Annotated in this window: 75 protein-coding genes, 1 pseudogene and 1 riboswitch (1 of these 77 cut by a window edge); of the genes and pseudogenes, 42 read left to right on the forward strand and 34 right to left on the reverse strand. The window is 69.5% G+C overall.

Annotated elements, in window-relative coordinates; translation table 11 throughout:
• Both AAFO60_RS13845 and AAFO60_RS13850 read left to right on the forward strand, forming a co-directional pair.
• A protein-coding gene (locus tag AAFO60_RS13845; RefSeq protein WP_347956797.1) for a Tex family protein crosses the window boundary here: on the forward strand, positions 1 to 2307 show its 3' portion. 171 nt of this gene lie to the left of the window's left edge; only the last 2307 of its 2478 coding nucleotides appear in the window; the start codon falls outside the window, past its left edge; it ends in the stop codon at positions 2305 to 2307.
• A gap of 89 nt (positions 2308 to 2396) precedes the next feature.
• Positions 2397 to 2747 (forward strand): VOC family protein, encoded by a 351-nt coding sequence (locus AAFO60_RS13850; protein WP_347956798.1) that lies wholly within the window; start codon positions 2397 to 2399, stop codon positions 2745 to 2747.
• Positions 2748 to 2762: 15 nt separating this feature from the next.
• Here AAFO60_RS13850 and AAFO60_RS13855 read toward each other — a convergent pair whose 3' ends face one another.
• The 4 genes from AAFO60_RS13855 to AAFO60_RS13870 form a co-directional block, all read right to left on the reverse strand.
• Entirely contained in the window at positions 2763 to 3059 is a 297-nt protein-coding gene (locus AAFO60_RS13855) for a DUF503 domain-containing protein (RefSeq protein WP_347956799.1), read from the reverse strand.
• A 57-nt stretch (positions 3060 to 3116) separates the two neighbouring features.
• A complete protein-coding gene (locus tag AAFO60_RS13860) occupies positions 3117 to 4280 on the reverse strand; it encodes a polysaccharide pyruvyl transferase family protein (protein WP_347956800.1) in 1164 nt (387 codons plus the stop codon).
• A gap of 132 nt (positions 4281 to 4412) precedes the next feature.
• Positions 4413 to 5249 (reverse strand): polyphosphate kinase 2, encoded by an 837-nt coding sequence (gene ppk2, locus AAFO60_RS13865; RefSeq protein ID WP_347956801.1) that lies wholly within the window; start codon positions 5247 to 5249, stop codon positions 4413 to 4415.
• Between the two features lie 79 nt (positions 5250 to 5328).
• Positions 5329 to 6141 carry an META domain-containing protein gene (locus AAFO60_RS13870; RefSeq protein ID WP_347956802.1) on the reverse strand — a complete coding sequence of 271 codons (813 nt, stop codon included), beginning with the start codon at positions 6139 to 6141 and terminating at the stop codon, positions 5329 to 5331.
• Positions 6142 to 6283: 142 nt separating this feature from the next.
• Between AAFO60_RS13870 and secA2 the strand changes: the two genes are divergently transcribed.
• From secA2 to gcvP, 9 genes are all read left to right on the forward strand, one after another.
• Positions 6284 to 8578 carry an accessory Sec system translocase SecA2 gene (gene secA2, locus AAFO60_RS13875; RefSeq protein ID WP_347956803.1) on the forward strand — a complete coding sequence of 765 codons (2295 nt, stop codon included), beginning with the start codon at positions 6284 to 6286 and terminating at the stop codon, positions 8576 to 8578.
• Positions 8575 to 9180, forward strand: a complete 606-nt coding sequence (locus AAFO60_RS13880; protein WP_347956804.1) for a CDP-alcohol phosphatidyltransferase family protein — start codon at positions 8575 to 8577, stop codon at positions 9178 to 9180. Before secA2 ends, AAFO60_RS13880 begins: the two co-directional genes overlap by 4 nt.
• A 145-nt stretch (positions 9181 to 9325) precedes the next feature.
• On the forward strand, positions 9326 to 9730 hold the full coding sequence (gcvH, locus tag AAFO60_RS13885) for a glycine cleavage system protein GcvH (RefSeq protein ID WP_347956805.1): 405 nt from the start codon (positions 9326 to 9328) through the stop codon (positions 9728 to 9730).
• 324 nt (positions 9731 to 10054) lie between these two features.
• Complete coding sequence (gene garA, locus AAFO60_RS13890) at positions 10055 to 10513, forward strand: glycogen accumulation regulator GarA (protein ID WP_347956806.1); 459 nt, start codon at positions 10055 to 10057, stop codon at positions 10511 to 10513.
• Positions 10510 to 11235 carry a transcriptional regulator FtsR gene (gene ftsR, locus AAFO60_RS13895; RefSeq protein WP_432211716.1) on the forward strand — a complete coding sequence of 242 codons (726 nt, stop codon included), beginning with the start codon at positions 10510 to 10512 and terminating at the stop codon, positions 11233 to 11235. The genes garA and ftsR overlap by 4 nt, the downstream gene beginning before the upstream one ends.
• A gap of 49 nt (positions 11236 to 11284) precedes the next feature.
• Positions 11285 to 11788 carry a bifunctional nuclease family protein gene (locus AAFO60_RS13900; RefSeq protein WP_347956807.1) on the forward strand — a complete coding sequence of 168 codons (504 nt, stop codon included), beginning with the start codon at positions 11285 to 11287 and terminating at the stop codon, positions 11786 to 11788.
• 267 nt (positions 11789 to 12055) lie between these two features.
• Complete coding sequence (locus AAFO60_RS13905) at positions 12056 to 12703, forward strand: MerR family transcriptional regulator (RefSeq protein ID WP_424307990.1); 648 nt, start codon at positions 12056 to 12058, stop codon at positions 12701 to 12703.
• 125 nt (positions 12704 to 12828) lie between these two features.
• Positions 12829 to 14070 carry an amidohydrolase gene (locus tag AAFO60_RS13910; RefSeq protein ID WP_347956871.1) on the forward strand — a complete coding sequence of 414 codons (1242 nt, stop codon included), beginning with the start codon at positions 12829 to 12831 and terminating at the stop codon, positions 14068 to 14070.
• A gap of 97 nt (positions 14071 to 14167) precedes the next feature.
• Positions 14168 to 14266, forward strand: a riboswitch (glycine riboswitch).
• Positions 14267 to 14429: 163 nt separating this feature from the next.
• On the forward strand, positions 14430 to 17303 hold the full coding sequence (gcvP, locus tag AAFO60_RS13915) for an aminomethyl-transferring glycine dehydrogenase (protein WP_347956808.1): 2874 nt from the start codon (positions 14430 to 14432) through the stop codon (positions 17301 to 17303).
• Here the strand turns inward: gcvP and egtD are convergent.
• Together egtD and egtB are read right to left on the reverse strand one after the other, a co-directional pair.
• Positions 17293 to 18282 carry an L-histidine N(alpha)-methyltransferase gene (gene egtD / locus AAFO60_RS13920; protein WP_347956809.1) on the reverse strand — a complete coding sequence of 330 codons (990 nt, stop codon included), beginning with the start codon at positions 18280 to 18282 and terminating at the stop codon, positions 17293 to 17295. The genes gcvP and egtD overlap by 11 nt on opposite strands.
• Positions 18279 to 19553 carry an ergothioneine biosynthesis protein EgtB gene (gene egtB / locus AAFO60_RS13925; protein ID WP_347956810.1) on the reverse strand — a complete coding sequence of 425 codons (1275 nt, stop codon included), beginning with the start codon at positions 19551 to 19553 and terminating at the stop codon, positions 18279 to 18281. The genes egtD and egtB overlap by 4 nt, the downstream gene beginning before the upstream one ends.
• A 197-nt stretch (positions 19554 to 19750) precedes the next feature.
• Between egtB and AAFO60_RS13930 the strand changes: the two genes are divergently transcribed.
• The 3 genes from AAFO60_RS13930 (at position 19751) to AAFO60_RS13940 (ending at position 24011) form a co-directional block, all read left to right on the forward strand.
• Positions 19751 to 20389, forward strand: coding sequence for a dihydrofolate reductase family protein (locus tag AAFO60_RS13930; RefSeq protein ID WP_347956811.1), 639 nt, complete (start codon positions 19751 to 19753; stop codon positions 20387 to 20389).
• 311 nt (positions 20390 to 20700) lie between these two features.
• The gene (locus AAFO60_RS13935) at positions 20701 to 22767 is read left to right on the forward strand and encodes an FTR1 family protein (protein WP_347956812.1); all 2067 of its coding nucleotides are present in this window, start codon (positions 20701 to 20703) and stop codon (positions 22765 to 22767) included.
• Positions 22764 to 24011: a Dyp-type peroxidase gene (locus AAFO60_RS13940; RefSeq protein ID WP_347956813.1), complete on the forward strand. Its 1248-nt coding sequence runs from the start codon at positions 22764 to 22766 to the stop codon at positions 24009 to 24011. Before AAFO60_RS13935 ends, AAFO60_RS13940 begins: the two co-directional genes overlap by 4 nt.
• Before the next feature lie 49 nt (positions 24012 to 24060).
• Here AAFO60_RS13940 and AAFO60_RS13945 read toward each other — a convergent pair whose 3' ends face one another.
• From AAFO60_RS13945 to AAFO60_RS13980, 8 genes are all read right to left on the reverse strand, one after another.
• The gene (locus AAFO60_RS13945) at positions 24061 to 25236 is read right to left on the reverse strand and encodes a hypothetical protein (protein WP_347956814.1); all 1176 of its coding nucleotides are present in this window, start codon (positions 25234 to 25236) and stop codon (positions 24061 to 24063) included.
• Positions 25237 to 25338: 102 nt separating this feature from the next.
• Complete coding sequence (locus tag AAFO60_RS13950; RefSeq protein WP_347956815.1) at positions 25339 to 27507, reverse strand: malate synthase G; 2169 nt, start codon at positions 27505 to 27507, stop codon at positions 25339 to 25341.
• Between the two features lie 115 nt (positions 27508 to 27622).
• Positions 27623 to 28543: a 3-methyladenine DNA glycosylase gene (locus AAFO60_RS13955; protein WP_347956816.1), complete on the reverse strand. Its 921-nt coding sequence runs from the start codon at positions 28541 to 28543 to the stop codon at positions 27623 to 27625.
• Positions 28543 to 29619 carry a hemolysin family protein gene (locus AAFO60_RS13960; RefSeq protein WP_347956817.1) on the reverse strand — a complete coding sequence of 359 codons (1077 nt, stop codon included), beginning with the start codon at positions 29617 to 29619 and terminating at the stop codon, positions 28543 to 28545. Before AAFO60_RS13960 ends, AAFO60_RS13955 begins: the two co-directional genes overlap by 1 nt.
• Positions 29612 to 31000, reverse strand: a complete 1389-nt coding sequence (locus AAFO60_RS13965; RefSeq protein WP_347956818.1) for a hemolysin family protein — start codon at positions 30998 to 31000, stop codon at positions 29612 to 29614. The genes AAFO60_RS13960 and AAFO60_RS13965 overlap by 8 nt, the downstream gene beginning before the upstream one ends.
• 9 nt (positions 31001 to 31009) lie before the next feature.
• Positions 31010 to 32449 carry a GuaB1 family IMP dehydrogenase-related protein gene (locus AAFO60_RS13970; RefSeq protein WP_347956819.1) on the reverse strand — a complete coding sequence of 480 codons (1440 nt, stop codon included), beginning with the start codon at positions 32447 to 32449 and terminating at the stop codon, positions 31010 to 31012.
• Between the two features lie 40 nt (positions 32450 to 32489).
• Positions 32490 to 33428: a M56 family metallopeptidase gene (locus AAFO60_RS13975; protein ID WP_347956820.1), complete on the reverse strand. Its 939-nt coding sequence runs from the start codon at positions 33426 to 33428 to the stop codon at positions 32490 to 32492.
• Positions 33429 to 33478: 50 nt separating this feature from the next.
• Positions 33479 to 33871 carry a BlaI/MecI/CopY family transcriptional regulator gene (locus AAFO60_RS13980; protein ID WP_347956821.1) on the reverse strand — a complete coding sequence of 131 codons (393 nt, stop codon included), beginning with the start codon at positions 33869 to 33871 and terminating at the stop codon, positions 33479 to 33481.
• Positions 33872 to 34232: 361 nt separating this feature from the next.
• Between AAFO60_RS13980 and AAFO60_RS13985 the strand changes: the two genes are divergently transcribed.
• Positions 34233 to 34652, forward strand: coding sequence for a PaaI family thioesterase (locus tag AAFO60_RS13985; protein WP_347956822.1), 420 nt, complete (start codon positions 34233 to 34235; stop codon positions 34650 to 34652).
• 75 nt (positions 34653 to 34727) lie between these two features.
• Here AAFO60_RS13985 and AAFO60_RS13990 read toward each other — a convergent pair whose 3' ends face one another.
• Positions 34728 to 36158: an NAD(P)/FAD-dependent oxidoreductase gene (locus AAFO60_RS13990; protein ID WP_347956823.1), complete on the reverse strand. Its 1431-nt coding sequence runs from the start codon at positions 36156 to 36158 to the stop codon at positions 34728 to 34730.
• A 91-nt stretch (positions 36159 to 36249) separates the two neighbouring features.
• Positions 36250 to 36882, reverse strand: a complete 633-nt coding sequence (locus tag AAFO60_RS13995) for a GNAT family N-acetyltransferase (RefSeq protein WP_347956824.1) — start codon at positions 36880 to 36882, stop codon at positions 36250 to 36252.
• Between the two features lie 117 nt (positions 36883 to 36999).
• Between AAFO60_RS13995 and AAFO60_RS14000 the strand changes: the two genes are divergently transcribed.
• The 4 genes from AAFO60_RS14000 to recD are packed head-to-tail and all read left to right on the forward strand — an operon-like array spanning position 37000 to position 46162.
• Positions 37000 to 37431 carry an acyl-CoA thioesterase gene (locus AAFO60_RS14000; RefSeq protein WP_347956825.1) on the forward strand — a complete coding sequence of 144 codons (432 nt, stop codon included), beginning with the start codon at positions 37000 to 37002 and terminating at the stop codon, positions 37429 to 37431.
• A gap of 24 nt (positions 37432 to 37455) precedes the next feature.
• The gene (recC, locus tag AAFO60_RS14005) at positions 37456 to 40827 is read left to right on the forward strand and encodes an exodeoxyribonuclease V subunit gamma (RefSeq protein ID WP_347956826.1); all 3372 of its coding nucleotides are present in this window, start codon (positions 37456 to 37458) and stop codon (positions 40825 to 40827) included.
• Positions 40824 to 44234 (forward strand): UvrD-helicase domain-containing protein, encoded by a 3411-nt coding sequence (locus AAFO60_RS14010; RefSeq protein WP_347956827.1) that lies wholly within the window; start codon positions 40824 to 40826, stop codon positions 44232 to 44234. The genes recC and AAFO60_RS14010 overlap by 4 nt, the downstream gene beginning before the upstream one ends.
• The gene (gene recD, locus AAFO60_RS14015; RefSeq protein ID WP_347956828.1) at positions 44231 to 46162 is read left to right on the forward strand and encodes an exodeoxyribonuclease V subunit alpha; all 1932 of its coding nucleotides are present in this window, start codon (positions 44231 to 44233) and stop codon (positions 46160 to 46162) included. The genes AAFO60_RS14010 and recD overlap by 4 nt, the downstream gene beginning before the upstream one ends.
• A 630-nt stretch (positions 46163 to 46792) precedes the next feature.
• Here the strand turns inward: recD and AAFO60_RS14020 are convergent.
• Positions 46793 to 47557 (reverse strand): PIG-L family deacetylase, encoded by a 765-nt coding sequence (locus AAFO60_RS14020; protein WP_347956829.1) that lies wholly within the window; start codon positions 47555 to 47557, stop codon positions 46793 to 46795.
• Between the two features lie 66 nt (positions 47558 to 47623).
• Here AAFO60_RS14020 and htpG point away from each other — a divergent pair, with 66 nt between their 5' ends.
• Complete coding sequence (gene htpG, locus AAFO60_RS14025) at positions 47624 to 49549, forward strand: molecular chaperone HtpG (RefSeq protein WP_347956830.1); 1926 nt, start codon at positions 47624 to 47626, stop codon at positions 49547 to 49549.
• 3 nt (positions 49550 to 49552) lie between these two features.
• Entirely contained in the window at positions 49553 to 50032 is a 480-nt protein-coding gene (locus AAFO60_RS14030; protein ID WP_347956831.1) for a nitroreductase family deazaflavin-dependent oxidoreductase, read from the forward strand.
• 191 nt (positions 50033 to 50223) lie between these two features.
• Here AAFO60_RS14030 and AAFO60_RS14035 read toward each other — a convergent pair whose 3' ends face one another.
• Both AAFO60_RS14035 and AAFO60_RS14040 read right to left on the reverse strand, forming a co-directional pair.
• A complete protein-coding gene (locus AAFO60_RS14035; RefSeq protein WP_347956832.1) occupies positions 50224 to 51075 on the reverse strand; it encodes a crotonase/enoyl-CoA hydratase family protein in 852 nt (283 codons plus the stop codon).
• Between the two features lie 81 nt (positions 51076 to 51156).
• Positions 51157 to 52905, reverse strand: coding sequence for an alpha/beta hydrolase (locus AAFO60_RS14040; protein WP_347956833.1), 1749 nt, complete (start codon positions 52903 to 52905; stop codon positions 51157 to 51159).
• A 244-nt stretch (positions 52906 to 53149) separates the two neighbouring features.
• Here AAFO60_RS14040 and AAFO60_RS14045 point away from each other — a divergent pair, with 244 nt between their 5' ends.
• From AAFO60_RS14045 to AAFO60_RS14070, 6 genes are all read left to right on the forward strand, one after another.
• Entirely contained in the window at positions 53150 to 54493 is a 1344-nt protein-coding gene (locus AAFO60_RS14045) for an MFS transporter (RefSeq protein ID WP_347956834.1), read from the forward strand.
• On the forward strand, positions 54490 to 55182 hold the full coding sequence (locus tag AAFO60_RS14050; RefSeq protein ID WP_347956835.1) for a VOC family protein: 693 nt from the start codon (positions 54490 to 54492) through the stop codon (positions 55180 to 55182). The genes AAFO60_RS14045 and AAFO60_RS14050 overlap by 4 nt, the downstream gene beginning before the upstream one ends.
• A 140-nt stretch (positions 55183 to 55322) precedes the next feature.
• Positions 55323 to 55727, forward strand: coding sequence for a VOC family protein (locus AAFO60_RS14055; RefSeq protein ID WP_347956836.1), 405 nt, complete (start codon positions 55323 to 55325; stop codon positions 55725 to 55727).
• Positions 55728 to 55872: 145 nt separating this feature from the next.
• Positions 55873 to 56511 (forward strand): LON peptidase substrate-binding domain-containing protein, encoded by a 639-nt coding sequence (locus AAFO60_RS14060; RefSeq protein WP_347956837.1) that lies wholly within the window; start codon positions 55873 to 55875, stop codon positions 56509 to 56511.
• A 20-nt stretch (positions 56512 to 56531) separates the two neighbouring features.
• Complete coding sequence (locus AAFO60_RS14065; RefSeq protein WP_347956838.1) at positions 56532 to 57518, forward strand: pirin family protein; 987 nt, start codon at positions 56532 to 56534, stop codon at positions 57516 to 57518.
• On the forward strand, positions 57515 to 57877 hold the full coding sequence (locus tag AAFO60_RS14070) for a GNAT family N-acetyltransferase (protein WP_347956839.1): 363 nt from the start codon (positions 57515 to 57517) through the stop codon (positions 57875 to 57877). The genes AAFO60_RS14065 and AAFO60_RS14070 overlap by 4 nt, the downstream gene beginning before the upstream one ends.
• 60 nt (positions 57878 to 57937) lie before the next feature.
• On the opposite strand, the gene AAFO60_RS14075 is transcribed toward AAFO60_RS14070, so the two are convergent.
• The 3 genes from AAFO60_RS14075 to AAFO60_RS14085 form a co-directional block, all read right to left on the reverse strand.
• A complete protein-coding gene (locus tag AAFO60_RS14075) occupies positions 57938 to 59230 on the reverse strand; it encodes a flotillin family protein (protein WP_347956840.1) in 1293 nt (430 codons plus the stop codon).
• 76 nt (positions 59231 to 59306) lie between these two features.
• Positions 59307 to 59819: a hypothetical protein gene (locus tag AAFO60_RS14080; RefSeq protein ID WP_347956841.1), complete on the reverse strand. Its 513-nt coding sequence runs from the start codon at positions 59817 to 59819 to the stop codon at positions 59307 to 59309.
• A 132-nt stretch (positions 59820 to 59951) separates the two neighbouring features.
• Entirely contained in the window at positions 59952 to 60584 is a 633-nt protein-coding gene (locus tag AAFO60_RS14085; RefSeq protein WP_347956842.1) for a LysE family transporter, read from the reverse strand.
• Between the two features lie 131 nt (positions 60585 to 60715).
• On the opposite strand from AAFO60_RS14085, the gene AAFO60_RS14090 reads away from it, so the two are divergent.
• Positions 60716 to 62752: a heavy metal translocating P-type ATPase gene (locus AAFO60_RS14090; protein WP_347956872.1), complete on the forward strand. Its 2037-nt coding sequence runs from the start codon at positions 60716 to 60718 to the stop codon at positions 62750 to 62752.
• Positions 62753 to 62800: 48 nt separating this feature from the next.
• Here the strand turns inward: AAFO60_RS14090 and AAFO60_RS14095 are convergent, their stop codons facing one another.
• The 3 genes from AAFO60_RS14095 to AAFO60_RS14105 form a co-directional block, all read right to left on the reverse strand.
• The gene (locus tag AAFO60_RS14095; protein ID WP_347956843.1) at positions 62801 to 66250 is read right to left on the reverse strand and encodes an arabinosyltransferase domain-containing protein; all 3450 of its coding nucleotides are present in this window, start codon (positions 66248 to 66250) and stop codon (positions 62801 to 62803) included.
• Complete coding sequence (locus AAFO60_RS14100) at positions 66243 to 69512, reverse strand: arabinosyltransferase domain-containing protein (protein ID WP_347956845.1); 3270 nt, start codon at positions 69510 to 69512, stop codon at positions 66243 to 66245. Before AAFO60_RS14100 ends, AAFO60_RS14095 begins: the two co-directional genes overlap by 8 nt.
• 76 nt (positions 69513 to 69588) lie before the next feature.
• The gene (locus tag AAFO60_RS14105) at positions 69589 to 70053 is read right to left on the reverse strand and encodes a carboxymuconolactone decarboxylase family protein (RefSeq protein ID WP_347956846.1); all 465 of its coding nucleotides are present in this window, start codon (positions 70051 to 70053) and stop codon (positions 69589 to 69591) included.
• 198 nt (positions 70054 to 70251) lie between these two features.
• Here AAFO60_RS14105 and AAFO60_RS14110 point away from each other — a divergent pair, with 198 nt between their 5' ends.
• A complete protein-coding gene (locus tag AAFO60_RS14110) occupies positions 70252 to 71088 on the forward strand; it encodes a mycofactocin-coupled SDR family oxidoreductase (RefSeq protein WP_347956847.1) in 837 nt (278 codons plus the stop codon).
• A 52-nt stretch (positions 71089 to 71140) separates the two neighbouring features.
• On the forward strand, positions 71141 to 72163 hold the full coding sequence (locus AAFO60_RS14115) for an Atu2307/SP_0267 family LLM class monooxygenase (RefSeq protein WP_347956848.1): 1023 nt from the start codon (positions 71141 to 71143) through the stop codon (positions 72161 to 72163).
• Here the strand turns inward: AAFO60_RS14115 and AAFO60_RS14120 are convergent.
• Together AAFO60_RS14120 and AAFO60_RS14125 are read right to left on the reverse strand one after the other, a co-directional pair.
• Entirely contained in the window at positions 72144 to 73079 is a 936-nt protein-coding gene (locus tag AAFO60_RS14120) for a patatin-like phospholipase family protein (protein ID WP_347956849.1), read from the reverse strand. The two genes, AAFO60_RS14115 and AAFO60_RS14120, sit on opposite strands and share 20 nt — an antisense overlap.
• A gap of 57 nt (positions 73080 to 73136) precedes the next feature.
• The gene (locus AAFO60_RS14125; protein ID WP_347956850.1) at positions 73137 to 73433 is read right to left on the reverse strand and encodes an MGMT family protein; all 297 of its coding nucleotides are present in this window, start codon (positions 73431 to 73433) and stop codon (positions 73137 to 73139) included.
• Positions 73434 to 73537: 104 nt separating this feature from the next.
• Here AAFO60_RS14125 and AAFO60_RS14130 point away from each other — a divergent pair, with 104 nt between their 5' ends.
• The 5 genes from AAFO60_RS14130 to AAFO60_RS14150 all read left to right on the forward strand — a co-directional run bounded on the left by AAFO60_RS14130 (position 73538) and on the right by AAFO60_RS14150 (position 79063).
• Positions 73538 to 75052 carry an MFS transporter gene (locus tag AAFO60_RS14130; protein WP_347956851.1) on the forward strand — a complete coding sequence of 505 codons (1515 nt, stop codon included), beginning with the start codon at positions 73538 to 73540 and terminating at the stop codon, positions 75050 to 75052.
• A gap of 136 nt (positions 75053 to 75188) precedes the next feature.
• The gene (locus AAFO60_RS14135) at positions 75189 to 75923 is read left to right on the forward strand and encodes a hypothetical protein (protein WP_347956852.1); all 735 of its coding nucleotides are present in this window, start codon (positions 75189 to 75191) and stop codon (positions 75921 to 75923) included.
• Positions 75924 to 76096: 173 nt separating this feature from the next.
• Positions 76097 to 77476: a hemolysin family protein gene (locus AAFO60_RS14140; RefSeq protein ID WP_347956853.1), complete on the forward strand. Its 1380-nt coding sequence runs from the start codon at positions 76097 to 76099 to the stop codon at positions 77474 to 77476.
• Entirely contained in the window at positions 77469 to 78473 is a 1005-nt protein-coding gene (locus tag AAFO60_RS14145; protein ID WP_347956854.1) for a hemolysin family protein, read from the forward strand. The genes AAFO60_RS14140 and AAFO60_RS14145 overlap by 8 nt, the downstream gene beginning before the upstream one ends.
• 80 nt (positions 78474 to 78553) lie before the next feature.
• Positions 78554 to 79063: a hemerythrin domain-containing protein gene (locus AAFO60_RS14150; RefSeq protein WP_347956855.1), complete on the forward strand. Its 510-nt coding sequence runs from the start codon at positions 78554 to 78556 to the stop codon at positions 79061 to 79063.
• Between the two features lie 71 nt (positions 79064 to 79134).
• Here the strand turns inward: AAFO60_RS14150 and AAFO60_RS14155 are convergent, their stop codons facing one another.
• Positions 79135 to 80619, reverse strand: coding sequence for an HNH endonuclease signature motif containing protein (locus AAFO60_RS14155; RefSeq protein ID WP_347956856.1), 1485 nt, complete (start codon positions 80617 to 80619; stop codon positions 79135 to 79137).
• A 211-nt stretch (positions 80620 to 80830) separates the two neighbouring features.
• Here AAFO60_RS14155 and AAFO60_RS14160 point away from each other — a divergent pair, with 211 nt between their 5' ends.
• The gene (locus tag AAFO60_RS14160) at positions 80831 to 81181 is read left to right on the forward strand and encodes a hypothetical protein (RefSeq protein WP_347956857.1); all 351 of its coding nucleotides are present in this window, start codon (positions 80831 to 80833) and stop codon (positions 81179 to 81181) included.
• A gap of 177 nt (positions 81182 to 81358) precedes the next feature.
• On the opposite strand, the gene AAFO60_RS14165 is transcribed toward AAFO60_RS14160, so the two are convergent.
• From AAFO60_RS14165 to AAFO60_RS14185, 5 genes are all read right to left on the reverse strand, one after another.
• Positions 81359 to 81892 (reverse strand): hypothetical protein, encoded by a 534-nt coding sequence (locus tag AAFO60_RS14165; protein WP_347956858.1) that lies wholly within the window; start codon positions 81890 to 81892, stop codon positions 81359 to 81361.
• Between the two features lie 114 nt (positions 81893 to 82006).
• Positions 82007 to 82423, reverse strand: a complete 417-nt coding sequence (locus tag AAFO60_RS14170; RefSeq protein WP_347956859.1) for a low molecular weight phosphatase family protein — start codon at positions 82421 to 82423, stop codon at positions 82007 to 82009.
• Positions 82420 to 83511, reverse strand: coding sequence for an ACR3 family arsenite efflux transporter (gene arsB, locus AAFO60_RS14175; protein WP_347956860.1), 1092 nt, complete (start codon positions 83509 to 83511; stop codon positions 82420 to 82422). Before arsB ends, AAFO60_RS14170 begins: the two co-directional genes overlap by 4 nt.
• A complete protein-coding gene (locus AAFO60_RS14180; RefSeq protein ID WP_347956861.1) occupies positions 83508 to 83870 on the reverse strand; it encodes a metalloregulator ArsR/SmtB family transcription factor in 363 nt (120 codons plus the stop codon). Before AAFO60_RS14180 ends, arsB begins: the two co-directional genes overlap by 4 nt.
• A gap of 93 nt (positions 83871 to 83963) precedes the next feature.
• Positions 83964 to 84452 (reverse strand): ArsI/CadI family heavy metal resistance metalloenzyme, encoded by a 489-nt coding sequence (locus AAFO60_RS14185; RefSeq protein WP_347956862.1) that lies wholly within the window; start codon positions 84450 to 84452, stop codon positions 83964 to 83966.
• 98 nt (positions 84453 to 84550) lie between these two features.
• Between AAFO60_RS14185 and AAFO60_RS14190 the strand changes: the two genes are divergently transcribed.
• The 6 genes from AAFO60_RS14190 (at position 84551) to AAFO60_RS14215 (ending at position 89247) form a co-directional block, all read left to right on the forward strand.
• Entirely contained in the window at positions 84551 to 84904 is a 354-nt protein-coding gene (locus tag AAFO60_RS14190) for an Rv2640c family ArsR-like transcriptional regulator (protein ID WP_347956863.1), read from the forward strand.
• Positions 84905 to 85028: 124 nt separating this feature from the next.
• A complete protein-coding gene (locus AAFO60_RS14195) occupies positions 85029 to 85313 on the forward strand; it encodes a type II toxin-antitoxin system RelE/ParE family toxin (protein ID WP_347956865.1) in 285 nt (94 codons plus the stop codon).
• Positions 85314 to 85331: 18 nt separating this feature from the next.
• Positions 85332 to 85622: a HigA family addiction module antitoxin gene (locus tag AAFO60_RS14200; RefSeq protein WP_347956866.1), complete on the forward strand. Its 291-nt coding sequence runs from the start codon at positions 85332 to 85334 to the stop codon at positions 85620 to 85622.
• A 630-nt stretch (positions 85623 to 86252) separates the two neighbouring features.
• Positions 86253 to 87404, forward strand: a complete 1152-nt coding sequence (locus tag AAFO60_RS14205) for a tyrosine-type recombinase/integrase (protein WP_062392914.1) — start codon at positions 86253 to 86255, stop codon at positions 87402 to 87404.
• Positions 87401 to 87766: a helix-turn-helix domain-containing protein gene (locus tag AAFO60_RS14210; RefSeq protein WP_062392913.1), complete on the forward strand. Its 366-nt coding sequence runs from the start codon at positions 87401 to 87403 to the stop codon at positions 87764 to 87766. The genes AAFO60_RS14205 and AAFO60_RS14210 overlap by 4 nt, the downstream gene beginning before the upstream one ends.
• A gap of 17 nt (positions 87767 to 87783) precedes the next feature.
• Positions 87784 to 89247 carry a site-specific integrase gene (locus AAFO60_RS14215; RefSeq protein ID WP_226995584.1) on the forward strand — a complete coding sequence of 488 codons (1464 nt, stop codon included), beginning with the start codon at positions 87784 to 87786 and terminating at the stop codon, positions 89245 to 89247.
• An 11-nt stretch (positions 89248 to 89258) separates the two neighbouring features.
• On the opposite strand, the pseudogene AAFO60_RS14220 reads toward AAFO60_RS14215, so the two are convergent.
• A pseudogene (locus tag AAFO60_RS14220) lies at positions 89259 to 89462 on the reverse strand (metallophosphoesterase); the annotation flags it as partial.
• Between the last annotated feature and the right edge of the window lie 129 nt (positions 89463 to 89591).

The following is an 89591-nucleotide window of genomic DNA, read 5'->3' on the forward strand; positions in this document are numbered from 1 at the left end:
CGTCTGCTCGACGAGCGGCTGCGCTACCTCCGCGAACTCGACGAGCGGTGCGCGGCCGTGCTCGCATCGATCGAGGAGCAGGGCAAGCTGACCGACGAGCTGCGCAGCGCGCTGTTGACGGCGACCACCAAGGCACGCGTGGAGGACATCTACCTGCCGTACAAGCCCAAGCGCCGGACCAAGGCGCAGATCGCGCGCGAAGCCGGACTCGAGCCGCTCGCCGACGCCCTGCTGGCCGACCCGACGCTGGTGCCGACCGAGGCCGGCTCCGCCTACGTCGGCGAGAACGTCGCCGACGCGACCGCCGCCCTCGAAGGGGCCCGGCACATCCTCATCGAGCGCGCCGCCGAGGACGCCGAACTGGTCGGCGCCGTCCGCGAGAAGTTCTGGGCCGACGGTCAGATGCGCACCGAGGTCCGCCCCGGAGCCGAGAACACCCCGGCCGCGCAGAAGTTCCGCGACTACTTCGACTTCTCCGAACCGCTCGAGGCGATGCCCTCGCACCGGGTGCTCGCCGTCCTGCGCGGGGAGAAGGAGGAGGCCCTCAGCCTCGCCTTCGACGGCGGGGACGACGAGCCGTACCAGGCGATGGTCGCCGCCACCCTCGGCGTCGATCGGGCGAATCCGGGTGCGGCCACCGAATGGCTCACCGGCACCGTGCGCTGGGCGTGGCGCACCAAGCTGATGCTCACCGCGACCATCGACGCCCGCATGAAGCTGCGGGCCCGCGCCGAGGACGACGCCGTCGCCGTCTTCGCCACCAACCTCAAGGACCTCCTGCTCGCCGCGCCCGCGGGCACGCGTGCGACCCTCGGACTCGACCCCGGCTACCGCACCGGCGTCAAGGTCGCGGTCGTCGACGCGACCGGCAAGGTCGTCGACCACTGTGCGGTCTTCCCGCACAAGCCGCAGCAGCAGTGGGACCAGGCCAAGGCGACCCTCGCCGCCCTCATCGCCCGCCACGGCGTCGAGCTGATCGCCATCGGCAACGGCACCGCCTCCCGCGAGACCGACCAGCTCGCCGGCGAACTCGTCGCACAGATCGCCGCCTCGGGTGCCGCCGCACCGGTCAAGGCGGTCGTCTCGGAGGCGGGCGCCTCGGTGTACTCGGCCTCCGAGTACGCCTCGCAGGAACTGCCCGACCTGGACGTGTCGATTCGCGGTGCGGTCTCCATCGCCCGCCGACTGCAGGATCCGCTGGCCGAACTGGTCAAGATCGACCCCAAGTCGATCGGAGTCGGCCAGTACCAGCACGACGTCTCGGCCACCAACCTCGCCCGCAGCCTCGACGCCGTCGTCGAAGACGCGGTCAACGGAGTCGGCGTCGACCTCAACACGGCGTCGGCGCCCCTGCTGGCACGCGTCTCCGGCATCACCGCGGGACTGGCCGCATCGATCGTCGCGCATCGTGACCGGGCCGGGGCGTTCCGCAGCCGGTCCGCCCTGCTCGACGTGCCGCGTCTGGGACCGAAGGCCTTCGAGCAGTGCGCGGGCTTCCTGCGGATCCGTGACGGTGAGGATCCGCTCGACGCGTCCGGCGTGCATCCCGAGGCGTACCCCGTCGTGCGCCGGATCCTGGATGCGAGCGGCAGCGGCCTGACCGACCTCATCGGCGACACCAAGACCCTGCGCACCCTGAAGCCGGCCCAGTTCGCCGACGACCGATTCGGTGTGCCGACCGTCACCGACATCCTCGCCGAACTCGAGAAGCCCGGCCGCGACCCCCGGCCGGCGTTCGCCACCGCGACCTTCGCCAGCGGCGTCGAGAAGGTGTCCGACCTCGAACCCGGCATGGTCCTGGAAGGCGTGGTGACCAATGTCGCCGCCTTCGGCGCCTTCGTCGACGTGGGCGTGCATCAGGACGGACTGGTCCACGTGTCGGCGATGTCCGACCGATACGTCTCCGACCCGCACGAGGTGGTCCGGTCCGGGCAGGTCGTCAAGGTGAAGGTGCTCGAGGTCGACGTCGACCGGCAGCGCATCGGACTGTCGCTGCGACTGCGCGACGACGCCGCCGGTGCCGCGCGCGGCGGCCGGGGACGAGGTCGCGACCGTGGCGCGGGCGGCCAGTCGACCGGGGGGAAGGCCGCCGGCGGGTACCGAACCGACAAGAGCAAGGCCGACAAGGGGCAGGCCGACAAGGGGCAGGCCGACAAGGGGCAGGCCGACAAGGGGCAGCGGGGTCAGGGGCAGCGCGGTCAGGGGCGGGGAACCCGGAACGGGGCCGGCAAGGCCGCTCGACGCGACGAGCGCCCCGCGAACGGCTCGATGGCGCAGGCTCTGCGCGACGCGGGTTTCGGACGCTGACCCTCGCGCCGACGGATGACCCGGCGTCGTCGTGATCCGGTGTCGTCGTGATCCAGCGACATGTCGGAGGCGGCGGTTATCGTTCCGATATGACTTTGAGCATCGCCATGATCACCGTCGACACGACCGATGCGATCCGCCTGGGGACCTGGTGGGCCCGGGTCCTCGGCGGGCGGATCGTCGAGGAGAACGACGGCTGGTTCGTCATCGTCGCCTTCGGTGACGGCCGGCCCGCCCTGGGATTCCAGAAGGTCGACGAGCCGACGCGCGGGAAGAACCGCCTGCATCTCGATCTGCACGCAGACGATGTCGCCGCCGAGGTGTCGAGACTGGTCGCCGAGGGGGCGACGTCGCTGGGGGAGCGCAGCGTCGACGGCGCCTTCTCCTGGACCACCCTGACCGATCCCGACGGAAATGAGTTCTGCATCGCGTCCCACTGACTCCGGCGCAGGACACTACAGGTCGTCGCCGCTGACGAGGCGTCTGCGCGCCGACAACAACTCCACCTCCGGCCGGGCCGCGGCGAACCGCTCGACGGCGTCGAGCACGTCCACCACGTGCGCCGAGTCCCCGCTGACCACCCCGACGCCCACGAGCGCACGTCGGTGCAGGTCACGGTGATCGACCTCGGCGACCGAGACGTCGAACCGGCGGCGGATCTCCGCGATCAGCGGCCGGAGGACCGAACGCTTGCCTTTGAGAGAGTGAACGTCGCCGAGCAGATAATCGAGTTCGAGAGTGCCGATCCACATGAGGCAGTCACCTTACGCCTTCGGGCCGGCGATGCAAGCCCCGTCCGGCGCCGGCCGCTAACGCAGGCGCACCCCGCGTGGGTAGAGACGATCGGCCAACGCCTTCTTGGCCGCGCGGTTGCGGGCGGTGGTGTCGGCGGGAAAGCCGCCGTCGGTCGGCCGCGGCGGCACGTCGTCGCCGCCGTCGAACACCGTCCACTGCGACCCGGCGTCGACCAACGACCCGTGCTTGGTTCCGTAATAGTCGGGCTTGGACACCACCGCCACCCCCGAGGCGCCCGAGGCGGCCGCCAGCAGATGCGGATGGAAGCGCGTCGACAGCCACGTCTGCGGTCGATCGAGCGGCAGGCCCGCCCGCCACGCCTGCAGGAACGGAATGCGAGCCGAACCGGCCAGCCGATCACCCAGCCGCTCGGCGATCTGGACGTCCAACCCGGGAATACACTCCACGACGGTCACGTCGGAGCCGTCGACCTCCCACGCGTCCAATGTCGCGGCGACGAAATCGGTGAGCGCGGCGACGCCCGTGCGACCCCGCCACCGGAAATCGTCGGTCAGGTCGCTCTGCGCGCACAGGACCACGCCGGTGTCACCGGAACCGTCGCGCGGTCGCCGATGCAGTCGAGGCGACAGCCACGCATCGTCGCCGGTGAACGAGGCGCCGGGCACTGCCCCCAACAGGTCGGCACTGGGCCGGTCGCGCACGTCGAAGACGTCGAACGCCTGCGCATCGGCGCGGAACCGGTCCAGGGCGCGACCGGTGAAACCCGGCGTCAGGCCCGCGCCCGTGGCGATCGCCTGCGCGCCCGTCGTCCGCGCGACCTCGGCGACCGCCGCAACCAGGGCGACGTGATGCGGCCACACCGCATTGAGGTAGCCGCCGCCGACGATGTGGATCGTGTTCGCGCGCAACAGCAGTTCGACGCCGTCGCCCTCGCGCGGCGCCACGCCCAGCCGGCTGGTCGACTCGGCGACCCACTCCCACGGCGCTTCCGGATCGACCTCCGGACCGGCATCGCGGCCCGACGCGTACAGCGCCAGACTCCACACCGTGTCGACGAACTCCGCGCGTCGGTTGGCGTGCCGCAGCAGCAGCGCCGCCTGACCCGGCCGCGGCGAGTCCACGACGACCCGGGCGAACGGGCGGCGGACGGCGAGGTGGCGCAGCCAGGCCTCGACGATCAACTCATCGCCGAAATTCGGGAAACCGGCCGTCGTCACCAGATACACCACGTCCGGTGAGGCGATGGCCCGCCGGGCGCGGTGAGAGAGGGAGTGAAGATCAGACCGGGAAGGCAAAACCGACATCACGCGGCCACCCTACCCGGGAGCGCTGTCGAGCCGAGCACTCAGTCAGTGCTCGGGGTCGCCGATCAGGGTCGCGACGTGGTCGGGCACGAACTTCGACAGCGAGCGCGGCGGTCGATGGTAGTTGCCCGACTCGATCGGCTTCTTCGGCAGCTTCACCTGCGGACGCTCGATCGGCTCGTAGTCGATGGACGAAAGCAGATGCGCCATCATGTTGAGGCGCGCGTCGCGCTTCCGGTCGGACTCGACCACGAACCAGGGGCTGTTCGAGGTGTCGGTGTGCACCATCATCTCGTCCTTGGCGCGCGAGTACTCCTCCCAGCGGTAGACCGACTCGAGGTCCATCGGACTCAGCTTCCACTGGCGGACCGGATCGTCGCGGCGCGCACGGAAGCGATGCAACTGCTCCTCGTTCGACACCGAGAACCAGTACTTGCGCAGGAGGATGCCGTCGTCGATCAGCATCTGCTCGAACAGGGGAGTCTGCCGCAGGAACCGCGTGTGCTCCTCCGGGGTGCAGAAGCCCATCACCTTCTCCACGCCCGCGCGGTTGTACCAGGAGCGGTCGAACAGGACGATCTCGCCCGGCGCGGGCAGGTGCGCGACGTAGCGCTGGTAGTACCACTGCCCCTTCTCCCGGTCGGTCGGGGCGGGGAGGGCGGCGACCCGGCAGATCCGCGGGCTCAGATACTGGGTGATCCGTTTGATGGCGCCGCCCTTGCCTGCGGCGTCGCGCCCCTCGAACAGGACCACGACGCGAGAACCGGTGTCGCGCACCCATTCCTGCAGCGACACCAACTCGGTCTGGAGCCGGAACAGTTCGGATTCGTACGCCTTCTTCGACAGTGCGGGCGGTTTCGGCTGCTTGTGCTTGTTCCCCATGTGGCGAGTGTAGGGGACCGTCCGTCGGACCCGGTGCGAACCCGAAGCGCCCGCCCCGGCGTCGCTCGTACCCGCGGGGCTACTCCGCCGCGGCGGTCAGCCGCAGTCCCACCGACCTGTCGGCGACGTTCGTCAGGGTGAGGTGATCGCCGTCGACCACGACCTTCGTCTCGCCGGTCAGCGCGGTCAGCACCGATCGTTCGACGGCGGAGGTCTCGGCATCGCACGCCATCCGCGTGGTCGCCAGCGGCGCGAACGTGACGGTGTCGTCGGTCACCGTCGCGGTACCGGTCATCCGATTGCACCCGGTGCTGCCGGACACGGCGCCCGAGGCGTCGATCAGCAGGTACGGCTTGCTCTCGTCGAGCACCTTCGAGCTCGTCACCGCGTCGTGCTCGACCAGCGCGGTGACCTGCCAGCGGGTTCCGATGACCGGCCGATTCGTCCGTTCGACGAGCTTCACGCGCAGGCTCCCGCGCGAGAGGGTGAGGGTGGTGCCGTCGAGCTGCCAGGTCAGCGGCGCGCCGAACAGGTCCGACAACCAGCGATCGGCGCCGTCGGCCGGCGGCGCACAGGCCATCATCGTGGAGACCAGCTGGCCGGCGGTCATCGTGTCACCGTCGAAGCGGACCGCGCCGGAATGGCGGTTGCATCCCGCGGTGGCGGCGAGCGATCCCGGCAGAAAGCTGACCTCGAGCGGGCCGCCGCCGGGAATCGGCTCACCGTCGACCTGCTGGGACAGGTAGGTCTTGCCGACCAGCCGGGCCGGATCAGTCGGTGCGCCGGAGCCGTCGTCGGCGCAACCCGCCGCGGTGATCGCGACGAGTGCCGCCGCGGCCACGACGAGCCATCGGGGACGGCGGACGAGACGGCTGCGACGACTGGTTCTCATGCGGGCCAACGGTAGCCGACGCCCGAGCCGGGCGAGGGCGCTGTCTGGCGCCGCGGCCGCGTACGGTAGATCACGATCGACCGCGGTCGCCCCGGCGGGCCGAGGTCGCGCAGTCGTCGCAGGTTCACAGAACAGGAAGCACGTGGGAAGACTCACCAACGCGATGTGGCGCATGCTCGGTGCGCAGACCTCTCGCAATCAGTCGCAATCGCTGTCGATGATCTCCGAATCGGCCGAGCACGACGAGTGGGCCGCCGCGCTCGCCGACGACGCGTTCGCGGGCGAAGCCGCCGAACTGGACATGAGCAAGGTCGGCGACCGCGCCAAGTTCCTGGCGATGGTCCGCGAGGGCGGGCGTCGAACGCTCGACATGAAGCCCTTCGACGTCCAGCTGCAGGGTGCGCTGCGGATGCTCGAGGGCGACGTGGTCGAGATGGCGACCGGTGAGGGCAAGACGCTCGTCGGTGCGATCGCCGCGATCGGCTACGCCCTCGACGGTCACCAGATCCACGTCGTGTCGGTCAACGACTACCTCGCCGGCCGCGACGCGCGGTGGATGAAGCCGCTCTACGACCTGTTCGGGGTGTCGGTGGCGTCGATCAACGAGCACTCGACGCGGGCCGAACGCCAGCGCGCCTACGACGCCGACGTCACCTACGCCTCGGTGAACGAGATCGGCTTCGACGTCCTGCGCGATCATCTCGCGTTGAGCCCCGAGGACCTGGTCTCGCCCGAACCCGACGTGGTCCTGGTCGACGAGGCCGACTCGGTCCTGGTCGACGAGGCGCTGGTACCGCTGATCCTGGCCGGTTCCACCGACGCGGAGATCCCCAACAGCGCCATCCACGAGGTCGTGGCGCACCTGAAGACCAAGCACTACGAGGTCGACCAGGACGGCAAGAACGTGTCCCTGACCGAGGACGGCGCGCAGTTCGTCGAGCGAACCCTGGGCGGGATCAACCTGTACGACGAGCAGCACGTGTCGAGCACACTCGTGCACGTGAACGTCGCTCTGTACGCCTACTACCTGCTCGAACGCGACGTCGACTACATCGTCCGCGACGGCGGCATCCACCTCATCAACGCCGCGCGCGGACGCGTCGCGCGGCTGCAGCGGTGGCCGGACGGCGTTCAGGCGGCCGTGGAGTACAAGGAGGGCCTCAATCCCACCGAGGCGGGCGAGGTCATCGACACGATCACGGTGCAGGCCCTGATCGGGCGGTACCCGAGGGTGGCCGGCATGACGGGCACCGCGCTGGCCGCCGGCGAGCAGTTCCGACAGTTCTACGGTCTGGCGGTCTCGCAGATCCCGCCGAACGCACCGAACATCCGCGAGGACGAACCCGATCGCGTCTACGACAACAAGGCCCACAAGGTGGAGGCGGTCGTCGACTTCGTCGCCGAGGTCCACCAGACCGGACAGCCGATCCTGATCGGCACCCACGACGTGGCCCAGTCCGAGGAGCTCGCCTACTTCCTCGAGCGCGCCGGGGTGTCGTCGGTGGTCCTCAACGCGAAGAACGACGCCGAAGAGGCGGCGATCATCGCCGAAGCCGGTCGCAAGGGCGCCGTCACCGTCTCGACGCAGATGGCCGGTCGCGGCACCGACATCCGACTCGGCGGTTCCGACGGCGACGACGAGGCCCGCGAGGAGGTCATCGGCCTCGGCGGTCTCTGCGTGGTCGGCACCGGTCGCTACGACACCGAACGCCTCGACAACCAGCTGCGCGGCCGCGCCGGCCGCCAGGGCGATCCCGGCCGGTCGGTGTTCTTCTCGAGCCTGGAGGATCCGCTCGTCACCAAGAACCTCACGCATCAGCGCGAGCAGCACGCCGAGTCGCCCGACGGCGCCATGGGTGCGAAGGGCGTGGAGTCGGTGGCCAACGCGCAGAAGATCGCCGAGGGCGCGATGCTTCAACTGCACAGCAACACCTGGGACTACAACCGCCAGGTCAACGAGCAGCGCAACTCCATCGTCCGCCGCCGGATGAAGGTCCTGACGACCGATCAGGCGCTGACCGATCTGAAGGAGGCCGAGCCCGATCGTTACGAGGAGCTCGCGGCCGCCGTCGAACAGGACGTGCTCGTCGAGGCGGCGCGCCAGATCGTGCTCTATCACCTCGACCGGGTGTGGGCCGATCACCTGGCGTACATCGCCGACGTGCAGGCCAGCATCCACCTGCGGGCACTCGGTGCGCAGAGCCCGCTGGAGGAGTTCCACAAGCTGATCTTCGCGGAGTTCACCAAACTGTCCGACGAGGCGATGACCGCCGCCCGGGCCACCTTCCGGGAGGCCGCGATCACCGCCGACGGCGTCGATCTCGGACTCGAGGGACTGCACCGGTCGACGATGACCTGGACCTATCTGGTGAACGAGAACCATTTCGCCTCGGCCGGCGCGCAGGCGATCCAGGGCATCGTCGGCATCTTCCGATGATCGACGACTCGGTCGACGCACCTCCCGAACGCAGCGATGCGATCTGGACGGTGCCGAACGCGCTGAGCGTGGCCCGGCTGGCGCTGATCCCCGTCTTCATCTGGCTGCTGCTGGTTCAGGAGTCGGCGGGGTGGGCGTTCGCGGTGCTGTTCGTCTCCGGACTCACCGACTGGCTCGACGGAAAGCTGGCGCGCTGGCTGGGTCAGTCGTCGAAGCTGGGCGCGCTGCTCGACCCGGCCGCCGACCGGCTGTACGTGGTGGTGATCCCGATCTGTTTCGGCATCCGGGAGTTCGTGCCGTGGTGGTTGATCGGCGTGATCGTCGGTCGGGACGTCCTGCTGCTGCTGACCGCGCCGCTGCTGCGGTCACGCGGCGTGACCGCGCTGCCGACCCTGTACATCGGCAAGGCGGCGACCTTCGCCCTGATGAGCGCCTTCCCGTGGCTGCTGGCGGGCCAGATCGAGGGCGTCATCGGGTCCATCGCGTTCCCCTTCGGCTGGGCCTTCCTGCTGTGGGGAGTCGGCCTGTACGTGTGGTCGCTGGTGCTGTATTGGATCCAGACGATCGCCGTGATGAGGCGGATGCCCGCGGTCACGAGCTGATCACACCGCGCCGTCGTCGCGGGTTGGTGCATGATCGCGCGGCCTCGCACGTTAGAGTCATTGTCGCGCGTTCGCCCGCCGCAACGGCGCGGTGGGTGAACCTTCTGCAGTCCCAGTCTTTTCATCGCCCGAGAAAGGTCGAATCGTGAGCGACACCAAGATCCCCGAAGAGCTCCGCTACACCGACGAGCACGAGTGGATCCGCAAGGTCAGTGAGCGGACCGTCCGAGTCGGCATCACCGACTTCGCCCAGGACGCGCTCGGTGACGTCGTCTTCGTGCAGCTGCCCGAGGTGGACGACGAGGTCGAGGTCGGCGAGTCGTTCGCCGAGGTCGAGTCGACCAAGAGCGTCTCGGACATCTTCGGTCCGCTCGCCGGCACCGTCTCGGCGGTCAACGGCGACCTCGACGGCGCCCCCGAACTGGTCAACTCCGGTCCGTACGACGCGGGCTGGCTGGTCGAGATCACCGTCGGCGCCGACGTCGACCTCGACGAGGTCCTCGGGGAGACGCTCGACGCCGACGGCTACCGGGCAGTGATTAGCAGCTGACCGGCGCCCGTCGGCTCGCGTCGACGGGTGACTCGCCGCCGCGTCGCGGGCGAGTCGATATGATTTCCAGTACGCCGAACGTCGCCGACATCGGGCGGCGTCCGGGCAAAGACGGTAGGTTCACTTCAAGAGGTTCCTGCCTCGCAGACGCGCATCTCAACGGCGAGATGAGTCGATGTGTGTGTAACAGCGAGTGAACTCAAAAGTACGGTGACACCGGACAATTGGGGTTCGCGCAGGTACCTCGAGTGACGAGATGCAGATCCGGGACAACCGGCCTGCGATCCGTTCGTCACGGCGGGGTGCGTTGACGAAGAAGGAGATGTGGTGAGCGGTAACGACAACGGCTTTGAAGCGCCCGTGGAGACGACTTCGGTCTTCCGTGAGGACTTCATCAAGGAAGTAGACGCACCTGCGACGTCGAACGAGCCGGCCGACACCGGTGTCGAGCGACTGACACCGGGTACGGCGCTGCTGGTGGTGAAGCGGGGACCCAACGCCGGGTCGCGTTTCCTGCTGGACCAGCCGACGACGTCGGCGGGGCGCCATCCCGACAGCGACATCTTCCTCGACGATGTGACGGTCAGCCGTCGCCACGCGGAGTTCCGCCGCAACGGCGAAGACTTCCAGGTCGTCGATGTGGGCAGCCTCAACGGCACCTATGTGAACCGGGATCCGGTCGACACCGCGACCCTCACGAGCGGTGACGAGGTGCAGATCGGCAAGTTCCGCCTGGTCTTCCTGTCCGGCCCCCGTGCCGGGGAGGGCGCCGCGCAGTCGTGACCTCGCCTGCTGCGCGCGCGGGTGCCGGCGACGCCACGATGTCCATCGGCGCCGTCCTGGCCATCCTTCGCGAAGAGTTTCCGGACGTCACGATCTCGAAGATCCGCTTCCTCGAAACCGAGGGATTGGTGACGCCGGATCGGGCGCCGTCCGGCTATCGGCGGTTCAGCGATGCCGATTGCGAACGCCTTCGGTTCGTGTTGACCGCACAGCGCGATCGATACCTGCCGTTGAAGGTGATCCGCGAGCAACTCGACGAGATCGACGCGGAGACCGCCGCCGGTGCGGCCGGCCCGCGCCTGCTCTCGTCCGCGCGCAGCGCGGTGGCCCCGGCCACCGACTTCAGTTCACGGGGTGGCCGAGTCGACCGCGAGTCGCTCATCGAACGGACCGGCGTCGACTCGGCCTTCATCTCCGAACTGGTCCGCAACGGACTGCTGTCCGCCGGCCCCGGCGGCTTCTTCGACGAGGACGCGGTGCGTCTGGTCGAGGCGGCCGCGGCGCTGGCCAACTTCGGTCTGGAGTCGCGTCATCTGCGTGCCTTCAAGATCAGCGCCGACCGCGAAGCCGGGCTGGTGGCGCAGATCGCCGGCCCCATCGCCAAGGGCAAGGGGACCGGTGCGCGCGACCGCGCGGAGGAGCTCGTCCGCGAGATGGCCGCACTGTCGGTGACGCTGCACACCCAGCTGGTCAAGGCCGCTGTCCGCAGCGCCCTCGACTGACCGCCGACGGCGTAACCTGAACTTCTACCGCACTGCAGGAGGCGAGATCATGGGTGAGATGCGCGTCGTGGGAATCCGTGTGGAGCCGCCCGCCAATCAGCCGGTCCTGTTGCTTCGCGAGGTCGGCGGGTGCCGCTATCTGCCGATCTGGATCGGGCAGAGCGAGGCGGCGTCCATCGCCCTGCAGCAGCGGGGAGTCGAGCCGCCGCGCCCGCTGACGCACGATCTGATCGTGAACCTCGCCGAGGCCTTCGGCCGAACCCTGCGGCAGGTGCGCATCGTCGACATGCAGGAGGGCACGTTCTACGCCGAGATGGTCTTCGACGGCGACATCGTCGTCGAGGCCCGGCCGTCGGACGCGATCGCCGTCGCCATGCGCTGCGACGCCCAGATCATCGCCGTCGACGAGGTGCTCGACGACGCGGGCATGGTGATGCCCGACGAGGAGGGCGCCGGCGACGAGGCGGGCAGCGACGACGAGGTGGAGGCCTTCCGCGAGTTCCTCGACCAGGTCTCGCCCGAGGACTTCCTCGGTCCCGAATCCGACTCCTGAGGCCGTCCCGGACCAGCCGCGCCGGTCGGGCCTGCGGCAGGGCGAGCGCGACCCCGGGCGGCGCGGTAACGAATGTGTCTCGGCCCCGTCACCATTTGTCTACACCTTAACTTTAGGTTGAGGTTTACCGCGCGTCGCATTGATTACCTGTCGGGGACTTCCTACGTTTGATCCAACGTCGTCGGCGACGACAACACTTTGTCAGCGGTCGGGAGTATCCTCGGAACGAGGGATCCACCGGCCCGAGTCTTGTGTAAGGGAGCTACCGTGGGCGATCATCCGTCAGATCTGCAGTCCGGAGAATCGGCGACGACCGGCGTGGCGTCGGTCGGCGACGCTCCGGTCACCGCGCGCCCCGTGCAGGGCGGTCTCGACGACATCGCACCCGGTCTCTTTCCCAACGGCACCGTCCCGGACGAACTCGTCGGCTATCGGGTGCCGAGCACCTGTCAGATCGCTGGAATCACCTATCGGCAGCTCGACTACTGGGCGCGGACCTCGCTGGTCGTGCCGTCGATCCGCGGAGCCAAGGGGTCGGGGAGCCAGCGTCTCTACTCGTTCAAGGACATCCTGGTCCTCAAGATCGTCAAGCGACTCCTCGACACCGGGATCTCGCTGCAGAACATCCGCGTCGCCGTCGACCATCTGCGCAAGCGCGGCGTCGAGGACCTCGCGCGGATCACGCTGTTCTCCGACGGCACCACCGTCTACGAGTGCACCTCGCCCGAAGAGGTGGTCGATCTGCTGCAGGGCGGCCAGGGCGTCTTCGGCATCGCCGTCTCGGGCGCGATGCGGGAGCTGACCGGAACCATCGCCGACTTCCCCGGCGAACGCGCCGACGGCGCGATCAGCGAGGTGTCGCCGGAGGACGAACTCGCCGCGCGCCGGAAGAATCGCACCCGCAAGACCGGATAGCGGGCGCGCCTGCCGGTGGCATGTGCGGGACCGGGTCTCGCAGGCGGTTCGGTCCGGCAGCGGCTCGGTCCGGTCGAGGGATGGGAGGACGACCCGTGGCGTACCAGAGCACCTCGGCGGCGACCGTGACGGCCGGGTTGGTCGACCTGGCGGGCTGGCAGGAGGACTTCTACCGAGACCTGCACCGGCATCCCGAACTCGGGCATCAGGAGGTGGCGACGGCGGCATCGGTGGCCGCGGCGCTGCGCGATTTCGGCTACGACGTGCACGATCGGATCGGCTCGACCGGCGTCCTGGGGATCTTCACCAACGGCGACGGACCGGTGGTGCTCATGCGCGCCGACATGGACGCGCTCCCGGTCGCTGAGGACACCGGACTGCCGTACGCGAGCACGGTCCGCGTGCCGGACGCCGACGGTGACGAGGTGCCGGTCATGCACGCGTGCGGTCACGATGTGCACGTCGCGTGTCTGCTCGGTGCCGCAAGGCTGCTCGCCGAGAGCCCGTCGGCCTGGCGCGGTACCTACATCGCGCTGTTTCAGCCGGCGGAGGAGCTCGCCGACGGTGCACGATCGATGCTCGACGGCGGCCTCGCGGACCTGATCCCGAGACCGCATGTGGCACTCGCCCAGCATGTGCTGCCCCTTCCCGCGGGACGTGTCGGCACGCGGTCGGGCGCGTTCCTGTCCAGCGGCGACAGCGTGCGCATCACAGTGTGGGGTCGCGGCAGCCACGGATCGATGCCACAACTCGCGGTCGACCCGGTGGTGCTCGCCGCGAGCATCGTCGTGCGACTGCAGGGCGTCGTCGCCCGCGAGGTCGCGCCCGGTGAGTTCGCAGTGCTCACCGTCGGCCGCATCGCCGCGGGCACGAAGAGCAACATCATCGCCGATCACGCCGTGCTCGAGCTCAACATCCGCACGTTCAGCGAGTCGGTCCGCACCACCATCGTGAATGCCGTCCGGCGCATCGTCGAAGGCGAATGCGCGGCATCGGGATCGCCGCGCCCGCCTACCTTCGAGTTCTACGACCACTATCCGGTGACCGTGAACGACCCCGCCGCCACCGCCACCGTCGCGCAGGCCTTCGCCGACTACTTCGGCGACCTCGCGTTCACCATCGATCGCCAATCCGCGAGCGAGGACTTCAGCGAGATCCCGGAGGCGTTCGGGGCGCCCTACTGCTACTGGGTGCTGGGCGGAGCCGACCCCGAGGCCTACGCGAAGGCCGACGCGGCGGGCACGCTCGCCTCCGAGATCCCGGCGAATCATTCGCCGAGGTTCGCACCGGTGATCGAGGGCACCCTGCGAAACGGCACCGCCGCCGCGGTGGTCGCGGCCCTGGCGTGGCTGGGCACGAACCCCTGACCGCCGGCCGCTCGGGCCGAAACGATGTGACGTACGCCCGGATCACTTGCCCGAGAGGCGGTGTTTCTCGACTCGTCTTGGTAGCCTGACGGGGCGTCGCTACACCGCGGGAGAGCGTCAGCCGAGCCATCGGGTGACCGCCGAAGGAGCAACACCTCTCCGTCAAACTCTCAGGCACCCGGACCGTGGCCGTTGACGGCGTCTCTGGAAAGTGGCTGGAGTCCGGCTCCCGCCCGCCCACGGTGAAAGGCCGCAGTCCGCTGCGACCGAATCTCTCAGGCGCCGCCCGAAAGGCGGCATGACAGAGGGGGAGGGCCCCGTCCGGCATGCCGCCGGACTGAGAAGATCAAGGTGCCCTCGTGTCGAACCACGTTTCCGAGTTCTCCCAGCGCCATCTCGGCCCCGACGCCGATGAACTGGCCACGATCCTGGATGTGCTCGGCGTCTCGTCGCTCGACGAGATCGCGGACAAGGTGGTTCCCGCCTCCATCGCCGACGGCCTGGGCGCCGACGGCATCGCCCCGGGCCTCGACGCGCTCCCCGAGCCGCTGACCGAGACGCAGGCGACGGCCGCGATGCGCGCACTCGCGGCCCGGAACGTCGTCGCCCGCTCGATGATCGGGCTGGGCTACTACGACACCCACACGCCTGGCGTCATCAAGCGCAACATCCTCGAGAACCCGGCCTGGTACACCGCCTACACCCCGTACCAGCCGGAGATCAGCCAGGGCCGGCTCGAGGCGCTGCTCAACTTCCAGACCATGGTGTGCGACCTGACCGGCATGGAGGTCGCCGGCGCCTCGATGCTCGACGAGGGCACCGCCGCCGCCGAAGCCATGACGCTGATGCGCCGGGCCGGCAAGTCGAAGTCGAACCGCCTCATCGTCGACACCGATCTCTTCCCGCAGACGCGGGCCGTCATCGACACTCGCGCGAGGCCGCTCGGCATCGAGGTCGTGGCAGCGGAACTGGACTCGTCGGCCGCCGACGCCGGCCTGCCCGAGGGCGACTTCTTCGGCGTGATCGTGCAGATCCCGGGCGCCTCCGGCCGCATCACCGACCTGAAGCCGATCATCGACGCCGCCCACGAGCGCGGCGCCCTCCTGGCCGCAGGCGTGGATCTGCTGGCCGCGACCCTGATCACCCCGCCCGGCGAGCAGGGCGCCGACGCCTGCTTCGGAACCACGCAGCGCTTCGGTGTCCCGATGGGCTTCGGCGGACCCCACGCGGGCTACCTGGCAGTGCACACCAAGCGCACCCGTCAGCTGCCCGGACGCCTGGTGGGCGTGTCGAAGGACGCCGACGGGAACGTCGCCTACCGTCTCGCGCTGCAGACGCGCGAGCAGCACATCCGCCGGGAGAAGGCGACCAGCAACATCTGCACCGCGCAGGTGCTGCTGGCGATCATCGCCGCCATGTACGCGTCCTACCACGGGCCGGCCGGTCTGAAGGCGATCGCCGAGCGCGTCCACGGACAGGCCGCCGACCTCGCCGACCGGCTCACCGGAGCCGGGTTCACCGTCGAGCACGCCGCCTTCTTCGACACCCTCTCGGTGCGGACGGACGGTGCGGCGGCGCAGATCGTCGCGGACGCCAAGTCGCGCCACGGCATCAACCTCCGCCTGATCGACGCCGACCGCGTCGGCATCGCCTGCGACGAGACGACCACCGACGCCGACCTCGCCGGCGTCCTGGACGCCTTCGGCGCCGTCGAGGCCGCACCGACCGCGTTCGCCGCGCCCATCGCGAACCGCACCACCGACTACCTCACCCACCCGGCGTTCCACCTGCACCGCACCGAGACCGCGATGCTGCGGTACCTGCGGATGCTCTCGGACAAGGACATCGCGCTCGACCGCAGCATGATCCCGTTGGGCTCGTGCACCATGAAGCTCAACGCGACCACCGAGATGGAGCCGATCACCTGGCCCGAGATCGGCGGCCTGCACCCGTTCGCACCCCTGGCAGACACCGAGGGCATCCGCGAACTGATCGGGCAGCTGGAGAGCCGGCTGGTCGCCGTCACCGGCTACGACCGCGTCAGCCTGCAGCCCAACGCGGGCTCGCAGGGCGAATACGCCGGGCTGCTGGCCATCCGCCAGTACCACCTCTCGCGCGGCGACGACGCCCGCGACGTGTGCCTGATCCCCTCGAGCGCGCACGGCACGAACGCCGCCTCGGCCGTGATGGCCGGCATGCGCGTGGTGGTGGTCGCCAGCCGCGACACCGGCGACGTCGACCTCGACGACCTGCGTGCCAAGATCGCCGCGCACCGCGACGAGCTCGCTGCGATCATGATCACCTATCCGTCCACGCACGGCGTCTTCGAGCACGAGGTCACCGACATCTGCGACGCCGTCCACGAGGCCGGCGGCCAGGTGTACGTCGACGGCGCCAACCTCAACGCACTCGTCGGGCTCGCCCGACCGGGCCGGTTCGGCGGCGACGTCTCGCACCTGAACCTGCACAAGACCTTCTGCATCCCGCACGGCGGCGGCGGCCCGGGCGTCGGACCGGTCGCCGTGCGCGAGCACCTCGTGCCGTTCCTGCCGAGCAGCCCCCTCGCCACCGAGCTGCCGCAGACCGGCATCGCGATCTCGGCCGCGCCCTACGGCTCGGCGTCGATCCTGCCGATCACCTACGCCTACATCGCGATGATGGGCGCGCAGGGACTGCGGACCGCGACCCTGACGGCGATCGCGTCGGCCAACTACATCGCGCGCCGACTGGCCGACCACTACCCGGTGCTGTACACCGGCGCCGACGGCTGGGTGGCCCACGAGTGCATCCTCGATCTGCGAGAGCTCACGAAGGACACCGGCGTCTCGGTCGACGACGTCGCCAAGCGTCTGGCCGACTACGGCTTCCACGCACCCACGATGAGCTTCCCGGTCGCAGGCACCCTGATGGTCGAGCCCACCGAGAGCGAGAACCTCGCCGAGATCGACGCCTTCATCGACGCGATGATCGCGATCCGCGGCGAGATCGACAAGGTCGCCGACGGCACCTGGACCGTCGACGACAACCCGCTCGCCGGCGCCCCGCACACGGCCGAATGCCTGGTCGGCGAGTGGAACCACGGCTACGACCGGCTCACCGCCGTCTACCCGAACGGGCTGCCGTCGGCCGGTGCGCGCGCCAAGGTGTGGCCGGCGGTCCGGCGCATCGACGGCGCCTTCGGCGACCGCAACCTGGTCTGCAGCTGCCCGCCGATCGAAGCGTTCATGCAGTAGCCAGGACCAACGCGAAGTCGCCGTCGGCGTCGGTCCACCAACCTCGTGGTGCCAGCCCGGCGGCGACGAGTTCGCGCTCCAGACTCGGCCGACGGAACTTCGCCGAGATCTCGGTGCGCATCTCCTCGCCGGCGGCGAAGGACACGGTGAGATCGAGGTCGGCGAGTCGGGCGGCGACCGGCCTTCGGGCGCGCAGCCGCATCTCGATCCATTCGCGGTCGGGATCCCAGACGGCGACGTGCTCGAAGTCGGCGGGGTCCAGGTCGCCGTCGAACTCCCGGCTCACCACGTCGATCACGTTGCGATTGAACGCGGCCGTCACGCCCGCGGCGTCGTCGTAGGCGGCGACCAGCCGCGCGGGGTCCTTCACCAGATCGACGCCCAGAAGCAGACTCTCACCCGGCGCCATCGTCGCCGACAGCGCCGCGAAGAAGTGTCGCCGACGCGGCGGCGGATGGTTGCCGATCGTGCCGCCGAGGAAGGCGATCAAGCGCCGCCCGGGGCTGGGCAGCCGGTCCAGGTGACGGTCGAAGTCGGCGACGAAACCGTGGAGGGGCAGGCCCGGATACTCGCGGCCCAGCGCGTCCATCGCCTCGCTCAGCGCGCCGACGCTGACGTCCACCGGCAGATAGGCGGTCAGGGGACGCCGACGATCGAGCGCCTCGAGCAGCGTGCGGGTCTTGGAGCTCGACCCCGAACCGAGTTCGAGGAGCGCCTCCGCATCCGCGGCGGCGGCGATCTCGTCGGCGTGGTCGATCAGGATCCGACGCTCGGTCCGCGTCTGGTAGTACTCGGGCAGCTCGGTGATCTGCTCGAACAGACGACTGCCGCGGTCGTCGTAGAAGTACTTCGGCGGCAGGTGTTTCGGGATCGCCGTGAGACCGGCCCGCACGTCGACGGCCATCTCCGCGCGCAGGTCGGCCGGTGTCAGCAGGACGTCGATCCGGCCGTCGCTGCGCGAGACCGCGTCGAGGGTCATCGGATCGGCTCGTCGGCGGCGAGCCGGACACCGGTCAGCGGCCAGCGGGCCGCCGGTGGAAAGAAGTTCCGATACGACGCGCGCGTGTGCCCGACCGGGGTGAACGCCGATCCGCCGCGCAGCACCATCTGGCCCGACATGAACTTCCCGTTGTACTCGCCGACGGCTCCCGGCGCCGGCCGGAACCGCGGGTAGGGGAGATACGCCGACGACGTCCACTGCCAGCAGTGACCGGCGAGCTGACGCAGTGTCCCGTCGGACGGACCCGCGGCCCGCGGATGCCAGGCGGCTCCCGGACCGCTGTCGTCGGAGCGCGCGCCCTCGCCCCGGGTGGCGTGCTCCACCTCGGCCTCGGTGGGCAGCCGGTGGCCCGACCACCGGGCGTAGGCGTCGGCCTCGTAGTGGCTCACATGGCACACGGGCAGGGTCGGATCCACCGGCCCGGTGCCGCTCAACGTGTGCTCTGTCCACTCGCCGTCGTGCTCGCGCCAATACAGCGGTGCGCGCCAGTGCTGGGCGTTGACCGTCGCCCAACCGTCCGAGAGCCACAGTTCGGGGCGACGGTAGCCGCCGTCGGCCATGAATTCGCGCCATTCGCCGTTGGTGACCAGGCGGTCGGCGAGCCGGAAGGGTTCGAGGTACTCGCGGTGCCGAGGGGTCTCGTTGTCGTAGCAGAAGGTCCCGTCGGAGGCGGGCCGGTGCCCGACCTCGACCAGTCCGCCGTCGTAGGACCGCCAGCCCAGCGGGCCGGCGACGGTGCCGGCGGCGGGGCGCCCGGCGTACACCGGCTCCAGCGGATTGCACGAGAGCACGTGCTTGATGTCCATCAGGAGAAGTTCCTGATGCTGCTGTTCGTGATTCAGTCCCAGCTCGACGATCGGGGCCAGCTTCTCGAACGCCCCCGCGTCGAGTCCGGCCAGCAGGTCGGCCATCCGGCGGTCGACGTCGGCGCGATAGCGCGCCACGTCGGCCGCTCCCGGCCGGCTGATGTGCCCGCGGTCGGGGCGGCTGTAGCGCGGGCCGATGGACTCGTAGTAGCTGTTGAACAGGAAGCCGTACCGATCGTGGAAGGGTGCGTAGTCCGGTTCGTTCTCGGCGAGGACGAAGGTCTCGAAGAACCAGGTGACGTGCGCGCGATGCCATTTGGTCGGAGACACGTCCGGCATCGATTGCACGGTCTGGTCTTCCGGGGACAGGGGCGCGGCGAGCTGCTCGGTGCGGGTGCGCACCTGCTCGTATCGTCCCAGCAGGATCGTCGCTGCATCGTTCACGACAGGACTCCAATCCGTGGCGGGGGAGAGGCGGCCGGCCGATCGGCATCGACTGCCTACCTTCGAACGTAACACCGGAAGTCCGCTCGCCGTAGACGGTTCCCGACGGTGCCGGTTGCCGCGCAACCCCGCGACCGCGGTCGAGGGGGGCTACGATCGCACCATCAGGCGCCGGTGAAACGACCAGGGAGGCCGCCATGCCGAAGGTCCGAGTGCACAACCTGAACATCTCGCTCGACGGCTTCAGCGCCGGTGAATACGTCACTCACGACCGGCCGATCGGCGACGCGGCCCGGCTGTTCGAGCACTTCGACGGCCGCGTGATCGACGGCGTCCACCGAATCGACGAGCCGATCACCGCCGACCGGATCCTCACCAGCGCGTGGGGTCAGGGGATCGGCGTCGAGATCATGGGCCGACACAAGTTCGGGCCGCAGAACGGCCCGTGGGGCGATGACGACTGGCGCGGCTGGTGGGGCGAGGAGCCGCCCTTCCGGACGCCGGTGGTCGTGCTGACCCACTACGAGCGGACGCCGATCTCGTTCGCCAACGGCACCGTCTTCCACTTCCTCGACGCCGATGCGGAGACCGCGCTGTCCTATGCCCGTGGCCTCGCCGGTCACGGTGACGTGCGGCTCGGCGGCGGACCGACATCGATCCGGGAGTTCCTGCGCGCCGACCTCGTCGACTTCATGCACCTGGTGGTGGTTCCGGTCGTCATCGGCTCCGGAGTGTCGATCTGGGACGGCGACGCCGACCTGCAGGAGCGGTTCGACATCGAGTCGGTCACGACCGCGAGCGGATTGACCCACCAGTTCTGGAACCGGCGGAGCTGACGGTCGGCGCGTCGACCGCCGGCAGGCTGATCCGCACCCGGTCCGTATCGATGTCGACCGATGATTGAACGAGAGATCGCCCGATTGAACAGTGATCGGGAATGCCGCACGGGCGTCGAGATCCGATCCTTTCGCACTGCGATATCCGCACTTGTACGCCTATTTCCTTAAGCGTTCCTTAAGTCGAGGTTCTTGACATCCATGCAGGTAGGCTGCGTGCGGACGGGTACTGGGGGATGTCGGGGCATTTGCATGAGAATGGCGGAAATGCGTCATTGTCGTGCAAGAAAAGGCTTTGCTAACCTCCGCTCATGAACATTTCCATAGGCTTTCCTAATCTGATCATCGGATTGCGGGAAGCGCTGGAAGCCGGTCTGGTGATCACCATCCTGCTGGCCGCGGTACGACGGGGTTCCGGTGATCGTCGGCAGACGGCGGCGGTCTGGCTGGGCGTGATCGCGGCGCTCAGCCTGTCGGTCAGTGCCGCGATCGTGCTGACCGCGAGCCTGGCCGCGATGCCCGCGGCGGGGCAGTCGGTGCTCAGCGGACTCCTCGGCCTGCTGGCGGTGGTGCTCGTCACCCGAATGATCTTCACGATGCGGCGCACCGCTCGCACCCTCAAGGGCGACCTCACGGCGAAGGTCGCCTCCGGAGCGGCGAACGGCACCGCCGCGCTCCTGCTGACGGCCTTCGCGGCGGTGGCGCGCGAGAGCCTGGAGGCGATGCTGTTCCTGTGGGCGGCGACGCGGCAGACCGGCAACGGCGCCGGAGCCATGATCGGCGCGGCCGTGGGCATCGGCCTCGGCCTGCTCGCGGCGTGGCTGCTGTACCGGCGTGCGCTCCGACTCGATCTCGGTCGGTTCTTCACCTACACGGCGGCCTTCCTGACCGTCGTGATCGCAGGCATCCTCGCCTACAGTCTGGGCGAACTGCAGGCGGCCGGGTGGCTGCCGGGCCGGTCGTGGGTGGCATGGGACGTTTCGACGACCATCGACGCGAGCAGCTGGTGGATGGCGATCATCACCTCGGTGACCGGCATCGCCGTCCGCATGACCGTCCTGCAGATCGTCGCCTGGACGGTGTACCTGGTAGTCGTGCTGTGGCTGTACTTCCGCGCGCCGGTCGCCGCCGCGGCCACGTCGGTGCGTCTGTCGCGGTCGGATGCGATCGTCGACCGCGTCGTCGACCGCGCCCGCCCGGTGGCCGTCGCCGTGATCGTGATCCCGTTGAGTGCGGCAGTGGTCGTCTCCACGCTGCTGCCCAAGGAGCCGACGACCGAATCGACCGTCACCGTCGCCGACGGGCAGTGCGGTCGCGACGGCGTCATCGACGGCGCGGGCGGGCACACCTTCAGCGTGCACAACACCTCCGGCCGCGCGGGGGAGGTGACCCTGGAAGACGCGGCGGGGAACATCCTGGGGGAGATCGAGACCCTCGCTCCCGCCACCACGGTGCCCATGCGCGTGACGGTCCCGACCGGGAGGTTCCGATTCCACTGCGCCATGGCCGGCTCGGGCGCCGCCTACTCGGAGTTCATTCCGGGGACCGGGGTGGCCGCGGCCAAGGCGCCGGCCCCGAAGCCGCCGGTCAGCGAGGCCGACCTGGCCGCGCCCGCCGAGGCCCTGCGGGCCGACGTCCTGGTCCGGCTCGATCAGCTCCGGGGCGCGGTCACCGAGCTGACCGCCTCGCTCGGCGCAGACGACTCGGCCGGCAGCAGGCGGGCATGGCGCACCGCGATGTTGATCTGGCAGCGGTCCAGCGCCTCGTATCGGGCGTTCGGCGCCCTCGGCGACGCCGTCGGCGGTGAACCCTGGGCGCTCCCGCTCGGCGTGCACGATCAGCAGTTCGGCGGACTCCGGCGACTGGAGTACGGACTGTGGCACGGACAGCGGCCCGCCGAATTGGTGCCCATCGCACAGCGGCTCACCGCCGACGTCGACCGGCTCGCCGCCGCGGTGCGCGCGCACGACCCGCAGATCGCCTTGGATCCCAAAGACATTCCGCTGCGGGCGCACGAAGTCCTGGAGGAGGCCGAGCGGCACCTCACCAACGGCTTCTCCGATCTCGGCGCCGGCAGCGAATACGCAGAGACGGCCGCGATGATCGCCAACACGCGGGTGGTGCTCGACGCCCTGGCGGGACTGCTGAACGGACGAGACCCGAACCTGCTGGCCTCGGCACGCGGGCGACTCGATCACCTCGAGACGATCCTGCGGACCACGGCGCAGACCCCCTCGGGAGAGTGGCTCTCGCGCCGCGACCTCACCACCGATCAGCGACTGTCGATCAACGCCGCACTGTCGTCGACGATCGAGCTCCTCGCTCAGATCCCGGGCGAACTCGAACCGCCCCTCGCCCGCAGCACGGAAGGGAAGTGACCGCTGTGCCAGACATCGAACGCCGCTCGCTCATCAAAGGCGGACTGCTCGGGGCGGCCGGAGCCGCGGTGACTCTCGGCGTGGTCGGCGGCGGGGTCGCCGCCGACCGGCGGGCCGCCGAACCCGCCGCGGTCCCCACCGACGAGTCGTACCCGGTCCACGGCGCGCATCAGTCGGGCGTCGACATGCCCGCGGCGGGCCGGCAGCAGCCGGCCTCGGAGTTCATCGCCGTGCGCGTCACCGCGGCCGACCGCGCCGGGTTGGAAGAGCTGCTCAAGACGCTGACGGTCGTGATCCGCCGACTCGCCGGCGGGCAGGGGGCACCGCCGACCGCGGTGGCTCGACCGCCGGCGGACAACGGAGTGCTCGGCGCGGCACCGACGATCGACGGGTTGACCGTCACCGTCGCGGTCGGCAGCTCGCTGTTCGACGACCGGTTCGGGCTCGCCGGCCGCCGACCGGCGAGCCTGACCCCGATGAGGGTCTTCGCCAACGACCGACCCGAGGAGGCGTGGACCGGGGGAGACCTGCTGCTGCAGGTGTGCGCCAACCACGCCGACGCCGTCCACCGGGCACTGCGCGAGATTCTGCGCGCCACCCGCGCGGACATGCAGATCCTGTGGCGCATCCGCGGTTTCGGCTCACCGCCCCGGCCGGAGGGGACACCGCGCAACCTGCTCGGCTTCAAGGACGGCACCGGCAATCCGCAGGGCGCCGACGCCGCATCGCTGATCTGGGTCGAGCAGGGCGGCGTGCAGCCGTGGACCGTCGGGGGCACCTTCGTGGTGGTCCGACTCATCCGCATGTTCACCGAGTTCTGGGACCGGATCTCCATCAACGAGCAGGAACGCATCTTCGGCCGACGCCGCGACAGCGGCGCGCCGCTCGACGGCAACGCCGAATCCGATGTCCCCGACTACGCCGCCGATCCCCACGGCTTCGCGGTGCCGACCGACGCCCACATCCGGCTGGCCAACCCGCGGACCCGCGAGACCGCCGGACAGCGGCTGATCCGACGGTCCTACAACTACGATCTCGGTGTCGACGACAACGGCAACCTGCAGGCCGGCCACATCTTCGTCTGCTATCAGAAGAACATTCAGGAGCACTTCGAGGCGGTCCAGCACCGGCTCGACGGCGAGCCGCTGGAAGACTACGTGCAACCCTTCGGCGGCGGCTACTTCTTCGTCCTGCCGGGCATCAAGGACGCGGCGGACTGGCTGGGCAGTGGAATGCTCGCCTGAGGCGGGGCCGACACGGAACGCCGGTGCCCGGCGACAGTCCAGGGTCGCGCTACGACGCCGCGGGATAGACGATCTTGTTGATCGCGACGGCCGCCCCCGGTTCGGGCACCGGCAGCAGGTCGCGCACCTCGTCGAACTTCACCGTGGCGGTCGGCGCAGGCAGCGGGCCGGTGCCGCGGAAGCCGACCCTGGTGAGGACCTCCATCTGGGCGGGTTTGCGCACGAACGTGAAGAACTGCTCGACGGCGTCGCTGATGTGCAAGGGCACCAGCTCGCCCGCGAGCTTGACGACCGGGTAGTCGGCGACCGGCGTCGGTCCCTTGGGCGCCACCGCGGCGACCTTGGCGACGGGATCGTCGCGGGTGATCGTGTACAGCCGCTGTTCGGTGACGGGGACGGCCCGCACGGGTGCGTCGGCGGGATCGGTGGTGTCGGCGATGGCCTTCACCGCGGCCTCGATCGAGCCGTCGCCGACACGCGGCGGCGCCGACATCAACTGCCGCAGGGCATCGACGACGGCAGGCGACTGCGCCTGCGCCGGCGTCAGAGCGCGGTCGGCGCGAGCCGTCGCGGCCGCGACGGCCTGGCCGGCGAGCGCGGTCGCATCGGACTGGGGACCGGCCGGCATGGCGATGCGGAGCGAGCCCCACGAGGACCTGCCGAACGCCGCCAGCGAGTTGGCCTCGGTCTGATCGGGCAGGCCCTCCCACGACAGGGCACCGTTCGCGGCCTCGGCGATCCGCGGCTCCACCGCGAGGCGGACCGGCGATGACACGAGTGACTCCGGGTTGCCCTGCAGCGCCGCCGGCTTCGTCGTCTGCAGCACAGCCGCCCAGATCGAGGACTCCGGCACCCAGGCGGCCGGGTAGGCGCCGAATGCCTGTGCGTCCCAGGTCGCGGCCGTCAGCCCTTCGAGCGTGGCGCGCGCGTCGGCCGGACGCACCTGCACGCTCACGCAGTGATCTCGGACCACCGGCTTGCGCGCGTTGAAGGCCTCGGCGATCTTCTGCAGCCCGGGGGCGAGCGCCGGGTCGGCGATCACCGGGACCGTGGCGGGCCCCTCCAGACAGGAGCCTGCCGCGACGGGCTGCTCCTCGTCGATCCGATCGCCCAGTTGACTCCACGCGGTCACGATGCCCGCGATGAGGACGACACTGAGCCCGATGGCCACCAGCCGCCGGCTGATGAACGTCCGACCACGCCCGTGCCCCGTGTGCTTAGCCACCGAACCTTCTCCTCCGCTGCATCGTGTCGACCCCGACCGGAGCGACCGAGCCCGGACCGAGAATCCGGTCCGGGCTCGGTGCGCTACACCTTCTCGTGTATATCAGGCGTTGGCAGCCTTGTACTCGCGGCGCGCGGCGTGCAGCAGCGGTTCGGTGTACCCGCTGGGCTGGGTGGCGCCCTTGAGGATCAGATCCTTCGCGGCCTGGAAGGCGATGTTGCCGTCGAAGTTCGGCGCCATCGGCCGGTAGGCGGGGTCGTCGGCGTTCTGCCGGTCGACGACCGGCGCCATCCGCTCCAGCGCGGCCACCACGTCCGCTTCGGTGACGATGTCGTGACGGATCCAGTTGGCCAGCAGCTGGCTGGAGATCCGCAGGGTCGCCCGGTCCTCCATCAGTGCGACGTCGTGGATATCGGGCACCTTGGAGCAGCCGACGCCGTGGTCGATCCAGCGGACCACGTAGCCGAGGATCGACTGGCAGTTGTTGTCCAGCTCCTCGCGCTTCTCCTCATCGCTCCAGTTCGGGTTCGCCGCGAGCGGAATGGTGAGGATGTCGTCGACCGATGCGGGGTCGCGCTTGGCGATGTCGTCCTGGCGCTCGAAGACGTCGACCTCGTGGTAGTGCAGCGCGTGCAGCGTCGCCGCGGTCGGCGACGGCACCCACGCGGTGTTGGCGCCGGCCATCGGGTGGCCGATCTTCTGCGCCAGCATGTCGGCCATCAGGTCGGGCATCGCCCACATGCCCTTGCCGATCTGCGCCTTGTGCTGCAGGCCGGCGTGCAGGCCGGTGTCGACGTTCGAGTCCTCGTAGGCGTTGAACCAGGTCTGCGCCTTGATCTCGGCCTTGCGGACGATCGGTCCGGCCTCCATCGAGGTGTGGATCTCGTCGCCGGTGCGGTCCAGGAAGCCGGTGTTGATGAACACCACGCGGGCCGCGGCGGCCTTGATGCAGGCCTTCAGGTTGGCCGAGGTACGACGCTCCTCGTCCATGATGCCGACCTTCAGGGTGTTCTCCGGAAGGCCGAGGACCTGCTCGACGCGGCCGAACAGCTCGCTGGTGAAGGCGACCTCGTCGGGGCCGTGCATCTTGGGCTTGACGATGTAGATCGACCCGGTCCGCGAGTTCTGCAGACCCTCGCTGCTCATGCCGTGAATGCCGATGGCCGAGGTGATCAGCGCGTCCAGGATGCCCTCGGGCACCTCGTCGCCGTCGGCGTCGAGGATCGCCGGGTTGGTCATCAGGTGACCGACGTTGCGCACGAACAGCAGGCTGCGGCCGTGCAGTTCCACCTCGCCGGCGCCGTCGGGCGCGGTGTAGACGCGGTTCGGGTTCAGCGTGCGGGTGAAGGTCTTGCCGCCCTTGCTGACCTCTTCGGCCAGATCACCCTTGTTCAGGCCGAGCCAGTTGTGGTAGCCGAGGACCTTGTCGTCGGCGTCGACGGCCGCGACCGAGTCCTCGAAGTCCATGATCGTGGTGACGGCGGACTCGACGAGGACGTCCTTGACGCCCGCGGCGTCGGTGGCACCGATCGGCGAGGCCGGATCGATCTGGATCTCCAGGTGCAGACCGTTGTGGCGCACCAGGATGCCGGTCGGGGCACCGGCCTCGCCGGTGTAGCCGGCGAACACGGTGGGATCGGCGAACGCGGTCTGCCCGCCGTCACCGAAGGCGGCGACGACGTTGCCGTCGACGACGGTGTACGACGTGACATCGGCGTGGCTGCACTGCTCGAGCGGCACCGCCTTGTCGAGGAAGGCCTTGGCGAAGGCGATCACCTTGTCGCCGCGGACCTTGTTGTACGAGGAGCCCTTCTCGGCGCCGTCGGTCTCCGGGATGGCGTCGGTGCCGTACAGCGCGTCGTACAGCGACCCCCACCGCGCGTTCGACGCGTTCAGCGCGAAGCGGGCGTTGAGGATCGGCACCACCAGCTGCGGGCCGGGGATGTTCGCGATCTCGTCGTCGACGCCCGCGGTGGTGATCTGGAAGTCCTCGGGCACCGGCACCAGGTAGCCGATCTCCTGGAGGAAGGCCTTGTACTCGGCGTAGTCGAAGTCCTGGTGATCGCGGTGCCAGGCGTCGATCTTGGTCTGCAGCTCTTCACGGACGGCAAGCAGTTCGCGGTTGCGCGGAGCCAGATCGTTGATCACGGCCGCAGCGCCCGCCCAGAACTTCTCAGCGTCTACGCCCGTGCCGGGGAGCGCTTCAGTGTTGACGAAGTCGTACAGGACTGCGGCGACCTGCAATCCGTTGACGGTGACGCGTTCGGTCATGGCAACCTTTCCTTTGCGAGTGCGTACTGCGGGAAACTGCGACCACGTGCCGGAATGCTCTCGGGAGGTGGCCCGCCCACAATCATCCATGCTACTAGGCGCGACCAGCGCGAATTCAGGCGAGGTCGGACAGTCTGAGGAGGTCCTCGCACGCTGTGATCAGGGCCGCACGAGCGCGTTCGCCACGATCGGCGATCGCCGATTGCTCGCGAACGTACTGCGCACGGCCGTCGGCCGTCTCTATTGTTACTGGCCAGTAGCCATATTGGGACAGATCGTAGGGGCTGGCGCGCATGTCGAGCTCGCGGGCGCAGAGCGCGAGTTCGAAGCAGTCGGCCAGCAGTTCGGACGGGATCAGCGGCGTCAATTTCAGGCAGAAGCGGTACAGATCCATCGTCGCGTGCAGACAGCCGGGTTGCTCGTTGTCGATCGCGGTCGCGCGCGTCAATGCGGTCGCATTCAGCCCGGCCGCCGGTTCGGTGAAGAACCGGAAGGCGTCGAAATGGGTGCAGCGGAGCGGCTGTCGCTCCACCACGGCGTCGGTTCCCGCGGCGCCGAGCCGGAGCGGGAGTTCGTGGCGGGTCTCCTCGACCCGATAGACCATCGCCCACTCGTGCAGACCGAAGCAGCCGAACCGCGCGGGACGGCCCGCCGTCGCCCGAGCCAGGCGCAGGGTCGCCGTCAGCAGGGGCCGGCGGTCGCGCAGATGCTCGATCGAGACCCGGGCCGTCCCGTCGGCGTCCACCCGGTAGCCGCGCAGACCGCCGTAACGGTGGGCCTGCGCGAGCGCGACACCGTACCCGGGATGCCAACGGGCCACCTGCTTCGGGCGCGCCGAATAGTACGTGAACAGGAAGTCGATCACCGGATGCTTGCGGCCCTGGCTGCGGGCCTGCAGGTACGGGCCGATCAGGGCCTCGATCCGTTCGCGGTGCGCCTGCGCGCGGGTCTGCCACTCCTCGCGCGCGAGCGTCGGTGCGCCGGCCGCAGGGGAGTCGGTCGCGGGGGAGCCGGTCGCGGGCTCGGGGGTCGGCATCAGATCCGGTGCGTGGAGTCGCGCAGGTCGCCGATGAACGACTCGGCGAGATCGGCCAACGCCAGCACGCCGACGATCGCGGCGTCGTCGTCGACGACCGCCCCCAGGTGCGCGCTGGTGCGCCGCAGCACCACCGTGGCCTCGTCGAGCGGAGTGCTCGCCCGGATCTTGGGCAGGGGGCGGATCTGGTCGACCCCGATGATCGACTCGGGTCCGACGGCCTCGTCGAGGATGTCGTCGAGCACGTCCTTGATGTGCAGGTAGCCGATGTACGAGCCGTCGAGGCCGACGACGGGGAAGCGGGAGTACCCGGTCTCTCGGACGGCGCGCTCCACCGACCCCAGTCGCGGACCGAGGCCGCCGGTGGCGTCGTCGAGCTGGACGCGGACGCACCGGACGTCGGCGAGGGGGATCATCACCTCGGCGGCGGTCCGCTCCACGGTCGTCAGCGCTCGCGTGAGGCGCTCGTGCTCTTCGGCGTCGAGCAGACCCAGCTCGCGTGACTCGCCGATCATCTCGGCCAGCTCGGACTCGTTGACGGTGGTCGCCAACTCGTCCTTCGGCTCCACGCGCATCAGTCGCAACGCCAGGTTGGCCAGCGCGTTGTAGAACCAGATCAGCGGTCGGACCAGGCGCATGAACCACAGGTGCACGGGCACCACGAGCATGGCGACCGTCTCCGGACCGGCCAGCGCGATGTTCTTCGGCACCATCTCGCCGAGCAGGATGTGCAGGATCACCACGATCGCCAGGGCGATGGCGAAGGCGATCGGGTGCAGCAGTTGATCGGGGATGCGCATCAGTTCCAGCGGCGCGGCGATCAGATGCGCGATCGCCGGCTCGGCGACCCGGCCCAGCAGGATCGAGCAGATGGTGATGCCCAACTGCGATCCGGCGAGCATCAGCGACAGGTGTTCGGAGGCCTGAATGACGGTGCGCGCGCGGCTCTTTCCGCTCTCTTCCAGGGCGACGAGACGGTCGCGGCGGGCGGCGATCAGGGAGAACTCCGCCGCGACGAAGAAGGCGTTGGCGGCCAGCAGCACCACCGCGAGCAGGATGCCCCACAACTCAGCCACGGCGCGCTCCGTTCGGTGCGATCGGACCGGAGCCGTCGATGATCGTCATCCACACCTTGTCGACGCGCCGCTGATCCATCTGCACGACGGTCGCCCGCCACCGCGGCTCGGGAGTGTCGAGGATCGAATCGGCGGCCGACTCGTGCTGCGGCAGGTCGACGATGTCGCCCGTGCGGGGGATGCGGCCGAGGCAGAACATGACCAGGCCGCCGAGGGTCTCGTACGAGCCCTCCGGCGCCCGGTAGCCGATCGCCGAGCGCACCTCGTCCAACCGCAGCAGGCCCGAGCAGCGGAAGCCGTTGCCCACCGGCGTCACGTCCGACTCCTCGACGTCGTGCTCGTCGGTGACATCGCCGAGGATCTCCTCGACGAGGTCCTCGGAGGTGACCAGCCCGGCGGTCCCGCCGTACTCGTCGATGACCACGCACACCTCCAGGCCGTTGGAGGAGATGCGGTCCATCAGCGCGTCGCCGTCGAGGCTGTCGGGCACTCGCGTGACCGGCCGCGCCAACGAGCGCAGCGACGTGGTCGCCAGGCTCTGCGGCGGCAGCGTGAACGCCTGCTTGATGTGCACGACCCCGACCAGGTTGTCGAGGTCACCGGCCTCGGCGACCAGGAACCGGGAGTGTCCGGTGCGCGAGGCGGCGGCGATCAGGTCGCGGACCGAGTCGTTCGGCTCGAGGGACTCGATGCGCACCCGCGGCGTCATCAGATCCTCGGCGGTGAGTTCACCGAAGCGAAGGGAGCGGTCGACGAGCGTCGCGGTGTCGGGGTCCAGTGCGCCGCGCAGGGCCGAATTGTGCACCAGGGCGGCCAGTTCGGCCGCCGAGCGTGCCGACCCGAGCTCTTCGGTCGGCTCGATCCCGAGGCGTCGCACGAGGGCGTTCGCGAGGTTGTTCAGTCCGTTGATCGCGATCTTGAACACGGCGGAGAACATCGACATCGGCGAGGCCGTGGCACGGGCGACACCCAGCGGCTTGGCGATGGCCAGGTTCTTCGGAATCAGTTCGCCGAGGACCATCGACAGCGAGGTGGCGATGATCAACGCCAAGGCCAGGGAGATGCCCGAGACCAGGTTGTCCGGTACGCGAAGGACCTCGAGCAGCGGGTTGAGGATCTTGGCGAGCACCGGCTCGGCGATGTAACCGGTGATCAGCGTGGTGATCGTGATCCCGAGCTGGGCGCCGGACAGCTGGAACGACAGCGAACGGTGGGCGCGATCGACGGCGTGCGAGCGGCGGTCGCCGCGGCGGGCGACGTCGGCGGCGATCGTCGAGCGTTCCAAGGCGGTCAGCGAGAACTCGCCTGCGACGAACAGGGCGGTGCCCAGCGTGAGGGCGACGAACCCGGCCAGGCTGGCGACGATGATGACTATGTCCACCGGAGTCGGTCACCAGCCGCCGGGTCGGGGGCGGCCCTCGGCGAAACCGGCCGCCGACTGCACGCCCAGGATCACCTCGTCGTGCAGTTCGCGCAGCGTCGTCGCACCGACGTAGGTGGCGGTGCTGCGCACACCCGAACAGATGTGGTCGATCAAGTCTTCTACTCCGGGACGGTCGGGGTCGAGGTGGATGCGCGAGGAGGAGATACCCTCCTCGAACAGAGCCTTCCGGGCACGATCGTAGGCGCCGTCGCCCGAGGACCGCGCGGCGACCGCCCGTTTGGACGCCATCCCGAAGCTGACCTTGTACTCTCCGTCGACGTCGGTGTGCAGGTCGCCGGGGGATTCGTAGGTCCCGGCGAACCACGAGCCGACCATCGCGTTCGACGCACCGGCGGCGATCGCCAGCGCGACGTCGCGCGGGTACCGGATGCCGCCGTCGGCCCACACGGCCGCGCCGCGATCGCGGACCGCGGCAGCGCAGTCGGCGACCGCGGAGAACTGCGGTCGCCCGACGCCGGTCATCATCCGCGTCGTGCACATGGCGCCCGGTCCCACGCCCACCTTCACGATCGTCGCGCCGGCGTCGACGAGGTCGAGCGCCCCGCGCGCCGAGACCACGTTGCCCGCGGCCAACGGGACGCCGAGGTCGGCGTCGGCGACCGCCCGCAGAGCGGTGAGCATCTTCTCCTGGTGCCCGTGAGCGGTGTCGACGACGAGCAGATCGGCGCCCGCCGCCACGAGGGCGCGCGCCTTGCCGACCACGTCGCCGTTGATGCCGACCGCCGCGGCGACTCGCAGGCGCCCGTCGGCGTCGACATTGGGGCGGTAGATGCCGGCCCGCAGTGCGCCCAGCCTGCTCAGGACGCCGGTGAGGGCGCCGTCGGCGTCGACGAGGACCGCGAGGTCGGCGTTGGCCTCGACCAGGGCGTCGAAGACGGTGCGGGGGTCGGCGGTGGCCGGGAGGACGACCGGAATCGGTTCGGCGACCGACGCCACGTCGGTGAACAGGTCGATGTCGTGTCCGGGCGCGGTCCGCGGAACCAGTCCGGTCGGCCGGCCGTCGGCGTCGACGACGACCGCGGCCCCGTGAGCACGTTTGGGGATCAGCGCCTGCGCGTGCGCCATCACGTCGTCGCCGGTGAGCACCACCGGCGTCTCGGCCACCAGGTGACGTGACTTGACGTAAGCGATGGTCCGCCGGGCGGCGTCGATGGGCACGTCCTGCGGCAGGACCACCAGGCCGCCGCGCCGGGCGACGGTCTCGGCCATGCGCTTGCCCGCCACCGCCGTCATGTTGGAGACGACGAGGGGAATCGTGGTTCCGGTGCCGTCGTCGGTGGTCATGTCGACGTCGAATCGCGAGAGCACCGAGGACCGGCCGGGGACGACGAAGACGTCGTCGTAGGTCAGATCGAACTGCGGTGTGTGGCCGTCGAGGAATCGCACGGGGCACCCTTTCTCGTCGGTCGCGAACGCCGGTGACGGCTCACGAGTGGGACATCAGCCGACTCAGCTCCGTCAGCCACGGGATCGCGACGGCGAGCGTCGGGACCACCAGGATCGCGGCCGCGAGCAGGTACGCGGTCGCCGAGATGCGCCAGGTGGGCCGCAGGTGGGTGAGCCTGCGGACGCGGATCAGCGTGGTCGGTCCGCCGACGGCCATGGCGCCGCGCGGCGCGGTGGCGTCGGCGCAGGCGACGAGCGCGCGACCCAGCGTGGTCGGCGTCGTCGCACGGACGGCCTGGTCGTCGGCGAGTACCTCGGCGAGCAGTTCGACGGCGCCGAGGGCCGATCGGGACCGCACGAACCGGGGGAAGGCCTCGTGGGCCGCGATGAAGGCTTCGAGCACGAGATCGTGCCGGGCGCGCAGATGGGCCCGCTCGTGGGCGATGACGGCCGTCAGCTGGTCGTCGTCGAGCCGGGCGAGGACGCCCTCGCTCAGGACCACGCGGCGTCGCAGTCCCGGCAGGCAGTAGGCGAGCGGGGTGGGCACGTCGAGGATGCGGATGTCGCGCCCGGCGGCGAGACGGCGATCGGCGTTGTCGACGAGATCGATCATCATCCGGTGCGCGTTGCGGCGGGCGCGGGTCCGGATGCCGACGCGCAGCACCGTGTACATCAACCGGGCGCCGACGACGAGGGTCAGGACGAAGACCGACACGTACACGGTCCACAGGAACCAGCCGAGGCGTTCGATCTCGGCGACCGGATTGCTGGTCGGTGCACCGTCGGGTCCGGGCGCGAGCAGGTTGGCGGCGATGGCCAGGCCGGTGCTGAACGCCGACAGGACGGCGGCCAGGGCGATGGACTGCCACAGCGCCATCGCGGCACGGGGAGTGTGCAGCGGCCAGGTGGCGCGTGCGAGCGCCGCCGGGATCGGTCCGACGAGGGCGACGGTGAGGATGCCGAACAGCAACGCGGTCATCGGCGTCGGCGCCTCCAATCGGTCCGGTTCGAGAACTCAGGTCAGAATAGTCAACGGTGGCCGCTGCGGGCGGTTTCGAGCTCATCGAGCGCTTCGCGGAGGGCGGCGGCCTCGTCGGCGCCCACCTTGCCGACGAACGACACCAATGCCGCGTGTCGGGCGCCGGGGGCGTCGGTGCTGCTCAGGGCGTCGACCATCAGTTTGGCAACGAGGTCTTCGCGCGGCGAGGTGGCCTGGTACTTGTGCGCGCGGTCGTCGCGGATCTGCGTGACGAGATCCTTCTTCGTCAACCGCTGCAGGACCGTCATCACCGTCGTGTACGCCAGGGTGCGGCTCTTGGAGAGCTCAGCGTGAACCTGGCGCACCGTCTGCGGTGTCGCCGAAGCCCACAACGTGTCCATCACGGCACGCTCGAGATCACCCAATCCGTTCATCTTCTTCATTCTACGTCGACTCCCAGCTTTCTCCGATTCGTGCCGGTCAACTCGCGTGGCCGGGTCGAATATTCCGACGGGGTCACACCGGTGTAACGAATGCACCGCGGTGTGGGTTCCCGATCGGATCCGACCATGGCCGACCCGCGGGGCAGGGCCGCGTGTTGACACCTGACTAAGGGTAGCCTACATTCAGTGACGTGGATCGCGAGAGTGTCCTGAGGGCTGCAGAGACCCCCGATCCCCGCCGATGGTCCCCGCGCTCGACGATGAGCGCGGGGACCATCGGCGTCACAGGGCTTGCATCCGCTGCGCGGAACCGGTGCCGCGCCGGTGGCAATCGCGGCATCGCGGTGGCAATGTGCACATCATGGACAACACCACCGAGACGATTGATGTGAGCCAGGCCCGAGGTCTGGACAAGCTGCTGGGCTTTCAGGTCACCCACGCCGACGGTGAGGGAGTGCGCGGCACCCTGGAGGTCGCCGACATCCATCACCAGCCCTTCGGCATCACTCACGGCGGTGTCTACTGTGCCCTGGCCGAGAGCGCCGCGAGCATCAGTGCCTTCTGCTGGCTGCAGGAGACCGGTATCGGCGGCAGCGCCGTCGGTGCCAACAACAGCACCGACTTCCTGCGGCCCGTCCGAAGTGGGGTCCTGAGCGTGTCGACCACCCCGATCCACCGCGGTCGTCGTCAGCAGCTGTGGCAGGTCGACATCGTCGACGCCGACGGCCGCTTGGCGGCGCAGTCGCGGGTGCGCCTGCAGAACATCGAGATGCCCGCCTGACCCCGCTGACGCAGAAGGATCCCGGCGCGGCACGATGCGCCGGGATCCTTCGTCAGCGGGTACGGGGGTCAGGTGTCAGCCCGCGGAGTCGGCCGTCGAATCGCCGTCCTGCTCCGACCGCGCGGCCTCGGCCAGCCGCAGCCGCTCCAGATACGAGAGCTCGGTGAGCGCCGACCGCGCATAGACCTGCTGCTCGGTCACCGCCAACTGGGTGCGCCCGCGCGAGCTGAACGCGAAGAACCAGTTGATGAAGGTGTTCAACCGGTTCCGGAAGCCCACCATGTACACCAGGTGCAGGGCCAACCAGCCGAGCCAGGCGAGGTAGCCCTCGGTCTCGAACTTGCGCTTGGTGCCCGGGATCGGCACCTGCATCACCGCGCTGAAACGCGAGACCGTCGCCATCGAGCCCTTGTCGAAGTAGCTGAACGGCTTGCGCTGGTCGGGCGTCTGGCCCTTGTGCATCTCGGCGAGAATGGCGTCGGCGGCGTACCGGCCGCCCTGAATCGCGCCCTGCGCCACGCCGGGGACGCCGTCGACGGCCATCATGTCGCCGACGACGAAGACGTTCGGGTGCCCGGGAATCGCCAGGTCCGGTCCCACCTTGACGCGGCCGGCGCGATCCAGCTCGGTCTCGGACTGGTCGGCGAGCACGCGGCCGAGCGAGCTGGCCTGGACGCCGGCCGACCACACCTTGCACTGGCTCTCGATGCGGCGGGTGGTGCCGTCCTTCTCCTTGACGGTCAGCCCGTCGTAGTCCAGATCGGTGACCATCGCACCCAGCTGGACGTCGACTCCCATGCCCTCGAGCCGCCGCTTGGCCTTGGCGCCCAGCTTGGGACCGAAGGGCGGCAGAACGGCCGGGGCGGCGTCGAGGAGGATGACCTTCGCATCGGTGGAGTCGATGTTGCGGAAGGCTCCCTCGAGGGTCTTCGCGCTCATCTCGGCGATCTGCCCGGCCAACTCGACGCCGGTCGGGCCGGCGCCGATCACCACGAAGGTCAGCAGCTTGCGCTGTTCCTCGGGATCGTTCGACAGTTCCGCCTGCTCGAAGGCGCCGAGGATGCGTCCACGCAGTTCCAGCGCGTGGTCGATGGTCTTCATGCCGGGGGCGTACTCGGCGAAGTGGTCGTTGCCGAAGTACGACTGGTCGGCGCCTGCGGCGATGATCAGATCGTCGTAGGCGGTCTCGGTGACGCGCTCGAGCAGCTGCGAGCGGACCACGCGCGTCGTGAGGTCGATGTCGAAGACCTCGCCGAGCAGGACGCGGGTGTTCTTCTGCTTCCGCAGGATCACCCGGGTCGCCGGCGCGATCTCGCCCTCGGCGATGATTCCGGTCGCCACCTGATAGAGCATCGGCTGGAACAGATGGTGGGTGGTCTTGGCGATGAGCGTGACATCCACGTCAGCTCTCCGGAGGCGCTGTGCTGCGAACAGGCCGCCGAAACCCGAGCCGATGATCACCACCTGACGGCGACGCCGCAGGCTGCTGGGTGGGCTGCTGGTCATTGGCATACTCCTGAGTGCTCATTCAGATGACAGGGAATCGATGGGGCCGACTGCGGTGAACCCCGGCGGTGACCACGGTAGTCCGCCGCGCTCACGCGGGCACTCCGGGTCGGTCGGGGCCGGGTCGCCAATGGTGCCGCCCGCCCGCGACGGGCGCGGTGCCGAGGCGCCGCAGCCAGTCGGTGCGCAGGATCTCGTACTCGATGTCGGCGGCGGTGAACGCCTCGTCGAACTGCTCGCGGTCGAACTGCTCGCGCAGCAGACCGCCGGGCGCCAGCCGCATCCCGAGCTTCTGCATCACCCGCTGGGAGGCGGCGTTGTCGGGATGCGTGCTGGCGAAGATGCGGCTCGCGACGCCGCCGTCGAAGGCCGCGGCGATCACCGCGCCCGCCGCCTCGGTCGCCAGGCCGCGGCCCCACGCCGCCCGCTGCAGGCGATAGCTCAGCTCCAACTCGGCCGTCGCCGAATGCCGCGGCGCCCGCAGGCGCACCCAGCCGACGAAGCGGTCGGTTCGCCGATCGAAGCCCGCCCACAGGCCGGTGCCGTGCCGCTGGAAGTGAGATTGCGATCGCGGGATCACCCAGTCGACGATCGTCGCCGCGGGCGTCGGCTCGCCGCCGGAGACGAAGCGCATGACGGCCGGGTCGGAATCGAGGCGCAGCAGCAGCGGTGCGTCCGCGGGCAACACCGGCCGCAGCCGCAGTCGTCTCGTCCCGATGTCCACCCGGAGAGTCTAGCGACGAAGCCGTCTCTTCGACGGCGACTCGGCAGTCCTCGGCGAGGCGCATGCCCGCCGATCCCGGGGCGCGGGGCTGTCGGGGCCCGACGATAGGCTGCTCTCATGTCCGACACCGCATTCGTGGCCGACCTCCATCTGCGCTGGGGCGATCTCGACCCGCTCAACCACGTCAACAACGTGCAGTTCGCGCGCCTCCTGGAGGAGGCGCGCATTCGCGCGATGCACGCCTGGTTCCCGGACGGTGAACGTGAGTTCGCGATGCTCGTCGCCCGCCAGGAGATCGAGTACACCGCGCCGCTGCTGTACAGCCTCGAGCCCGCCCGCGTCGAGGTGTGGGTGTCGCGGCTCGGCGGTTCCTCGTTCGACTTCGCCTACCGCCTCCGCTCGGCGGAGGGAGCGTTGTCGGCCCTCGCCGAGAGCACCTCGACCGTGATCGACCGCGAGACCGGTCGGCCGATTCCGATTCCGGCTCCCGTCCGCGAGGTGCTCGAGGGCCGGTTCGGCGCCGAGGTCGAGTTCCGGCGCCGTCGCTGACCGGCGACGGCTGAGAGGACGACCATGCTCATTGTGCACCGGTCCGAGAAGACCGGCCTGCTCGTCGACGCGCTCGCACGCACGCTCGCACAGCCGCTGCCAGATCCCATGCAGACCGAGATCGTCGCGGTCCCCGAACGCGGAGTCGAACGGTGGCTGAAGCAGCAGCTGTCGCTTCGTCTGGGCGCGGGTGAGGGCGGCGACGGCATCGCGGCCAACATCGCCTTCGATTCACCGGCCTTCCTCCTGCGCCAGGTGCTGGAGTCCGTCGCGGCCGATCCGGCGGCCGCCGAGGACTGGTTCTCCGACCGGTTGCGCTGGCCGGTGCTCCGAGTGCTCGACGCCCACATCGACGATCCGCGCCTGGCAGTCCTGGCGGCCTACCTCCGTCGCGACAGTGCGCCGGCGGCGCCGGGGCACGGACGTCGCCTGTCGGCGGCGTCGACGATCGCGGGACTGCTGAGCTCCTACGGCTGGCAGCGGCCCACGATGATCGCCGAATGGGCGGCCGGGCACGACACCGACGGAACCGGCGACGCCCTCGCGCCGCACTTGAACTGGCAGCCCTGGTTCTGGCGGCTGGTGCGCGAGGAGGTCGGTCACCCGCACCTGGCCGAGCACCTGCCCGCGGTGCTCGACCGGCTCCGCACCGACCGCGACGCCGTCGATCTGCCCGACCGGCTCGCACTCTTCGGCGCCACCCGGATCCCGCAGACGCTGCGCGCGGTCCTCGGCGCGCTCGCCGAACGGCGCGAGGTCGCGCTGTACCTGCCGCACCCGTCACCCGCCCTGTGGGACTCGGTCGCCGCATCCACCCGGCCGAGCGGGTCCGCGCCGACCCCGCGCGCGGCGCGGATCGCGCCGCGGCCGCGCCACCCGCTGCTGGCCGCCCTGTCCCGCGACCTCCAAGAACTGCAGGAGGTCCTCGCCGGCGGCGACGACGTCCGCCACGATCCGGCGTCCACCGATGCCGACACCCTGTTGTCGACCCTGCAGCGCGGGCTGCGCGAGGACCTGCTCGAGCCGGTCGCGGGGACGAGGGCGGACGGAAGCGTCCAGGTGCACGCCTGCCACGGCCCGGCCCGCCAGGTCGAAGTCCTGCGCGACCGCCTGCTCCACCTGTTCGACGCGGACCCCGGACTCGAACCGCGCGACGTCCTCATCATGTGCCCCGACATCGAGACCTATGCGCCGCTGATCGGCGGATCGTTCGGGCAGGCGGGCCTGGGCCGCGACCATCCCGCGTTCTCGCTGCGCGTGCGCCTGGCCGACCGCGGACTGCGCGCACAGAACGCCGTGCTGGACACGCTGGCCCGGATTCTCGACCTGGCCGCCGGGCGGGTCCGGGCAGGCGATCTCCTCGACCTGGCCGCGGCCGAACCCGTGCGCGCGCGATTCCGGTTCACCGAGGACGACGTGACGACCCTCGACGGATGGGTGCGGCGATCCGGGATCCGGTGGGGCATGGACGACGACGGACGTCGTCGCTTCGGTCTCGGCGGCTTCCCGCAGGGCACCGTGCGGACCGGACTCGACCGCATCCTGCTCGGCGTGATCGCCGAGGAGTCGGAGAACCAGTGGCTCGGCACCGCGCTGCCGCTGTCGGGCATCGATTCGACCGACACCGACCTGGCCGGGCGGTTCGCCGAGTTCGCTCAACGGACCGCGACGCTGATCGACACCGTCTCGCAGCCGCGCTCGACGGGCGACTGGCTCGGGGTGCTCACTGAGGCCGTCGATCTGTTGACCGCGACCGACGCCGAGACCGAGTGGCAACGCGCCCAAGCCGTCGGCATGCTCACCGAAGCGCTCACCGCGCCCGAGGGCGCCGACCAATCGGTGCTCGACCTCGCCGACCTGCGCGATCTGATGGCGCAACTGCTCGCCGCCCGGCCCACGCGGTCGAACTTCTGCACCGGTGAGCTCACCGTGTGCTCGATGGTGCCGATGCGGTCGGTGCCGCACCGGGTGATCGCGGTGCTGGGCCTCGACAGCGGTGCCTATCCGCGGGCGGGCGCGCTCGACGGCGACGACATCCTGCAGGCCACGCCGATGGTCGGGGAGCGGAACATGCGCGACGAGGACCGCCAGGTCTTCCTCGACGCCATCGGGGCGGCGACCGAGACCCTGCTCGTCTTCTACACCGGCGCCGACCCCATGACCGGGGCGATCACCCCGCCGGCGGTCGTCGTCACCGAACTGCTCGACACGGTGCGGACCGTCCTCGGCACGGCGGCGGGCGAACCGACCCCCGTCCTGCACCGCCACACCCTGCACGCCTTCGACGAGCAGAACTTCGTCGCCGACGGCGACGGACCGTTCAGCTACGACGCCGCCCTGCTGCCCGCCGCCCGCACGCTCAGCGCCGTACACCGGTCGGGCGGCCGCGGCCGCGCGATGCCCGTCATCGCCGCCGAGCACCTGCCCGCGGCCGACCGGTCCGGCGACGTCGACCTCGACGAGCTGATCAGCTTCCTGTCGGCGCCGGTCGAAGGTTTCGCACGCCAGCGTCTCGGGGTGGGCCTGACCGACGACGGTGACGATCACCCCGACGAGCTGGCCGTCGGGCTCGACGGTCTGGAACGCTGGGGCGTCGGCAACCGGTATCTGGGCGCGCTGCTCGACGGCGCCGACCCCGGCGCCGCGCAGGGGGCGGAGATGCGGCGCGGCACCCTGCCGCCGTTCGCCTTCGGCTCCCGCGAGTTCGCGCCCATCCGCGACAAGGCGCAGGCCGTCGCGACTGCCGCACACGGCTACCGCGGCGACGCCGCCGACGCCGTCGACATCCGGGTGGATCTGCCCGGCGGACGCCGCCTCTACGGGACCGTCGGCGACGTCTTCGCCGGCCGGCTGGTTCCGGTCAGCTACTCGCGCCTGGGGGCCAAACATCGCCTCGCCGCGTGGATCCGGCTGCTGGCGATCGCCGCCGGCTCGGACCGGACCGTCGAGGAGGCCATCGTCATCGGCAGCGCCTCCGGCCACCGTCCGGCCGCCAAGGTCAGCCGGCTGCGCCCGGACCCCGACGCCGCCGCACTGCTCGAGCTGCTCGTCGGCATTCGCGACGCCGGGCTGACCGCGCCGATCGGGCTGACGCTCGACGCCGCCGAAGCGGCCGCCGCCGAGTTCGGACGCACCGGGCGCGCCGACTCCGCGTTGCGGCGAGCCGGGTGGGCCTACGGCAGCTCGTATGCCGACACCAACCGGTATGCGGGTCTGGTCTTCCACGGCGACCCCGACGCCCCGGTGGGCTTCGAGACCCTCCACGCCTCGATGCCCGCGGCCGATCAGCTCGGCGGCGCCGCCGACCGGCTGCCGGGCGAACCCGCCACCGACATGTATGTGCGTCTGGCCGCCGCGGTGTTCGGTCCGCTGCGCCGGAACGAGGAGGACCGATGACGCAGGAGTCGGCCGTCGACGACTTCGATCTGACGGCGCCGCTGCCGGACGGAACGCTCGTCCTGGAAGCCAGTGCGGGCACCGGCAAGACGTACGCCATCGTCGCACTGGCGGTCCGGTACCTCGCCGAGGGCGTACCGATCTCGCAACTGCTGATGGCCACCTTCTCGAACGCGGCCTCCGCCGAGCTGCGCGACCGCACCCACGCGCGGCTGACCGAATGCGCCGCGGCGCTCAGCGATCCGGGCGCGGAGGCCGCCTCCGACGACGAGCTCGTGTCCTTCCTGGCGGCCGCCGACCCCGCCGAGACGCAGCGGCGGCGCGAGCGCCTGAGCGCCGCGCTCTCCGACTTCGACGCGGCCACGATGACCACCACGCACACCTTCTGCAACCGGATGCTTGCGGCGCTCGGCTTCCTCGGCGGCCGCCAGCAGCAGTTCCCGATCCTGGAGAACGTCGACGACATGGTCGCCGAACTGGCTCGCGACGCCTTCCTGGCGCGGTTCGCCGGCGATCCCGACTCGGCTCCGGCCTACGACGAGGCCGAACAGATCGCCGTCGCCGCGGTCCGCGACCCCGCCGCCGCCCTCGCGCCGGATCGAGACGGTGAACGCACCGACGAGTCCGACATCCGAGTGTGGATCGCGCAGCTGGCGCGCAAGCACACGGCACTGCGCAAGACGCTGGCCCGCGTCCGGACCTACGACGACCTGCAACAGGCGCTGTACACCGTCGTGACCGATCCGACGATCGGCCCCGAGGCGTGCCGGCGCATCCGGGACCAGTTCGCGGTCGTGCTGGTCGACGAGTTCCAGGACACCGACCCGCAGCAGTGGGCGATCGTCAAGAACTGCTTCCACGGGCACCTGCCGCTGATCCTGGTCGGCGACCCGAAGCAGTCGATCTACGCCTTCCGCGGCGCCGAGGTGCTCAGCTACCTCAACGCCGTGGACGCGGCCGGTCAGCGGCGGCGGCTCGCCGTGAACTGGCGGTCCGACCAGGCCGTCGTCGACGGGTTGGGGACGCTGTTCCACGGCGCCACCCTCGGCCATCCCAAGATCGCCTATCACCCGGTTCGCGCTGCGCGTCGCCAGTCACGCCTGCACGGTGCGCCCGCGGTCCGGATCCGCGGATTCACCCGCGGCGACTTCACCGCGTTCACCAAGGACGGGACCACCCCGCTGGTCGGTGCGGTCCGCGACGCGGTGACCGACGACGTCGCCAACGACATCGCATCGACGCTCGCCGGCCGCATCCGCATCGACGACCACGACGGCCCGCGCGCGGTCCGACCCGGCGACATCGCGGTGCTGCTGCGAGCCAATCGGACGATCGAACCGCTCCAACGCGCCCTCGCCGAGCGGGGGATCGCCTCCGTGGTCACGTCGGGCACGTCGATCTTCGCCACGCCCGCCGCCCGCCACTGGCGTTCGGTGCTCGCCGCGATCGACAGCCCCTCGCGGCAGCCCCGCGTCCGGCTGGCGGCGTTGACACCCATCATCGGACTGTCGGCGCAGACCCTCGAACGGCAGGGCGAGACCGGCATCGGCACCCTGGCGGGACAACTGTCCGACCTGGCCCGCGTCTTCGGCGACGGCGGTTTCGCGGCGATGTCGGCGCGACTGTTCGGCGAGTTCACCACCGCTGAACGACTCCTCGCCCTCGACGGCGGCGAACGCCTGCTGACCGACATCCTCCAGCTCGCCGAACTGTGCAACCGGCACGCGGCCGAGACCTCCGCGGGCCTGGGGGCGGTCGCCGACTGGCTGGGCAGGCAGATCGACGACGCCTCGCAGTGGAGTCGCCGGCGCGATGCCACCCGACGACTGGATCGGGACACCGAGGCGGTGCAGATCATGACGGTCCACGCCAGCAAGGGCCTCGAGTTCCCGATCGTCTACGTGCCCTTCGGCTGGGACGGGGCCGGCCACCCGAACCCGGCGACCTTCCTGTTCCACGAGGAAGGCCCGCTCCACGAGGAAGGCGAGATCCGCTACCTCGACGTCGGCGGCAAACGGGCCCGCGGCTACGACCGGCGCAATCGGCGGGCCCGCCTCGAGAGCGCCGGCGAGGACCTGCGGTTGCTGTACGTGGCGGTCACCCGGGCACGCAGTCAGGTGGTGCTGTGGTGGACGCCGTCCACCACCACTGCGCGCGGGGCGCTGCACCGGCTGCTGTTCACCGCGGAGGAACGGGCGATCGCCGCGCGGTCGGGGACCGTGTCGCCGATCCCCGACACGGTGCCCATCCCGGCGGTAGACGCCGAGTGCGTCGCGGTGCTGCGCGCGGTCGCCGCCGCCGGCGATTCGATCACGGTCGAACCCGCCGGCCGGACCGGGTTCGTCGAATGGCATCCCGAATCCGCGCCCCCGACGGTGCCGGAGCTGCGGGTCGCCGTCTTCGGCCGCACCGTCGACCAGCGGTGGCGTCGCACCTCGTATTCGGCGATCGTCGCGGCGGCGCACGCCGCATTCCACGCTCCCGCGCCCACCGCGCCGTCGACGGTTCAGGCCGGCAGCGAACCCGAGGACGTGTTGCGGCCCGACGAACCCGACGACGCCGGAACGCTCGCCGAGGCAGGGGAGGCGGAGTCGGCGGCAGCGGCGGGGTCGACCGGGGAGACGGCCTCGCTGATGAACGGGCTGCCCTACGGAGCGGGATTCGGCACCCTCGTCCACGAGGTGCTCGAGCACGTCGACACGGCCGCCTCCGACCGCGACGCGCACGTGCTCGAGATGTGCCGCCGGGGTGCCGCGGCGCGGGGCGTCGACATCGACGTCGACGTCCTCGCACGCGCGCTGATCGGCGTGCTGACCACACCGCTGGGCTTCGGAGACCTGTGGGGGATCAAGCCGCGCCGACGGCTCGCCGAACTCGACTTCGAGCTTCCGCTGTCGGCGGCGAACGGTGGTTTCGGCCTCGACGCGGTCGGCGACCTCCTGGCACGTCACCTGCCCGCCGACGACCCGCTCGCACCCTATGCGGACCTGGTGCGGACCGTGTCGCCCGAGCGGTTCAGCGGATTCCTGACCGGCAGCATCGACTCGGTCCTGCGCCTGGATGACGACCGCTTCGTCGTCGTCGACTACAAGACCAACCGACTGCGGGCGGGCGAGCTCGCCGTCACCGACTTCGACCGCGCCGCGATGGCCGCGGAGATGATGTCGGCGCACTATCCGCTGCAGGCGCTGCTGTACTCGGTGGCCCTGCACCGGTACCTGCGCTGGCGGCTGCCCGACTACGCTCCGGCCCGGCACCTGGGGCCGGTCCACTACCACTTCGTCCGCGGCATGGCCGGCCCGGACACGCCGCCCGGCTGCGGCGTCTTCGAGTGGAACGTGCCGACCGGACTGGTGCTCGGCATGTCCGAGCTGTTGGCCGGGCGCGGCGAGGGGAGCACGACATGAGCATCATCGACCGCGATCGCGGGCGGCCGCAGCGCGTCGCCGACGGCACCGACCTGCTCACGGTGTTCAACGATGCAGGCGTCGTCGACGCCGCCGACGTGCACGTCGCGCGCCGGGTCGCCGAGCTCTCCGGCGCGCCCGTCCACGAGAACGTGCTGCTGGCCACGGCGCTGGCCGTCCGCGCCGTGCGCAGCGGGTCGACGTGCGTCGAGATCGACCGTCTCACCGAGCTCGCGCCGGCGACCGAGACGGGGGAGCAGCCGCTGCCGTGGCCGTCGTCGACCGACATGCTCACCGCGCTCACCGCATCGCACCTGCTGACCGGATGCCCGACCGGACCGCTGCGCCCGCTGGCGCTCGCCTACTCCGACGACGGCGCGCTGCTGTACCTGCGCAAGTACTTCCGGCAGGAGCAGAGCATTCGCGCGATCCTCGACGCGCGCGCCGCCGGACACCCGGACGTCGACGCCGCGAAACTGGCGACGGCGCTGGACCTGGCCTTCGGTGCGGGCGACACCGAAGGGTACGACCGGCAACGCGCCGCGGCCGCCCTGGCCGCCACATCGTGGACGACCGTGCTCGCCGGCGGACCCGGGACCGGCAAGACCTACACCGTCGCCCGGATCCTGTCGGTGATGGAGACGCTCTTCGACGGGGATCTGCGGATCGGGCTGTGCGCGCCCACCGGGCGTGCGGCCGCGCAGTTGCAGACGGCGATCGGCGAGTACCGGCGCGAACACGAGGCCCTGCACACGGACCCGGCGGCCGTCACCGTCCACCGCCTGCTCGGCTCACGGCCCGACGGCACCTTTCTGCGCGGCAGCGGGAACCGGCTCCCGTACGACGTCGTGGTCGTCGACGAGACGTCCATGCTGCCGGTCACGATGATGTGTCGCCTGCTCGAATCCCTGCGCGCCGACACCAGACTCATCCTCGTCGGCGACCCGCACCAGCTGGTGTCGGTGGAGGCGGGCGCCGTGCTCGCCGACCTCGTCGACCGCGACGGCGGGGCTCGGAGCGAGGCCGATCAGGAGTCGGCGCGCGACGGGTTCGCCGGCCTGCCCGACGCGTTCGTCGCGGCGGCCGACGTGCACGAGGGCGATTTCGATGCGGCCGAACGCCTCGCGCTCGGCCGCGGCGTGGTCACCCTGCGTCGCGGGCACCGGTACGGCGACCGGATCGGCGAGGTCGCCGAAGCGGTGAACGCCGGTGACGCCGACCGGGTGCTGGCCTTGATCGGGCGCGGACCGGACGGTGATCACCCGGTGCGGCTGCTCGACGTCGACGACGAGGACGCCGTGCGCGGCGAGGCGGTCGGGTGGGCCGGCGCCATGCGGTCCGCGGCCCGGGCCGGCGATGCGCGGGCCGCCGTGCGCGCACTGCGCGGGCATCGGGTGCTGTGCGCGCACCGCGACGGTCCGTACGGTGTCGGCGGGTGGTCGCGGCGGGTGATCGAGTGGATCGCCGAGGATCTCGGCGGCGGCTTCGGCGGCGGCTTCGGCTGGGGTTGGGCCGCTGGAGAACCGCTGCTGGTCACCGCCAACGATCGCGCTCAGGACGTGTACAACGGAGACTCCGGCGTCGTCGTCGACGATCCCGAGCAGGGGCTGACCGCAGTGTTCGAGCGCGGTCACGAGATCAAGAAGCTGCATCCCAGCCAGCTCGCCGATGCGGTCCCGGTGTATGCGATGACGATTCACCGCAGCCAGGGCAGCCAGTTCGGGACGGTCACGGTGGTCCTGCCGCCGCCCGACGCCGAACTGCTCACGCGCGAACTGCTGTACACCGCCATCACCCGTGCCGAGCACGAGGTGAACATCGTCGGCACGCCGGAGGCGCTCCGCGCCGCCGTCGGCCGCCGCGTCGCCCGCGCCTCCGGCCTGCGCACCGACCTGACCGAGCTCGTCCCGCCCCCGCCGACCGCCTGACCGCCGAGCCCTTCCGGGGGGGCTGTCCCAGGGTGGTCGACACCGTGGGGGGTGGTGATCGTCTTCAGGGTGGTCGAGTAGCCCGCGAACGTAGTGAGCGAGCGTATCGAGACCCCGGTGTGGGGACGGTCGTCTCGATGCGCTCCGTCGCTTCGCTCCTGCGCTTACTCGACAACCCTGGTGGTGGCGGTCTTTCCAGGTCCTCGGGAACCCTGGGGATGACGGGCCTTCCCAGGGTGGTCGACACCGTGGGGTGGTGGGCCTTCCCAGGGTGGTCGAGTAGCCCGCGAACGTAGTGAGCGAGCGTATCGAGACCCCGGTGTGGGAGCGGTCGTCTCGATGCGCTTCGTCGCTTCGCTCCTGCGCTTACTCGACAACCCTGGGGGGCTGGGCTGTCCCAGGTCCTCGACAACCCTGTAGGGGTGGTGGGCTGTCCCAGGGCGGTCGACAACCCTGGGGGCTGCGGGCCTTCCCAGGGTGGTCGAGTAGCCCGTGAACGGAGTGAGCGAGCGTATCGAGATCCCGGTGCGGGAGCGGTCGTCTCGATGCGCTTCGTCGCTTCGCTCCTGCGCTTACTCGACAACCCTGGGGGGCTGGGCCGTTCCAGGTCCTCGACAACCCGGGACTCGATCAGAGCAGCTCGGCGCCGCCCGGCACGAGGTCGCGGCGCAGGTACGACTCGGTTCGCAGGAACAGGCGCTGCTGGTCGGGCGGCAGCGAGGCGAAGTCACGCATCGACGCGCTGCGCGCCATCTCCGTCTTGTGCGAGGTGATCGCACGGATCTTGCAGCCGACGCAGTCGCCGACGTCCACGATCACGTCGATCGCCGCGGCGGGCGTCCCGTCGATGGGCAGGTGCGAATCATGCTCGAGGTACGGCTTGATCCGGCTGACGGTGGTCGCCGGAATGGTGATGAAGTACAGCGATGAGACCTGCCACGGCGGGCCGAGCTCGGGGTGATAGGCCGCCAGCGGAGCGGCGTCGGCCGCCGCGCAGGCCAGTCGATTGGCGTGGATGTGATCGGGATGCCCGTACATTCCGTACGCGTCGTAGGTGACGATGATCTCCGGCTGGAGCTCCCGCACGTGGGCGACCAGTGCCGCCACCTGTTCGTCGAACGGGGCGTGGATGAAAGCCGTTGCGCCGGGAGCGGATTCAGGGACGAAACTGTCGGCGTACCCGAGCATGATCGGTTCGCGCGTGAGCCCGAGTTCACGGCCCGCGTCGAGCAGTTCGCGGTGGCGATGAGTGCCGCGCACCCAGGTGCAGGTCACCAGTGAGGTGTCGCCGCCGCGTCGGGCATGACGAGCGATCGTTCCGCCGGTCCACAACGACTCGTCGTCGGGATGTGCGTGAACGAACAGGGCACGAGGGATGCCAGACACGCTTCCCACCCTACGCGTGCGCGCCCCGGTAGACTCAGCGGCGCAAAATCAGCACAACGGACAGGAGTAAACGCGGTGACCTCGCAGGTGTACGAGTTCCAGGCCCAGGCACGGCAATTGCTGGACCTGATGGTCCACTCGATCTACTCGAACAAAGACAGCTTCCTGCGGGAGCTGGTCTCGAACGCCTCCGACGCGGTCGACAAGCTCCGGCTGGAGGGCCTGCGCGACAAGGACCTCGACGTCGACATCTCCGACCTGCACATCCGACTCACCCCGGACGCGACGGCGCGGACCCTGACCGTGTCCGACAACGGCATCGGCATGACCCGCGACGAGGTCATCGACCTGATCGGCACCGTCGCCAAGTCGGGCACCGACGAACTGCGCCGGAAGCTGGCCGAGAACGACGCCGCCGACGCGAGCGACCTCATCGGGCAGTTCGGCATCGGCTTCTACTCGGTGTTCATGGTCGCCGACCGCGTCGAGCTCGTCACCCGCAAGGCCGGCCACGGCGTCGGCACCCGCTGGGTCTCCACCGGCGACGGCACCTACACCCTCGACGACGTGGAGAACGCCCCGCAGGGCACCTCGATCACGCTGACGCTCAAGCCGGTCGACGAAGAGAACGCCGTTCACGACTACGCCGATCAGCACGTGCTGCGCGGCCTGGTCAAGAAGTACTCCGACTTCATCTCGTGGCCCATCCGGATGACCGTCACCAAGACCACGCCGGGCGAGGGCGAGGACGCCGAGCCGACCGTCGAAGAGGTCGACGAGACCCTCAACTCGCAGAAGGCGCTGTGGGCGAAGACGCCCAGCGAGGTCTCCGCAGAGGAGTACGCCGAGTTCTATCGGCACGTCTCGCACGCCTGGGACGATCCGCTGGAGACCATCTCGCTGCACGCCGAGGGCACCTTCGAATACCAGGCGCTGCTGTTCATCCCGACGCAGGCGCCCTTCGACCTGTTCATGCGCGAACGGTCCAGCGGCATCCACCTGTACGTCAAGCGCGTCTTCATCATGGACGACGCCGCCGAGCTGATGCCCGAGTACCTGCGCTTCGTGCAGGGCGTCGTCGACGCCGCCGACCTGTCGCTGAACGTCTCCCGCGAGATCCTCCAGCAGGACCGACAGATCCGCGCGATCCGCCGCCGCCTGGTGAAGAAGGTCATCGCCGCGGTCCAGGACCTGCAGACCCAGCGTCCCGAGGACTACCAGACCTTCTGGGCCAACTTCGGCCGCGTCTTCAAGGAAGGCCTGATCAACGATCAGGACAATGCTCAGGCGATCCTGAAGGCGTCCGTCTTCGCCTCCACGCACAGTGAGACCGAGCCGACCACGCTCGCCGATTACGTGACCCGGATGGCCGACGGCCAGGACGTCATCTACTACATGACCGGCGAGTCGCGGACCCAGATCGAGCGGTCGCCGCACCTGGAGGCCTTCGCCGCCAAGGGCATCGAGGTGCTGCTCCTGTCGGATCCGGTCGACGAGGTGTGGGCGTCGTCGATCCCCGAGTTCGACGGCAAGGCCTTCGTCTCGGTGGCCAAGGGCGTTGTCGATCTCGACGGCGACGACGAACAGTCCGACGACGAGGACAAGGCCAAGCGCGAGGAGGAGTTCGCGCCGCTGCTCACCTGGCTCGGCGAGACCCTGTCCGACGACGTCTCGACGGTGCGGCTGTCGAACCGGCTCACCGAATCGGCGGCCTGCCTGGTGGGCGACGCGTTCTCGATGACCCCGCAGTTGGAGAAGCTCTACCGGGCGTCCGGTCAGCCGGTGCCGCACAGCAAGCGGATCCTGGAGCTCAACCCCGACAACGCGCTCGTCACCGCACTGGCGGGCAAGTTCGCCGCCGAGGGCGACGACCACAGCGCCTTGGAGCCCACGGCGAAGCTGGTGTACGCCACCGCGGTCCTCGCCGAGGGCGGCGACCTGGAGGACCCGGCGCAGATCGCCAAGCTCCTCGCCGAGACGCTCACGGCGAATCTCGGCTGACACATGGGGATCATCACCCGGCTGGCGATCCTGATCGGATCGATCACCTGGCTGCCGAAGTACCTGCCCTGGATCGTCAAGCTCGACAAGCTGGTTCAGAAGGTCTCCGGCGGCCGGGTCGATCTGCTCCGGATCGCCGGCCTGCCGGGGATCACGCTCACGGTGGCGGGCCGCAAGAGCGGCGTGCCCCATTCGACGACGATGCTCGCCGCACCCGACGGCGACGACTGGCTGGTCGCGGGCTCGTACTTCGGCGGACCCAAGACCCCGGCCTGGGTGTTCAACATCCGCGCGGCCGACGTCTTCGACGTGCGGGTGCACGGCGTCAGCACACCGATGTCGGCCAGCGAGTTGTCGGGCGCGGCGCGCGAGGACGCCTGGAACAAGCTCCTTGCCGTCTGGCCCAACTTCACCATGTACGAGGAGCGGACCACGCGGGTCATCCCGCTGTTCCGGTTGTCGCCGGTCGAACAGACGCGGTGATCCCGCGCCGTTCGGACCCAGTTCCCCGCTGAGGGGACACAGGGTTCGTGGGCGGGGTGTGGGGCCTCACCGGTGACGTCTATCCGATCTGTCACCGCACCGATCTGCCACCTCGCGCGATCTGCCACCGCCTGCCGTGCTCCCGACCTCGCCGGAGGCCGGGAGCACGGCAGGCGGTGTTCGCGAGCGGTCTACCGCCCCTTGAACTCCGGCGCGCGCTTCTCGAAGACTGCGGTCACGGCCTCGGTGAGGTCGTCGCTGGGCAGGAAGGCGGCGTTCCAGGCGGCGACGTAGCGGAGGCTGTCGTCGACGCGGGCGCTGCGGCTGTGGTCGAGGACGTCCATCACGCCCTGCACCACCAGGGGAGCGTTGGCGGCGATCTCGGCGGCGAGGGTGCGGGCGGCGGCCAGGGCGGCGTCCTGGTCGGCGTAGACGTCGCTGACCAGGCCGATCTTCTCGGCGCGGGCGGCGTCGATGTCCTTGCCGGTCAGGGCCAGTTCGCGGGTGTGGCCGTCGCCGACGATCAGCGGCAGTCGGGCCAGCGAGCCCATGTCGGCGACGATCGCGACCTTGACCTCGCGGACGCTGAACTTCGCGTCGGCCGAGGCGACGCGGATGTCGGCGGCGGTGATGAGGTCGACGCCACCGCCGATGCACCAACCGGAGATCGCGGCGACGACCGGCTTGCGGCAGTCGGCGACCGCGTTGACCCCGTGCTGCATCCGCTTGATCATGTTGTGGAAGTCGGTGCGCGGGCCGGCTTTCGCGTCGTCGGCCAGGACCTTGCCGAAGTCGCCCATCATGGCCGGTAGGTCGAGGCCGAACGAGAAGTGCCTGCCCGAACCGGTCAGCACCACCGCGCGGACCTCGGGGTCGGCGTCGATGCCTTCGAACAGCGGAACCAGTTCGGTCCAGAAGTCCGGGCCCATCGCATTGCCCTTGCCGGGCCCGATGAGGGTCACTTCGGCGACGTGGTCGGAGACGGCGAGTTCAAAGGCCCGGTATGCGGTGGAACGGTAGGCCGGAACGCTGGTTTCAGTCACCCCGCCGATGCTACCCAATCACTGTTACCGAAGGGTAACTTGCTGTCGAAACCACCGCCCGGCGGTTCAGTCCCTCCGCGGTCAGTCCCTCGTCAGGTGGGGCAGCAGTTCCGCGGTCTTGGCGTCGGTCCATCCGGGCGGGCTGAGAATCGCCGCCCACGCCCGGGGGATCTCCCGCAGGTAATGGTGACCGTGCCCGTCCGGAACGTCGACGGCCACCGCCATGTCGGCGGCCACCTGCAGGAAGGTGACGAACGGGATCCAGCGCACCGCGGGCAGCACGTCGATTCCGCGCGGTTCCTTCAGCCAGTCGGGCTTGTTCAGGATCAACTCCGGATTCCACCAGGAGATCGGATCGGAGGCGTGCTGCAGGTAGACGATTCGGCCGGGTTCCCACGGCTGGTCCGCCGGGCGGTCCAGATCCGCGTCGACGTTGATGAAGCGCGCCTGTTCGCCGTCCTCGAAGATCGGCAGCACCTCGGGGGTGCCCGCGTCACGATTGGCGGTGGTGTCGGCCCACATCTGATTGCTGAAGGTCGGGCCGGTCAGCAGGGCGCCGTCGGTGCGCGCGTTCATCGTCGCCACCGAACCGAAGGGGGCCTCGGCGCCGAAGGAGCCCAGGCTCTCGCCGAAGACGACGATCTTGGGGCGCTGCGCCTCCGGGATGCGGCGGGCGAGCCGGTCGACGGCCTCGAAGAGCGCTCGTCCCGCCTGCCGTGCGCGTTCCTGGTCGACCAGGAACGACAGCCAGCTCGGCAGCATCGAGTACTGCATCGACACCATCGCGGTGTCGCCGTTGTACATGTACTCCAGCGAGTCCACGTTGGCGCGGTTCACCCAGCCGGTGCCGGTCGACGAGGCGATCCCGACGAGTCTGCGTTGCAGACCGCCGGCACGAACGAGCTCCTGCGCGGCCAGCTCCGCGCTCGCCTGAATCGAATCGGCGGATTTCAGGCCCGCATACACCCGGACCGGTTCCTTGGCGGGAGCCTTGTTGAAGGCCTCGAGGTCGGCCACCGAGGGGCCGGTGGAGACGAAGGCACGCCCCATCCGACCCAGGCTCTCCCAACTGACGAGGGACTCGGGGCCGCCCGAACGCAGGGTGGACGTCGGCGCCGCCGAATCGGGGGTGCTCTCGTCGTTGATGGCGGCGAACGAGTTGTTCAGCGCCGACATGCCGTAGTCGGCGACGGCGCCGTTGAAGATCAGGACGGTCACCACGACCATCACGGTCGCCGCGATGATCCCCGAGATCCGCGGCGGGATGCGCCGACTCATCCGGCGGCTCAGCGATCGGACCAACGCGCCCCAGGCCTGCCCCAACCCCAGGAGCAGGGCGAAGGCGATCACCGCGACGATCACCGTGATCGGATACGCGGTCCAGCTCAGGTGGTCGACGCCCATGAGGTCGCGCAGCTCGTCCTGCCAGCGGGCGTACCAGTAGAACATCACCGCGGTCCCGATTGCGAAGGCCACCGCCAGCCCCGACCACCACCACCGGTTCGGTCGCGGCCACGGCTCGCGGCGGGAGACCAGATACCGGGCGAGCCAGGCGAGGAACGCGCCCAACCCGTAGCCGATGGCGGCGGCCCCGGCACTGACCAGCCCCTGGAACAGCGGCCCGCGGGGGAGCAGCGACGGGGTGGCGGAGAACCACAGCAGAATCGTCGCGGCCACGAGACCGGCGTACGAGAGGCGCGAGCGGTACCTCGACCATCCGCGGGACAAGCGTCCCGGTGAATCGTCCGCGGTGCCACCGGATTCGGGGGTGCCACTGGATTCGGGGGAATGCGATTCCGGCGACATCTCGGGAATCATTTCGTCGGACATCGTCGGGCCCTTCTGCAACGAATCGTGATGTCTCACTGTAAGAGAGCGCATCCGAGTGGAGGTGGACGCCACTCCGTGCCGAGCCGCGACGGATCTGCGTCGAGACCCGGAATCAACCGATTGATCGACCGAAGCCAACAATGACGTCCCTGGTCAGAACTGGGGGAAGCTCGGGGGTGTCGGAGGTCACAAACTGTCAGGGTTCTTGTACGGATCACCCGCTTTGTTGACTGTAGGAGCACAGATGACCTCACCCACCACCACCGGCGCCAGTCGGTCCGTCTACTGGATCGTCGCCCTCGCGACGACGGCGATCCTGTTCGACGGATACGACCTGGTGGTCTTCGGCGCCGTTCTGCCGGTCCTGATGGACGACCCCACCCAGCTCGGCCCCCTCACCGCCGGACAGGCGGGTCTTCTCGGTTCGTACGCGCTGATCGGCGTGATGGTCGGTGCGCTGGCCAACGGGGCGGTCGGCGATCGGCTGGGCAGGCGGCGGCTGATGCTGGTCAACATCGCCTGGTTCTCCACTGGCATGGGGCTGGCCGCGATGGCGACGTCGTACGAGATGTTCGCCGTCCTGCGGTTGTTCACGGGCATCGGCATCGGCGGGTTGCTCGCCACGACCGCGACGCTCGTCGCCGAATGCGTTCCGGCGCAGAAGAAGAACCTCTTCAACGCGATCGTGTACAGCGGAGTGCCCGCCGGCGGCATTCTGGCGGCCGTGCTGGCGATGGCGCTGCGCGAGTCGATCGGCTGGCGCGGTCTGTTCTGGATCGGTGCGCTGCCCTTGGTCACCCTGCTGCCCCTGGCGTGGGCCAAACTGCCGGAGTCGCCGCGCTGGCTGGCCGCCCGCGGTCGGGTCGACCAGGCGCGCGCATTGTCGGCTCGAACCGGGATCGCGCTGCCCTCGGCGGCACAGCTCGACGGCGAGCGCACCGCGGGGCGCGTCGGTTTCGCCGCGCTGGCCACCCGTCGCTACGCGCTGCCGACCGCACTGCTGGGGACGATGAGCTTCATCGGCCTGATGCTGACCTACGGGCTGACGACCTGGCTGCCGAAGATCATGGCCGACGCGGGCTACGACGCCCAGGGCTCCCTGCTGTTCCTGGTCGTCCTCAACGGCGGGGCCGTTCTCGGCACCCTGATCGCCTCGCGGCGGGCCGACGCGGTCGGCCCGCAGTCGGTGGTCGCGACGACCTTCGGCCTGGCCGCGGTGGCTCTGCTGCTGTTCACGTTCGGCTTCCCGTTGCCGGTGCTGCTCGCGCTGGTCGCGGTCGCCGGCACCGGCACCATCGGTACGCAGGTGCTGATCTACGGCTTCGTCTCCAACTACTACGCGACCACCGCTCGGGCGGCCGGCGTCGCCTGGTGCGCGGGCTTCGGGCGACTCGGCGGCATCTTCGGTCCGATCATCGGCGGCGCCATCATCGGTGCGGGACTGAGCAATTCGGTGACCTTCTACATCTTCGCCGGTGTCGCCCTGGTCGGCGCGGCGGTCACCGTGACGGTGCCGCGACAGACCCCGGTCGGGATCGTCGCGGTACCCGAACCCGATACGGACACGTATGCCACGATGACTCCGTGAGCTCCTCTCAGCCGCAGATCCCCGACCCGCTCGCCATCGGTGACGTCCACGTGATGCTCCCGACCGCCGATCGGGCCGGGGCCGGCGTCGTCTACGGACTGCTCCTGGGCGAGCCGGAAGGGGATCGGTGGGCGGCGTCGAATGCGACCGTCGGCCTCGTCGAATCCGGGCCGCTCACCGTGGACCTGCAGGTCGCCGACCTGCCCGGGTCGGTCGAACTGCTGCGCCGACGCGGGCTGGCGGTGACCGACGGCGAGCACGGGACGGCGGCACTGGACGACGCCGTCCCGCTCCGGATCACCGACCGCGCTCACCGCAGGCCCGCGGCCAGGATGCTCGATCACATCGTCCTCACCGTCGGCGACGCCGATCGCGCGCTCGCCCTGTTCGGCGGGCGTCTGGGCATCAACCTGCGACTGGTCCGCGACCTCGGCGGCGGCGCCTCCCAGCTGTTCTTCCGGACCACGAGCGCGGTGATCGAGGTGGTCACCGGAACCACCGACCCGGCCGATGGAATCGGGCTGATGGGTCTGGCCTGGCGCAGCGACGACATCGACGTCGAACGCGCTCGGCTGCACGAGGCGGGCCTGGACGTGAGCGAGGTCCGCGTCGGCCGCAAGCGCGGCACCCGCGTGTGCACGCTGCGCGAACCCGCGTTGGGGACCGCGACCCTGCTCATCCAGCAATGAGACTGCGTCGGGCAGTGAGAGTCCTCCCGCACTGAGATCCGGACCGCCCCAGATGCGCCAAGTGTCCGCCCCGGCAGTGATCGCCGCGTACGGTGGGCGGGGCACCGAACCGGGTGCGTCCCGCTTCGAGAGGATGATCCATGCCGGCGCAGTTGAACCCGTACCTCATGCTCGGCGGCACCGCGCGTGCCGCGCTCGAGTTCTATCGGGGAGTCTTCGGCGGTGAGATCACGATGCGCACCTACGCCGACGTGCCGGGCACTCCGGCGAACAGTGCCGACCGCGTCATGCACGCCACGCTGACCACTCGCGACGGGCTGGTTCTGATGGCGGCCGACTCACCGCACGACGACGAGAGCCCGGCCGGCGACAACGTCGCGGTCTCCGTCAGTCATCCGCACGCCGACACCAATCAGAAGTGGTGGGACGGCCTGTCGCACGGCGGCGTCGTGGAGGTGCCCTTCGTGAAGGCGCCGTGGGGGCATCGGTTCGGCATGTGCACCGACCGGTTCGGCATTCGCTGGATGGTCAGCGACGCCGACTGACGCACCGCTTTCGCCGATATCGCACCACTTCCGTTCCTCGCACTCAGTCGCGACCGGGTGCGCAGAACGGAAGTGGTGCGATTGCCGCGGGGGACGCTCGCGGGAAGCCCCGGGGCGCACCCGCCGCGCGGGTAGGGTGATCGCCATGAGGGAGATGCCGATGTTTCCGCTGGGGGCGGTCCTCCTCCCGGGCGAGCAGTTGCCCCTCAAGATCTTCGAACCCCGTTATGCGGCAATGGTTCCCGATGTGGAGTCCGCGGGCGGGCGATTCGGCACCGTCCTGATCGAACGCGGCTCGGAGGTCGGCGGCGGCGATGTGCGGGCGATGGTCGGGACGCTCGCGCAGATCGATCGGCTCGCACAGTCCGGGCCCGGCCGGTACTCGCTGCTGTGCACCGGCGTCTCGCGCCTGCGCATCGAGGCCTGGCTGCCCGACGACCCCTACCCGCGCGCCGATGTCGACGATCTGGTCGACGAGCCGACGAGCGAGGACATCGACTGGACGACCCTGATGCACAAGCGGGCCCAGCTGCAACTGCTGTGCGGTCAGGGCGGCCGGAAGGACCCGCAACTGCGCTGGATCGCCTCGCAGCTGACGAGGCCGGTGGCGTACGGCGACGGCGATCCGACGGCCGACTCGTTTCGCGCCGCCTCGGATCTCCCGCTGGGCCCCGCCGATCGGCACAGCGTGCTGCAGGCGCCCGACGCCGCGCGCCGGGTCGAGGTGATCGAGACCGCGCTCGACGATCTGATCGCGGCGCTGAGGTTCCGACTGAAGGGATGAGCGATGAGAAGGGATGTCCGATGAGCAACATGGAGGCCGACCCCACCGAGGTGCAGTGCACTGCGCATCCCGTGGCCGGGGTCGAGGTGATCGAATCGCGGCTGGTGCCGTTGGGCGGACTGCGGGCGATGAAGGTGCGCCGGACGCTGCCGACGCGCGATCGGTCGATGGTCGGCGCCTGGTGCTTCGCCGACCACTACGGACCCGAACCGGTCTCGGCGTCGGGCGGCATGCAGGTCCTGCCGCATCCGCACACCGGGTTGCAGACGGTGAGCTGGCTGTTCGAGGGCGAGATCGAGCACCGAGACAGTGCCGGCGTGCATGCGATGGTGCTGCCGGGCGAGATGAACCTGATGTCCGCCGGCCGGGGGATCAGCCATTCGGAGATCTCGACGAATCGCGTCGAGATGCTTCACGGGGTGCAGCTGTGGCTGGCCCTGCCCGACGCGGTCCGGCACGGGCACAACGGCTTCCAGCATTACGCTCCGCCCTCGGTGCCGCTGACCGGTCCGGACGGCGCGGTGGTCGGCAGCATGCGGGTGTTCGCCGGGGCGCTCGGCGGCTCGGTCTCCGAGATCACCACCGCCACACCGCTGCTGGGCGCCGAACTGCTGATCGACGCCGGCCGGCAGGTGGACCTCGCGGTCGAGGCGACGTTCGAGCACGGGGTCCTGCTCGACACCGAGCGTCTGCTCGTCGACGACGTCGAGCTCGCCCGAGCCGAGCTGGGCTACGTCGGGCCGGGCACCGGCACCCTGACGCTGACCAACCCGACCGCGGAGCCCGCGCGGCTCATTCTGCTCGGCGGCGAGCCCTTCGCCGAGGACATCATCATGTGGTGGAACTTCCTGGGCCGCGACCACGACGAGATCGTCGGCTACCGCGAGGAATGGCAGGCGCGGTCCGAACGTTTCGGAGTGGTAGGCGGGTGGGGAGCCGACGAGTGGATCCCCGCGCCCGCTCTGCCGAACACCCGACTCAAGCCGCGAAAGAGGCCGCAATCATGACCGACGCCGAAAGCGCCGCTTCCCCCGAGCCGACCCGCGCCGAGACGACCCGGGTGGTGCGCAACGACGACCTCGGGCGCTACGACATCCTCGTCGACGGTGAACAGGCCGGATTCACCCAGTTCGTCGACCGCGACGGGCAGCGCATCTTCCCGCACACCGAACTCGACGACCGCTTCGCCGGCCGCGGACTGAGCTCGGTCCTGGTCGCCGCGGCGCTCGACGACACGCGCGCGGCGGGGCAGCGGGTGGTCGCCGTGTGCCCGCTGGTGGCGCGGTACGTGAGCAAGCACGCCGAGTTCGCCGACCTCGTCGACCCGGTGACCCCGGACATCATCGACTTCCTCCGCATCCGCTGACAGACGATCCAGGCCCGCGGGACTGCGCTGAATCCCGCGGGCCTCGACGAGGTGAGCCGACTACTTCTCGGTCACTGCTGCGGAATCGACTGCGGCGGAATCGGACGCCGCGGAATCGGGCGTGCGCGAACCCAGGTCGGCGAGCATGGCCGCGACGTCGATGCCGGTGGCGCCCTGGATCAGTTCCAGCGTGCTGACCAGCGACGACCCCGCACCTCGGGCCAGCGGGCTCACCGAGTCGCCGACCAGCGTGATGTTGGCGTCGGCGAGCGGCCCGGACGCGGCGTGCACGATGTCGGGCAGTTTCGACAGGACCAGCTCGAGCTGACCCACGTTGTCGAGCTTGCCCAGCGCCTCGGCACGCTTCTCCAGCGCCTGGGCCTCGGCCTCACCGGTGATTCGGATGCCTTCGGCCTTCGCCTCGGCCTCGGCGACGATCTCGGCCTTGCGCGCTTCGGCGCGCTGCTGTGCCGCGTAGAGCTCGGCTTCGGCCGGGCGGCGGACCTCGGCGTCGAGCTGGGTGTCGCGCAGGCGTGCGTTCTGCTCGGCGACCTCGTTGTCCTTCTCCACCTGGATGCGGCGACGTTCGGCCTCCACGAGCGGGCGGACGGCGTCGGCCTCGGCTGCCGCGCGGTCGGTGGCCTGGCGGGCGGCTTCGCGCTCGATGTCGAGTTCGCGCTGCTTCTCGATGACGGCCTGCTCGTTGGCGATGCGGCTCTCTTCGGCCACGCGGTGCGCCTCGGCCCGCGACTTGGCCGCGATCGCGGCCTGGTCGGAGCGCTCGCGGGCGGCGAGGTCGGAGAAGTACTGGCCGTCGGAGTCCTGGACGTCGTTGATCGAGAAGCTGTCGAGCAGCAGACCCTGGTTGCCGAGGATCTCCTTGATCGACTGGGCCACCTGATCGACCAGCTGCTGGCGGTCCACCAGGATGCTCTTGGCCGTCATGGTGCCGACGATCGACCGGAGTTCGCCCGAGAGCTGTTCGGTGACCAGCGACTTGACGCGGCCCAGATCGTCGCCGAAGCGCGGTCCGGCCTTCAGGATGGCCTCCGGCGTGTCGCCGACCTTGACCACGGCCACTCCGCGGACCTTCAGTTCGATGCCGTCGTTGGCCGGGGTGGAGGTGTCCAGGTCGGCTTTCACCGACGACAGCTGGACGCGGGTCGCGCGCTGCACGACGGGTAGGACGAAGGTGCCGGTGCCGCGGTAGACCTTGCCCTGGTGCCCCTTGCCGGTGCCGGTGACGATGAACGCCTCCTCCGCCCCCGGCACGCGATAGCGCGAGAGCAGCAGGACGACGATGAGGACGAGCAGGACCACGATGGCCACGACTGCGCCGAGGACGGTTCCCATACCGATGGGTTCCTTTCTGTTCGGGTTCGCCGACGCCGCTGCGGTTCGGCGGAACCGGATGAGATCGCTGGGGAGGTCAGTCGGTCAGGGTGACGGGCGCGACGAGGTATCCGTCGTGGTCGGCGACCTTCTCGATGACCACGGCGCGGGCATTGTGCGGGAGGGGCTCGTCGCACGTGATGCTGATCTGCTGGGCGCCGAGCGGCGTCTGGACCTCGCCGACACCGAACCGTCCGGGGGAGACCGGTTCGACGACCCGCACCCCTGAGCCGAGGTACTCGATGGACGGCAGCTCCTCCTCCGACCCGACGAGATAGCCGAGGACGACAACGGCGGCGAGCGAGAGCATCAGACCGGCGATCAGCCCGACGAGCAGCGCCAACCAGGTGGCGGTGTCGGTGAAGGTCAGCAGCCCGCCCGCCAGCAGACCGAAGCCGGTCGCGAACGGGGTCAGGAGCGACAGGAGGCCGGCCCCGGAGTCGCCGAGGTCGATGTCGATGTCGCCGACGTCCAGTCCCAGCAGTGACAACAGCACCAGCACGAGGCCGACGCCACCGATCACCAGTAGGACGATTCCCAACACGTGCACCCCCGTCACACCGTTCTGAAGCTCTCGCGGGCGGTCAGGCTCCGCGACGACTGCCTGAGTCCAGTCTGTCACACGGTGCGGACACGACCATTCGGACGCCCGACGGGGCAGTCGTTCGGGACTGTCGGCCGGTCAGAGTACGGCCAGCATGACGCCGACCGCGATGAACAAGACGCCGAACAGTCGATTGATGCGGCGCTGTCCGCGCGCGGTGCCGCTGATGCGGCGGAAGGTCTGGCCGACGAGCGCGAAGAAGAACCACATGATGAGGACGTCGACGGCGACGATCGTGACGCCGATCTGCGAGTACTGCACCAGCAGATCGCGTTCGGGGCGGACGAAGCCCGGGATGAACGCGACGAGGAAGACGATCGCCTTCGGGTTCAGCAGATTGACCCACAGGCCGCGGACGAACATCGCAGTGCCGGACTCGGCGTCGACGGCGTCGGGGTCGGCCGCGTCGGGGGCGTCGGCGGGGACGGGTTCGCGGCGGAACTGGGCGATGCCCAGGTACATCAGATAGGCGGCGCCGACGTACCTGATGACGGCGAAGGCGACGGGCGAGTTCGCGACCACGAGGCCGAGGCCTGCCGCCACGACGACCAGCTGGATCAGGAGCGCGGCCTGCTGGCCGCCGATGCCCCACAGTGATCGGCGAAAGCCCACGTTGAGGGCGTTGTTCATGGTGTTGATCGCGCCCGCGCCCGGCGTGACGCTGATGAGCAGGCAGGCGCCGAGCAGCGCGATCCAGGTGGAGGCAGTCATGACCGGATCAGCCTAGATCGGTCAGACCCGTGTCGGCGAACACCCTTGCCGTATACCCCATAGGGGTATACGGTCGGGGCATGGAAACGCACAAGCACGGCTCCGTCGCCGACGAATCGACGGTCGATCCGATGCCCGGAACCGGGCATGAGGCGCACGGCTCGCATGACGAGCACGCAGGCCACGACGAGCACGGCGCCGACCACGTGGCCGTGTTCCGGCGACTGGTCTGGGTCATGGTGGTGCTGGCCGTCCCGGTCGTCGCCTTCGACCCGATGTTCGCCGACCTGCTGCGCTACGAGGTGCCAGGCTGGGCGCGATGGATCTCGCCGATCCTGGGCACCGTCGTCTACCTCTGGGGCGGCCGACCCTTCCTCACCGGCGCCGTCGACGAGCTCCGCGCCCGCAAGCCCGGCATGATGCTCCTCATCGGCCTGGCGATCAGCGTCGCCTTCGTCTCGTCCTGGGGTTCGGCGATCGGACTGCTGAGCCACGAGCTGAGCTTCTGGTGGGAGCTGGCACTGCTGGTCGTCATCATGCTGCTGGGGCACTGGATCGAGATGGCCTCGCTCGCGCAGACGAACTCGGCGCTCGACTCGCTGGCGGCACTGCTGCCCGACGAAGCCGAGGTGGTCGACGGCGACCGCGTGCGCAGCGTCGCCCCGAGCGATCTGCGACTCGGTGATGTGGTCCTGATCCGTCCCGGCGCCGCGATTCCGGCCGACGGCACCGTCGTCGAAGGGCAGGCGGCCGTCGACGAGTCGATGGTCACCGGGGAATCGCGGGCCGTGTCGCGCGGCCCGGGCGACGCCGTGGTCGCAGGCACCGTCGCCACCGACTCCGGACTGCGGGTAGAGGTCACCGCCGTCGGCGATCAGACGGCCCTGGCGGGCATCGCCCGCCTGGTGGCCGACGCGCAGTCGTCCTCGTCGAAGGCACAGCGCCTCGCCGATCGAGCGGCGGGCTGGCTGTTCTGGTTCGCCCTCGGCGCGGCCGCGCTCACGGCGGTGGTGTGGGTGGCTCTGGGCATGCCCGACACCGCCGTGATCCGAGTGATCACCGTGCTCGTCATCGCGTGCCCGCACGCCCTCGGACTGGCGATCCCGCTCGTGGTCTCCATCGCCACCGAACGCGCCGCTCGCGGCGGAGTGCTGGTCAAGGACCGTCTCGCGCTCGAACGGATGCGATCGGTCGACACGGTCCTGTTCGACAAGACCGGCACGCTGACCAAGGGCGCACCGACCGTGATCGACGTGAGCGCCGTCGCCGGCTGGACCGACGACGAGGTGCTGGCAGCGGCGGCCGCCGCCGAATCCGACAGCGAACACCCGCTGGCGAGGGCGATCGTCGACGGCGCGGTGCGACGCGGCCTCGAGATGGCCGGCGCCACCGACTTCACCTCCGAGCCGGCGACCGGTGTCGCGGCGATGGTGGACGGGCGACGCGTCGAGGTCGGCGGTCCGCGGCTGCTCGAGATGCGCGGCGCGGCCGAACTTCCGGTCGCCGACCGGTGGCGCGCCGACGGCGCGATCATCCTGCACGTCGTCGTCGACGGTCGGGTGATCGGTGCGCTGGCACTGGCCGACGACATCCGGCCGGAGTCGCGCGACACCGTCGCCGCTCTCCACGAGCTCGGCGTCCAGGTGGTCATGATCACCGGGGACGCCGAGGCGGTCGCTCGATCGGTCGCCGCCGAACTCGGCGTCGACCGCGTGTACGCGCAGGTCCGGCCGGAGGACAAGGCGGACGCCGTCGCCGAACTCCAGGCGGAGGGCCGCGTCGTCGCGATGGTCGGCGACGGCGTCAACGACGCTCCCGCGCTGGCCGGAGCCGACGTCGGCATCGCGATCGGTGCGGGCACCGACGTCGCGATCGCCTCCGCCGGAGTCATCCTGGCCGGTTCGGATCCCCGATCGGTGCTCTCGGTGATCGAGCTCTCGCGTGCGGGCTACCGGAAGATGAAGCAGAACCTCTGGTGGGCGGCCGGCTACAATCTGGTGTCGGTCCCGCTGGCCGCGGGAGTCCTGGCCCCGATCGGGTTCGTCATGCCGATGAGCGTCGGCGCGATCCTCATGTCGGCGTCCACCGTGGTCGTCGCACTCAACTCGCAGCTGCTGCGGCGCCTCGACCTCGATCCGGCCGAGAGCATCGAGCGCGTCCTTCGGTGACTGCGCGCGCAGGCCCCGGGGCGTCGGCCCGGGGCCTGCGGCGTTTCGTCAGTTCCGGATCACCCGCATCGGTCCCGGCGACCACAGACCGCCGTGCGACTGCTCGGTGAACGTCAGCTCGGCCTCACGCTGCGGCAGCAGGGGAGAGTACCGCTGCAACGAACCCCAGTCGCGCGCCCAATCGTTCTTCAGATAGGCGGGCACCTCGGTCGGTCGCAGCTCGTTCTCGGTGATGCCGAGCGGCCCGCCGTAATCGCCGGCCATCCAGCGCGCCGAGTTCACCCGCTCGCCGACGGCGTCGGGCGTGATGCGCCACTGCGGGGTCTCCAGCACCCCGTGCACCACCGCGGCGGGCCGCTGGCACGGGAACGCGAACGCGACCTCCCAGTCGAGCAGCACCGGCGCCCGGCTGCCGACCAGCTCGTTCAGCGTGATCAACTGCGACGCCCGCGGCGGCGTCACCGCGAGCCACGAGTCGTTGCCGGGGGAGGTGTCCTCGGCGACGATCCGGACCACGCTCGCACCGCCCGGGATCTGATCCATCGGGAAGCGCAGATTGCGCCACTCGGGTGCGCCGCCCGCGTCGAACGGGGTCAGCGAGGCCACGGTCGTCACGGCGCCGTCCGGGGCGACCCGGCCGGCCTCCAACCGGACGCGCTGACCGTCGTGGCGGACGGCGAGCTCGTCGATCGACTCGATCTGCCCGGCGACCGAGACGGTGACCAGCGGACGGTCGGGCGAACGCGGGGGCAGCCGGTACCAGTCCGAGGTGAGCGTGCCGCGGCCGGTCGGACTGCCGTACGTGCCGAGGACCGGCACGCGCCGCTGATCGAGCCCGAAGGGCAGCTTCACCCTCGAGCCGTTCACCCCGCGGGTGCGCGTGGTGCCGCCGCTGGTGTCGGACACGGTCGAGTCGGTGCTGGAGTCGCCGGTCGTCGAGTCGCCCGTCGTCGTGCCGTTCGGCGTCTGCGAGGGATGGGCGTCGACGCCGCCGGTCGCCGCGGTGGTTCCGGTGGAGCCGGAGCCCTCGGTCTCGGAGGTCTCCAGATGCGACGGAACTCCGTTGGGGGAGAAGCCTTCCGGCGGCGTGGACCCGCCGGCCAGGGCGCGCCCCGGGTCGGTTCCGGACTGGCCGGGCAGCGGTGCCGGGACCAGCAGGCCGTCGTTCGGGTCGGCCTCGACGAGCACCGCGTCGGCCAGCGCGCACGGCCTGCCCTGCAGGGAGGCGATGTTCGAGCCGGCCCAGCTCCACGACTCGGCCTGCGTGCGGGCGGCCTTGCCGAACGAGACCATCGTGAACAGCAGGATCACCGCCGACACGATGACCAGCGAATACATCGGCAACCGTTCGGCGGTCACTCGACGACGACTCGGCTCGACGATCCCTGCCGTGTCGATCCCCGCCCCGTCGAACCCTGCCCCGTCGATCCCCGGCACGGCACGATCGTCGCGGTAGTACTGCCACAGGCCGAGGGCCGTCAATGCGACGGCGACGACGAAGATCGGCCAGAACAGGCCGATGCCGCGCAGATGCGGCGTGTCGTCGGCCCACGGGATGCCGTAGCTGCCGACGTACCACCATTGATTGCGGCCGGCGAAGGCCACCGCGAGGGCGTAGGCGGCGGCCGCGGCGAAGAAGGTCCGGTTGCAGCGACGGCGGATCACCGCCGGCTGCAGGAAGGCGGTGGCGACCGCCGCCAGCACGCCGGCCAGCGTGGCGAAGATCCCCATCTGGTGGGTGGCCTTGGTCGGCACGAACGCCAGGACCGCGACCGCGCCCGCGGTCATCGCCAGCAGCCGCCACACCGCGGCGGTCGCGACCCCCGGGACGCCGTGCTTGCGGATCAGGACCAGCACCACCAGGACGGTCGCCAGGATCGTGACGAAGATGCCGACCCGCCGGGCGATGGACCCGTCGGGCGTCGGGTTGAGCAGGATGTAGTAGCGCATCGCCTCGGTCCACCAGCTGTTGGTGGGGCCGACGACACCCTGCGCCTTGACGCCTTCCATGATCGCGCCCAGCGGCTGATCGGCGAAGATCTCGTACAGGACGGCCAGACCGGCGGCCAGCAGCGGCATCACGACCGGTGCCAGACCGTCGCGACGACGCCGGTAGCCGAGGCGTTTGAGGATCGGGCCGAGCGCGGCCACCAGGGCGACGGCGGCCACCGCACCGACCGGATGGATCGTCAGGGTGAACGCTGCGGCGACGATGCCGAGTGCGAACGGAACCAGGCGGCCGGTGGCGATCGAGCGTTCCACCAGCACCCAGGTGAGCAGGATGCCGACGGCGATCGCGGGCTCCACGCGCAGTCCGTTGTTGAACGGCAGCCACACGGCGAGGAAGGCCAGAGCGGCCGCCCACCGGGCCACCGACGACGAGTTGACGGTGCGGCCCAGCCGCGGGATGGCGGCCCGACTGATCAGGAACCAGCCGGCGATCGCGAACAGGAAGGGCAGCAGTCGCAGCCACGGAACGGCGGTGCTGACCTCCATCCACTTCGCCAGATACTGGTAATGCCAGCCGAAGGGGTCCTGCGGGACGCCGAAGTAGCGGTAGTAGTTGTCCAGGTATCCGGCGCCGGGGGCGACCCGACCGACGGTGACCTGGTATCCGTCGTCGGCGGTGTTGCCGCCGATCATCAACCAGACCAGCAGCACCGCGGTGACGAAGGCGTCGAGAAACGTCGGACGCCACCAGCGGCGCGGCAGGATCCGCAGACCGCGTCGGCCGTCGCGGGCGTCGAGCACGCCCAGCGCGAGGATCGACGCGAGCGTCGCCAGCACGCCGACGATCAACAGGGTCCGCTTGAGCGGGGTCGGGCTGGTGCTGAACCGCGTGTCCACGGTCGATCGGAAGTGCAGGCCGGCGGTCGGCGCGGTGGCGGGCAGGTCGGTGTAGACGCCGATGATCTGCGGCCGCGCATTCGGATCCGACACGTCGAAGCTCGCATCCTGGGCGGCGAAGCCCTCGACGCCGCCGCGAATGCCGGAGGTGTCGGCGTGAATCACGATGCGGCAGTCGGCCGAGGCCTGCGCGGGTGCGCGCGGAACCGTCATCAGCACCGCATTGCGCTGCGTCACCAGCAGATTGTCGTGCGTCGCCGTGACGAAGAGCCCCACCTTGCGTGCGTCGACGCCGGTCTTGGGAACCGTCGAGAGCAGCACGCCGCCGTCGGCCGGCAGGAGCGCGGCGAGCGAACACGGCACCGCGGCGTCCAATGAGAGGGGATTGAAGGCGACGTTCGGGGCGGCGACATTCGTCACCGTCGGTTCGGCGCCCGCGACGCTCGCCTGCGGCCATCGGATCTCGGGATCGGTGTAGGTCACCGGGAGGAAGGGGGCCGCCACCGCCGCCGCGATGCCGATGAGGCCGGCCACGACGGCGACCACCTTGGCGACGGCCACGGCGCGCGGCGTCGGCCGCCGCTTGTCCACTGCGTCCCGGACGCCGTTCTCCGTCGCGGTCGGTTCCGCCGGGGTGTGCGGGTCAGTCATCGAGATCTCCGGTCAGGATCGTGCTGGGCAGGTGCCAGCCGGGGCGACGCGTCGTCGTGGTGGTCAGCGCGGCCGGTTTCGCACCCGGCACCAGCGGATCCAGTTCGAGGAGGGTGCCCCAGTCCCGGTACCAGTCGTTCTCGAGGTAAGTCGCGACAGTCGAAGCGGTGGTGAGGGATTCGGGGACGGCCAGGATGCCGCCCGCAGACGCCGCCTGCCAGCTCTTCGACTTGGAGAACGTGGTGGCGCGATCAGGCGTGATCCGCCACTCGGGAACGGTGTAGACGCCGTCGTGAGCGGTGACCGGCTGCTGGCACGGGAACTGGCTGCCGACCGACAGGTCGAGCAGGACCGGCGCGTGCGAGCCGACGACCTGCTGCAGGGTCGACAGTCGCGGTGCGCGCGGCGGCGTGATCGCCAGCCATTCGTCGGGGTTCAGGTTGGCGTCGACGGCCGTGATCCGCATCGCGGTGGCACCGGCCGGGACGTCGGCCATCGGGATCCGCAGATTGCGCCACGGCCGGTTCGGGTGATCCGGACCCGGATCGATCGGGATCATCGGCTCACCGACCGGCACGAACGCTCCGCCGCGATCGGCGCCGAACTCGACCTTGAGCTCGCGGCCGCCGGTCGGCGCCCCGTCCGGGCCGATCGAGAAGATCGAACCGGCGGCGGTGATGACGATCAGCGGGGATGCATCCCGTGCGGGCAGGGCGAACCAGTCGGAGGTGAGCGTGGCGGTCCCGTTGTCGAAGCCGTAACTGCCCAGTACCGGGGTGGTCGCCGGATCGAGGCCGAACGGGAGCGCGGCGCGGGAGCCGTTCACCGTCGTGCGGCCGTAGCCGCCCGTGGTGCCTGCGGGGGCGCCCTTGGCGGCATAGGAGCTCCCCGGGTGGGCGGTTCGGATGGTTCCGGCGCCCAACCGGATCGGCTCGGGAGTCAGGTCGGTCGCGACGCCGTCTGCGGTGAAGCCGGTGGATCGGCCCGCCAACGCCTTTGCGACGTCGTCGGTGCCGATCGGCCGCAGCATGCCGCGGTTCGGGTTCCGTTCCACCAGGACCCGGTCGGCCATGCCGCACGTGCTGCCGGTCAGCGCGCGGAGATTGGCGCTCAGCGGGGTGTACGTGTCGGTGCGACCGACGGCTGCCTTCCCGAAGAGCGCGAACTCGGCCAGGACGAGCCCGGCGGCGATGAGGAGGGCGGGCAGGGCGGCGAGGGCTCGACGGCGGCGTACGACCGCCTCGCTCGGGCGGTGACCGCCGGGGCGGACACAGACCCAGATCAGCACCGCGAAGGAGACTCCGGTCAGCCCCAGGAGCAGCGTCGAGAGCGGCCGGCCCGCGAGCACCGGCGCCTTGTCGAACCACGCGATGCCGTAGTCGTAGCCCCAGCCCCAGGCGTTGTCGCCCGCGGCCGCCACCGCGCACGCGCCCACCAGGACCGTCAGGTACGTCCACAGAATGCGCGGCGAGCGGGCGCCCACCTCGATCATCGCGGCGGTGGCGACGGCGGCCGCCGCCGCTGCGACGCCGGCGAAGATCCCGAACTGGGTCGTCCACTTGGCGGGGACGAACGACAGGAGCGCCACGGTGATCAGGACGGTGCCGATCAACCGCCAGATCGGGCCGCGTGCGAAGCCCGACAACCGACCGCGACGCATCATCAGCGTCATGGTCAACGCCACGGCGACGATCAGCAGCAGGACCGGCACCCGGCGGGCGAGTGCGCCGTCCGGCGTTCCCAGCGTCAGGAAGTAGTAGCGCATCAGCTCCTGGTACCACGACAGCGCGGGGCCGACCTCGAGACGGACGCGCAGCGAGTCGACGACACCGCCGACGGACTGCGTGCGGAAGACCACGAAGACCGCCAGGGCCACGGCGGCCCCGAACGGAGCGAACCGGGCGATCGATCCGTGGGTGCGGCGCGAGGCGCGGGCGATGCGGAGCATCGGACGTGAACCGGCGATCAGCACGGCGACGGCGATGACGCCCTGCGGGCCCGTCGCCAGGGTGAGCAGCGCGGTGAAGGCGGCCGCTGCGGCGGGGAGCAGTCGGCGGGTCGCGATGGCGGACTCCACCAGCCACCAGGTCACCAGCGAGCCGAGCACGATGATCGGCTCGGGTCGCAGTCCGCTGCAGAACGCGATCCAGAAGGCGACGAAGACAGCGGCTCCGGTCAGGACCGCCCAGCGCGACCGGCCGACCGCGGCGCCCAGCCGGGGCAGGATGACCCGGCTCAGGATGAGCCACGACACCAGACCCGCGACCAGGGCGGGAAGCCGCATCCAGATCCCCGCGGCGCTGATCGTCCCCCAGTGCGACAGGAACGAGTAGTACCAGTCGAAGGGAGCCTCGGGGACGCCGAAGTACCGGTAGTAGTCCGACAGGTAGCCCGCGTCGGAGGCATTGCGACCCATCACCGCGATGTAGCCGTCGTCGGAGGTGCCGGCACCGAGGAAGTGCCAGACGACCAGGGTCGCGGTGACGACCGCATCCGCCGCCCGCAGAGTCGGCAGCCGGCCGAACCCGAAGCGCCGACGACGATTCGGCGAGGACCGTCGGGCGGCCGCATCGAGCAGGCCGAGGGCCAGCAACGAGATCAGGGCGGCGACGACACCGATCACGATCACCGCGGTCTTGAGCGGAGTGCGACTCACCGCGAAGCCGTTGTCGACGTCGACGTGCACGGCGAGCTGGTCCGCCGACCGAGCCACCGCGGCGCCGTCGAGATCGGTGAAGACGCCGGCGACCGTCGGCCGCGTAGCCGGATCGCCGCGCACCGCTGCTCCGGCGCCGGCGAACTGGGCACCCAGATCGGTGTCAGAGGCCCAGAACTCGAGCGTGCTGCAGGCGGCCAGCGCGGGTGCATCGGCGCTCGCGAGCACCGCGTTGCGCAGCGTCACCTTCGCACCGCCGTGCCCGGCGGTGATGAACAGTGCGGTGTTGCGCACCTCGCGAGGTGCGTTCGACGGCGCCGTGGCGACGACGACCGTGTCCGTGTTGCCCGCCGCCGCCTGCCGAAGCACCGGGCATCCCACGCTCACCCGCAGACCGCGCGCGGTCTGCGTGACCAGCGGCGCCACCACTGAGGGCTGCGATGCGGGCCCCTGGAATGCGGGGCTGTTCGCGGGCCAGGAGAACGACGCGGACTGCTCGTCGACCGGGAGGAACGCGGTGGCCAGAGCGGCGACGACGGCGATCAGACCGGCGACCGCGGCGATGACCGAGTATCTGTGCGTGGCCGGTTCCTCTGGAGTAATCATCGAGAGTGAGGATAGGCGGTGTCACTTAATCTTCACCAAGAGACCGCGCCGCCGACGGCGATCGCGCGGGCGCGGCTCACGGCCGCGGATGCACGTTGTAGCGGCTCAGGATCGACACCCGGTTGAAGGCGTTGATCGATGTCGCCGCCCAGATGACCGCCGAGATCTGGGCGGCGTCGAGCACGTCGGCGGCACGCTCGTAGGCGCAGTCGGCGGCGTCGTGATCGGGGAGCGAGGTCACCATCTCGGCCAGCTCCAGCGCCGCCCGCATCTCGTCGGTGTACAGATTCGGCGCGTCGCGCCACGCAGGCAGGACGGCGAGCTGCTGCTCGGTCAGACCCGCGGCCACCGCATCCTCCCGGTGCACGCTCAGACAGAAGGCGCACCCGTTGATCTGCGAGCAGTGCATGTTCACCAGCTCGATCACCGATCGGCTCAGCCCCGCGTCCTCGGCCGCGGCGGCGACCTTCGTCGAGACAGCCACCAGTGCCCGGTACGCACTCGGGGTCTGCTTGTCGATACGCACGCGAGGGGTCGGCATGGGGCCAACCCTATCGGCTCCCCGCGCGGACCATCCGAATCTTCCAGCTGCGCCCCGATCTTCCTCGGACGGGCCTGCTCCCGGTGCCCTAGACTCCACGGCAAGCCCGACCTCCCGCTGAGCGGAACCGTTCCTCGACGGACGTCGGACGCCGGTGTTGCGTACAGGTGACGACCGAATCGGCAATCAGGAGATGGCATGGACGACTTCACGAATCGCGTGGCGCTGGTGACCGGAGCGGCGCGCGGGCAGGGCCGGGCGCATGCGCTGGCCTTCGCCGAGCGCGGCGCCGACGTGGTGATCTGCGACCGTTGCGAGAACAGCGATGCGGTGCCGTACCCGCTGGCGACCGAGGACGATCTCGCCGAGACCGTGCGCCTGGTGGAGGCGACCGGCCGACGCTGTGTGGCGGCGAAGGCCGACACCTCCGACCGCGCGGCGATCGACGAGCTCGTCGCCCGCGCCGAACGCGAACTCGGCCGCGTCGACATCGCCGTCGCCAATGCCGGTGTCTCGGTCGGCGGACCGATCAACGACCTGCCGAGCGAGGTCTGGGAAGAGGTCATCGGCTCGAACCTGACCGGTGTCTTCCACACCGTCGCGGCGGTGGCGCCGGGCATGGTCGAGCGCGGCTACGGACGCATCGTGACGATCTCCTCGATGCTCGGGCGCAGCGCGGCCCAGGGCATGGCCGCGTACGGGGCGTCCAAATGGGGAGTCATCGGCATGACCAAGAGCGCCGCTCTGGACCTGGCCGCGCACGGCATCACCGTCAATGCGATCGCACCGGGCAACATCTCGACGCCGATGATCCACAACGACTACATGTACAAGGTGGTCCGGCCCGACCTCGACGCCCCGACTCGCGCCGACGTCGAACCGGTGTTCGCGATGCTGCACGGTCAGCCCGTGCCCTTCATCGAGCCCGAAGAGGTGACGAGGGCCGTGCTGTTCTTCGCGGCCGAGGCCAGCTCGCACATCACCGGCACCGTCCTCCCGGTCGACGCGGGCGCCGCGGCGCGCGTCAACGCCTGACCGCGGGCGGCGTCCCGGGAATCTTCCCGGGACGCCGGTGGTTCCTCGAGACGTGAAGAACATCGAATTCGGACTGGACACGTTCGGCGGCGTCACCCGCGATGCCGACGGCCGCCCGGTGCCGCATCCCCGGGTCATCCGTGATCTCGTCGACGACGCCGTCCTCGCCGATCGGTCGGGCCTGGACTTCTTCGGTCTCGGGGAGCATCACCGCCCCGACTACGCGGTGTCCAGTCCGGAGATGGTGCTGGCGGCCATCGCCGCGCGCACCGAACGGATCCGACTGGGTTCCGCGGTGACCGTCCTGAGCTCCGACGATCCGGTGCGCGTCTACGAGCGCTTCGCCACCCTCGACGCGCTGTCGGACGGTCGCGCCGAGATCGTCGCCGGCCGCGGATCGTTCACCGAGTCGTTTCCGCTGTTCGGCTACGACCTCCGCGACTACGAGGTGCTGTTCGAAGAGAAGCTCGAACTCCTCTCGGAGCTGCTGAAGGAGGAGCCGGTCACCTGGCGCGGCACCACGCGCGCCCCGCTGACCGACCAGCGGGTCTACCCGACCACTGCGGGCGGCGTCACCGCGTGGGTCGGGGTCGGCGGCAGCCCGGAATCGGTGGTGCGGACCGCACGCTACGGCTTCGGGCTGTTCCTGGCGATCATCGGCGGTCCCGCCGAACGGTTCGCCGGATACGTCGACCTGTTCGAGCGCGCTCAGGACGAGTTCGGCGTCGAACGCCGGCCGGTCGCGGTGCACTCGCCGGGGCTGGTCGCCGAGACCGACGAGGCCGCGCGGAGCCTGGTGCGCGACGGCTGGTTCGCGATGCGAGAGAAGATGGGCAAGGAGCGGGGTTGGCCGGCGCCGCGACCGGACGACTTCGAGCGTGAGGTCGAGACCGGCGCCCTGTACGTCGGTTCGCCCGAGACGGTCGCGACCCGCATCGCGGCCACCGTCAAAACCCTGGGCGTCGACCGCTTCGACCTGAAATACGATCAGCCGGTGCAGCATTCGGCTCACCAGGAGTCGATCGGACTCTACGGCGAGAAGGTCGTGCCGATGATCAAGGACATGCTGGCCTGAACCTGGTCGCCTCCCGACGGCCCTGGTCGTACCCCGCCCGCGCGGCCGGGGCCCGGGCCGCCGGATTCATCATGTTCGCGCCCATCGCGGCTCGCGCCGACGCGTCGGGGACGACCAGCTCCACTCGGCTGCCCGCCTCGCGCAGCGCGTCGACCTGACCGGACAACTCCGTTCCCCACGCGCGCGATCGGCGCAGCCCCTCGAATCCGCGGCCGGGGTCGGCGTTCTCGGGCCGGCCGCTCAACGGGGCGAGGATCACCACGACGTCGTATCCCGCGGCCAGGTCGGCGTTCTCGCTCGACCGCACACCGCCGTCGATGTAATGGCGGCCGCCGATCACGTGAGTCGGGGCCAGTCCCGGCAGCGCACAGCTGGCGGTCACCGCATCCACCAGACCGGTGTCGTCGGTTCCGTCGAAGACCGTGAACTCACCGGTGTGCGCGTCGACGGCGGTGATCATCGTGGGACGATCGGGCCAGTCGTCGCCGGTGAATCGGGCGGCGACGGTCGCCCGGCGCAGCGCGGCACCGGAGCCGATGACCGCGTCGGCCGCCAAGCCGAACTCGCCCATCCCGCGCGCGATGTCGTCGGCCGAGGCGGCCGCCTCCGAGATCGCCCGCATACGGGCGACGATCTCCGGCAGCGGCAGGGCCGGCGGTCGTGTCTCGCCCGCGGCGGGCGTCGGCGAAGAGGCCTGGCTTGGCGGCGGTGCCAGGGCTGATGCCAGCAGGTCCGAGACCGGGACCCCGCTTCGCAGCTGTGCGGCCGAGGTGGCGCCCGCCGACGTGCCGATCATGAGGTCCGCTTCACGAGTCAGGTCGAACCCGGCTTCGGCCAGTCCGGCGACGACGCCGATCTCCCACGCATTCCCGGCGGCGCCGCCACCGCCGAGCACCAGGGCGAGATTCCGATCCATCGGTTCACGATGGCAGCGTGGGAATCACGGTGTCCACCGAATATTCGGTGGGTCGACTCATTCGGCGGGGCGGTGTGCGCGACGCATGTCGACGCGGCGCCCCTTCATCGGCACGCCCTCCCGAGCGAGCAGCACCGGCGCCTGCCCGCCGTGGCACGAGGCAGGCGTGCCGTCGGCGCGGACCACGCGCCACCACGGCACCCCCGCATCGAGCAGCCCCATCGCTCGGCCCACCTGGCGCGGACCGATCCCGAGCCGCCTGCCGAGGTCCCCGTAGGAGACGACCGTGCCCGGCTCGATCGCCGCGACCGCGTCGCGGACCTCGAGGACGATGCTGGGGCGAGAATCTGGCACGTCTTCGTCAACGTCGTCGGTTGCCGCGTTCTTCCCCGCGCGCCGGCAGAGGACTACTTTGGAGTGCGAAACTGCACGACGTCGAATGAATCGAGCGGGCGTTGATGTCTTCGAACGCAGGCGAGAGCGTGAGTCCCGATCCCCGGCGCTGGAAGGCGCTCGTCTTCATCTGCCTGGCGCAGCTGATGGTGGTCCTGGACGGCACCGTCGTCAACATCGCCCTGCCCGACGCGAAGCAGGACCTCGGCATCAGCGACGCCGATCAGCAGTGGGTCATCACCGCCTATGCGCTGGCCTTCGGCGGCCTGCTGCTGTTCGGCGGCCGGATCGCCGACCTGTGGGGGCGCCGTCGGGCCCTCATCCTCGGCCTGATCGGCTTCGCCACGGCGTCGGCGATCGGCGGTGCGGCCGTCAGCGAGGGGATGCTCTTCGGCGCTCGCGCCCTGCAGGGAGCGTTCGGCGCACTGCTGGCGCCTGCGGCGCTGTCGTTGCTGACGGTCATGTTCACCGAACCCCGGGAGCGGGCGCGCGCGTTCGGCGTCTTCGGCGCCATCGCCGGCGGCGGCGCCGCCGTCGGGCTGCTCCTCGGTGGTCTGCTGACCCAGACGCTGGACTGGCGATGGACGATGTACATCAACGTCTTCATCGCCGCCGTCGCGCTGGTGGGCGCGATCCGAGAGATCAAGGAGCCGCCCCGCGCGGCAGACGACGTCGTCGAACTCGACTACCTCGGAGTCGTGCTCGCCGGCTCCGGGCTGGCGCTGCTCGTCTACGGCCTCGGCCGGGCCGCCGAGAAGAGCTGGGGCGACACCGGGACGGTGTCGTGCCTGGTCGCGGCGGTGATCCTGCTCGGGCTCTTCGTCGCCTGGCAGACCCGAAGTCCGCACCCGCTGCTACCGATGCGCGTGGTCCTCGACCGGGCCCGCGGCGGCGCGTACCTCACCGTCGCACTGTCGGTGATCGCGATGTTCGGCTCATTCCTGTTCCTGACCCTGTACATGCAGGTGGTCCACCACTACACGCCGTTGAGCGCCGGCGTCGCCTTCCTGCCGATGGTCTTCGGGATGCTGATCGGCTCCACACAGATCGCGGCCCGGCTCATCACCCGCGTTCCGCCGCGGTACCTGATGGCGCCCGGCGCCTTCCTCGGCGGCTGCGGAATGCTCCTGCTCACTCAGATCTCCGCGGATTCGACCCGATACTGGTCGGTGGTCTTCCCGGCGCTGCTCCTGCTCGGCACCGGAATGGGCACGGTGTTCATGTCTTCGATCAACCTGGCGACCTACGGCGTGCAACCGCACGACGCGGGGGTCGCCTCGGCGATGGTCAACACCTCCCAGCAGGTCGGCGGAGCGATCGGGACCGCATTGTTGAACACGGTAGCGGCGAATGCGGCGGCCGCGTACGTCACGGCCGAGCGCGGCACGGTCAGAGGCCCCGCAGACGCCATGCGACTCAAGGATCTGGCCCTCGTCCACGGGCAGAGCCTGGGCTTCCTCGTCGCCGCGGGAATCCTCGCCGTCGTCGCCGTGGTCGCCGCCCTGGTGGTCAACGTTCCGCGCCCGATCGGCACGGTCGATCAGACCGCGCAGGCGCGTCCGGCGGCGCCGGTGCAATGACCGCCTGAGAAGGCCGCCTGAGAATGTCAGTGCCGTCTCGTAGCGTTCGCGATGACTCTCGCGAAGGTCGCGGGGACGAGATGGGCGTGAGGTGCGCATGGCCGGCGGGAAAGAAGCGAACAGCGGGTGCGCTGGGGTGATCGGGATCGTCCTCGTGATCGGGCTGATCTCGATGATCCCGGTGCAGGTCTGGATCGGGCTGGGCATCGCGGCGGGAGTCGCGGTGGTCGTGTGGATCGGCAAGGTCATCGCCGAGGCGGTGTCCAAGGGTCGGGCCGAGAGCGCGGCGGCGGAGGTCGCTCGTCGGCGGGAGCAGGAGGCCGCGATCAAGCGGCAGCGGATCGCCGAACTCGGCGCGACCAACGCTCAGTGCGTGGAGACGGCCCTCGCGGCGGTGCAGCGGGTCGCCGACTCCGAGGCTGCGCGTGAAGGGTGGCTCGGCGACGTCGACTTCGACGCCGACATCGCGGGCATCGTCGCGGAGTTCCGGCGGGTCCACGAACTCCGCGAGGTCGCCGGACGGCTGGGCGCGCTCGACGATCCCAGCGCCGACGATCGCCGACTCCTGGACGAGGCGCGTACGACGGCGTCGTCGATCGAGCAGTCGGCGACCGGCCGAGCGCTGCTGATCTTTCGATGTGCCGACGAAGCACGACAGATCGACGAGTCGCTGCGGCGCGAACGCGAGGAGGCGCAGACGGCGCAGCAGCGCGCGCAGTTGCACGCCGAGCTGAACGCCATGCTCTACGGCGCGGCGTCGAGTCCGCAGGCGGCGGCCGCCGACTCCGCCGCCGATCGGGTGATGGCGCGCGTGGCGGGCTACCGCGAGATCAAGCAGCAGATCATCGCCGCCCGCGACGGCGGAGTGTGAGCAGCCCTACACACCGTGCGGGAACTTCCCGCGCCGACGGTTCGTCGTGTATGCGTAAGACGTTCCCACTGATTCGGAAAGAAGGCGATGAGACGCGCTCCGCGCAAGGTTCGAAGACCCATCGACATGGAGTCGGCCGTCTGTGACGGCCCGAGACCGGCGGGGGACAGCGCGTGCTGACCCTTCTCGGAATCGTGGCGGGCGTCGCCGTCGTTCTAGCGATCACTGCTCTGACCGGCTATTTCGTCGCCCAGGAGTTCGCCTACATGGCGGTCGACCGATCGCGACTCAAGGCTGCCGCCGAGGCGGGCGACGGAGCCGCGGCCCGCGCATTGCGAGTCACCGGACGCACGTCGTTCATGCTCTCGGGCGCTCAGCTCGGCATCACCGTCACCGGCCTGCTGGTCGGCTACGTGGCCGAACCGCTGATCGGGCGCGGTCTGGGCGAACTGCTGGGTGGGATCGGCATTCCGACCGCGGTCGGCGTGGCCGTCGGCGCGATTCTCGCCGTGCTGTTCTCGACCGTCGTCCAAATGGTCTTCGGCGAGCTGTTCCCCAAGAACCTCGCGATCGCACGACCCGAACCCGTCGCGCGGCGACTGGCCGTGTCGACGACCGCATACCTGCGTGTGTTCGGCTGGCTGATCAAGCTGTTCGACCATTCCTCCAACCTGCTGTTGCGGGCGCTGAGGATCGAACCCGTGCACGACGTCGAACACGCGGCCACACCGCGCGACCTCGAGCACATCGTCGCGGAGTCTCGCGATGCCGGTGAGCTGTCGCCGGAACTGTCCGTGCTCCTCGATCGGATTCTGGACTTCCCGACCCGGACCGCGGGTCACGCGATGATCCCGCGCTCGCGGGTCGACGTCGTCGGCGTCGACGAGCCGGTCGTCGAAGTCCGCCGACGCATGGGAACCGGACACACCCGCTATCCGGTCGTCGGCACGACCAGCGACGACCTGCGCGGCGTCATCCACCTGCACGACCTGTTGGGTGAGGACGTCTCGGGCTCGGCCGGCGACCACATGCGACCGGCGGTGATCGTGCCGGAGATGATCCCGCTGACCGAGGTACTCGATCGCGTCGCCGAGCGCGACGACGAGATGGCCCTCGTGGTCGACGAGTACGGCGGATTCGCCGGGATCGTCACCGTCGAGGACCTCGCCGAAGAACTGGTCGGCGAGATCGACGACGAGCACGACAACGCCGCAGCCGAGGTGATCGCGCACGGTGACGGCGGCTGGCTCGTCCCGGGCGGCATGCACATCGACGAACTGTCTCGCTTGATCGACCGCGACCTGCCCGAGGACGACGACTTCGAAACGATCGCAGGCATGGTGATCTCGGCCCTGGGCCGGTTCCCGAAGGTGGGGGAGACCGTCTCGATTCGGCTCCCCGACGACCCCGGAGCGCTCGCCGCGGCCCGGCCGGTCGCGGCTCAGCATCTCGACGTCCGGGTTCGCGCGCTCGGCAAGCACGTCCCGTCCCAGTTGTCGGTAGCGGTGCGCAGCGTAGACGACCATGAGGTGAAGGAGGCCGACGATGAGTGATCCCTGGATCGTCCTGGCCGTCACCGTCGCGCTGATCGCGGCGAGCGCCTTCTTCGTGGCCGTCGAGTTCGCGCTGATCGCCGCCCGGCGCCACCGCCTCGAGGACGCGGCACCGACCAGCCGTGCGGCGCGCGCGGCGCTGCGAAGTGCGTCGGAGCTGTCGGTCCTGCTCGCCGGTTCGCAGTTGGGCATCACCGTCTGCACATTGGCGCTCGGCGCGGTCACCAAACCGGCGGTGCACCACTGGTTGACCCCGATGTTCAGCACGTGGGGCGCACCGCTGTGGCTCGCCGATGTGGCCGGCTTCGTGCTCGCACTGCTGATCGTCACCTTTCTTCACCTGGTGGTGGGCGAGATGGCGCCGAAGTCGTGGGCGATCGCGCATCCGGAGAAGTCGGCGACGCTGCTCGCCATTCCGATGCGCGGGTTCATGTGGTTCACCCGCCCGGCGATCGTCGTGCTCAACCGCGCGGCCAACTGGTGTCTGCGCAAGGTGGGCGTCGAACCCGTCGACCAGGTCGGTTCCGGGCAGGACCCGGCGGCGCTTCGACACCTGGTGGCGCATTCGGCGACGGTCGGGACACTCGACGAGACGTATCACGAGAACCTTTCGGGCGCACTCGAACTGGAGGCGCTCACCGTCGGCGAGATCGTCGATCCGGCGCGGGCGCTGTCGGCGGTTTCCGCTCGCGCGACGGCGGCGCAGATCCGCGCCGAGGCCGATCGCAGCGGTCACCTGCGACTGCTCGTTCGCGACGGGGACGAGGTGCTCGGTGTGGTCCACGCCCGGGACTGCCTCGGCGCCGACGCTGCGCGAGCCGGTGATCTGATGCGCGAGGTCCTCGCCTTCTCCTCGTCGACCCCGGCCTACGAAGCCCTGGCGACCATGCGCAGCACCCGCAGTCACATCGCCACCGTGCGCGGGGCGGACGGCGGTCTGATCGGGCTGGTCACGATGGCCGACATCTTGGCCAAGGTGATGCCGGCCGGCCGCTGAACGATTGTCTGATCTCGAGGTCGCGAACCGTCCCGGCACGTAGGTTGGAATTGTCCGTAATCGACGCCTGTGGAGGAACGATGAGCACTCGAGACGATGATGCGGCTCTTGCCGAGCGGTTGAAGGCGCACCATGCGGTGATGGTCGATCGGCTGGATCACCTGAGCCGGGACCTCGCGGAGGCCGCGGCTGCGGGCGACGACTCGGCGGCGGCGTCGACCGCGCTCCAGGAGTGGATCGCCGACGTCCTGGTCCCGCACGCCGAGGAAGAGGAGACCACCACGTATCGCGCGGCGGGCGAACTCGAATCCGGACGTCTGCTGATCCGCGCGATGCTCGACGAGCACGTGCTGATCCGAGGCATCGCCGGGGAGATCGCTGCGGCGTCGGACCCCCGGGCTGCGGGGGCGTATGCGCGAGCTCTGTTCGCGGCGTTCAACAGCCATCAGCACAAGGAGAACGAGATCATCCTGCCCTTGCTGGTCGACTCTCCTGACGTCTCTCTCGTGGAGGCGATGGGTGGGGGACATGCGAGTGGGGGACACGGGCATTCGCATTCGCACTCCCATTCGCACTCCCATGAGCCTTGACGCACGCTTTCACGCGGAGGCAGGCGGGCGCGTCGGCGCACGCCGATATCCCTGACCGGCGGTCGCGCCGGTCAGGCCGCTAGGAGTCGGGCAGCTAAGAGTCGGGCGAGGTGGGCCTCGACCCGGGAGGTCGCCGGGTCGGGCGGGGCATGGGGGCCTTGGTCGGGGAGCAGTTCGGAGTGATGGATCTGGTTGACCCGCCACGCACGCTTGCGGCCCGCGGTGACCGGTCGCCAGGCGACTCGTCCGGCGTCGGGGCCGTCGATCAGGACGACGGTCTCCCAGTCGCCGAGGCGGCGGCCGACGGCTCGGTTGTGGCGCCCGCAGGCGGCGCCCAGGTGGTCGATGTCGGTCGGCCCGCCGTCCTGCCAGTCGGGGAAGTGGTGGGCCTCGGTGCGGGCGAACGGGACGGCGCAACCGGGGCTGGTGCAGCCGCGGTCGCGTGCGAACAGCATCAACCGCTGTGCCTTCGAGGCCAGGCGGCGGCCGCGCCCGAGGTAGAGGGGCTGAGCAGTGTTGTGGGAGAACACTGCCAAATGTGGGGTCGCGTCGGCGGCGACCTCGACCAGTTCGGCGACCGGCAGACGGGTGCCGGTGGCGGTCAGCGCGATGCCGGCGTGCTCGCGGAGCTCCTTGTCGGTGATCGTGATGACCAGCTCCGACGACAGACGGCCCGACCCCTGCCCGGCGTGCGAGCGCACGAACTGCAGCATCGCCAGGAGTGCATCGTGGTTGCGCTGGCCGGCCGTGCGCTCGTCACGCTCGGCGGCCGCGGCCAGTGCGACCGGGGCCGCGGATTCGGCCGCGCCGGTAGGGGAGTCGGGGTCGGCTGGGTTGTTCATCCCGGGCGCGGCCCATGATTGCAGCATCACCTCGAGTTCGGCGCGCAGAGCCGGGGTGAGCAGTGCGCGGACCTTGCTCATCAACTGGCGATCCTGCGGCATCAGCGCGAGTCCGCGACGGCGCTGCCGGTCCTTCTCGTCGGTCAACTGCCCGTCGGGGTCCAGATGGGCGAGCAACCGGACTCCGGCGATCCGCACCGCATCGGGCGTGAGTTCGCGGGCCACTGCTGCCAACTGGGCCTCGGCTCGAGCGCGGGTCTCGGCGTCGACGGCAGCGGGGATCTTGTCCATGATCTCGTCGATGACCAGGACGTGATCGGTGCCGATCGCACCGGCCTGGACGGCGTCGGCGGTGGCCGGCCGTGCGGGCGGGAGAGTTTGGCCCTGCAAGCCGGTGAATGCGCCGATGGCGGCGACGCTGGCGCGTCGGCGGCGCGCGGCGCCGTCGCCCAGGCGGAGACCTGCCGAGAGGAAGGCGTGCAGAGACAGGTAGCCCGCCTTGCGGAAGGCCGCACGGTCGGAGACCTCGGTGAGGACCGCGGCGTCGACGCCGTCGAGGCGGCGACGAGTGGATTCGAGCGCTTCAGCGACCGTCAGGAGGTCGTCTTCGGTGACCGCGGTCATCGGGGCGACAGCGAGCTTGGCGGCGGCCGCATCAAGGAGGGCGACCAGGGCGTGGGGATCGTCGGGCAGAGCGCCGATATCAGTGTTCATGCTGGTCACCCCCTTGCTGACGCCTGGTGCTCACGGCTTCTCAATCGGTATGTGTGGACACTATCGCGGGGGTCCGACAATTATGACCGGCAGCGCGCTGAACAGCCGAAATGCGGCAAACGGACGCATCTTCTGATTGCTCCCGCAGCATTCTCATCGGCTTCCAGGCCGAGTAGCGTCGGGGTTCTTCGACGATGAGGAGCTGATGGACATGATCGCCTATCGAACCGCAGTACGGACAGCCGCGATCGCCGCCGGCGTCGGCATCTCGGCATTGTTCGGCGTCGCCGGCCAGGCGTCCGCCGATGTCGCGCCCGGAACGTACACGTCCACGACGTGGTCGTCGGGCGTCATCCTCTTGCAGCGCGATGCCCACGTGAGCGGGCATGATCTCGTCCTGATCGGGCGGTACCCGATTCACCCGACCGCCAAGGGCGGCTACGTCGACCTCTTCCCGGGCCATCGCGTGATCCTCAACAGCGACGGCCACGGCGGCTATCGAGGACCGGCATACCTCGGCGGCGTGATGGTCGGCTCCATCACGCTGACACCTCACCGCTGACTGTTCGGCCCCTCCGCCGAGTCGGGTCCAGCGGAGAGGTCCGGTTCGGACCGTTGATCCTGTGCAGCAGTCGACGGCGCGACGGTGGGCCCGGTGCAGACTGGTGCCGGCGGTGATCGAGTGGGAAGCCGTCTAGGGCCCGTCCTTCCGGGGGCTGGAGAGTGACCTGATCGCGGGTCACACCGCCCACAGTGCGGCGTCGGCTGCGGCCTCGGCAAGGACGGTATCGAGGTCGTTGCCTGCGGTCAGCCAGTCGATCGGTGTCATTTCTCCCAGTGCCGGGTTACGGGCGCGAAACCAGAACACCGCCATACACGGATCGTCGGCCGCCGGGAGCAAGATACGCCACAGGTCGCTCAGGGCGTCGAGCACCGTGCGGTCTTCGGTGAACTGCCAGACCGGAAACACCCAGGTGCGGCGATGGTCGCCGAGTCGGCAGGCGATGACCGCCCCCGTCGCGATCCGCTTCGACAGGGCCTGTTTGGTCAGGCCCAGCCACCGGGTCAGGCCCGCGCTGTCGTAAAAGGGACCGGCGAGTTGATCGTAAACGTTGCCGATCGGGATCGCCGAGACCATCTGCGCCGCGATGGCATCAGCGTCGGCGAACACATCGGCATCGACTCCAGCAGCCGCGGCGATGGCGAACGTCTGCTCGATCCGGTCATGGAGCGCAGCGTACAGCCGCTCTTTGCAGTCCATCAGGTCCGACATGGTGGAGCCCCCTTTGCGAGCACCATCCAACGTATGGTCTACCCGGTCAAACAATCAACCGGGTCTGCCTTTGGTCATTCTCGATCGGCTGCGCGCCGACGTCGCTCCCGTCGCCTATTCAGCGGGGGCGGTGCCGAGTAGTTCAGTGCTGAGCGCCCGGACGCGTGCGGCGATGTCGTCGCGGACCAGGCGCATGCGCTCGATGCCGTCGATGCCGCGCTCGGAGGGCTCGTCGGTGTTCCAGTTGATGACGGTGACGCCGGGCGCATCGATGACGGCTTCCCGGCCGAGCGTGATGACCTTGTCGGCGCGAGCGAGCAGGGCCGGGTCGATGCCGGTCGGGACGTGGCCGCTGACGTCGACGCCGACCTCGGCGAGGGCCTGCGCGGAGAGGGCGTTGACGGCAGTCCCGGGGCGCGTGCCGGCCGAGTGCACCTCGATCGCGTCGCCCGCGACCTGCCGCAGGAGGCCCTCCGCCATCACCGACTTCCCGCCGTTCTTCACGCAGACGAACAGCACCGACGGGCTCATGACAGGCTCCTATGGGTGGACTGAGAAGCGGTGGGGGTGAAGCGGTTTCGCAGTGCAAGGGAGACGTAGACCAGGGCGACCAGGACGGGGACCTCGATGAGCGGTCCCACGACCCCGGCCAGGGCTTGGCCGGAGGTGGCGCCGTACGTGCCGATCGCCACGGCGATCGCCAGCTCGAAGTTGTTGCCGGCGGCGGTGAACGCCAGGGTGGTGGTGCGCTCGTAACCCAGGCCCAGAACGCCGCCGAGGAGGTAGCCGCCGCCCCACATGATCGCGAAGTACGCCAACAGCGGCAGCGCGATGCGCGCGACGTCACCGGGGCGGGAGGTGATCTGGTCGCCCTGCAGGCTGAACAGCAGCACGATCGTGAACAGCAGCCCGTACAGGGCCCACGGCCCGATCCGTGGCAGGAACGTCTGCTCGTACCAGTCGCGACCGCGGCGGCGTTCCCCGATCCGCCGGCTCAGATAGCCCGCAAGCAGGGGGATGCCGAGGAAGATCAGCACTGATTTCGCGATCTGCCACGGCGAAGCGTCGATGGTGGTCTGCTCCAAGCCGAGCCAGCCGGGCAGCACCGACAGGTAGAACCAGCCCAACACCGCGAACATCAGGACTTGGAACACCGAGTTGATCGCCACCAGGACGGCCGCGGCCTCCCGGTCGCCGCAGGCGAGATCGTTCCAGATGATCACCATCGCGATGCAGCGTGCCAAGCCGACGATGATCAGGCCGGTACGGTATTCGGGCAGGTCGGGGAGTAACAGCCAGGCGAGGGCGAACATGAGCGCCGGGCCGACGACCCAGTTCAGTACCAGCGATCCGATGAGCAGGCGGCGATCGCCGGTGACGGCGTCGAGGCGGTCGTAGCGGACCTTCGCGAGCACCGGGTACATCATGATCAGCAGGCCGAGTGCGATCGGCAGGGAGATCCCGTCGAGCTGAATCCCGTCGATGGCGGTGCTCAGGCCCGGGACCAAGCGGCCGAGCAGCAGCCCGGCGACCATCGCCAGCCCGATCCATACGGGGAGGAACCGATCGAGCGTCGACAGTCGTCCGGCGACGCTGCGGCCAGGTGCCTGGACGCTCATGCGAGTGCCTTTCCGGTCAGCGGTGCGACGATGGCGGCGACGACGTCGAGGGCGGCCGGCACCACTCGGTAGTGCACCCAGGATCCCCGCCGCTCGGACTCGAGGAGGCCCGCGGTCCGCAGGACCTTCAGATGATGGGAGATCGTCGGCTGCGACACGTCGACCGCCGGCGAGATGTCGCACACGCACGCCTGACCGCCGTCGTGGCTCGCGATCAAGCTGAACAACTGCAATCGCACCGGATCGGCGAGCGCCTTGAACACCGCGGCCGCCTGCGCCGACTGCTCAGACGTCAGCGGCTCGCGCACCACCGGCGAGCAGCGCACCGGCGTCGCCTCGATCCCCAGTGATTTCGACATTCATCGATATTGACACTTGTCGATATGGGATGCAATACGAAGGGGCGCCGTACGTCCGGGCGGCGCCCTTCCTCGAGCGGGATCAATGCGGTCTCAGCAGCACGAGGAGGTCGGCGTGCAGCATCCTGACGAGCCTTGCGAGTTCTGTGTCAGGCCGAGGTCGGCGGTCGCTGAGGCCGGGGGAGTCGAGGCCGGGGTAGGAGCCTCACCGAACGTGTCCGAGTCGGCCAGGACGGTGTAGACCTCCCATCGTTCGCCGTCGGGGGCTCCGACCCAGACCTTGTCCTGGGTTGCGAAGCAGCAGGTGGTGTTGATCTGCTCCTCGGTGAACAGCCCTTCGCCCGCGAGGCGTGCGATCTCTCCGTGAACGGTCTCACTGGAGTCGACTTCGACGCCGAGGTGGTTGATGGTGCCGCCGTCGCCGCGGTTCTCCAGCAGGACCAGCTTCAGTGGGGGTTCGGCGATCGCGAAGTTCGCATAACCGGGTTTGACCTTGGCTGGGGCGGTGTTGAAGAGCTTGCTGTAGAACGCGATCGACGCTTCCAGGTCGTCGACGTTGAGGGCGAGTTGGATGCGGGACATGAGAGCCTCCAAGGCTTTGATGAATGTCGAAGTGATCGACTGTTCCGTTGTAGCGCACTACTTTGATATATGTCAAAGGATTCGGGTAGATTGGTCGCATGCCCAAGCCATTGCCCGTCATCGATGTCAGCGCTCCGATCTGCTGCGCGCCTCTGGCTGCGGGGCCGATGTCGGCCGACGATGCGGTCGAGCTCGCACTGCGACTCAAAGCTCTCGCCGATCCCACTCGCATCCAGATGATGTCCCTGCTGATGGCGGATCAGATCCACGAGATGACCGCCAGTGACCTGGCCGCTGCGGTCGGCGTTTCCGGCGGCACTGCGACGCATCACCTCAATCAGCTCCGAGGCGCCGGCCTAGTCACGTCGCAGCGTCGCGGCGTGAACAATCTCTACCGCGCTGAACCCGCGAACCTTGAAGCGCTCCGTGCGGTTCTCGACACCTGTTGCTAGTCATGTGCGTTCGTGTGGGGGTGGGTATGGCATCGGCTTGCGCGGTCGTGAGGGTGCCGGGTGAGTGCTTCGAAGTCCATCACCAGGACTTGTCCTGTGTTCCGGTACGCAGTGCAATCGCGGTGTGATTCAGTCATTCGCGACCAAGGACACCCAGCTGGTGTGGGAGCGTAAGTTCGTCCGAGCACTCGGCCCAGACGTGACCCGAATGGCCTACCGTAAGCTCCAAGCGCTCAACGCGGCCGATGAGCTCTCCGACCTGACGGCGCCGCCGGGGAATAGGCTCGAACCGCTGCGTCACGACAGGCTCGGGCAACACAGCATCTGCATCAATGACCAGTTCCGGATCTGCTTCACCTGGACACCGGCCGGACCCGCCGACGTCGAAATCGTCGACTACCACCGCTGAACCGAAATGGAGGACACCATGGCCGACTTCGCAACCATCCACCCCGGCGAAACCCTTGCTGAGGACTACCTGCCCGAATACGGGCTCTCCCAGCGAGGCCTCGCCGAGGCTATCCACGTCTCGCCAGGCCGGATCAACGACATCATCCTCGGCCGCCGAGGAATCACACCCGACACCTCGATTCGCCTCGGACGACTCTTCGGTCAGTCAGACACATTCTGGCTCAACATGCAGGTCCACTACGACCTCGAAGTAGCTCGCAGCACCACCGACGTCTCGGACATCACACCGCTGGCCATCGCCGGCTAACAGCTTTCTGTCTGCGAGATCGACCAGATTCGTTTAGTGAACTCGGCGGGTGTGACTTCGCAGATGCTGGCGTGCAGCCACCGGCAGCGCCCGAATGTCCCATGGGCGGTGTCAATGAGGTGACGTTGGTGGGTGAGTCTGATCGATGATTCAGCTGGCGCGATACGAACTCTACTTAACATAATGTATCTTATCGGCATGATTATCTATCGAGTTCGCAAACAGGTGAATACTCGAGATCATTGGTAAAACGCCAGAACCAGCGGGAACGCGGATTGTTCGCCTCCCGCGGCATGACGCAGCTGCACGGTTCCGTCCGATCTACGTGCAGACATGACAAGATAATTCATCTGATGCATGGAAAGGTCGCGGGATGAGGTGCGATGCACCGTGAGTTCGCCGGGTCTCCCGTCTGACATCACCTGGCGCGAGCGCGCAATATGTCACTGTGACGATTCTGCACGTCTGAGTGGATTCAGTTCTTCTGCAGCATGTATGGACCACTGCCTCCTTACTGGTTGCTCGATACAGCGTGGCCCCGAATCGTTGTCGGCGCCGGCGCGGGTCTGCCCCACTGATATTTGCCGAAACTCTATTCATTGGATGAATAGAGGCGTATGGTGCTGGATTATGAGTGGTGAACACCCACTGCCTGGTAGCGCCCCGTTACGACTCGTCTCGTCTGGCGCCGAGTTGCTTCGTCCCGAAGAGCAGATCTGGACAGAGATGCTCGAGGGTTGGAAATCGGCGCTGATGGCACGCACGTTGGGTGCATCCACGATCTATGGCTACCTGCGAGTCCTTCAGGATTTTCAGGCAGTCTCTGGCGACTACCCGTGGCGATGGATGCCGCAGGACGTCGACGAGTACGTCACCACGCTGAACGCACGCAATGGCGGGACGGCCGCCAAGTCAACCATTCGCGCCTATCTGATGGTGGTCAGGGGCTTCTGTAGCTTTCTCTGCGAGCCGGTCTACCGGTGGCCAGACCTGTGCGCCCAGGTCTTCGGCGAATACCCGTCGCAGATCTGCTTCGCCTACAATCTTCCGGTCCATGTCTCTGACAACGAGGCGGAGCCAGAACGGAGAGCGTTCTCCCGCAATGAAGTTCAGACCCTGTTCGACTACTTCGACGACGAAGTTGAGCGTCTCTACGCGAAGAACAACAAGGCCTGGCTGACCACGCTGCGCGATTCCTGCATCGCAAAGGTTGCTTACGGCTACGGCCTTCGTCGTCAAGAACTCCTACGACTGCAGATCCATGACTTCGGACCGAATCCACATGTGCCGCAATATAAGGCCTTTGGTGCTGTCTACGTCCGGTACGGCAAAGGGTCGCGTGGCTCCGCACACAAGCGACGTACTGTCTTGACGGTTCCCCTGATGGACTGGGGTCCGGATGTGTTTGAGGCGTGGGTGGGCGCAGAAGGATGCCGACAACTCATGGGACATGCGGCGGACTCGCCCTGGCTGTGGCCGTCAGAACGCGGTGACCAGTTGACCTTGAACTCGTACGCCACTCGATTCACAGGCCATCGTCGACGTGCCGGTTTGCCAGATGGTCTGTCGCTTCACGGGTTTCGCCGGTCGTACGTCACGCACTTGATCGAGGACGGCTACGATCCGCTGTTCGTGCAACAACAGGTGGGCCACGAGCATTCATCCACCACGGCGCTCTACACCCAGGTGAGTTCGGACTACCGACAGAAGACCCTGCAGCGCATGATCCGCGAGCGACTCGCATCCGCGGCTGTCCCCTACGGCGAAAGCAACCAGGCATGAACGTTCAGAAGCGCGTCGATTTCCATTGGAACCTGCGAAAACTCATGGCCGACCGCAATCTGTGGAAGTCGACCGAACTGGTCACCCTCCTTCGGAGCCGCGGTATCACTCTCTCTCAACCTCAGGCGTACCGATTGATGACGGGCAAACCGGAACGCATCAACAGCCGGGTCTTCGCCGCGCTGTGTGACATCCTCGACTGCTCCCCCGCCGAATTGTTCGAGCCCGTCGTGGTGATGCAAGGTAGGGCAACCGGAACCGCACCCGACATTCTGCCGGCAGGAGAAGCCCGACCGAAGAAGGCTCCCGGGGTTCGTCGCGTTCGCGTGGTCGATTCCGACGACGGCCCACGAGATACCTAGGCCCGCGGTGATGATAGATGATGGCACGCCGGAAGCCCGCACCCGAACCTGACCGGTACGAGCCGTGCGAACGATGCGGTGAGGCCTATCTCACCGCCGCGTGGTGGCAGGACACCCCAATCTGCTGCTATTGCTACAACCAAGCCAAACGCGTTGTCGGGCAATGTGTTGAATGCGCACACTCAGGAATTGTCCCGGGACGCACACCGACCGGCCAATACCTGTGCCGCACCTGTAGCGGCATCCAACTCAACGTCGATTGCGTCGAATGCGGAGCCGAGGCCGAGCTCTACCGTCGCGGTCATTGCTGGCGCTGCGAGCTCGCCCATCAAGTCGACGAACTCCTCACCAACCCGCACACCGGTGTCGTCAATCCGCAACTGGCCGGCCTCGCAGCTGCGCTTAAACAGATGCCTCGCGCCAACAGCGGGGTCACGTGGCTGCGAAACCCAACTGTTCGCGCCGTGCTCCAACAGATCGCCGCCGCCGACACTGTGGACCAGCGACTGCTGGCAGCGCTACCGGTGAACCGTTCGTCCGTGCACATTCGCGCCCTCCTCGATGAGCACGGCATCGATGGCGCCCGAGTGGATTTCCGGACCAGGTTCACCGCGTGGGCCGACAGCAAGCTCGCGACGCTCACCAACCCTGACAATCAGCTCGTGATCCGCAGCTACATTCGGTGGCATGTGTCAAGACGATTCGACGACAAGTGCACCAACGGAACGTTTCTCGCCGCCAAGCAGGGAGTGACCGTTGCAATCGACTTCCTCAACTTCCTCGACATGCTGCAGATATCGGTCACCGACGTCGATCAAAGTCAGGTCGATACGTTCGTCGCGTCCGGCACCGAAACCAACCGGCTATTGAGCCGATTTCTCCCGTGGGTAGTCGCCACGTATCGATTGCCCCCGCTGACGATCGCGCCTCACCAACGCGGCACGACACGAGCCCTGACCGAAACCATGCAAGTCGAACAACTCACACGGCTCTTTGCCAACGACGCGCTGACTCCGCGCGATCGCCTGGCCGCTGCGCTGATCGTGGTGTTCGGGCAGCCCACTCACAAAGTCGCCGCATTGCGATGGGATCAGATCAACCGCGAGGAGACCTGCACCATCACCCTCGGAAAGCACCCAATCGTATTGGAGTCGCCATTGGATCGGCTCGTCGCCGAGGTCGCCGAGGCGACAACCAACCGGCAGACCGCCGCGCATAGCGAATCGGTGTGGGTCTTCCCCGGTTATCAGCCTGGGAACCATCTCAACGAAAGTCACCTGAGGCGCCGCCTCAAGGCACTCGGATTTCCCTCGCTCACAACGCGTCTCGGTACCTGGCAAACCATCACCCAGACCTCACCGCCTCCTGTCCTTGCAGACGCACTCGGCATCCACACACAGACGGCGATCAATCATGCACTCCGCGGATCGAGTCAGTTTGGCGCATACGTTGCAGCACGAAACGGCCAACGCGAGCAATGACTGTCGGTCGATCAGGCGCTGCGCAACTGCAGGATGGCGATTTCAGGCGGCGCACCCACTCGGACGGGCGGTCCCCAGGCGCCGGCCCCATAGGTGGTGAACACGGTGGTGTCCTTGTAGAAGTCGAGTCCGGTGACTGCGGTGTCGGCGGCAGCAGCGGCGGCGTAACGCAGCGGCCACATCTGCCCGCCGTGCGTGTGTCCGGATACCTGGAGATGGGGCTTCCCCCCGGATAGTGGACACAGGGGTGAATTAAGCTGCGTCTCCGATTCTATCGGAGACGCTCCGCTCGTAATCGTTCGGGGACATGTTGTTGCAGAACGAGTGCCGCCGCCGCGTGTTGT

The sequence above is a fragment of the Gordonia aichiensis genome (assembly GCF_039946255.1).
GTDB classification, from domain to species: domain Bacteria; phylum Actinomycetota; class Actinomycetes; order Mycobacteriales; family Mycobacteriaceae; genus Gordonia; species Gordonia aichiensis_A.

What these genes read in the sequence shown, in the direction of transcription:
- AAFO60_RS14060 (WP_347956837.1), top strand. Translation starts at nt 55,873, where the DNA reads ATGAGGGAGATGCCGATGTTTCCGCTGGGGGCGGTCCTCCTCCCGGGC.
- AAFO60_RS14180 (WP_347956861.1), bottom strand. Translation starts at nt 83,870, where the DNA reads ATGTCGAAATCACTGGGGATCGAGGCGACGCCGGTGCGCTGCTCGCCG.
- AAFO60_RS14040 (WP_347956833.1), bottom strand. Translation starts at nt 52,905, where the DNA reads ATGTCCGACGAAATGATTCCCGAGATGTCGCCGGAATCGCATTCCCCC.
- AAFO60_RS14090 (WP_347956872.1), top strand. Translation starts at nt 60,716, where the DNA reads ATGCCCGGAACCGGGCATGAGGCGCACGGCTCGCATGACGAGCACGCA.
- AAFO60_RS14120 (WP_347956849.1), bottom strand. Translation starts at nt 73,079, where the DNA reads ATGGATCGGAATCTCGCCCTGGTGCTCGGCGGTGGCGGCGCCGCCGGG.
- arsB (WP_347956860.1), bottom strand. Translation starts at nt 83,511, where the DNA reads ATGAGCGTCCAGGCACCTGGCCGCAGCGTCGCCGGACGACTGTCGACG.
- AAFO60_RS14185 (WP_347956862.1), bottom strand. Translation starts at nt 84,452, where the DNA reads ATGTCCCGCATCCAACTCGCCCTCAACGTCGACGACCTGGAAGCGTCG.
- egtD (WP_347956809.1), bottom strand. Translation starts at nt 18,282, where the DNA reads ATGACCCTCGACGCGGTCTCGCGCAGCGACGGCCGGATCGACGTCCTG.
- recC (WP_347956826.1), top strand. Translation starts at nt 37,456, where the DNA reads ATGCTCATTGTGCACCGGTCCGAGAAGACCGGCCTGCTCGTCGACGCG.
- AAFO60_RS14070 (WP_347956839.1), top strand. Translation starts at nt 57,515, where the DNA reads ATGACCGACGCCGAAAGCGCCGCTTCCCCCGAGCCGACCCGCGCCGAG.
- AAFO60_RS14110 (WP_347956847.1), top strand. Translation starts at nt 70,252, where the DNA reads ATGGACGACTTCACGAATCGCGTGGCGCTGGTGACCGGAGCGGCGCGC.
- AAFO60_RS14065 (WP_347956838.1), top strand. Translation starts at nt 56,532, where the DNA reads ATGAGCAACATGGAGGCCGACCCCACCGAGGTGCAGTGCACTGCGCAT.
- AAFO60_RS13955 (WP_347956816.1), bottom strand. Translation starts at nt 28,543, where the DNA reads ATGCCGACCCCCGAGCCCGCGACCGGCTCCCCCGCGACCGACTCCCCT.
- AAFO60_RS14055 (WP_347956836.1), top strand. Translation starts at nt 55,323, where the DNA reads ATGCCGGCGCAGTTGAACCCGTACCTCATGCTCGGCGGCACCGCGCGT.
- AAFO60_RS14000 (WP_347956825.1), top strand. Translation starts at nt 37,000, where the DNA reads ATGTCCGACACCGCATTCGTGGCCGACCTCCATCTGCGCTGGGGCGAT.
- AAFO60_RS14045 (WP_347956834.1), top strand. Translation starts at nt 53,150, where the DNA reads ATGACCTCACCCACCACCACCGGCGCCAGTCGGTCCGTCTACTGGATC.
- AAFO60_RS14095 (WP_347956843.1), bottom strand. Translation starts at nt 66,250, where the DNA reads ATGACTGACCCGCACACCCCGGCGGAACCGACCGCGACGGAGAACGGC.
- AAFO60_RS14130 (WP_347956851.1), top strand. Translation starts at nt 73,538, where the DNA reads ATGTCTTCGAACGCAGGCGAGAGCGTGAGTCCCGATCCCCGGCGCTGG.
- AAFO60_RS14105 (WP_347956846.1), bottom strand. Translation starts at nt 70,053, where the DNA reads ATGCCGACCCCTCGCGTGCGTATCGACAAGCAGACCCCGAGTGCGTAC.
- AAFO60_RS13975 (WP_347956820.1), bottom strand. Translation starts at nt 33,428, where the DNA reads ATGACCGCGTTGCTGTTCGGCATCCTCACCGTCGCCCTCGTCGGACCG.
- AAFO60_RS13850 (WP_347956798.1), top strand. Translation starts at nt 2,397, where the DNA reads ATGACTTTGAGCATCGCCATGATCACCGTCGACACGACCGATGCGATC.
- AAFO60_RS13855 (WP_347956799.1), bottom strand. Translation starts at nt 3,059, where the DNA reads ATGTGGATCGGCACTCTCGAACTCGATTATCTGCTCGGCGACGTTCAC.
- AAFO60_RS13870 (WP_347956802.1), bottom strand. Translation starts at nt 6,141, where the DNA reads ATGAGAACCAGTCGTCGCAGCCGTCTCGTCCGCCGTCCCCGATGGCTC.
- AAFO60_RS14215 (WP_226995584.1), top strand. Translation starts at nt 87,784, where the DNA reads ATGATGGCACGCCGGAAGCCCGCACCCGAACCTGACCGGTACGAGCCG.
- AAFO60_RS14190 (WP_347956863.1), top strand. Translation starts at nt 84,551, where the DNA reads ATGCCCAAGCCATTGCCCGTCATCGATGTCAGCGCTCCGATCTGCTGC.
- AAFO60_RS13980 (WP_347956821.1), bottom strand. Translation starts at nt 33,871, where the DNA reads ATGAAGAAGATGAACGGATTGGGTGATCTCGAGCGTGCCGTGATGGAC.
- AAFO60_RS14075 (WP_347956840.1), bottom strand. Translation starts at nt 59,230, where the DNA reads ATGGGAACCGTCCTCGGCGCAGTCGTGGCCATCGTGGTCCTGCTCGTC.
- AAFO60_RS13900 (WP_347956807.1), top strand. Translation starts at nt 11,285, where the DNA reads ATGGGTGAGATGCGCGTCGTGGGAATCCGTGTGGAGCCGCCCGCCAAT.
- AAFO60_RS14170 (WP_347956859.1), bottom strand. Translation starts at nt 82,423, where the DNA reads ATGAGCCCGTCGGTGCTGTTCGTCTGCGTGAAGAACGGCGGGAAGTCG.
- AAFO60_RS13990 (WP_347956823.1), bottom strand. Translation starts at nt 36,158, where the DNA reads ATGACCAGCAGCCCACCCAGCAGCCTGCGGCGTCGCCGTCAGGTGGTG.
- AAFO60_RS14200 (WP_347956866.1), top strand. Translation starts at nt 85,332, where the DNA reads ATGGCCGACTTCGCAACCATCCACCCCGGCGAAACCCTTGCTGAGGAC.
- AAFO60_RS13950 (WP_347956815.1), bottom strand. Translation starts at nt 27,507, where the DNA reads ATGACCGAACGCGTCACCGTCAACGGATTGCAGGTCGCCGCAGTCCTG.
- AAFO60_RS13880 (WP_347956804.1), top strand. Translation starts at nt 8,575, where the DNA reads ATGATCGACGACTCGGTCGACGCACCTCCCGAACGCAGCGATGCGATC.
- AAFO60_RS13930 (WP_347956811.1), top strand. Translation starts at nt 19,751, where the DNA reads ATGCCGAAGGTCCGAGTGCACAACCTGAACATCTCGCTCGACGGCTTC.
- AAFO60_RS14155 (WP_347956856.1), bottom strand. Translation starts at nt 80,619, where the DNA reads ATGAACACTGATATCGGCGCTCTGCCCGACGATCCCCACGCCCTGGTC.
- ppk2 (WP_347956801.1), bottom strand. Translation starts at nt 5,249, where the DNA reads ATGGGGAACAAGCACAAGCAGCCGAAACCGCCCGCACTGTCGAAGAAG.
- AAFO60_RS14030 (WP_347956831.1), top strand. Translation starts at nt 49,553, where the DNA reads ATGGGGATCATCACCCGGCTGGCGATCCTGATCGGATCGATCACCTGG.
- AAFO60_RS13935 (WP_347956812.1), top strand. Translation starts at nt 20,701, where the DNA reads ATGAACATTTCCATAGGCTTTCCTAATCTGATCATCGGATTGCGGGAA.
- AAFO60_RS14210 (WP_062392913.1), top strand. Translation starts at nt 87,401, where the DNA reads ATGAACGTTCAGAAGCGCGTCGATTTCCATTGGAACCTGCGAAAACTC.
- recD (WP_347956828.1), top strand. Translation starts at nt 44,231, where the DNA reads ATGAGCATCATCGACCGCGATCGCGGGCGGCCGCAGCGCGTCGCCGAC.
- AAFO60_RS14145 (WP_347956854.1), top strand. Translation starts at nt 77,469, where the DNA reads ATGAGTGATCCCTGGATCGTCCTGGCCGTCACCGTCGCGCTGATCGCG.
- AAFO60_RS14100 (WP_347956845.1), bottom strand. Translation starts at nt 69,512, where the DNA reads ATGATTACTCCAGAGGAACCGGCCACGCACAGATACTCGGTCATCGCC.
- AAFO60_RS14205 (WP_062392914.1), top strand. Translation starts at nt 86,253, where the DNA reads ATGAGTGGTGAACACCCACTGCCTGGTAGCGCCCCGTTACGACTCGTC.
- AAFO60_RS14010 (WP_347956827.1), top strand. Translation starts at nt 40,824, where the DNA reads ATGACGCAGGAGTCGGCCGTCGACGACTTCGATCTGACGGCGCCGCTG.
- AAFO60_RS14150 (WP_347956855.1), top strand. Translation starts at nt 78,554, where the DNA reads ATGAGCACTCGAGACGATGATGCGGCTCTTGCCGAGCGGTTGAAGGCG.
- AAFO60_RS14160 (WP_347956857.1), top strand. Translation starts at nt 80,831, where the DNA reads ATGATCGCCTATCGAACCGCAGTACGGACAGCCGCGATCGCCGCCGGC.
- AAFO60_RS14165 (WP_347956858.1), bottom strand. Translation starts at nt 81,892, where the DNA reads ATGTCGGACCTGATGGACTGCAAAGAGCGGCTGTACGCTGCGCTCCAT.
- AAFO60_RS13985 (WP_347956822.1), top strand. Translation starts at nt 34,233, where the DNA reads ATGGACAACACCACCGAGACGATTGATGTGAGCCAGGCCCGAGGTCTG.
- AAFO60_RS14085 (WP_347956842.1), bottom strand. Translation starts at nt 60,584, where the DNA reads ATGACTGCCTCCACCTGGATCGCGCTGCTCGGCGCCTGCCTGCTCATC.